Source organism: Ensifer sp. D2-11 (assembly GCF_054161295.1).
Window position 1 is genome coordinate 2,735,336 of record NZ_CP096433.1, and the last position, 115,343, is coordinate 2,850,678.

97 protein-coding genes and 1 tRNA gene (2 of these 98 running past the window's edge) are annotated in these 115,343 nt (G+C 64.0%); 40 read left to right on the forward strand and 58 right to left on the reverse strand.

Annotated elements, in window-relative coordinates; all coding sequences use genetic code 11:
* From M1D34_RS13175 to M1D34_RS13195, 5 genes are all read right to left on the reverse strand, one after another.
* Positions 1-803, reverse strand: partial view of a phosphatidate cytidylyltransferase gene (locus tag M1D34_RS13175; RefSeq protein WP_498779375.1) — the 5' portion only. Its footprint begins 139 nt before the window's first position; only the first 803 of its 942 coding nucleotides appear in the window; it begins with the start codon at positions 801-803; its stop codon lies beyond the left edge, outside the window.
* Positions 804-810: 7 nt separating this feature from the next.
* A complete protein-coding gene (locus M1D34_RS13180; RefSeq protein ID WP_027989639.1) occupies positions 811-1,422 on the reverse strand; it encodes a lysophospholipid acyltransferase family protein in 612 nt (203 codons plus the stop codon).
* Positions 1,419-2,084, reverse strand: coding sequence for a CDP-alcohol phosphatidyltransferase family protein (locus M1D34_RS13185; protein WP_498779377.1), 666 nt, complete (start codon positions 2,082-2,084; stop codon positions 1,419-1,421). Before M1D34_RS13185 ends, M1D34_RS13180 begins: the two co-directional genes overlap by 4 nt.
* Positions 2,085-2,178: 94 nt before the next feature.
* Positions 2,179-3,354 carry an AI-2E family transporter gene (locus M1D34_RS13190; protein ID WP_013843893.1) on the reverse strand — a complete coding sequence of 392 codons (1,176 nt, stop codon included), beginning with the start codon at positions 3,352-3,354 and terminating at the stop codon, positions 2,179-2,181.
* A 194-nt stretch (positions 3,355-3,548) separates the two neighbouring features.
* Complete coding sequence (locus M1D34_RS13195) at positions 3,549-4,784, reverse strand: MFS transporter (RefSeq protein ID WP_127539948.1); 1,236 nt, start codon at positions 4,782-4,784, stop codon at positions 3,549-3,551.
* Positions 4,785-5,121: 337 nt separating this feature from the next.
* On the opposite strand from M1D34_RS13195, the gene M1D34_RS13200 reads away from it, so the two are divergent.
* Complete coding sequence (locus M1D34_RS13200; RefSeq protein WP_498779380.1) at positions 5,122-6,822, forward strand: long-chain fatty acid--CoA ligase; 1,701 nt, start codon at positions 5,122-5,124, stop codon at positions 6,820-6,822.
* A 315-nt stretch (positions 6,823-7,137) separates the two neighbouring features.
* Entirely contained in the window at positions 7,138-8,763 is a 1,626-nt protein-coding gene (pgi, locus tag M1D34_RS13205; RefSeq protein WP_498779382.1) for a glucose-6-phosphate isomerase, read from the forward strand.
* Positions 8,764-8,895: 132 nt separating this feature from the next.
* On the opposite strand, the gene M1D34_RS13210 is transcribed toward pgi, so the two are convergent.
* The 7 genes from M1D34_RS13210 to M1D34_RS13240 all read right to left on the reverse strand — a co-directional run bounded on the left by M1D34_RS13210 (position 8,896) and on the right by M1D34_RS13240 (position 15,614).
* Positions 8,896-9,822: a carbohydrate kinase family protein gene (locus tag M1D34_RS13210; RefSeq protein ID WP_498779384.1), complete on the reverse strand. Its 927-nt coding sequence runs from the start codon at positions 9,820-9,822 to the stop codon at positions 8,896-8,898.
* A gap of 56 nt (positions 9,823-9,878) precedes the next feature.
* Complete coding sequence (locus tag M1D34_RS13215; protein ID WP_498779386.1) at positions 9,879-10,577, reverse strand: orotate phosphoribosyltransferase; 699 nt, start codon at positions 10,575-10,577, stop codon at positions 9,879-9,881.
* A gap of 17 nt (positions 10,578-10,594) precedes the next feature.
* Positions 10,595-11,638 (reverse strand): dihydroorotase, encoded by a 1,044-nt coding sequence (gene pyrC, locus M1D34_RS13220; protein ID WP_003531498.1) that lies wholly within the window; start codon positions 11,636-11,638, stop codon positions 10,595-10,597.
* A 189-nt stretch (positions 11,639-11,827) separates the two neighbouring features.
* Entirely contained in the window at positions 11,828-12,448 is a 621-nt protein-coding gene (locus M1D34_RS13225) for a nucleoside triphosphate hydrolase (RefSeq protein WP_003531507.1), read from the reverse strand.
* Complete coding sequence (locus tag M1D34_RS13230; RefSeq protein WP_003531508.1) at positions 12,445-13,227, reverse strand: ATP-binding cassette domain-containing protein; 783 nt, start codon at positions 13,225-13,227, stop codon at positions 12,445-12,447. Before M1D34_RS13230 ends, M1D34_RS13225 begins: the two co-directional genes overlap by 4 nt.
* Positions 13,227-14,309, reverse strand: coding sequence for an ABC transporter permease (locus M1D34_RS13235; protein WP_003531509.1), 1,083 nt, complete (start codon positions 14,307-14,309; stop codon positions 13,227-13,229). Before M1D34_RS13235 ends, M1D34_RS13230 begins: the two co-directional genes overlap by 1 nt.
* A gap of 279 nt (positions 14,310-14,588) precedes the next feature.
* Positions 14,589-15,614, reverse strand: coding sequence for a sugar ABC transporter substrate-binding protein (locus M1D34_RS13240; RefSeq protein WP_003531511.1), 1,026 nt, complete (start codon positions 15,612-15,614; stop codon positions 14,589-14,591).
* A 350-nt stretch (positions 15,615-15,964) separates the two neighbouring features.
* Here M1D34_RS13240 and M1D34_RS13245 point away from each other — a divergent pair, with 350 nt between their 5' ends.
* Positions 15,965-17,194, forward strand: a complete 1,230-nt coding sequence (locus tag M1D34_RS13245; protein WP_010968603.1) for an ROK family transcriptional regulator — start codon at positions 15,965-15,967, stop codon at positions 17,192-17,194.
* 4 nt (positions 17,195-17,198) lie between these two features.
* Positions 17,199-17,627 carry an RbsD/FucU family protein gene (locus M1D34_RS13250; RefSeq protein WP_010968602.1) on the forward strand — a complete coding sequence of 143 codons (429 nt, stop codon included), beginning with the start codon at positions 17,199-17,201 and terminating at the stop codon, positions 17,625-17,627.
* A 66-nt stretch (positions 17,628-17,693) separates the two neighbouring features.
* Here the strand turns inward: M1D34_RS13250 and M1D34_RS13255 are convergent, their stop codons facing one another.
* Positions 17,694-18,131 carry a DoxX family protein gene (locus M1D34_RS13255; RefSeq protein WP_003531515.1) on the reverse strand — a complete coding sequence of 146 codons (438 nt, stop codon included), beginning with the start codon at positions 18,129-18,131 and terminating at the stop codon, positions 17,694-17,696.
* Positions 18,132-18,366: 235 nt separating this feature from the next.
* Between M1D34_RS13255 and M1D34_RS13260 the strand changes: the two genes are divergently transcribed.
* Both M1D34_RS13260 and cyaD1 read left to right on the forward strand, forming a co-directional pair.
* Positions 18,367-19,071, forward strand: coding sequence for a Crp/Fnr family transcriptional regulator (locus M1D34_RS13260; protein ID WP_003531516.1), 705 nt, complete (start codon positions 18,367-18,369; stop codon positions 19,069-19,071).
* Between the two features lie 61 nt (positions 19,072-19,132).
* A complete protein-coding gene (gene cyaD1, locus M1D34_RS13265; RefSeq protein ID WP_498779392.1) occupies positions 19,133-21,004 on the forward strand; it encodes an adenylate cyclase CyaD1 in 1,872 nt (623 codons plus the stop codon).
* A 226-nt stretch (positions 21,005-21,230) separates the two neighbouring features.
* Here cyaD1 and M1D34_RS13270 read toward each other — a convergent pair whose 3' ends face one another.
* Complete coding sequence (locus tag M1D34_RS13270; RefSeq protein WP_013843886.1) at positions 21,231-21,845, reverse strand: FecR domain-containing protein; 615 nt, start codon at positions 21,843-21,845, stop codon at positions 21,231-21,233.
* Between the two features lie 198 nt (positions 21,846-22,043).
* On the opposite strand from M1D34_RS13270, the gene M1D34_RS13275 reads away from it, so the two are divergent.
* From M1D34_RS13275 to M1D34_RS13315, 9 genes are all read left to right on the forward strand, one after another.
* On the forward strand, positions 22,044-22,505 hold the full coding sequence (locus M1D34_RS13275; RefSeq protein WP_498779394.1) for a sel1 repeat family protein: 462 nt from the start codon (positions 22,044-22,046) through the stop codon (positions 22,503-22,505).
* A 111-nt stretch (positions 22,506-22,616) separates the two neighbouring features.
* On the forward strand, positions 22,617-23,423 hold the full coding sequence (gene spdA / locus M1D34_RS13280) for a 2', 3'cyclic nucleotide phosphodiesterase SpdA (RefSeq protein ID WP_498779396.1): 807 nt from the start codon (positions 22,617-22,619) through the stop codon (positions 23,421-23,423).
* A gap of 58 nt (positions 23,424-23,481) precedes the next feature.
* Positions 23,482-23,796, forward strand: coding sequence for a YkgJ family cysteine cluster protein (locus M1D34_RS13285; protein ID WP_003531524.1), 315 nt, complete (start codon positions 23,482-23,484; stop codon positions 23,794-23,796).
* 186 nt (positions 23,797-23,982) lie between these two features.
* The gene (gene putA / locus M1D34_RS13290; RefSeq protein WP_498779399.1) at positions 23,983-27,684 is read left to right on the forward strand and encodes a trifunctional transcriptional regulator/proline dehydrogenase/L-glutamate gamma-semialdehyde dehydrogenase; all 3,702 of its coding nucleotides are present in this window, start codon (positions 23,983-23,985) and stop codon (positions 27,682-27,684) included.
* Between the two features lie 251 nt (positions 27,685-27,935).
* The gene (locus tag M1D34_RS13295) at positions 27,936-28,520 is read left to right on the forward strand and encodes an IMPACT family protein (RefSeq protein ID WP_028009704.1); all 585 of its coding nucleotides are present in this window, start codon (positions 27,936-27,938) and stop codon (positions 28,518-28,520) included.
* Between the two features lie 89 nt (positions 28,521-28,609).
* Entirely contained in the window at positions 28,610-29,596 is a 987-nt protein-coding gene (locus M1D34_RS13300; RefSeq protein ID WP_027989484.1) for an aldo/keto reductase, read from the forward strand.
* A 22-nt stretch (positions 29,597-29,618) separates the two neighbouring features.
* Positions 29,619-30,050 (forward strand): DUF1810 domain-containing protein, encoded by a 432-nt coding sequence (locus M1D34_RS13305; protein WP_010968595.1) that lies wholly within the window; start codon positions 29,619-29,621, stop codon positions 30,048-30,050.
* Between the two features lie 508 nt (positions 30,051-30,558).
* The gene (locus M1D34_RS13310; RefSeq protein WP_498779402.1) at positions 30,559-31,236 is read left to right on the forward strand and encodes a methyltransferase family protein; all 678 of its coding nucleotides are present in this window, start codon (positions 30,559-30,561) and stop codon (positions 31,234-31,236) included.
* 184 nt (positions 31,237-31,420) lie between these two features.
* Entirely contained in the window at positions 31,421-31,891 is a 471-nt protein-coding gene (locus M1D34_RS13315) for an aminoacyl-tRNA deacylase (RefSeq protein ID WP_003531541.1), read from the forward strand.
* Between the two features lie 35 nt (positions 31,892-31,926).
* Here the strand turns inward: M1D34_RS13315 and M1D34_RS13320 are convergent, their stop codons facing one another.
* The 8 genes from M1D34_RS13320 to M1D34_RS13355 form a co-directional block, all read right to left on the reverse strand.
* Positions 31,927-32,598 carry a hypothetical protein gene (locus M1D34_RS13320; RefSeq protein WP_498779404.1) on the reverse strand — a complete coding sequence of 224 codons (672 nt, stop codon included), beginning with the start codon at positions 32,596-32,598 and terminating at the stop codon, positions 31,927-31,929.
* A gap of 13 nt (positions 32,599-32,611) precedes the next feature.
* Positions 32,612-33,181: an invasion associated locus B family protein gene (locus M1D34_RS13325; protein ID WP_010968592.1), complete on the reverse strand. Its 570-nt coding sequence runs from the start codon at positions 33,179-33,181 to the stop codon at positions 32,612-32,614.
* Between the two features lie 8 nt (positions 33,182-33,189).
* Positions 33,190-37,320 carry a YadA-like family protein gene (locus M1D34_RS13330; protein ID WP_498779407.1) on the reverse strand — a complete coding sequence of 1,377 codons (4,131 nt, stop codon included), beginning with the start codon at positions 37,318-37,320 and terminating at the stop codon, positions 33,190-33,192.
* A complete protein-coding gene (locus M1D34_RS13335; RefSeq protein WP_498779409.1) occupies positions 37,295-41,551 on the reverse strand; it encodes a DUF7933 domain-containing protein in 4,257 nt (1,418 codons plus the stop codon). The genes M1D34_RS13330 and M1D34_RS13335 overlap by 26 nt, the downstream gene beginning before the upstream one ends.
* 118 nt (positions 41,552-41,669) lie before the next feature.
* Positions 41,670-44,390 (reverse strand): beta strand repeat-containing protein, encoded by a 2,721-nt coding sequence (locus M1D34_RS13340; protein WP_498779411.1) that lies wholly within the window; start codon positions 44,388-44,390, stop codon positions 41,670-41,672.
* Between the two features lie 627 nt (positions 44,391-45,017).
* Positions 45,018-46,163 (reverse strand): alpha-hydroxy acid oxidase, encoded by a 1,146-nt coding sequence (locus M1D34_RS13345; protein WP_498779413.1) that lies wholly within the window; start codon positions 46,161-46,163, stop codon positions 45,018-45,020.
* Between the two features lie 87 nt (positions 46,164-46,250).
* Positions 46,251-46,868, reverse strand: coding sequence for a hypothetical protein (locus M1D34_RS13350; RefSeq protein ID WP_003531558.1), 618 nt, complete (start codon positions 46,866-46,868; stop codon positions 46,251-46,253).
* Between the two features lie 208 nt (positions 46,869-47,076).
* Positions 47,077-47,565: a RidA family protein gene (locus M1D34_RS13355; RefSeq protein WP_498779416.1), complete on the reverse strand. Its 489-nt coding sequence runs from the start codon at positions 47,563-47,565 to the stop codon at positions 47,077-47,079.
* Between the two features lie 192 nt (positions 47,566-47,757).
* On the opposite strand from M1D34_RS13355, the gene M1D34_RS13360 reads away from it, so the two are divergent.
* The 3 genes from M1D34_RS13360 (at position 47,758) to M1D34_RS13370 (ending at position 49,241) form a co-directional block, all read left to right on the forward strand.
* The gene (locus tag M1D34_RS13360; protein ID WP_027989490.1) at positions 47,758-48,453 is read left to right on the forward strand and encodes a TetR/AcrR family transcriptional regulator; all 696 of its coding nucleotides are present in this window, start codon (positions 47,758-47,760) and stop codon (positions 48,451-48,453) included.
* A 222-nt stretch (positions 48,454-48,675) separates the two neighbouring features.
* Positions 48,676-48,921, forward strand: coding sequence for a BrnT family toxin (locus tag M1D34_RS13365; protein ID WP_013843871.1), 246 nt, complete (start codon positions 48,676-48,678; stop codon positions 48,919-48,921).
* The gene (locus M1D34_RS13370) at positions 48,918-49,241 is read left to right on the forward strand and encodes a BrnA antitoxin family protein (protein ID WP_498779418.1); all 324 of its coding nucleotides are present in this window, start codon (positions 48,918-48,920) and stop codon (positions 49,239-49,241) included. The genes M1D34_RS13365 and M1D34_RS13370 overlap by 4 nt, the downstream gene beginning before the upstream one ends.
* Before the next feature lie 101 nt (positions 49,242-49,342).
* On the opposite strand, the gene M1D34_RS13375 is transcribed toward M1D34_RS13370, so the two are convergent.
* The 5 genes from M1D34_RS13375 to M1D34_RS13395 form a co-directional block, all read right to left on the reverse strand.
* A tRNA-Arg gene (locus tag M1D34_RS13375) sits at positions 49,343-49,419 on the reverse strand.
* A gap of 119 nt (positions 49,420-49,538) precedes the next feature.
* The gene (locus M1D34_RS13380; RefSeq protein ID WP_010968584.1) at positions 49,539-51,059 is read right to left on the reverse strand and encodes a sensor histidine kinase; all 1,521 of its coding nucleotides are present in this window, start codon (positions 51,057-51,059) and stop codon (positions 49,539-49,541) included.
* Positions 51,060-51,133: 74 nt separating this feature from the next.
* Positions 51,134-52,555 (reverse strand): dihydrolipoyl dehydrogenase family protein, encoded by a 1,422-nt coding sequence (locus tag M1D34_RS13385; RefSeq protein ID WP_498779420.1) that lies wholly within the window; start codon positions 52,553-52,555, stop codon positions 51,134-51,136.
* Between the two features lie 22 nt (positions 52,556-52,577).
* Positions 52,578-53,378, reverse strand: coding sequence for a TVP38/TMEM64 family protein (locus tag M1D34_RS13390; RefSeq protein ID WP_498779422.1), 801 nt, complete (start codon positions 53,376-53,378; stop codon positions 52,578-52,580).
* A gap of 244 nt (positions 53,379-53,622) precedes the next feature.
* Positions 53,623-55,620 (reverse strand): methyl-accepting chemotaxis protein, encoded by a 1,998-nt coding sequence (locus M1D34_RS13395; protein ID WP_003531574.1) that lies wholly within the window; start codon positions 55,618-55,620, stop codon positions 53,623-53,625.
* Positions 55,621-55,927: 307 nt separating this feature from the next.
* On the opposite strand from M1D34_RS13395, the gene rpmH reads away from it, so the two are divergent.
* The 5 genes from rpmH to M1D34_RS13420 all read left to right on the forward strand — a co-directional run bounded on the left by rpmH (position 55,928) and on the right by M1D34_RS13420 (position 59,938).
* On the forward strand, positions 55,928-56,062 hold the full coding sequence (rpmH, locus tag M1D34_RS13400) for a 50S ribosomal protein L34 (RefSeq protein ID WP_003531576.1): 135 nt from the start codon (positions 55,928-55,930) through the stop codon (positions 56,060-56,062).
* Between the two features lie 21 nt (positions 56,063-56,083).
* Positions 56,084-56,482 carry a ribonuclease P protein component gene (gene rnpA / locus M1D34_RS13405; protein ID WP_013843866.1) on the forward strand — a complete coding sequence of 133 codons (399 nt, stop codon included), beginning with the start codon at positions 56,084-56,086 and terminating at the stop codon, positions 56,480-56,482.
* Entirely contained in the window at positions 56,482-58,266 is a 1,785-nt protein-coding gene (gene yidC, locus M1D34_RS13410) for a membrane protein insertase YidC (RefSeq protein ID WP_013843865.1), read from the forward strand. Before rnpA ends, yidC begins: the two co-directional genes overlap by 1 nt.
* Positions 58,267-58,616: 350 nt before the next feature.
* On the forward strand, positions 58,617-59,270 hold the full coding sequence (gene yihA, locus M1D34_RS13415; RefSeq protein WP_003531582.1) for a ribosome biogenesis GTP-binding protein YihA/YsxC: 654 nt from the start codon (positions 58,617-58,619) through the stop codon (positions 59,268-59,270).
* 128 nt (positions 59,271-59,398) lie between these two features.
* Entirely contained in the window at positions 59,399-59,938 is a 540-nt protein-coding gene (locus tag M1D34_RS13420) for a DUF1269 domain-containing protein (protein WP_010968578.1), read from the forward strand.
* Between the two features lie 73 nt (positions 59,939-60,011).
* On the opposite strand, the gene msrB is transcribed toward M1D34_RS13420, so the two are convergent.
* The gene (msrB, locus tag M1D34_RS13425; protein WP_015007107.1) at positions 60,012-60,506 is read right to left on the reverse strand and encodes a peptide-methionine (R)-S-oxide reductase MsrB; all 495 of its coding nucleotides are present in this window, start codon (positions 60,504-60,506) and stop codon (positions 60,012-60,014) included.
* A 107-nt stretch (positions 60,507-60,613) separates the two neighbouring features.
* A complete protein-coding gene (locus M1D34_RS13430) occupies positions 60,614-61,327 on the reverse strand; it encodes an anti-sigma factor (RefSeq protein ID WP_498779428.1) in 714 nt (237 codons plus the stop codon).
* 289 nt (positions 61,328-61,616) lie between these two features.
* Between M1D34_RS13430 and argB the strand changes: the two genes are divergently transcribed.
* The gene (argB, locus tag M1D34_RS13435; RefSeq protein ID WP_010968575.1) at positions 61,617-62,504 is read left to right on the forward strand and encodes an acetylglutamate kinase; all 888 of its coding nucleotides are present in this window, start codon (positions 61,617-61,619) and stop codon (positions 62,502-62,504) included.
* Between the two features lie 194 nt (positions 62,505-62,698).
* Here argB and M1D34_RS13440 read toward each other — a convergent pair whose 3' ends face one another.
* Genes M1D34_RS13440 through M1D34_RS13450 form a run of 3 tightly spaced genes read right to left on the reverse strand, consistent with a single transcriptional unit; the run spans position 62,699 to position 65,607 of the window.
* Positions 62,699-63,469: an isocitrate lyase/PEP mutase family protein gene (locus tag M1D34_RS13440; protein WP_498779430.1), complete on the reverse strand. Its 771-nt coding sequence runs from the start codon at positions 63,467-63,469 to the stop codon at positions 62,699-62,701.
* A 37-nt stretch (positions 63,470-63,506) separates the two neighbouring features.
* On the reverse strand, positions 63,507-64,634 hold the full coding sequence (locus tag M1D34_RS13445; RefSeq protein ID WP_498779432.1) for a bifunctional transcriptional activator/DNA repair enzyme AdaA: 1,128 nt from the start codon (positions 64,632-64,634) through the stop codon (positions 63,507-63,509).
* Between the two features lie 58 nt (positions 64,635-64,692).
* Positions 64,693-65,607, reverse strand: a complete 915-nt coding sequence (locus tag M1D34_RS13450) for an EamA family transporter (RefSeq protein WP_027989498.1) — start codon at positions 65,605-65,607, stop codon at positions 64,693-64,695.
* A gap of 34 nt (positions 65,608-65,641) precedes the next feature.
* Between M1D34_RS13450 and M1D34_RS13455 the strand changes: the two genes are divergently transcribed.
* Positions 65,642-66,418, forward strand: a complete 777-nt coding sequence (locus M1D34_RS13455; RefSeq protein WP_017265880.1) for a pyrimidine 5'-nucleotidase — start codon at positions 65,642-65,644, stop codon at positions 66,416-66,418.
* Between the two features lie 70 nt (positions 66,419-66,488).
* Here the strand turns inward: M1D34_RS13455 and M1D34_RS13460 are convergent, their stop codons facing one another.
* Positions 66,489-67,388 carry an LOG family protein gene (locus tag M1D34_RS13460; protein WP_003527617.1) on the reverse strand — a complete coding sequence of 300 codons (900 nt, stop codon included), beginning with the start codon at positions 67,386-67,388 and terminating at the stop codon, positions 66,489-66,491.
* A 293-nt stretch (positions 67,389-67,681) separates the two neighbouring features.
* Between M1D34_RS13460 and dapD the strand changes: the two genes are divergently transcribed.
* From dapD to M1D34_RS13480, 4 genes are all read left to right on the forward strand, one after another.
* Entirely contained in the window at positions 67,682-68,539 is an 858-nt protein-coding gene (gene dapD, locus M1D34_RS13465; protein WP_003527620.1) for a 2,3,4,5-tetrahydropyridine-2,6-dicarboxylate N-succinyltransferase, read from the forward strand.
* 2 nt (positions 68,540-68,541) lie between these two features.
* Positions 68,542-68,928 carry a DUF805 domain-containing protein gene (locus tag M1D34_RS13470; RefSeq protein ID WP_003527621.1) on the forward strand — a complete coding sequence of 129 codons (387 nt, stop codon included), beginning with the start codon at positions 68,542-68,544 and terminating at the stop codon, positions 68,926-68,928.
* Positions 68,929-69,080: 152 nt separating this feature from the next.
* Positions 69,081-70,973 (forward strand): DEAD/DEAH box helicase, encoded by a 1,893-nt coding sequence (locus M1D34_RS13475; RefSeq protein ID WP_498779436.1) that lies wholly within the window; start codon positions 69,081-69,083, stop codon positions 70,971-70,973.
* A gap of 77 nt (positions 70,974-71,050) precedes the next feature.
* Complete coding sequence (locus M1D34_RS13480) at positions 71,051-71,194, forward strand: winged helix-turn-helix transcriptional regulator (protein WP_003527623.1); 144 nt, start codon at positions 71,051-71,053, stop codon at positions 71,192-71,194.
* An 11-nt stretch (positions 71,195-71,205) separates the two neighbouring features.
* Here the strand turns inward: M1D34_RS13480 and M1D34_RS13485 are convergent, their stop codons facing one another.
* Positions 71,206-72,114, reverse strand: a complete 909-nt coding sequence (locus M1D34_RS13485) for a LysR family transcriptional regulator (RefSeq protein WP_003527624.1) — start codon at positions 72,112-72,114, stop codon at positions 71,206-71,208.
* 139 nt (positions 72,115-72,253) lie between these two features.
* On the opposite strand from M1D34_RS13485, the gene M1D34_RS13490 reads away from it, so the two are divergent.
* The 5 genes from M1D34_RS13490 to M1D34_RS13510 all read left to right on the forward strand — a co-directional run bounded on the left by M1D34_RS13490 (position 72,254) and on the right by M1D34_RS13510 (position 79,607).
* On the forward strand, positions 72,254-73,069 hold the full coding sequence (locus M1D34_RS13490; RefSeq protein WP_003527633.1) for an alpha/beta hydrolase: 816 nt from the start codon (positions 72,254-72,256) through the stop codon (positions 73,067-73,069).
* A gap of 52 nt (positions 73,070-73,121) precedes the next feature.
* Positions 73,122-74,330: an efflux RND transporter periplasmic adaptor subunit gene (locus M1D34_RS13495; protein ID WP_003527635.1), complete on the forward strand. Its 1,209-nt coding sequence runs from the start codon at positions 73,122-73,124 to the stop codon at positions 74,328-74,330.
* A 128-nt stretch (positions 74,331-74,458) separates the two neighbouring features.
* Positions 74,459-77,644: an efflux RND transporter permease subunit gene (locus M1D34_RS13500; RefSeq protein ID WP_003527637.1), complete on the forward strand. Its 3,186-nt coding sequence runs from the start codon at positions 74,459-74,461 to the stop codon at positions 77,642-77,644.
* A 186-nt stretch (positions 77,645-77,830) separates the two neighbouring features.
* A complete protein-coding gene (gene dapE, locus M1D34_RS13505) occupies positions 77,831-79,024 on the forward strand; it encodes a succinyl-diaminopimelate desuccinylase (protein WP_498779441.1) in 1,194 nt (397 codons plus the stop codon).
* Positions 79,011-79,607 (forward strand): hypothetical protein, encoded by a 597-nt coding sequence (locus M1D34_RS13510; protein WP_003527641.1) that lies wholly within the window; start codon positions 79,011-79,013, stop codon positions 79,605-79,607. The genes dapE and M1D34_RS13510 overlap by 14 nt, the downstream gene beginning before the upstream one ends.
* A gap of 167 nt (positions 79,608-79,774) precedes the next feature.
* Here the strand turns inward: M1D34_RS13510 and truA are convergent, their stop codons facing one another.
* The 3 genes from truA to def all read right to left on the reverse strand — a co-directional run bounded on the left by truA (position 79,775) and on the right by def (position 82,047).
* Positions 79,775-80,518 carry a tRNA pseudouridine(38-40) synthase TruA gene (gene truA, locus M1D34_RS13515; RefSeq protein ID WP_498779443.1) on the reverse strand — a complete coding sequence of 248 codons (744 nt, stop codon included), beginning with the start codon at positions 80,516-80,518 and terminating at the stop codon, positions 79,775-79,777.
* Complete coding sequence (gene fmt, locus M1D34_RS13520; RefSeq protein WP_127598352.1) at positions 80,518-81,453, reverse strand: methionyl-tRNA formyltransferase; 936 nt, start codon at positions 81,451-81,453, stop codon at positions 80,518-80,520. The genes truA and fmt overlap by 1 nt, the downstream gene beginning before the upstream one ends.
* A gap of 69 nt (positions 81,454-81,522) precedes the next feature.
* Positions 81,523-82,047: a peptide deformylase gene (def, locus tag M1D34_RS13525; RefSeq protein WP_003527648.1), complete on the reverse strand. Its 525-nt coding sequence runs from the start codon at positions 82,045-82,047 to the stop codon at positions 81,523-81,525.
* A gap of 149 nt (positions 82,048-82,196) precedes the next feature.
* Between def and M1D34_RS13530 the strand changes: the two genes are divergently transcribed.
* From M1D34_RS13530 to M1D34_RS13540, 3 genes are all read left to right on the forward strand, one after another.
* On the forward strand, positions 82,197-83,402 hold the full coding sequence (locus tag M1D34_RS13530) for a DNA recombination protein RmuC (RefSeq protein ID WP_498779446.1): 1,206 nt from the start codon (positions 82,197-82,199) through the stop codon (positions 83,400-83,402).
* A 106-nt stretch (positions 83,403-83,508) separates the two neighbouring features.
* The gene (locus M1D34_RS13535; protein ID WP_107607814.1) at positions 83,509-84,408 is read left to right on the forward strand and encodes a ribokinase; all 900 of its coding nucleotides are present in this window, start codon (positions 83,509-83,511) and stop codon (positions 84,406-84,408) included.
* A gap of 354 nt (positions 84,409-84,762) precedes the next feature.
* Positions 84,763-87,129, forward strand: coding sequence for a methyl-accepting chemotaxis protein (locus M1D34_RS13540; protein WP_498779448.1), 2,367 nt, complete (start codon positions 84,763-84,765; stop codon positions 87,127-87,129).
* A 94-nt stretch (positions 87,130-87,223) separates the two neighbouring features.
* Here M1D34_RS13540 and M1D34_RS13545 read toward each other — a convergent pair whose 3' ends face one another.
* Positions 87,224-88,168 (reverse strand): nucleoside hydrolase, encoded by a 945-nt coding sequence (locus tag M1D34_RS13545; protein WP_003527657.1) that lies wholly within the window; start codon positions 88,166-88,168, stop codon positions 87,224-87,226.
* A 164-nt stretch (positions 88,169-88,332) separates the two neighbouring features.
* Here M1D34_RS13545 and M1D34_RS13550 point away from each other — a divergent pair, with 164 nt between their 5' ends.
* Both M1D34_RS13550 and M1D34_RS13555 read left to right on the forward strand, forming a co-directional pair.
* Positions 88,333-88,764 (forward strand): Hsp20 family protein, encoded by a 432-nt coding sequence (locus tag M1D34_RS13550; RefSeq protein ID WP_003527659.1) that lies wholly within the window; start codon positions 88,333-88,335, stop codon positions 88,762-88,764.
* Positions 88,765-88,812: 48 nt separating this feature from the next.
* Entirely contained in the window at positions 88,813-89,070 is a 258-nt protein-coding gene (locus M1D34_RS13555) for a BQ00720 family protein (protein WP_003527660.1), read from the forward strand.
* 134 nt (positions 89,071-89,204) lie between these two features.
* Here M1D34_RS13555 and trmB read toward each other — a convergent pair whose 3' ends face one another.
* The 18 genes from trmB to mutS form a co-directional block, all read right to left on the reverse strand.
* Entirely contained in the window at positions 89,205-89,903 is a 699-nt protein-coding gene (trmB, locus tag M1D34_RS13560) for a tRNA (guanine(46)-N(7))-methyltransferase TrmB (protein ID WP_498779451.1), read from the reverse strand.
* 222 nt (positions 89,904-90,125) lie between these two features.
* Complete coding sequence (gene metK, locus M1D34_RS13565) at positions 90,126-91,406, reverse strand: methionine adenosyltransferase (protein ID WP_003527663.1); 1,281 nt, start codon at positions 91,404-91,406, stop codon at positions 90,126-90,128.
* A 336-nt stretch (positions 91,407-91,742) separates the two neighbouring features.
* Entirely contained in the window at positions 91,743-92,162 is a 420-nt protein-coding gene (locus M1D34_RS13570; RefSeq protein WP_003527670.1) for a helix-turn-helix domain-containing protein, read from the reverse strand.
* Between the two features lie 138 nt (positions 92,163-92,300).
* A complete protein-coding gene (gene lnt / locus M1D34_RS13575; RefSeq protein ID WP_431077477.1) occupies positions 92,301-93,896 on the reverse strand; it encodes an apolipoprotein N-acyltransferase in 1,596 nt (531 codons plus the stop codon).
* Between the two features lie 153 nt (positions 93,897-94,049).
* Positions 94,050-95,210, reverse strand: a complete 1,161-nt coding sequence (locus M1D34_RS13580; protein WP_027989504.1) for a hemolysin family protein — start codon at positions 95,208-95,210, stop codon at positions 94,050-94,052.
* A 12-nt stretch (positions 95,211-95,222) separates the two neighbouring features.
* Positions 95,223-95,729, reverse strand: coding sequence for an rRNA maturation RNase YbeY (gene ybeY / locus M1D34_RS13585; protein ID WP_010968555.1), 507 nt, complete (start codon positions 95,727-95,729; stop codon positions 95,223-95,225).
* 16 nt (positions 95,730-95,745) lie between these two features.
* A complete protein-coding gene (locus M1D34_RS13590; protein WP_003527679.1) occupies positions 95,746-96,801 on the reverse strand; it encodes a PhoH family protein in 1,056 nt (351 codons plus the stop codon).
* A gap of 4 nt (positions 96,802-96,805) precedes the next feature.
* A complete protein-coding gene (gene miaB, locus M1D34_RS13595) occupies positions 96,806-98,224 on the reverse strand; it encodes a tRNA (N6-isopentenyl adenosine(37)-C2)-methylthiotransferase MiaB (protein ID WP_003527681.1) in 1,419 nt (472 codons plus the stop codon).
* A 49-nt stretch (positions 98,225-98,273) separates the two neighbouring features.
* Entirely contained in the window at positions 98,274-99,152 is an 879-nt protein-coding gene (olsA, locus tag M1D34_RS13600; protein ID WP_498779456.1) for a lyso-ornithine lipid O-acyltransferase, read from the reverse strand.
* Between the two features lie 119 nt (positions 99,153-99,271).
* A complete protein-coding gene (locus M1D34_RS13605; RefSeq protein ID WP_003527685.1) occupies positions 99,272-99,775 on the reverse strand; it encodes a GNAT family N-acetyltransferase in 504 nt (167 codons plus the stop codon).
* Positions 99,776-99,828: 53 nt separating this feature from the next.
* Positions 99,829-100,485, reverse strand: a complete 657-nt coding sequence (gene tsaB, locus M1D34_RS13610) for a tRNA (adenosine(37)-N6)-threonylcarbamoyltransferase complex dimerization subunit type 1 TsaB (RefSeq protein ID WP_498779458.1) — start codon at positions 100,483-100,485, stop codon at positions 99,829-99,831.
* A 235-nt stretch (positions 100,486-100,720) separates the two neighbouring features.
* Positions 100,721-101,287 (reverse strand): NifU family protein, encoded by a 567-nt coding sequence (locus M1D34_RS13615; protein ID WP_028011197.1) that lies wholly within the window; start codon positions 101,285-101,287, stop codon positions 100,721-100,723.
* 158 nt (positions 101,288-101,445) lie between these two features.
* Positions 101,446-101,937, reverse strand: coding sequence for a universal stress protein (locus tag M1D34_RS13620; protein WP_003527692.1), 492 nt, complete (start codon positions 101,935-101,937; stop codon positions 101,446-101,448).
* A 52-nt stretch (positions 101,938-101,989) separates the two neighbouring features.
* Positions 101,990-103,054 (reverse strand): tryptophan--tRNA ligase, encoded by a 1,065-nt coding sequence (gene trpS, locus M1D34_RS13625; RefSeq protein ID WP_498779461.1) that lies wholly within the window; start codon positions 103,052-103,054, stop codon positions 101,990-101,992.
* A 91-nt stretch (positions 103,055-103,145) separates the two neighbouring features.
* Positions 103,146-103,535 carry a VOC family protein gene (locus M1D34_RS13630; protein WP_498779463.1) on the reverse strand — a complete coding sequence of 130 codons (390 nt, stop codon included), beginning with the start codon at positions 103,533-103,535 and terminating at the stop codon, positions 103,146-103,148.
* Positions 103,532-105,139 carry a murein biosynthesis integral membrane protein MurJ gene (murJ, locus tag M1D34_RS13635; RefSeq protein ID WP_498779465.1) on the reverse strand — a complete coding sequence of 536 codons (1,608 nt, stop codon included), beginning with the start codon at positions 105,137-105,139 and terminating at the stop codon, positions 103,532-103,534. The genes M1D34_RS13630 and murJ overlap by 4 nt, the downstream gene beginning before the upstream one ends.
* The gene (locus M1D34_RS13640) at positions 105,136-107,985 is read right to left on the reverse strand and encodes a [protein-PII] uridylyltransferase (protein ID WP_003527696.1); all 2,850 of its coding nucleotides are present in this window, start codon (positions 107,983-107,985) and stop codon (positions 105,136-105,138) included. Before M1D34_RS13640 ends, murJ begins: the two co-directional genes overlap by 4 nt.
* 101 nt (positions 107,986-108,086) lie before the next feature.
* Positions 108,087-110,837 carry a DNA mismatch repair protein MutS gene (mutS, locus tag M1D34_RS13645; RefSeq protein ID WP_153314990.1) on the reverse strand — a complete coding sequence of 917 codons (2,751 nt, stop codon included), beginning with the start codon at positions 110,835-110,837 and terminating at the stop codon, positions 108,087-108,089.
* Positions 110,838-110,939: 102 nt separating this feature from the next.
* Between mutS and M1D34_RS13650 the strand changes: the two genes are divergently transcribed.
* Entirely contained in the window at positions 110,940-113,225 is a 2,286-nt protein-coding gene (locus M1D34_RS13650) for an NADP-dependent malic enzyme (RefSeq protein ID WP_498779468.1), read from the forward strand.
* Positions 113,226-113,553: 328 nt separating this feature from the next.
* On the opposite strand, the gene olsB is transcribed toward M1D34_RS13650, so the two are convergent.
* On the reverse strand, positions 113,554-114,444 hold the full coding sequence (gene olsB / locus M1D34_RS13655; RefSeq protein ID WP_010968546.1) for a l-ornithine N(alpha)-acyltransferase: 891 nt from the start codon (positions 114,442-114,444) through the stop codon (positions 113,554-113,556).
* A gap of 118 nt (positions 114,445-114,562) precedes the next feature.
* A protein-coding gene (locus tag M1D34_RS13660; protein WP_498779471.1) for an ATP-binding protein crosses the window boundary here: on the reverse strand, positions 114,563-115,343 show its final stretch. The gene runs 1,499 nt beyond the window's last position; 781 of the gene's 2,280 nt are visible here — the last part of the coding sequence; its start codon lies off the right edge, out of view; it ends in the stop codon at positions 114,563-114,565.

Consider the following 115,343-nt stretch of genomic DNA (forward strand, 5'->3'; position numbering starts at 1 on the left):
AGCGCCAGGCCGCCGAGGAAGCCCATGGCGACGATGGCGAAGGCCATCGCGGCCGCCTCCAGCGGCGTGAACGGCGTTATCCACCACAAGGCCGCGCCGGCAGCCACGGCCGAAAGCCCGCCTCCGGCAAGTCCCTCGACCGTTTTCGAGGGGCTGACGACCGGTGCGACCTTCGTCCGGCCGAAAAGCTTGCCGAAGACATACTGCATGACATCGCTGAACTGCGCGATGGTGATGAGGAAGAAGAGCAGCAGGAAGCCTTCGCCCGGCCGGCCGGGGATGTCGAGCGTCAGCAGGGCCGGTGCGTGGCTGATGCAATAGACGGTCAGCATCAGGCCCCACTGGATTCGCGAGACGCGCAGCAGGAACTGCTCCGTGTCGCCCTTGAGCGCGGAAAGGCTCGGCAGGAGGAGGAAGCCGTAGACCGGTATCAGAATGGTGAAAAGCGCATACCAACCGATCGAGATCAGCCAGTATTGCAGCGGCAGCAGAACGTAAAAGGAAGCAACGAGCGGCAGGTGATCGGCGGCACGCGTCGGCGTCAGCGAGACGAACTCGCGCAGCGTGTAGAAGGAGGTGAGAGCAAAGAGCACGAGCGTGACGCCGCGACCGAGAGTGAAACTCACCGCGAAGATGGCGATCATCACCCACCATGCCCTGATACGGGCATTGAGATTGTCGATCGTCGCCCGCCCCGTTTCGGATGTCGCGCGGCGCGCCAGCACGAAACCGATCAGCGATGCCGCTCCGAGAAGAGCGACTATGCCGGCAAAGAGGATAAAGAGTTTGTCGTTCAAGGACATGGCGGCCTCATCCGATGGGCTCCGGCGCAAGTGCGGCGACCGCTGCGCGGGCGCGTTCCAGAAAAGCCTCCTTCTCTTCGCCGGCGTGGTGCGCGACCGGCGGTCCGAAACGCACCGTGCAGCTGATCGGGACGGGCAGAAAGGTTCCCTTGGGAAAGGCGCGCGAGGGATTGTCGAGATAGGTCGGGATCAGTTCCACGTCGGGAAATTCCTGCGATAGCCAATAGAGCCCGCTCTTGAACGGCCCCGGCAATCGCTCGCTGCCGCGCGTGCCCTCCGGGAAAAGAATGAGCGACTCGCCCTCGCAGAGCACGTTGCGCAAGGGTGCCAGAGCCGCGCCGGGCGGCCCCTGCGTCGAGCGCTCGACGAGCACGCCATTCAGCACTTTGAGCCCGATATGACGCCTCACGGCCCCCCTGCCCCAATAGTCCGCCGCGGCGATCGGATGCGTCGATGCGCGCAACGCACGCGGCAGCGCCGACCAGATCAGCAGCGTGTCGAGATGGCTCGAGTGATTGGCGAAATAGATGCGCTGGCGCATTTCCGGCTGCGAGCCCATCCAGTGCGCCTGTCCGCCGACGATGAACCGTGTGAGGCCGATCAGTGCCAGGTCGATCACGGATTCGCGCCTTCCCGAATGCGCGAGACGATGGCCCTGGTGCGGGTCGCGCATGTGAGAAGCGCGCCGGCAAGGATGATCCACGCCGTGGCGTAAAGCACGAGGCGCTCTGTCATTAGAAATGCTTCCCCGAATGCCAGCACGCAGGCGAGACTCATCAACGCCATGCGATGCTGCTTCGCCATGGGACCGCGGAAGTCCTGAGCCTGGCGGAGCGATCCGCCGAAGACGCGCACATAGGCCGTCAAGGCGGCCGCAAGCGCTCCCGCCCAGCCGAGCCATCCCGCGCCGGCGGCATAGCCCAGTGCAACGATGAGCAGGGTGTCGGCGACCCGGTCGGGAAACTCGTTGTAGAGCGCTCCGACCGGCGAACCGCGCCCGCCCTCGACCGCCACCATGCCGTCGAGAAGATTGCACAGGAGGCGCAACTGGATGGCGGCGAGCGCCACGGGATAAAGGAACGGCCAGCGGGCTGCAGAAAGGAGGACCGCCGCCCCCAATGCGGCAAACACGACGCTTGCGAGCGAGATCTGGTTCGGCGTGACCGAAGTCTTCAGAAGCAACGCCGTCAGGCGCCGCGCGAAGCCGCTGTCACGCGTTGCGATGGGGCGCCGATCCGCGACCGGCCCGTCTGCGTCTTCGCCGTCAGGTGCGACACTCATGTTCGAGAGGTACGGCCTACAAATTAAGGATTGCAGTCTGTCTTAAAACAACTTCCATGCAAATGCCATACGGCCGCGTTGCCCCGGTTCCGTCTCACTTGGCGGAAATATCCACCCTGGATATCCCGTTGACGGGCGGCTCCGGCTGGCTCGTCACCTCGCGCAGCCATTCTCGCCAGATGGCGACGAGCAGCGCCATCAGTACCGGACCGACGAAGAGACCGAGAAATCCCATCGTCTTGACGCCGCCGATCAGGCCGAAAAACGTCGGCAGGAAGGGCAGCTTGATCGGGCCGCCGACGAGCCTCGGCCGCAATGTCTTGTCTACGATGAAGAGCTCCGTCGTACCCCAGGTGAAGAGCGCGATGCCATGGACGGGCGAGCCGCTTGCGACGAGATAGACCGAGACCAGGGTGAAACAGAGTGGGGCGCCGCCCGGAATGAGCGCCATGATGCCGGTGAGGATGCCGAGCGTGACCGGCGACGGCACGCCGGCGAGCCAATAGGCGACACCGAGCACGATGCCTTCGCCGATCGCGATGATGCCCATGCCGGTGACGGTCGAGCTGATCGTAAGGGGCACCACGCGCGACAGCCTCTCCCAGCGCATCGGGAAGATCCGTTCGCCGAGATGGTCGAGCTGCTTCGAAAAGGACTGGCCGTCGCGATAGACGAAGAAGAGCGTGATCAGCATGAAAAGGAGCGTCAGGAAGGACTGGAAGGCGGAGGCGCCGACCACGAGCACGCCGCGATAGATATTGCCGATATTGGAGCCGCTGACGAGCTGCACCAATTCCCCGAGAGCGCCCGGGTGACCGACATATTTGACCCATTGTTCGCCGAGCCAGGCGCCCACCGCCGGGATCGTCGCCAGCCAGGCAGGCGCCGGCGCGCCGTTCGCATTGGTCGCAACCGCCCATACGAGCCAATCGCGCACCTCTTCCACGGCATAGATCGCGGCGAGCGAGATCGGCACGACGATAAAGGCGACGACCGAAATGATGGCGATCGTCGCGGCAAGAGTGCGGTTTCCGTTCAGGCCCTGAAGCAGCCGCCAATAGATGGGCCAGCTCGCAAAGCCGATGACCACCGCCGCAAGCACCGGCACGAGGAAACCATGAAAGAAATAGACGCCGCAAAGCAGAATGAGAACGAGCAGCCACCGGGCCGCCGAAATCGGCACGACGAGGGCGGAGCGTGAATGGGCCGGCTGCCCGAAGAGCCGCGGCTCCACGGGAAGGTTCTCTCGATCGCGATTGCCCAATTGCACCAATTCTCCTCCGTCTCTTCGAACCTTACAACAAACCCGCAACCTTGCCAGCCCGTTCCGCTCCGCTGGACGCGGTTTCCGGCGCAATGATGGCGGCCGGCTCCGAATCGGCGCTTTACGCGAGAACACGCGCATTTTCACCTAGCAAGCGCACGTGACAGGAGATTGGAGCGGATGAGGAAAATCGCGAGCCGTCAGGCTACGCGCCCCGTCCGCCGGCGATCCACGAGCACCGAAGCGAGGAAGATGGCGAAACCGCCTATGCCGAGCACGGCGCCGACGAGCCCTGGCGAAGTCCAGCCGTAACCGGCGGCGATGGCAATGCCGCCGAGCCAGGCGCCGAGAGCATTGGCGAGATTGAAGGCGGAATGACTGAGGGCTGCCGCGAGCGTCTGCGCCTTTCCGGCGACGTCCATCAGGCGGGTCTGGACGCCCGGAACGACGGCGAAGCCGCCGCCGATGAAAAGCACGTTGACGATCGCCATCCAGGGGCTCGTCATGGTGAAATAGAAGAGGATGTAGGCGAAGACGTTGAAGACGAGCGCGATGCCGATGGCGCGCGTGAGCGACCAATCGGCGAGCCGCGAACCCACGATATTGCCGAGGATCATGCCGGCGCCGAAGACCGACAGCATGACGGGCACATTGGCGACGGAAACGCCCGCGACCTGGGTCAGCGCCGGTGCGATATAGGTGAAGACGGCGAACATTCCGCCGCAACCGATCGCACAGATACCGAGCAGCAACCAGACCTGGAGACTCCCCAGCGCGCTCAGTTCCCGCAGCGGCGTCGCCTGCGGATCGCCCCTGTCCCGCGGCACGTGGAGCCAGATCAGGACCATCGTCATGAGGCTGATGCCGCCGACGATCGCGAAGGCGCTGCGCCATCCGAGCGCCTGGCCGAACCAGGCGACGAGCGGCGTGCCGAAAAGAGTGGCGATCGTCAGGCCCATCATGACCCGGCCGACTGCGCGCGCCCGCTGGTTCGGTGCCGCAAGTCCTGCCGCGACCAGTGCCGCCACGCCGAAATAGGCGCCGTGCGGCAGGCCCGCGAAGAAGCGCGCGGCGACGAGCGGGTGGAAACTCGGCGCAACGGCGGACGCGAAATTGCCCAATGCAAAGACGGCCATCAATACCAGCAGCACATGAAAGCGGGCGAACCGCGCCGCAAGCACGGCGATCAACGGCGCGCCGACGACCACGCCGAGCGCGTAGGCGCTGATGACGGCGCCCGCCGCCGGCACCGAGACGGCGACGTCGTCTGCGACCTGAGGCAACAGGCCCATGATGGCGAATTCGCCGGTACCGATACCGAAACCACCGACTGCCAGCGCGATTTCCGCCGCGGAAACCCTGTTACGGGATTTTCCCACGTTCGCGGGGCCAATATTCGTGGGGCCGATATCGGCGGAAAGGACATCTTCGGACATGCGTGGCCTTGGCTCGCGGCCCGTCGGCCGCCGCTTGGGAGGAATTTGGTGAATATCTTTGGGGACCTCGGCGCAGCCGATGTCGTGGCAGGTTTATACTGCAGTGCAGTATAGGCGAGCCGGCTGCACCTGCAAGAACTGTGCTGCAGCGCACATCAAAATTTCACAAGCCGGTGCATAGTTGCCGATTCTTGACGTTTACGTCAAAGTTATATAATTCGGATTACGGCTTGAAGAGGCGAGCTAAAAGCAGCATCTTCGACGGAGAGAAAGATCGGGAGGGATTTTTCTTCGCCGTGATGACGGCCGTTCATTGGCGACCAGAGGGAGGAAGGTCATGGCGGAAGCAAGCACGCAACAGGCGGGCTCCAGCACGGCGAAGATTTGGCTTGGATCCTACCCGCCGGGCGTGCCGGCCGAAATCGGCCCGCTCAGCTATCGATCCATCGGCGAATTCTTCGATCACGCGGTTGCGCAATATTCCTGGCGCCCCGCATTCACCTGCATGGGCAAGGCACTGACCTTCTCCGATCTCAATACGCATTCGGCGAAAATCGGCGCCTGGCTGCAGTCGCTGGGGCTAGCGAAGGGCGATCGGGTTGCGGTGATGATGCCCAACATCCTTCAAAATCCGGTCATCGTCTATGGGATCCTGCGAGCCGGCTTCACCGTCGTCAACGTCAATCCGCTCTATACGCCGCGCGAACTGGAGCACCAGTTGGTGGATGCCGGCGCCAAGGCGATCTTCGTGCTTGAGAATTTCGCTCATACGGTCGAGCAGGTGCTGGCCCGCACGGAGGTCAAGCATGTCGTGGTCGCCAGCATGGGCGACATGCTTGGTGCGAAGGGGGCAATCGTCAATCTGGTGGTGCGCCGCGTCAAGAAGCTCGTCCCCGCCTGGTCGATTCCAGGTCACCTTTCGTTCAAGACGGTTCTTGCCAAGGGCGCGACGCTCGGCTTCAAGCGCCCGAACGTAGCGCCGGGAGATGTCGCCTTCCTGCAATATACCGGCGGCACCACCGGTGTTTCCAAGGGCGCAACGCTGACGCACGCCAATCTCCTGTCCAACATGGCCCAGATGGAGCTGTGGCTGAACACGGCCTTCCTGCGCAAGCCGCGCCCGGAGAGGCTCACCTTCATGTGCGCGCTGCCGCTCTACCATATCTTCGCGCTCACGGTGAATTCGCTGATGGGACTGGCAACCGGCGGCAACAACATCCTGATACCGAACCCGCGCGACATCCCCGCCTTCGTCAAGGAGCTCGGCAGGTACAGGACGAACATCTTTCCGGGGCTGAACACGCTCTTCAACGCGTTGATGAACAATCCCGAATTCCGCAAACTCGACTTCTCTTCCCTGATCCTGACCTTCGGCGGCGGCATGGCGGTGCAGCGGCCGGTCGCCGAGCGCTGGCTGGAGCTGACCGGCTGCCCGATCCATGAGGGCTACGGACTTTCCGAGACGTCGCCGGTCGCCACCGCCAACCGCCTCGACACCGACGATTTCACCGGCACGATCGGCATACCGCTGCCCTCGACGGAGGTCGAGATCCGCGACGAGGACGGGCGCACGCTTCCCGCCGGCGAAATCGGTGAGATCTGCATTCGCGGGCCGCAGGTGATGGCGGGTTACTGGCAGCGCCCCGAGGAAACGGCCAGGGCCATTTCGCCGGACGGCTTCTTCCGCACCGGGGATGTCGGCTTCATGAACGCCGAGGGACTGACGAAGATCGTCGATCGGAAGAAGGACATGATCCTCGTCTCGGGATTCAACGTGTTCCCCAACGAGATCGAGGAGGTGGCGGCGACCCATCCCGGCATCCTCGAGTGCGCCGCAATCGGCATTGCCGACCCGCATTCCGGCGAGGCGGTCAAGCTCTTCGTCGTGCGCAAGGACCCGGACCTCACCGAAGAAGAGGTCATGCGCCACTGTGCCGCCAGCCTCACCAACTACAAGCGGCCGCGATACGTGGAATTCCGCACCGAACTGCCCAAGTCGAACGTCGGCAAGATCCTGCGCAAGGATTTGCGCGGGTAGCGGCTTGGGCGCGGAAATGCCCCTCATCCGGCCTGCCGGCCACCTTCTCCCCGCAGGCGGGGAGAAGGGACTCGCGGCACCGGCTCGCTCCATTTTGCCGCAGAGTGCGCGTCCGAGTCCCCTCTCCCCGCCTGCGGGGAGAGGGCTAGGGTGAGCGGCAGTCTTCGCCGCCCTACCGATGGAGAAAAGCGCCCGCCTTTTTTCGCTGCAGCGCACACCTGCCCTTGATTTGCCGCGGTTAAACCGACTAGCTATCGCAGCCAAATTCCGATGCCCCCATTCCCATGCCCTAGTTGCGATGCAAGGAGCCCTGCGATGAAAGCGCTTGTCGAAAACCTGAAAGCCACTGCACGCGAGACCGATGCGACCGATATCCGCGCCGCCTTCGCGGCCGATCCGAACCGTTTCTCGCGCTTCAGCACGGCGTTCGACGACCTCCTCTTCGACTATTCCAAATGCGCGGTGAACGACAGGATCATCGACGGGCTCGAAGCGCTCGCCAAGGCGGCGAAGGTCGAGGAAAAGCGCGATGCCATGTTCCGCGGCGATATCATCAACATCACCGAGGAGCGCGCGGTTCTGCATACGGCGCTGCGGAACAGGTCGAACCGGCCGGTCCTCGTGGACGGGAAGGACGTCATGCCGGACGTCAATGCCGTGCTCGAGGCTATGGGCAAGTTCGCTGACGATATCCGCACCGGTGCCGTGAAAGGAGCCACGGGCAAGAAGATCACCGATGTCGTCAATATCGGCATCGGCGGTTCGGATCTCGGCCCGGTCATGGCGACGCTGGCGCTTGCCCCCTTCCACGACGGCCCGCGGCTGCACTTCGTTTCCAACGTCGACGGCGCCCACATCGCCGACACGCTGAAGCTGCTCGATCCCGAGACCTCTCTCTTCATCGTCGCCTCGAAGACCTTCACCACGATCGAGACGATGACCAATGCGGCGACCGCCCGCGCCTTCATCGCCGGCAAGCTCGGCGAGGCGGCGGTGGGTCATCACTTCGCGGCCGTCTCCACCGCCCTCGACAAGGTCGGCGCCTTCGGCATCGATGCCGCCCGCGTCTTCGGCTTCTGGGACTGGGTCGGCGGACGCTATTCCATCTGGTCGGCGATCGGACTGCCGTTGATGATCGCGATCGGCAAGGAGAATTTCGGCCGCTTCCTAGACGGCGGCCATGCGATCGACGAGCATTTCCGCAGCGCGCCGCTTCGTCAGAACATCCCCATGCTGCTTGGGCTCATCGGCTTCTACAATCGCAACGTTCTCGGCTATCCGTCGCGGGCGATCCTGCCCTACGACCAGCGGCTGACGCGCTTTCCGGCCTATCTGCAGCAGCTCGACATGGAATCGAACGGCAAGGGCGTGACGCTCGACAGCCAGCCGGTCGAATTCTCGACCGGTCCCGTCGTCTGGGGCGAGCCCGGCACCAACGGCCAGCATGCCTTCTATCAGCTCATCCACCAGGGAACCGATGTCATTCCCGCCGAGTTCATGATCGCGGCGAATGGCCATGAAAAAGACCTGCGCCACCAGCACCAGCTCCTGATGGCGAACTGCCTGGCGCAGTCGGAAGCGCTGATGAAGGGGCGTACGCTGGCGGAGGCCAAGGCGCAGCTGACCTCCAAGGGCATGGACGATGCTAAGGCCGACAAGATCGCACCGCACCGCGTCTTCACCGGAAACCGGCCGTCGCTGACCATCGTCTACGACCAGCTCGACCCCTTCGCGCTCGGCCGTCTGATCGCGCTATACGAACATCGCGTCTTTGTCGAAGGCGCGCTCTTCAACATCAATTCCTTCGACCAGTGGGGCGTCGAGCTCGGCAAGGAACTGGCGACCGGCCTGCTGCCCGTCATCGAAGGCAAGGAAAGCGCCGAGGGCCACGATTCCTCGACCGCCGGACTCGTTGCCGCGCTGCTGAAGGCGGCACGCTGATCGACAGCCGATCGGAGTGATCGGTCAGCCGCGCGGATTCTCCCCCCGTGTGGGGGAGATGGCGGCAGCCGGAGGGGCATCACGGCCGCGCGTGCTGCGTGGACCCGCCGACACGGCGTAGTCGCACCAACGTCAGAGCCCGAGTTCGTGCCGCCAGGGCGGATTGGCGCCCGCGCGCGAAACAGTGACGGCCGCAGCCTTCGCTCCGAGCGTCAGGGCCTGGCGGATCGCCTCGTCGGTCAGGCTTGCCACCCTCTCCTTGGTCAGGAGGTTGTTGAACTTCAGCGAGGCCAGCACCCCGGCGTCGAAAGTGTCGCCCGCGCCGACCGTATCGACGACCTCGACCCGTTCGCTCGCGACCTCGACCTTGTGGCCGTTCGTATAACCGACGGCGCCGTCCGCGCCGCGGGTGATCAGCACCAGTTTCGGGCCGCGCTTCAGCCATTCGGCTGCGAGCGCGTCGTGGCTGCCCTCCATGCCGAACCAGGCGAGGTCCTCGTCGGAGAACTTGACGATATCCGACATGGCCGCCATTCGGTTCATGCGTCCGACATGCGCCTCCTGGTCTTTGATGAAGCCGGGGCGGATATTCGGATCGAAGGAGATCACCCGTTTTTCGTGCTCCCGCGCCATCAGCGCCTCATAGGTGGAGCCGCAGGGCTCGGGAATGAGGCTGATCGCGCCGAAATGCAGCGCTTCGCAGAAATCTCCGAGGGCCGGAAGGTGCTCCGTGGTGATCATCCGCCCGGCCGTGTTCTCGTCGAAGAAAGCGTAGCTCGCATGCCCCTCGACGAGCTTCACAAAGGCGAGCGTCGTGTGCAGCGGCAGCGTGGCGCAGGGAGCGAAATCGACATTCGCGGCCTTGAGCGTCGCGCGCAGGATGTCTCCGAACATATCGTCCGAAAGGCCGGTGAAAAAGCCTGTGGGGACGCCGAGCCGGCCGAGCGCGACGGCCGTGTTGAAGATCGCGCCGCCCGCATAGGGCGCAAAGGCGCTCTCGCCCGCCGTCGTCTCCCGCGGCAGCATGTCGATCAGGGCCTCTCCGCAGCAAACGATCATGTCCATTCCTCCCCAAACATATTCAATCGATCCGCCAAATCGCACCAGGCCCTTCGTTACTGGATCGCGAGCGCGCTGACGCCCCCGTTTCGGCCCGACCAGTCGAGCGGAGCATTGAGGAAGGCTTCGACCTCGTTCAGTGTCTTCTCGTCGAACAGCGCCAGTTCGCGCGCGACGGCAAGCACGTTGCGCCAGGTGGCGATGTAGTGCAGGTCGACGCCCTTCGACTTCATGTTGCCGCGCGCCTCCGGGAAGATGTCATAGTAGAAGAGGGCGATGCCGTGCTCGACCACGCCGCCGGCCGCGCGGATCGCATCGATGAACTTGAACATCGAGCCGCCGGCGGTCGTCAGATCCTCGATGACAAGGACACGCGCACCCTCAGGCATATGGCCCTCTATCTGGGCGTTGCGGCCGTGCCCCTTCGGCGCCTTGCGTACATAGATCATCGGCAGGCCAAGACGCTCGGCAAGCATTGCCGCGAAGGGAATACCGGCGGTCTCGCCGCCGGCCACCACGTCGAACTGCTCGAAACCGGCTTCGCGGAGGATCGTGGCGACAGCGAAATCCATGACCGCCGAGCGGATGCGCGGATAGGAGACCAGCTTGCGGCAGTCGATATAGACCGGGCTCGCCATGCCGGAGGCGAGCCTGTAGGGCTCGTCGGCGCGAAAATGCACGGCCTTGATTTCCCAGAGCATCTTCGCGACCAGCTCGGCCATCACGGCCTTGTCGGTGAATGCGTTCGAAAACATGGACTCTCCTTCGGCTATCAGGCCTGTGTCACGGCCCAGTGGAGCGGGAACATCGGGTCGAAAACCGTGACCGGACCGGCTTCGGTCTCGATCCTGGCAGGGTAGCTGACCGGCTCCTCCTGCTTGCGCAGCGTGATCGTCTCCTCGTTTGCCGGCAGGCCGTACCAGGCGGGGCCGTTCAGCGAGGTGAAGGCTTCCAGCCGGTCGAGCGCACCCTCTTCCTCGAAGACGTGAGCGAGGCAGCTCAAGGTGTTGATCGATGTGTAGATGCCGGCACAGCCGCAGGCGCACTCCTTGAGCGGGTCGACATGCGGGGCAGAGTCCGTGCCCAGGAAGAAGCGGACGTCGCCCGAGATCGCCGCCTGGCGAAGCGCCAGCCGATGCGCCTCGCGCTTCGCCACCGGTAGACAGTAGTAATGCGGCTTGATGCCGCCGACGAGGATGGCGTTGCGGTTGATGATCAGGTGATGGGTGGTGATGGAGCCGGCAAGATTGGCCGCATGCTCGCGGATGTAGTCGACGCCGTCCTTCGTCGTCACATGCTCCATGGTGATCCTGAGATCGGGCAGGCGCCGGCGGAGCGGGTCGAGAACGGTTTCGATGAAGACCGCCTCGCGGTCGAAAATGTCGACCTCCGCCGTCGTCACCTCGCCATGGACGCAGAGCGGCAGCCCGATCTCGGCCATGCGCTCGAGCACCGGCATGGCCTTGTCGATATCGCGGACGCCGCTCGACGAATTCGTTGTGGCGCCGGCCGGATAGAGCTTGACGGCCTTGACGAGGCCGCTCCTGAACCCGGCTTCCACATCTCCCGGATCGGTGCCCTCGGTAAGATACAGCGTCATCAGCGGCTCGAACCGGTCCCCTGCGGGAATGGCGGCGAGGATGCGCTCGCGATAGGCGGCCGCATCGGCGGAGGTCACCACGGGCGGCACCAGATTGGGCATGATGATGGCGCGCGCGAAATGGCGGCTCGTATCGGCAATCACGCCGCGCAGCATGCCGCCGTCGCGCAGGTGAAGATGCCAATCATCAGGGCGGCGTATAACGAGGTCTTGCATATCAGCGTTCTCCCGATGCTCGCGCCCGATCCGCGCGGCCGGCATCAGGGCGTACCGGTGCGCTCGAAGGGCGGCAACTCATGTGGTGAAACCGCGCCTCGATAACACCATTGCGCCGCCGAAGACAATGGCCATTCGAAAGCTCACCGCAGTCCGCGGCCGGAAACTGCGGGACGAATGCCGAGCACTCTAAAAGTCCCTGATCACGACATCCGCCGGCCTGCGGCTGTCGACGACCCGGCGGGCATTGGGTATGTCGTTGCCATAGGCCTTGCTGCGCGCCGCGTCTTCGTCATAGCCGTGGTCGTACCAGCGCTGCAGGAGCCGCCGCTCGAGCACCTCCAGACCCGGATCGATGAAGATCGAATAATCGAAAGCGCCGTCGAGGCCGTTCCAGGGCGCTTCGTCGAGCAGCAGGTAGTTGCCCTCGGCAAGCACGATACGCGTCTCGGGCGCGATGATCCTCGCCGAGGCAATCGCCAGTTCCCGGGAGCGGTCGAAGACCGGGACGAGAACCTCGCCGTCATCGGCGCGGACGGCGGCAAGCGTTGCGAGAAAGGATCGGACGTCGAAGGTCTCGGGTGCCCCCTTGCGGGCAAGCAGCCCTTTTTCCTCGAGAACGGCATTGTCCATGTGAAACCCGTCCATGGGCAACACCGCCGCCTTTTCGCCCGCCTGCGTGATCGCCTCCGCAAGCGTTTCGGAAAGCGTAGACTTACCGGCGCCGGGCGGACCGGCGATGGCGACGATGAAGCGGCCGGAATTGACCGCCCGCTTCAGGATTTCATCCGCAAGGGATTTGACGCTCATGCCGCGATCGCCTCGCGCGGCGGCTCCTTCGCACCGGTCATGAAGGCCACCGCATCGGACATGGTGTAATCCTTGGGATTGATGACGCAGAGGCGGCGGCCGAGACGATGGATGTGGATCCGGTCCGCGACTTCGAAGACATGCGGCATGTTGTGCGAGATCAGCACGATCGGCAAGCCGCGGCGACGCACGTCGAGGATCAGCTCCAGCACGCGCCGGCTTTCCTTCACCCCGAGCGCCGCCGTCGGCTCGTCCATGATGACGACCTTGGAACCGAAGGCGGCGGCGCGCGCCACCGCAACGCCCTGGCGTTGTCCGCCGGAGAGCGTCTCGACCGCCTGGTTGATGTTCTGGATGGTCATCAGACCGAGCTCGGAGAGCTTCGCCCGCGCCTGCTTTTCCATGGCGGCGCGGTCGAGCGAGCGGAACCACTTGCCCATGATGCCCGGCTTGCGGATCTCCCGGCCGAGGAACATGTTGTCGGCGATCGAGAGTGCCGGCGACAGGGCGAGGTTCTGATAGACCGTTTCGATGCCGGCTTGCCTCGCCTCCATCGGCGAGCGGAACTGGATGGGCTTGCCTTCCAGCCGGATCTCGCCTTCGTCCGGCGTGACGGCGCCCGATATCGCCTTGATCATCGAGGACTTGCCGGCGCCGTTGTCGCCGATCACGGCCAGGATTTCGCCGGGATAGAGGTCGAAATCGGCGCGGTCGAGGGCGGTCACGCGGCCATAGCGCTTCACGAGGCCGCGAGCGGTGAGAATGGGTTCCTGTGCCATCAGGCTGCTACCTTTCTGATCCACTGGTCGATTGCAACGGCGATGATGATCAGCAAGCCGATCAGGAGATAGGTCCATTGCGGGTCGGTGCCCATGAGGCGCAGGCCGAGCGAGAAGACGCCGACGATCAGCGCGCCGAAGAGCATGCCCATGATGGAGCCGCGGCCGCCGAAGAGCGAGATGCCGCCGATCACCACGGCAGTGATCGATTCGATATTCGCAAACTGGCCCGCTGTCGGGGAGACGGAGCCGATGCGGCCGATGAGGGCCCAGCCGGCAAGGGCGCAGATGAGGCCGGAGAGCGTATAGATGGAGATGAGCATGCGCGTGACGTTGACGCCGGCGAGCTTGGCAGCCTCGGGGTCGTCGCCGACGGCATAGACATAGCGCCCCCAGGCGGTGCGGTTCAGGACATACCAAAGAAGGCAGACGAGGAGCACCATCACCACGACGCCGTAGGTGAAGACGGCATTGCCGATGCGGAAGTTCTGGCCGAAGAACTGCAGGATCGAGGCATTCGCGGAGATGTCCTGAGCCCGGATCGTCTCATTGGCGGAATAGAGGAAGTTGGAGGCGAGCACGATCTGCCACATGCCGAGCGTGACGATAAAGGGCGGCAGCTTCATGCGCGCGACGAGCGTTCCGTTGATGTAGCCGCAAAGCGCCCCCACCCCAAGGCCGCAGATGACGGAGAGCGCCGGCGGGAAGCCGTAGCGGAAGGTGAACTGCCCCATGATGACGGACGAGAGCACCATGATGGCGCCGACCGAAAGATCGATACCGGCGGTCAGGATCACGAGCGTCTGAGCGGCACCGACGATACCGACGATCGCCACCTGCTGCAGGATCAGCGTCATGGTGAAGGCGGAAAAGAACTTGCCGCCGAGAATGACCCCGAAGGCGATCAGCGACAGGACCAGCACGATCAGCGGCACCGCGGCCGGGCTCGAATGCAGGAAGTGCTGCAGCTTCTGAAGCAGCGTCTTATCATGCGCGTCGAAAGACGCTACGTCCGTCGAACTGTCGGCCAGGACCTTTTCGAATTCCTGGGATGGCTGTGCGGCTGTGTTTGTTTCGCCCATGGGGACTCCTCCCGTGAACCCCGCTCAAGAGGGGGTGCATTGCTGCAGGATGCGCGGCCCACCGGTCGAAGCGGCGAGCCTCAGAACGCTCCACGAAATCCGGCCTGCGCCGCGATCGGTTCTGAGAAGCCAGAGCGGAACGCGGGCAAGAAGCACCTCGCGCCTTCCTCGCCCCGCCCTGAAAATTGCGCAGGTTTTCGATGCCTTGTCAAAGACCTCGGCACTTGCGGGAAGGGCGGCCGGGGCCGCCCTTCCCTTCACGCCTGTGTGCGCGGCCGATCAGCCCCAGCACTTCTCCATGCCGGTCTTGGTATCGATCGACTCGACGCCGGATACCGGCTTGTCGGTGACGAGCGAAACGCCCGTGTCGACGAAGTCCTTGCCTTCGGTCGGCGTAGGCTTCTCGCCCGTATCGGCGAACTTCTTGATCGCCTCGATGCCGAGCGCCGCCATCATCAGCGGATACTGCTGCGACGTCGCGCCGATCACGCCCTCGGCGACATTCTTGACGCCCGGGCAGCCGCCGTCGACGGACACGATCAGCACGTCCTTCTCGCGGCCGACGGACTTCAGCGCCTCATAGGCGCCGGCGGCGGCCGGCTCGTTGATCGTGTGGACGACGTTGATGGTCGGGTCCTTCTGGAGGAGGTTCTCCATCGCGGTCCGACCGCCCTCTTCGTTGCCGTTGGTGATGTCATGGCCGACGATGCGAGGATCATCCTCGTCGCCGATCTTGTTCGGGTCCTTGGGGTCGATGCCGAAACCGATCATGAAGCCCTGGTCGCGCAGCACGTCGACGGAGGGCTGCGACGGCGTCAGGTCGAGGAAGGCCACCTTGGCTTCCTTGGCGGCATCGCCGAGCGTTGCGGCCGCCCACTGGCCGATGAGTTTGCCGGCAAGCAGGTTGTCCGTCGCAAAAGTGGCGTCGGCGGCATCGAGGGGTTCGAGCGGCGTGTCGAGCGCGATGACCAGAAGACCCGCATCCCGGGCCTTCTGGACCTGCGGCACGATACCCTGGGTATCGGAGGCGGCAATCAGGATACCCTTGGCGCCATCGGCGATGCAGGTCTCGATCGCAGCGACCTGGCTCTCGGAATCCCCGTCGATCTTGCCGGCATAGGACTTCAGGGTGACGCCCAGTTCCTTGGCCTTGGCGGCCGCGCCTTCCTTCATTTTCACGAAAAAGGGATTGGTGTCGGTTTTGGTGATGAGGCATGCCGACACCTCGGCTGCCTGCGAGGGCGATGCGAAAGCCACGCCCATGGCGAGCGCGCCGAATGCGGCAGAAAGAACTGTCTTCTTCATTAAATCCTCCCAAGGATGAAAAATGCCGGCGCGCCGGCTTCAGGACCCGCTGCAGCATTCTCCTCAGCTGCAGACGGCGCTTCCGATGGTCAATCAAGCATCAAAAATCCAGCGTGTCAATAAATAAATCAAATTGAATTATTATCTCGTTGTGGCATTCTGCACGTGGTATCGCCTCGGTCCGACCGGGAGGATTTGGGCATCGACGATCGTGGGCCGGATGCGGACAGCCCCACGCGAAGCGAGCGGGTGCCGTGATCGGAGTGCGATCGCGGTAAAGCTTTAAGGGACTGCATGGCCGTACCCGGATCGGGGAGGACCGTACGGTACCAATGGGAGGAAACGGTGGCATGTCACTGACAGATGGCCCCTATGCGGGGCCGCCCCAGCCGGATGTGGTCGACCCGAGCGGCGGGGCCAATCAAACGCGCGTGCGCGCCTATAACGAACGGCTGGTCATGTCGCTGGTGCGCCGTCACGGCAGCTTGTCCAAGGCCGAGATCGCGCGCCGATCCGGTCTATCGGCGCAAACCGCCTCCGTCATCATGCGGTCGCTCGAAGCCGACGGGCTGCTCGTCCGCGGCGCGCCGGTGCGCGGCCGGGTCGGACAGCCCTCCATCCCCATGCGGCTCAATCCGGATGCGGTCTATTCCTTCGGCGTGAAGATCGGCCGGCGCAGCGCCGATCTGGTGCTGATGGATTTTCTCGGCACCATCCGGCTGCACCTGCATCAGATCCATACCTATCCGCTGCCCGAGGAGATCGTCAGCTTCATCGTCGGGGGCATCGGCAAGCTCGAGGGACAGCTTGGCCCCGGCGAGCGCGGCCGCATTGCCGGCGTCGGCATCGCCACGCCGTTCGAGTTGTGGAACTGGTCGGAGGAAGTCGGCGCGCCGCGCGAAGAGATGGACAGGTGGCGCGATTTCGACCTGCAGGCGGCGGTCGCCTCGCGCATCCGGCATCCGGTTTTCCTTCAGAACGACGGAACCAGCGCCTGCGGTGCCGAACTCGCCTTTGGTGTGGGCGCCAGTTATCCCGATTTCGTCTATTTCTATATCGGCTCCTTTATCGGCGGCGGCGTCGTGATCAACTCCGCCCTCTTTTCCGGACGAACCGGCACCGCCGGCGCCGTCGGCCCGCTGCCTGTCGCCGGCAAGGACGGCAAGTCGACGCAGTTGCTGAAAATCGCGTCGGTCTTCGTCCTGGAAAAGCTCCTGCGCGAACGCGGCATCGACCCGGAGCCGCTCTGGTACTCCGCCGACGACTGGATCGATTTCGGCGAACCGCTCGAAATATGGATTCAGGATGCGGCGGCAGCGCTTGCGCAAGCCGTCGTCTCCGCGGTTTCCGTCGTCGATTTTTCGGCGGCCGTGATCGACGGCGGCTTTCCGCCCTGGGTGCGTGCGCGCCTTCTTGCCGCGACGCGAAAGGCCCTCCAGACGCTCGACCTGCAGGGCGTCACGGTTCCGGACCTCGTCGAAGGCACCGTCGGGAGCCACGCCCGCGCGATCGGCGGCGCAAGCCTGCCGCTCTTCTCCCGCTATCTGCTGGACACCAATGTCCTCTTCAAGGAGCTTTAAGCCGTTGCTGAAAGGAATAAGCCCCATTCTGAGCCCGGAGCTTCTCTCCACATTGAGAGCGATGGGGCACGGCGACGAGATTGCGCTCGTCGACGGAAACTATCCCGGGCTGGAGCACGCGCGCCGGCTCATCCGGTTGGACGGGCACCCGCTTGTCCCCGTGCTCGACGCTGTATTGAGCATCCTGCCGATCGACGATTTCGTGCCGGAGGCGATCTTCCGGGCAACCGTGAAACAGGACCGCGATGCCCTCGACCCCGTGCATCGGGACATCATTGCCTGCTGTCGGAAACATGAGCCGGCACAGCCGGTCGTTCCTTTGCTCGGAGCCGATTTCTATCAGCGGGTGAAGGCGGCCCATGCGGTGGTGCAGACCAGCGAACCGCGGCTATACGGCAACGTCATCCTGCGCAAGGGCGTCATCTACCCTTGAGATCGTGACGCAACAAAGAACCCGCCGGCGAGCCGGCGGGTTCTTTCTCGATCAGCAATGCTTGGGTCAGGCAGCAACGGCCCTTCCGGTGCGGGCATCGAGCGAAAGCGCGCCCGGGCCGAAGCCTGCCAGCACCAGGAAGGCGCCGGCGATCGTGACGTTCTTCATCATCATGATCTGGTTGAAGACCGTGAGCAGCCCGTTTGCAGCCGGCGGGAAGTCCGGGACGTTGATTGCGCCGCTATGGAAGACGAAAGCGGTGACCACGCAGAAGGCGGCGAGCAGATAGGATGCGATACGGGTCTGAAACCCGACGAGGATCGCAAGACCGGCAACGAGTTCGAAGAGACCGGCGAGATAGGCGAGCGCCGTTGCGGCAGGCCAACCGGCACCGGTGATCATACCGGCCGTCGCCGACGGGTCGGTGAGCTTGCCGAAGCCGGAGGTTATGAAGATGATCGAGAGAAGAATGCGCCCGATGAGCACGATGACATTCTGGGACATGCGCGAGGCTCCTGTTGGAAAACGTGTTGGCAGCAGAGATAACAAGCTTTTCGAAATCCTCTAGCCGCCCGCCCGGCGACAGATCGTTCACAATCTAGAGACGGAATCGATTCGTCGTCAACTGATGCCTTGCCGCTTTGGCCTCGGTCGGCCAAACAAGCGCTTTTCTGTTGCAAGATGAGGCGACAGAGTCAAAACTCCCCGACGCGTAAAGGGGAACGCAGGGGTAATCGCAATGGCTGAAGTCATCCGGAGTTCCGCCTTCTGGCGGTCCTTCCCTATATTCGAAGAGTTCGACAGCGAAACCTTGTGCGAGCTCTCGGGCATCGCCAGCTACCGGAAATGGTCCGCGGGCACGGTCATCTTCCAACGCGGCGACCAGGGCGACTACATGATCGTGGTGGTTTCCGGACGCATCAAGCTTTCGCTGTTCACGCCGCAAGGCCGCGAACTCATGTTGCGGCAGCACGAGGCAGGGGCGCTGTTCGGCGAGATGGCGCTGCTCGACGGACAACCGCGATCGGCGGATGCGACCGCCGTCACCGCCGCCGAGGGCTATGTGATCGGCAAGAAGGATTTCCTCGCCCTCATCACGCAGAGGCCGAAGACCGCCGAGGCGGTGATCCGCTTCCTCTGCGCGCAATTGCGCGACACGACGGACCGGTTGGAAACCATCGCGCTCTACGATCTCAACGCCCGCGTCGCCCGCTTCTTCCTGGCGACGCTCCGCCAGATCCACGGTAGCGAGATGCCGCAAAGCGCCAATCTCCGCCTGACGCTCAGCCAGACGGACATCGCCTCGATTCTCGGAGCGAGCCGGCCGAAGGTGAACCGCGCGATCCTGTCGCTTGAGGAGAGCGGTGCCATCAAGCGCGCGGACGGCATCATCTGCTGCAATGTCGGTCGCCTGCTGAGCATCGCCGATCCGGAGGAGGATTGATGCCGCTCGCCCAAAAGCGCGCGGTTTCAAAGACTTGGAGCGGTTGAGCGTAAGGCCGAGAATGCATCACCGCATAACCCCGCTTTCCGGAGGGATCATCGCCAGCCTCGCCGCGGCGCTGCTGCTCTATCTCTATGCCGGAACCATCCTCGACACCCAGCGTGAACTCTTTTTCGACAGTCTCACCCAATGGGTCCCCTCGCCGAGGTCGCCGGATATCATCGTCGTCGACGTCGATCGTAAGGCCTATGAGGCGCATGGCGGCAGCTGGGACAGGGCCGCAACCGCCGATCTGATCTCACGCCTGGCCGGCGCCGGGCCGAAGACGATCGCCGTCGATTTCGTTTTCAGTTCCGCCTGCGACCCGGCTTCGCCCGCAAACGCCGCGCTCGCTGCGGCGATCGGCAGAGCCCCGGTGGCCCTCGGCTTCTTGGCGGCCGACCGCGTTCTCGAACGGCCGCGCCCCGTGCCGCCTCTGGCCCTCAGGCGCCAGCTGGCCGTCCCCGCGCAGTGGTTTATCGAAGGTGCGGAGACCTCCTGCCCGGCATTCATGGACCGGGCGAAGGCCGCGACGGCCGCTTTTCTCGTCGGCGACGAGGATGCGCGGGTCCGGCGTGTTCAGGCTTACGCCATACTCGGCAACGATGCCTACCCGGCGCTCGGCATCGAAGCGGGGCGGCTTGCCGCCGACAGCAGCACGCCCGTTCTCGGCGGAGAACCCGCCTGGCTGAGGCTCGATCACGCGATCATCCCTCTCGACGAGAGCGGCAACCTGCGTTTCCCCGCAAGTTCCGAGGAGGCGATCGCCGCCCGCACGATCTCTGCCGCCGACATCCTCGCCGGTCGCCTGGAGAAAAGCCGTCTGGCGGGAAGGCTCGTCTTGATCGGCAGCAGCATGCCGAGCCTTGGCGGCCTTCGGCCCACCGCCTCCATGCCGCTCCAGCCATCGGTTCAGATCCACGCGGATATCGCCAATGCGATCATGACGGGGTTCGTGCCTTACCGTGGCAGCAATCTGCCATTGATCGAGGCGGTCTTCGCCTTCGCAGCGGGAGTTGCTGCAGCCTATGCGGCAACCAGGCTTCGCCCGATGGCGTCCCTTATGTTGGGCGCTGCGGCGGTGCTCGCAACAATCGCCTTTGCCGGTGCGATCTATGCCTCCACCGGTTGGCTCTTCGACGCGGTCGGCACATCCTTGGCACTGGCTGCGGTCCTCGTCGTCACCAGCGCATTGCAGCTCGCGCGCACGCGGCGCGCAGAGGCGATCGCGCGGCGGAAATTCTCGCAATATCTGCCGCAGTCCGTGGTGGCGCGCTACATAGACGAGCCCGATCGCGGGCGCATGGCCGGTGAGGAACGCCCGGTGACGGCGCTTTTCACCGATATCGAGGGTTTCTCGACAGTTTCGCAAAAGCTTGGTCCCCGCGAACTCGTGGCCCTGCTCGACGTCTATTTCGCCGAGGTGAACGCGCTCGTCTCCGGGCATGGCGGCATGGTCGACAAGGTCGTCGGCGATGCCGTCCATGCTCTCTTCAACGCGCCCGAGGACCTGCCCGGCCACGTAGACAAGGCGATCGGCTGCGCCGCGGCGATCCATGCTCTGACCGAGGAGATGCGCAGACGTCCGCAATTTGCCGAACACGGTTTCGGCAGGACCCGCATCGGCATCGAAACCGGGCCGGCGGTACTGGGAGAGGTGGGCGCCGGCGGGAAGCTCGACTACACCGCCCATGGCGATGCGGTAAACCTCGCCGCTCGCCTTCAGGAGGCGAACAAGTTCCTCGGCACCGCCATCTGCATCGGCCCGGCGGCGGCTGCGCAGTCGAAGGCGGCGCTCAGATCCCTTGGCCGGCATGACATCAGGGGCTTCGGATCGATGGAGCTATTTACGGTAGCGGGCGATGGGCTGAACAAGCACCTTGGAGCGGAATGAGGGAACGCCGCCCCTCATCCCGCTGCCGCGACCTTCTCCACGCAAGCGGGGCGAAGGAGACCCGCGGCACCCGCTCAAATCCCCTCTCCTCTTGTGGACCGCAGCGTGAGAGGGAGCGAGCGTGCGCTGCTTGCCCCTTCGCCCCGCCTGCGGGGAGAAGGGGCCGGCAGGCGGATGAGGGGCACACATCGACAGCAACCGCAGCGCGGGATGCCGGCCATCGCCCCTACCTCAACCCGACGCTCGCATAGGCCTGGCGAATCCGCGCCTGGCCCCAGCGCGTCGGTTCGCTGGGTGCAGCGCCCGGGCGGCTGATATCCACGCCCTGGCCGGCGGCGACTGTCCGTGTAACGCCGCCGCCCTGAACGGACACCACGCCATGTTCCACGAACACCGCGAAAGCCGCTCGGCTCGGGCCGCAGAAGAATTTCGTTCCCCGAACGCCGATCATGCCGAAGGCGGTGCGCACCGCGACGTCCGTCTTGGGCAAGCCTTCGGGCCGGTCGAAGACCATCCGGCCGAGGCCCAGCTCCAGGGTTCCGCCCTGGCCGGCGATGTAGCTGTCGATCAGGAGTTCCGTTTGCGGCCCCAGCAGGATACGCGTTTCGCTGAGCGCGAGATCGGCGAAGCTGTTGCTGCTCGTCAGGACATAGTCCTTGTCGAGAACCGCGCCGCCGATCGCCAGCCGTTCCTCGTCCCCGCCCTGCCGGCGGCGGACATTGCCGCGGATTTTCGCAGCCTTGCCCACGACCGGAGCTGCTGCCGTCGAACGGCCGCCCGATACGGTGGCAAGCAGCAGGCCGCCAAGAAAGATCCGTCTCCTCATCTCGAACTGCCGCATCGGCTTCTCCGCTGCGTTTCGCAGCGCTCCCTGTTCGGCCTCCGGCTCCTTACGAGGATAGACCGAGGCGTGCCCGATGCAAGACGCATCTTGGGGGCTGCTTCAACTCACCGTTTCATCGCCTTCACCGCTGTTTCCCGCGGAACAGATGCCGGGGCGGGGCGGCCCTAGGATGGTGTGGGTTAGAGGGAGAGCACCATGAAGAAACACGTTGGATCGAGCCTGTATCACCTGCTCGCGGCCGCCGTGGTCTTGCCTCTGGTCGCGACCGCGCCCTCCGCGGCGCGTGCAAGCGATCTCACCGCCGCCGAACAATGCGACCGCGAGGCGGGCAGTGAATTCGATCTCGAACGCAACAGGGCTTTCCCCGCCGTTGCGACGGAGGACATCCGCATCGGGGTGGCACTTTCCGCCTGTCGGGAAGCCTATAATCAGAACGGCGGCGCCCGGACGCAGTTCCAGCTCGCTCGCGTTCTCGACAGGGCTGGACAGAAGCTGCAGTCGGCACGAATTCTCGCCGAAGCCGCTGGGAATGGCCATGCTCTGGCAATGGCCAGCTATGCCGATCTCCTTGCCGAGCGCGGCATGGCCGGTACGTCCTCCGGCGATTTGCTGACGGCCCGGCGCTACGCGCAGGCGACCACGGACGGGTTGCAGTGATGAGGGCGGCGGACCGGTCTTCCGCATAGGTCCGACCCGCCCGAAAATGCCGCTTGACGCCTGCGAGCAGGCGCAGGAGCGTGACCCGCGAGACATCAACGCGGGACGCACATGACGAAGCTCATCATTTTCTCCGACCTCCACATGGTGCCCGAAGGCGAGACGATCATCGGGCTGGACCCGTACCGGCGGCTCGCCAACGGCATCGCCCACGTCAACCGCTACCATGCGGATGCCGACCGGGTGATCTTCGCCGGCGATCTGACGCATCGGGCGGACCGCGCTTCCTACGAGCGGCTGGAGGCGCTTCTCGGCGAACTCACCCCACCGGCGGCGCTCATGATCGGCAATCACGACCGGCGCGATGTGTTTCTCGACGTCTTCGCGGAAGCGGCGACCGACGCAAACGGCTTCGTCCAGCAGGTGCTCGATTTCGCCGATTGCCGCGCGATCCTGCTCGATACGCTGTTTGCACCGCCCTACGACTATCCGGTAAGTCACGCCGGCCACCTATGCGACAGGCGCCTCGCCTGGCTCGACCGGCAACTCGAAGAAGCCGACGGCCGGCCGGCGCTGATCTTCATGCACCACCCGCCGCATATCAGCGGCTTTGCCGGCATCGATATGATCCGCCTCGTCAACGAAGACGACTTCTACGCCCTGGTGAAGCGGCACGGAAATGTTCGTCATATCTTCGCCGGCCATGTCCACCGCACCATCAGCGGCTCCAGTCGCGGCATTCCCTTCTCGATCTTCAAAAGTCCGGTGCACCAGCAGCCGATGCCCTTCGAGACGGCGGACGCGTCCCTTTCGGTGGACGAGCCGGCGGCCTACGGCATAGCGCTGGTGACCGGCGACGGCGTGCTCGTGCATACGGAAGACTACGAGATAGCAAGGCGCGACGCGGTGGGAGCGTGACCTTCCGGCGCAAGAGGCAGGCATTCCGGCGCCACTCGCTTCGTGATAGGCTGGCGCCATGAGCCAATCCGTTCCCGCCCATCAGAATTTCGACTGCCAGAGCTGCGGCGCCTGCTGCGCCTATTCGGCCGACTGGCCGCGCTTTTCGCTGGAGACGGAGGAGGAGCTCGAGCGCATTCCGGCAGACTATGTGGCTGCGGATCTCGGCGGCATGCGCTGCGAGAGCGGCCGCTGCACGGCGCTTGAAGGCAAGCTCGGCCGTTCCGTTGCCTGCAAGGTCTACGACATACGCCCCATCGTCTGTCGCACCTGCATGCCGGGGGACGACGAGTGCCTGATGGCGCGGGAGCAACTTTTCGGGGCGGCATGCTGACCTATGATCATCCGGAACGTTCGCTTGCGCTCCGTATAGTTCTCCTTTTGTCCTGCCTGTCGTGGAGAAACATTCGGCCATCAGGCTAATTTGCCGGATGGATGTTCGGCGATGGCACGCGTATTTTCTGCCACGACATCAGGGCGTCGAAAGCGCCCGCTACCGTTCCGTGGAGGACAGCGTTCAATGAGCCCGAACCCGCTTCAGAAACCCGCGATCGACGCCGCACCTGCGCCCTTCGCCGACTTCGCACCGCCAGTCCGGCCGCAAAGCACGCTGCGCCGGGCGATCACGGCCGCTTACCGCCGCCCGGAAACGGAATGCCTGCCGCCTCTCGTCGAGGCGGCCACGCAATCGAAGGAAATACGGGACGCCGCCGCAAGCACCGCCCGCAAGCTGATCGAGGCGCTGCGCGGCAAGCATAGTGGCTCCGGCGTCGAGGGACTGGTGCAGGAATATTCGCTTTCGAGCCAGGAAGGCGTGGCACTCATGTGCCTTGCGGAAGCGCTGCTGCGCATTCCCGATACGGCGACGCGCGACGCGCTGATCCGCGACAAGATTGCCGACGGCAACTGGAAATCGCATCTCGGCGGCAGCCGTTCGCTCTTCGTCAATGCGGCGACCTGGGGACTTGTGGTCACCGGCAAGCTGACCTCGACGGTCAACGACCGCAGCCTCGCGGCGGCGCTCACGCGTCTCATCTCGCGTTGCGGCGAGCCGGTGATCCGGCGCGGCGTCGACATGGCCATGCGGATGATGGGCGAACAGTTCGTCACCGGCGAGACGATCCGCGAAGCGCTGAAACGTTCTAAGGAGCTCGAGGAGAAAGGCTTCAGCTACTCCTACGACATGCTCGGCGAAGCGGCGACCACGGCCGCCGACGCCGAACGCTATTACAAGGACTATGAGAGCGCCATTCACGCAATCGGCAAAGCCTCCGCCGGCCGCGGCATCTATGAGGGCCCGGGCATCTCCATCAAGCTCTCGGCGCTGCATCCCCGCTATAGCCGCGCGCAAGCCGCGCGCGTCATGGGCGAATTGCTGCCGAAGGTGAAGGCGCTCGCTCTCCTCGCCAAGAATTACGATATCGGCCTCAACATCGACGCCGAGGAAGCCGACCGGCTGGAACTGTCGCTCGATCTTCTCGAGGAGCTCTGCCTCGACCGCGATCTCTCCGGCTGGAACGGCATGGGCTTCGTCGTGCAGGCCTATGGCAAACGCTGCCCCTTCGTTCTCGACTTCATCATCGATCTTGCCCGGCGCTCCGGCCGGCGCATCATGGTGCGGCTGGTGAAGGGTGCCTATTGGGATGCCGAGATCAAGCGGGCGCAGCTCGACGGGCTCGCGGATTTCCCGGTCTTCACGCGCAAGATCCACACCGACGTCTCCTATATCGCCTGCGCAGCCAAGCTGCTTGCCGCGACCGATGTGGTGTTCCCGCAATTCGCGACACACAATGCCCAGACGCTCGCCGCCATCTACCACATGGCCGGCAAGGACTTTCACGTGGGCAAATACGAATTCCAGTGCCTGCACGGCATGGGCGAGCCGCTTTATGAAGAGGTCGTCGGCCGCGGCAAGCTCGATCGCCCCTGCCGCATCTATGCGCCTGTCGGCACCCATGAGACGCTGCTTGCCTATCTGGTCCGGCGCCTCCTCGAAAACGGCGCCAACTCCTCCTTCGTGCATCGCATCAACGACCCGAAGGTTTCGATCGACGAACTGATCGCCGACCCCGTCGAAGTCGTCCGCGCCATGCCGGTCGTCGGCGCCAAGCACGACAGGATCGCCTTGCCGGCCGAACTCTTCGGCGATGCGCGGACCAATTCCGCCGGGCTCGATCTTTCCAACGAGGAAACGCTTGCGTCGCTTACGGAAGCGCTGAGGGAAAGCGCGGCAATGAAGTGGACCGCCCTGCCGCAGCTCGCAACCGGCCCCGCTGCCGGCGAGACGCGGACGGTTCTGAACCCCGGCGACCATCGTGACGTCGTCGGCTCGGTGACCGAGACCTCGGAAGAGGACGCACGGCGCGCCGTGCGCCTTGCCGCCGACGCGGCGCCGGATTGGGCGGCCGTGCCGCCCTCCGAGCGGGCCGCCTGCCTCGACCGCGCCGCCGAGCTGATGCAGGCCCGCATGCCCACGCTTCTCGGGCTGATCATCCGCGAGGCAGGCAAATCGGCGCTGAACGCCATTGCCGAGGTGCGCGAGGCGATCGATTTCCTGCGCTACTATGCCGAACAGACGCGCCGCACGCTCGGCCCCGGCCACGGGCCGCTCGGCCCGATCGTCTGCATCAGCCCATGGAATTTCCCGCTGGCAATCTTCACCGGGCAGATCGCCGCCGCGCTCGTCGCCGGCAATCCCGTGCTCGCCAAACCCGCGGAAGAGACGCCGCTGATCGCCGCCGAGGGCGTGCGCATCCTGCATGAGGCCGGCATTCCGGCAAGCGCGCTGCAGCTTCTTCCGGGCGACGGACGCGTCGGTGCGGCGCTGGTCGCCGCAGCCGAGACCGCGGGCGTGATGTTCACCGGATCGACGGAAGTCGCGCGGCTGATCCAGGCACAGCTTGCCGACCGCCTTTCGCCCGCCGGCCGGCCGATCCCGCTGATCGCCGAAACCGGAGGCCAGAATGCGATGATCGTCGACTCCTCGGCTCTTGCCGAGCAGGTGGTCGGCGACGTGATCACCTCCGCCTTCGACAGTGCCGGCCAGCGCTGCTCGGCACTGCGTGTGCTGTGCCTGCAGGAGGATGTGGCCGACCGCATCCTGACGATGCTGAAGGGCGCGCTGCACGAGTTGCATATCGGCCGCACCGATCGTCTTTCCGTGGATGTCGGCCCGGTCATCACGTCAGAGGCGAAGGACAACATCGAGAAGCACATAGAGCGGATGCGCGGGCTCGGCCGCAAGGTCGAGCAGATCGGGCTCGCCTCGGAGACCGGAGCGGGCACCTTCGTGCCGCCGACGATCATCGAACTCGAGAAGCTTTCCGATCTTCAACGCGAGGTCTTCGGGCCGGTGCTGCACGTCATCCGCTACCGGCGCGACGATCTCGACCGGCTGGTGGACGACGTCAACGCCACCGGCTACGGCCTGACCTTCGGGCTCCACACGCGCCTCGACGAGACGATCGCGCATGTGACGAGCCGTATCAAGGCGGGCAACCTCTACATCAACCGCAACATCATCGGCGCGGTGGTGGGCGTCCAGCCCTTCGGCGGCCGCGGTCTTTCCGGTACCGGTCCCAAGGCCGGCGGTCCGCTTTATCTCGGCCGCCTGGTTACGACCGCACCGGTGCCGCCGCAGCACAGCTCGGTGCACACGGACCCGGTCCTTCTCGACTTCGCCAAATGGCTCGACGGCAAAGGCGCGCGCGCGGAGGCCGAAGCGGCCCGCAACGCCGGCAGCAGCTCGGCCCTTGGCCTGGACCTGGAACTCCCCGGCCCGGTCGGCGAACGCAATCTCTATACGCTCCATGCGCGCGGCCGCATCCTCCTCGTGCCGGCGACGGAGAGCGGTCTATACCACCAGCTCGCCGCTGCGCTCGCGACCGGCAACAGCGTCGCGATCGATGCCGCCTCCGGTCTGCAGGCTTCGCTGAAGAACCTGCCGCAGACCGTCGGCCTGCGTGTCTCCTGGTCCAAGGACTGGGCCGCCGACGGCCCGTTCGCCGGTGCGCTGGTCGAAGGTGACGCCGAGCGCATCCGCGCGGTCAACAAGGCTATCGCCGCCCTGCCCGGCCCGCTGCTGCTCGTGCAGGCCGCATCGAGCGGAGAGATCGCCCGCAACCCGGACGCCTATTGCCTGAACTGGCTCGTGGAAGAGGTTTCCGCCTCGATCAACACGGCTGCAGCCGGCGGCAATGCCAGCCTGATGGCGATCGGCTGAGCGCGCCGATTGAACAAAGGGCTGCCCCTCTCCTCGGGTTTAACCCGAGGACTAACCCTCTCCCCGCAGGCAGGGAGAGGGAACGAGTAGGCCGCGCGCGTTCGATAAAATGGTGCGCTGGAGGGCGCCGCGTGTCCCTTCTCCCCGCCTGCGGGGAGAAGGTCGCGGCAGCGGGTTGATGGGCAGACGCCGGCTGCCCCCTTGGCCTAACGATCGGGAATCCGCTATCAAGCTCGAAACGGACAAAGCGGATGTTCACGCTCCAACGCATCGAGACCTCGACTCAGGAAATCAAGAAGAGCCGCTTCCTGGCGATTGCCGGGCCGATCGAGGACGAACTGTCGGCCAAAACCTTCATTGCCGCCCGCTCGGATCCTGCGGCCAACCACAATTGCTGGGCCTGGCGGGCCGGCCAGAGCTATCGCTTCAGCGACGACGGCGAGCCAAGCGGGACGGCGGGCAAGCCGATCCTTGCAGCGATCGACGGTCAGTCGCTGGATCGCGTCGCCGTGGTCGTGACACGCTGGTTCGGCGGCGTCCTGCTCGGCAGCGGCGGACTGGTCCGTGCCTATGGCGGCACTGCGGCGCTTTGCCTGCGGGCGGCGGAAAAGATCGAGCTCATCGAACGACAGCGTGCCGAGATCGCCTGCGACTTCGCCGATCTCGCGCTCATCAAGGCGCGGCTGACGGCGCGCGGCGTTTCGATCGCCTCCGAGACCTTCACCGGCACCGGCGCAGTGCTGTCGGCCGAGATACGGCAAGACGCGGTGGACGACGTGCTCACCCTCGTGAGCGATCTCACTCGCGGCAAGGCGCTGGTGACACTCTGCGACTGAGGGGAGCTTTCATCTGCGCCACTATCGTCATAGTTATGCGGACGACACGGAGCTGAGGTTCCGGCATCAAGATGGAGAGGATACATTCGATGAAAACAAGGATCTTGGGACGAACGGGCGCCACGATTTCGGAGATCGGTTTCGGCGCCTGGCAGATCGGCGGCTCCTGGGGCGACGTCAGCGAGGAGGATGGCAAGCGCGCGCTCAATGCCGCCCTCGACAGCGGCATCACCTTCATCGACACGGCGGACGTCTATGGCGACGGGCGTTCCGAAAAAATCATCGCCGCGGTGCTGCAGGAACGGGGCGGAGAGAAACCATTCGTCGCCACGAAGGCGGGCCGCCGGCTCAATCCGCACCTGGCGGAGGGCTATACGGGCGCCAATATCGAGGCCTTCATCGACCGCAGCCTCGCAAATCTCGGCGTCGAAACGCTTGATCTCGTCCAACTCCACTGCCCACCGACGGAGGTCTACTACCGGCCCGAGGTCTTCGGCGCGCTCGACCGGCTGGTGACCATGGGCAAGATCCGCCATTACGGCGTCTCGGTCGAGAAAGTCGAAGAGGCCCTGAAGGCTATCGAATATCCAGGCGTCGCCACGGTCCAGATCATCTACAACATCTTCCGCCAGCGGCCGCAGGACCTATTCTTCGCCGAGGCGAAAAAGAAGGATGTCGGCGTCATCGTGCGCGTACCGCTCGCCTCCGGCCTTCTTTCGGGCAAGATCGGCAAGGACACCGTCTTTGCCGCCGACGACCATCGCAACTTCAACCGTCACGGCGAAGCCTTCGACGTCGGGGAGACCTTTGCCGGCGTGCCGTTCGACGTGGCGCTGCAGGCGGTCGACGAGCTTCGCACGCTGGCGCCCGCCAATGTGCCGATGGCGCAATTCGCCTTGCGCTGGATCCTCGCGCAGGACGCGGTTTCCGTCGTCATTCCCGGCGCCCGCAATGCAGCGCAGGCGCAATCGAACGCCGCCGCCAGCGCCCTTGCGCCGATCGACGGCGCGACGCTCGCGGCAATCGCAGCGCTTTACGAGCGGCTCATCAAGGTTCATGTTCATCAGCGCTGGTGACAGATGAACCGGTGAGAGGCTGATGACGAGGGAGGCATTCGATCTCGAACGCTTCGTCGCGGCGCAGGAAGGCATCTATCCGGCCGCGCTCGCGGAGCTGCGCGCCGGCGCCAAGCGGACGCATTGGATGTGGTTCATCTTTCCGCAGATCGCGGGCCTCGGCCATTCGCCGACGGCGCAATATTATGCGCTGTCGGGCCTTGGCGAGGCGCAGGCCTATCTCGCACACCGGGTCCTCGGCCGGCGCATTCTCGAATGCACGGAAGCGGTCAATGCGGTCGGGGGGCGCAGCGCTCTTGATATCTTCGGCCGGCCGGACGATTTGAAGTTCTGCTCATCGATGACGCTCTTCGAAGCGGCAGCGCCTGATGTCGACGCTTTCACCCGGGCGATCGACCTCTACTTCGGCGGCGTTCGGGACTCGAGGACGATCGAGATTCTCGGCAAGAGCTGAACTGCGCTCAAAAGGACGCGGCCGCTCCCTGCGACAGGACGAGCAGGAACAGCACCGCACAGACCGTCAGGCCGGCGATGATGAGCATCAGTTCCTTCATCATATAGCGATACATCGCGTCCCTCCTTTGCGGACGGCGAGTGCTGCTCCAGCACCGCACGTCCTATCCGACGTGCAAAGGTCGCTGTCGCGCTTCGCATTGCTGCATTCTTTGATCCTTGAACCGGTCAGGGGCCAAGCGAAGATGCAGCGGGTCTAATATGGGAATCCGGTTATGCGGCTTTAAGTTCCGCGCGAAGCACAAGAGTGTGAACGCTTCAGGCAAGCGCCGATGAAGCCTCGCAGGCACGCGCCGTTTACCTCACCCGCCTGAAATGAGAGTTGCGAGCGCTGACCGAAACACTATCTCAGGAGTTCGTCGCGCCGGGACGCGGGCGGAAAGCCGCATAGAGTTTTCCGTCCCGCGCTAAAGCGCCCTTCATCGCACAAACCATGCAGGAGCTTGCTCATGCTTGTCAGGCTGACCGTACAGACGATCGTCTGGTTCGGGTTCATCGGAGCCGTCCTCTTCCTCTCGGCCGGAACGCTCGCCTGGCCGGCGGCGTGGACCTATCTGTTCCTCTTGCTTGCGCTTTCGTTCCTCGTCGGGCTCCTCCTTGCCCGGCACGATCCCGCGCTGCTCAAGGAAAGACTGGCTGCCCCCATCCAGGAGGGCCAGCCCCTGGCCGACAAGGTGCTCCTTTCGGTTATCCTCCTGTTCCTCGTCGCCGGCTTCGCCTTCATGGCGCTCGATGCCGCGAGATTCAAATGGTCTTCCATGCCGGTCTGGGTGCAGGCTCTGGGCGCGCTGCTCGTCGTCCTCTCCATCGGCTTCAGCTATCGGACATTGCGCGAAAACAGCTTCGCATCGCCGGTCGTGAAGGTGCAGACGGAGCGTGCGCAAAGCGTGATCACCACGGGACCCTATCGTTATGTCCGTCATCCCTTCTATACGGGCAGCCTTCTCTTCGTCGCCGCGACCTCTTTGTTCCTGGGCTCCTGGTGGGGACTGCTTGTGGCACTCGGACTGGCGGCATTGCTCGCGATCCGGATCGGCATAGAGGAGAAGGCGCTGCGCACCGGGCTCGCCGGCTACGATGCCTATGCGGAACGCGTGCGCTACCGGCTCGTGCCCTACGTGTGGTAGCCGGCCCGGCCGTTCGCCGTTGACTCCTCCGATGATGAGAGGAGAATGTCATCTTCCGCGTCACTACAGTGCCCCGCGTCCTGCCGGACGCCCAAAAGCCGCTGTAGCACTTTGAAGCGCCGCATTTTTTTCGTGAGTCGCAACGGCTTGGGGAGACTGCAGCAGGATAGAAGAGGCGCCTACGATGACGATCGCCAGGAGACTTCAGGACTATATCGACAGCGAAGGGATCACCTACGACACCCTCGCGCATCACCGTACCGCAACCACCAGTCAGACTGCCGAAGCCGCCCATGTGCCGGGCAACAGGCTCGCCAAATCCGTGGTCGTTCACCACGAGATGGGCTATGCGCTCGCCGTCGTTCCGGCCACGCATCGGGTCGAGCTCTCCACCCTGCAGGACGTCATGAACCGCCGTCTCGGCCTCGCCTCGGAGGAGGAGGTCAGCGAGCTCTTCAACGATTGCGAGACCGGAGCCGTCCCGCCCATCGGCGAGGCCTATGGCGTGCCGGTCATCCTCGACGAAAGCCTCGACAGGGCAAACGATATCTATTTCGAGGGCGGCGACCACAGGACGCTCGTGCATATGAGCGGCACCAATTTCCGCAACCTCACGAAGGATGCGCGGGTCGCCCGGTTCAGCCATCCGTCGTAAGCCGGGCCGCTATCGGCGGCGGGCCCGATCGGGGCTCACTGGGCGATCGCCGTCGTGGATATGGCGATGCAGGACGCGCTTCCCGCGGGAATGAGCATCCCCTGCCCCTGGCCCTTGCCGAGGCTGTAGGTCTGGACGCCCGAGAGCGTATCGGCCGCGGTGCTGCCGGGGGGCAGGAGCGGAAGGACATCCTTGCATGCCCTGGGGAAGGGCGCCACGCGCAGCATTGCGCCTTCGCATCCGCCATTCGGCAAGGGAGCCGCGAAGACGAAACCGCCCGCCGGACCTTCGTAGCCGGGGGTCTTGTAGCTGAGGCCGACGATCGCCTGGATCATATGCTCGTCCGCCTTTTCGGCGTTCCAATGGGAGCGGACGGCATATTGCGACCCGGTCACCAGCATTTCGCCCAGCAGCGGAAATGCCGTCGTGCATCTTTTCATGCCGGCCTGCTTTATGTGATCGGCGAAAACGTTGCTCGGCACCTTGGCCGGCGTCTCCGCGGCCCGGACCGAGCCATCGGCGGATTGAGCCAGACCGATCACGCCCTGAAAATACAAGAGAGCGACGGCGGCGAAGCCGAGAACGAGGGTGCCCAGGACACCGAAGAACATTCTGCGCCAGAGGTGCTCCCCGGCAGGAGTCTGTGGGGATGAAGCTCCGCCGGTCTGCGGCCGGCGGAGCCGGTCGTTTGCATCTGTCTCGGTCATGAGGTCTGCACTTCTACTCTATGGCCTCCAGTGCCGGGTTCAGGCCCTTCAGAGGCAGGTTGATGCTGATGGTTCCGTCGCCCGTGCCGTAGGAGACCCCGACCGTCGCCTCCCGGGCGATGTTGTCACGCAGGATGGGGCCTACCGGCACCGTCGCCAGGCAGACGCCGCGGTCGCAGCTTTCCACCTCCACCTCGACCGGCTTCTTGCGGTCGGGGAACGAAAGGCTCACTCTCGACCCCTTGCCGGCGGCCGGAGGCACCCTCAGGATCATCATCGGCCTGCCTTCCGCGGTTGCGGCGAGCGACCAGCTGAAAATGCTTTTTCCGGACTCGTCGGCGACGTTTTGCGTGATGTTGCAGATCTTCTGCTTCGTCTTGAAATTCTCGTCGCAAATGAGCGTCCAGTTTCCGAAAGGATGGATGACGCGGCGATACATTCCGATCGGCACATCGGGCGGAACGGCCACCTCGGAGGGCTTTATCCGGTAGCGAGGGGCCGTCTCCCCCTCCTGTCCGACGGAGGCGCCGGCAGACAGGATGAAACCGGTGACGGCCGCCAGGCCGCCGGTGAGGCGCCCCATCGTCCGGCTCAGTTGAGCGTGATGCTGAGGCCGGCACCGACACCGACGTTCCCCCCGGCCGCAGCACCGGTCAGGTTCGCCCGGACGCGTCCGTCTTCGCTGGTGTAGCCGGCACCGAAGGCGAGCGCCCCTTCGCTTCTCCAGAAGCCGCCGCCGAGCGCCACGCTCAGCTTGCCCGGCTCATTGTCGAAGCGCAGCGAGGCCGCCGCAAGTCCGATGGCGGCGGCTTGCCGCGCTTCGCCCCGAACCTGCCCGATCTCGCCCGAGAGCTGCGCGAACCGTTGTTGCGCATAATTGTTCACCGCGCTCACCTTGGTCTCGATAACCTGGTCGGTGTAGATGGCCGCCTGATCGATCGCCCACTCGGTCTTTTCGTCCGTGTAGCTCTTGCTTTCCGCGACGCTTTCGTCGAGCTGGCCGACATTGACGGCGTCGGTCGCCTTCACGCCCTTGGCCACATTGGCGATGAGCACCGGCTTGTTGGGATCTCCTCCCTCGAGCGTCAGCGTGTTGAGCCTCTTGCCGGCAGCGTCGGTATCATAGACGGCAGCGTTCTCCAGATCGCCCTGGAAGCTCTCGATATAGGTTACGCGGCTGTCGATCTCTTTCACTTCTGTATCGAGCCGATCGACCTTCACGTTCGTGGCGTAAAGCTGGCTGCCGTTGACCGCGTCGGTCGAGTTCGCGTTCAGGTCGCCGGCGGCGACATTGGTGATCTTGGTGCCGTCAGCCCCCTCCAGCGTCAGGGTGCCCTTGCTTTTGTCGTCATAGCCGACGCCATTGGCAGTGGCTTTCGCAACGACGTCGAAGAGCTGGTCGCCGTTGACGGCATCCTTTGAATCCTTCGCCACCGTACCGTTTGCCACATTCGTGACCTTCATGCCGCCGGCATCGATGCCATCGGTCGTGACGCTCGGCCCCCCGGTGATGACCAGGCCGTTGCTGCCGAGCATGGTGCCGCCGATCACGATCGAGCCGCCGGTGATAACGGTGGTCGGCGCATTCGGATCGGCGGGATCGGCACCCACCGTGATGCTTTCGGCGACGTCCAGATCGTCGGCCAGGTCGAAACTCACTGTGTCGCCGGTCTCCGCCTTGCTGACGACGATATTGCCGTCGCCGTTGCGAAGATCCACCGTCTCGCCCGGCGCGACATTGGACGCGTTCGCACCCTGCGCCGAGAGGCTCCAGCCGGCACCGGCCGTGCCGCCCATCGCCGCCAGCGCGTCGCCGACATTGCTGTAGTCTGTGCCGCCGATCGTGTATTTCGGGGCGATCCACTCATCCTTGACAGGGTCATAGGCGGCTCCCCCGCCCAGGGCGACGGCCACGTTGGATACGCGGCTGCGAAGCCCGAAGAGCTGGCTGCCGTTGACGGCATCGGTCGATGCCGCGCTTAACACGCCGGGCGCAAGATTGGAGATCCTGGTGCCGCCCGTGCCCCCGGCAAGGGTCACGCTATCGAGGTTGAGCTCGCCCTCATCGATGACGCCGTTCGAATTGGCATCGTTCCAGTCGTATTTGACCGCCCGCTGGTCGGTATTGCCCGATGCGGTTTCGACTTGCCTGAGCTGGGAAAAGTTCACCGCGTCGGTGTCGGCCTCGCCCGCAGCGACATTGGTGATTTTGCCGGCCGCTTGGATGCCCGCCGCCGTCACGCGCGGGCCGAGCGCCGTGTCCTCCCCGTTCGCGTCCTGCGTCGTGAAGCTCAGGCCGTTCTCGTCCAGCACAGTGGATGCACCCGTGTCGGGATCTCTCGCCGTCACCCTGTTCACCTCGATCTCATCGGCCAGATCGATGCTCACGTCGTTGCTCAATATCTGATTGCTGATCACGATATTGCCGTCGCCGCCTTTGAGGACCAACTCGTCGCCCGGCCCGATGCCGTCGATGCTGCCGCTGTCCGTCGTGAGCTTCCAGCCTGTCTTGGCGATCGTCTCGACCGATTTGAGCTGGGCCACGTTGGCGGCATCGGAGTCGGCCGTGCCGGCGGCGACACCTGTGATCTGGCGGTAGACGCCGGTTTCGGCGTCCGGATTGCCGACGGCGACCGCGCCGCGCGTGCTCTGCGTCGCCTCGATGGCGTTTTGGTCGGCCGTCGAGGCCCCGCCCGGCACATAGCCCGCCACGTCGGCACCCGTATCCGAAACCGAGCCGGAACCCAGCGCCACGCCGCCGACTTCGGTGACGTCGGCACCATTGCCGAGCACGAAGGCATCGGACACATCGATATTGTTGCCGTTGCCGATGACGCGGCTGCCATCGGCGGCATCCGCCAATGTGTTGTCGTTGCCGAAGGTGCCGGCGTTGTCGGCGGCGATGGTGTTGTCGTTGCCCAGCGAGTAGGAGCCGGTACCGGTGATATCGGTCGGATCGCCGATGGCGCCGCTCGAAGCGCCGCTGACGGTATTTCCGACGCCGATGCTGATGGACTTCAAACCGGAAGCCACGGCGCCGGTGCCGATTGCGATGGCTTCATCGGCGCTCGCCAGCGCCTCATTGCCGATGCTCACCGCGTCACTGACCACGAGGTCGGCGCGCACGGCGGTCTCATGTTCGCTCTCGGAAAACTGGATTCCCGCATTGGTGCCTATGGCGACGTTGTTATCGCCTTTCCGGGAACCGCCCGCCGAATCGCCGATCGCTATGTTTGACGACCCCTTCACCTTCTGACTGGCCGCAACGCCGAGGGCGACATTGTTCTGACCGGAGGTGGAACCAGTCCCTGAACCTGTGCCGATCATGATATCGCCCGCCGATCCCGACGTGGCTCGGGTACCGATGCTGATGGAATCGTTCAGGGAGGTACTGCTATTCCAGCCTATGCTGATGGACCGGTCGTCGTTGGCCAGCGCATCCGTGCCTATAGCGACGGCGTCGCGCGCACCGCCGTCCGCCTGCGCCGGATCGGCGGCCTTCGTTTTCGCACGCGAGCCGATTGCAATCGACCGATCCGCATTGGCTTCGTTTCTGGCACCGATAGCAATGGCCTCGATGCCCGGCGACTGATTGAAGGCTCCCAGGCTCACAGAGGTTTGCCCGCCTTTGATTCGGTCATTCCCTTCAAACCCGGCGTTGTTGACGAGGCCGATGCTGACCGATTCGTCGCCATCGGCCCAGCTTTCGGTACCGATACTGACGGATTTGTCACCCACAGCCTTGGCTGCATCGCCAATACTGACGGCTCCGCTGCTGGCTTGACTGCCCGTTCCGATGCTGACGGACCGGTCGCCGTTGGCCTTGGTATCGGTACCGATAGCGATGGCGTCGATCGCGGCCACGTCATCCGGAATATCTAGATTGGCTTCTTTCGTACTCGCGCGCACGCCGAAAGCGATCGACCGGAGACCGCCGGCTGTGGTTTCGGTACCGATGCTGATGGAGCCCTGCCCCAGGGCATTGTTGCCGGCGCCGAGGCTTAGGGATTGCTCGCCGCTGGCCACGTTGCTGCTGCCGATGCCGATCGAGAGTTTGCCTGTTGCCGTGTTGCCCGCGCCGATGCCGATGGATTGCTCATTGCCGGCCTGATTCTGTCTGCCGATGGCGAGAGACCGGTCGCCATTGGCCTGTGCATCCGTACCGATTGCAATGGCGTCAGACGCGCCGCCCGGGTCCGCTTCGTTGGCCACCGTATCCGGGTCGTCGACTACCAGCGATTTCGTACGCGCACGCACGCCCATGGCGATCGACTGGGAGCCCCCGGCCTTGGTCTGCTCGGGCGCTGTACCATCCGCCGCCCATCCCGAGCCTACCGTTCCACCGATCGCGATTGCCCGCACATTGGCTGCGAATGCTGTGGCTCCAATAGCAACCGCTCCATTTGAATTGGCGTAGCTAACATAACCAAACGCGATCGAACTTACGCCGGCTGAGGCGGATTGGCGTCCCATCGCCAAAGAACCACTTCCAAGCGCTTGTGCGAAGTGACCCAAAGCGACGGCACTATTTGCGGCAGTCGAGACGGACCCAACAGCTACCCCGGCATAGTCATCCACAACAGCGCGGGACCCTACAGCAGTGCCGGCAGAGGCAGCACTAGATCGGTCACCAACAGCGGTGCTGCATGTTCCTACTAAGGTTCCTCCTACGGTCCCAGGATTGTTTTGATTCTGACTAGGTGCCGAGATCGGCCGAAACATAGCCGCCGCGAACGGTGCGCCGGTCGTCGAAGGTGCTGCCGGCTTCGGAACGCATTTCGCGATAGCCGACGGCGATCCGGTCGTTCACCCGGTAGCGCACCTCGCCGGCATAGACCCAATAGGCATCTCCATCCCCCTCGACCTCGTAGGTGACGCGGATGGAATTGGGATTGCCGTCATCGTCGAAGGCCGGTACCGGCGCATTGAAGATGATCGAATTGCCGAAATAATCGAGCCGATAATCATCGAAGCGCTTCAGCAGCACGGTGTCGATCACGCGCGAAGGCTGGCGCCGGTCGCGGGTGACGACCTCGACCCGCTCCGACCCTTCCGCATAGCCCGACAGATCCAGGTTGTAGGGACCGGACAGCCCTTCGGCGCGAAACTCGCGTATGACCTGGTTCTGGTCGGTGCGGCCGGCAAAGAGATCGATGGTGACCGGACCGGTCTCCACATGCGCCTGAGCGCCGGTCAGCAGGCGGTTCTGGGACCCGAGCTGGAACTCGCTCGCCTGCGGCGCGATGTCTATATCGCCGTAAAGGACGTAGTTGAGGCCTTTCTCGACCTTGACGTAGAGCCGCGAGCGGGACTGCGCGTCATAGCCGCGCTCCGACGCGTCGCCATAAACCGGATAGTAGCGTTCCGGATCGATGTCGCGGAACAGCCGCTCCTCGGTGTCGAGGTCACTGTCGTAACGCAGCGTCAGAAGAACGTCGCCCTTGATCTTGCCCTGGAGATAGAGCTCGCCGCCGACGCCGGTCGTAACGCCGTCGAAACCTTCCAGCCCCGTTGCCGGCTCGACGCTGCCGGGCAGGCGCACCACCCCCTCGACGACGCCGGCAACGATCCGCTTGCTGTCGTCGGCAAGAAGCTTCACCTCGGCCTCGTAGCGGCCGAGGCCGTTGCGCACCGCGATCTTGTGGGTGCCGGAGAGCGCCGGCGGATAATAGTCGACGAGGGCCTCGCCCTTGTCGACGAAGACCTGGACACCGGGTTCGGTCGCCCGTATGTCCTCGGCCCCCCACCGGCCCCGGCCGGAGGTCTCGAGCGTCACGTCCATCGAGGCATGGGTGGGAACGCCGTCGGCGTCGACGAACCGGATCAGCACCGGGATGGCCGAGGCCGGATCGGCGAAGGCCGCGGGCGGAACCACGAGTTCGATCCGCGCCGGACGCCCGGGCGCCAGAACGGTGATTTCATTGCGCTCGCGGACATTGCCGAACGGGTCGGAAAAAGTGGCCTCGAGCCTGTTGCGGCCGCCTTCGAGGCGGATCGCGACATATTCGGCCGCCTGAACGCCCCCTGCAGCGTAGACGACCCGCTGGCCGACCTGCCCATCGGAGACAGGTTCGCCGTTGAGATTGAGCCCCAGCTTCCCTTCCGCCGGTCCCTTGATGCGGACCGAGACGATGTCGCTGTTGACCAGGCTGTCGGCCTCGAGGTCCAGAAAGCCGAGTGCCGGCGAGAGCCCGCGGATCTCCGCTTCCAGATCGCGCGTGCGGTCGAGGGCGAGTGCCTGCGACGCGTCGGCATTCCCGGATTCTGCCGCCTCTTCCTCCGACTGTTCCCGCGCGACGATCTGCGTTTCGGTGGTCTTGGCCGCTTCGCGGCGGGAAGACGACAGACGCCGGAAGTAATCCACCCATTCCTCGCCTCCCGGATTCAGCCGCTCGGGAACGCTTACAGTCTTGCTGGCGGCGATGTTTTCGGCATAGGCCTGCCGGCGCGACTCGAGTTCGGCAAGCACCTCCTTGCGGCTCACGCCCTCCCTCGGCGAGACGGCGAAATATTCGCTCACCACCTGCCCCGGCAGCAAACGCAGATAGCGGCTCTGCGGGCTCAGCGCGTCGCGCGCCGAGGTCGACCAAAGCTTTACCGTTGCCGGCAGCGTGGGCGTCGAAACGGCGATGACATGCGAACCGGGCGGCAGTCCGGGCAGCGAATATTTACCGTCGATATCGGTGACGACGCTCGCTCCGTTCGAGAACTGGAGCTTGACGCCCGGAACCCCCGGCTCCACGCGCTCCAACGCACCGTCCGCCGCCTTGTGGCCGGCCGCCAGATAGCGATCCTGCTGCCCGTTACCGTTGAGGTCGGCATAGACCTTTCCGAGGACGACGCCCTCGTCGCTGAAGACGCCGCCGTCGCGCTGGATGCGTACCAGAGCGCGAGCCTCGTTGGAAACCACTTCCCCCCTGCCGGCCAGGTTGCCCGAAGCAAGGGCGACGTTGGCAAGCCGGCCCTGGGCGGTGGGGTCGACGGCAGCCATATAGGTCAAGGCCACCGTGTCGTCGGGACCGACGAAGCCGAGGTCGAAGGCGAGATTCCGGCCGGGGAAGCCGGAGACCTCGACCGGCCTGCCGTCGAGCCGGGCCGTGCCTTCGAGATAGGATATACCTTTCGGCAAGCCGTCACGGATTGCGGCGCTGACGAGCCCAATGCCGGTCGTATTGGTCAGGGTGAGCGAATAGACCAGAATATCGCCGGGCGCGGGATTGGCCTCATCGACCGATTTTTCGAGGCGCAGGACCGATGAAGCGTCCGGATCGAGCGGAATGTCGATGCCGCTGAAAGCGCCCGTTGTCGTAAACGCAGCTCCGTAGGAGGCTTCGGCATCCACGTTGCGGCCCAAAGCGGGGAACACCTTGCGTTCGGAAGGGAATGAAAAGCCTTCGGGCGGCAGCACTTCGATCCGGTACGCGCCCGCGTTCTGCGCCGCGCTCACGACATAGAAGCCGTCGGCATCGGACACGATGCGCTCGATCTCCGCTCCGGATGCATCGTAAAGGATGACCGTTGCACCCGGTATCGCGACATTGCTGGCGGAATGGAAGACGAACCCGCCCGGATTGACGGTGAGAATGGCGGACACGGTCTGACCGCCGCATGTGGCGCTCGCGGAGACTTTCGTGTTCCGGTCCCCGGACACGACGTTGTCGCCCTGCACGACCGGCAGAACCCGCTGAATGGGAATGAGCGCGGTCGTGAAGAGGCCGGTATTGGGTCCGGTTTCCGTCGCGACGGCCGTCTCCAGATCCGCCTCCGGATCGGTCGCGATCCGGATCCGGACGCTGTCCGCACCCGGGGTCGTGTTGCACGCGGCCGCGCTCAGATGGAGGCGAACGTTGCTGTTGAGGGCTGCGGTCGAGATCGGCCGGCCGTCCGGCGCCGCATAGGTCAGCGCCGCCTCGCCGCCCTCTACGGGCGTGCGAACGAGATTGGACCGGACCTCCACCAGATCCTCCCCCGACTGCTGCCATGTCGAGGCCTCGTTGAGGATGAAGCCTTCCTGGGCATTGCCGGCGACGGCGACCTCGAAAGCGAGATTGGCCGAGAAGCCGCCCGGATAATCGCCTGCCCTGAAGAAGGCGACGGCATCGACCGCCGACGTATCCTTCGGAAGGGTCGTCACATATGTGTGCGTGGGCTGTCCGGCGACATGATACAGGCCTACGAAGCCGGCGGCGGATTCCGCGTTGACGACGCGCGTATTGAGCGGCCGCGCGTCGCGCACGAGGATGCCGGATGCCGCAGCCCCGTCGATGAGAATGGAGCTTCCGTCGAGCTGCGCGTAGGCTGCCACGGCATTCGCGCCGTTGTTGCGCAGCCGCAGTCCATAACGCAGCCTGCCGCCTGCCTGGACTTCATTCTCCCTGGCGGATTTTTCGAGAACGAGGCCCGTGGAGGACATGATGACCGTGCCGGTGGCTGCGTCCGCAACACTTCCGTCCTTCGCACTCAGCCGGAGAGCCGCGAGCTGGCCATCATGCGAGGACGCCGGCGTTGCGAATTGCACGATGACGGGAAGCTCGCCACCCACCGGCAGCTCGATCGCCATGTCCGGCGTCAGTTCCCACTCGCCGGGATCGGCGGTTCCGTTGCGATTCTGATCTATGACGGCGCGGATATCGACGAGATTGGCATGGTGGCCGGCGACCTGCTCGAGGGTGGCCGACGGACTGAGGGGAGCGTTGCCCGTGTTGCGGATGAAGAATGCGAACTGGCCGACCGAAGCCGGCGCCATGAAAACGGTCTGGTCGGAAACCACCTCGATGGCTTTCACCGAATTGACGCGGGTGACCACGACATTGGTCGATACGGACTCGTAGATGCCGAGTTCGGTATTGAAATACGAGACGACGGCCTGGCTTTCGATGAGCGCGCCGGCAGGAGCGGGAACGGCAAGGGCGACGGCCGGGCACAGGGCGGCGAACGCCGCCAGACACGCCATGACCCTGCCAACTATCCCGCGTATTCCCCGCATTATTTTCCCGATTGTGCTCGCCTGGAAGTGCCCGACATGCGGTGCGGGCAGGAGACGCCCCTGCCCGCCCGCCGACCGAGGAGGGCTACTGGTCGATCCTCACCCGGAAGGTGAGCCGCGCGACCTGCCCCGGGGCCAGGGTGCCGTGCGTAGAGCGAATGGCACCCGTCGCGCCATCGGCCGGCTGAAGCGTCAGCTCCGCCTCAGAAGCGCCGGTTGTCGCCGTGCCGGACGATCCGACATAGGTGGTGTAGGCCGGCGTTGCGTCGTCGATTCTGAGCTCCGTCGCATCTGCCGTGCCCATATTGGTCGCCGTGATGCGATAGACGACGCATGCGCCCGGATCGGCCGCCTGCCCCGCCTGGGTGAACGAGAACGCGGTGCCGCTGTCGGCCGTGCCGTTGCAATCGGCGTCGACCGCCTGTTCCTTGATCACCACGACGTTGCCGGACACGATGGTGACGGTTTCGGTGACCGTGTTGTTGCTCGGATTTTCATCCTCCACCGTTGCCCCGCCTGCCGCGGTGAGGCTGCTGCTCACGATGATTCTCGCGCTCTCGGAAAGTCCTCCCACCGCGCTGGCGGGTGCCTGGACCCGTGAAAACAGCAGCACCCTGTCCCCGGGGGCGAGTTCCGTCTTGTCGAGCGCGGTCAAGATATTGGCAATGCTCGTCACCGTAGCGTCGGTGGAGTCCAGCACGCCGTTGCCGTTCGCGTCCACGCGAAGCGTTTCCGCGAAGCTCGGAAAATCCGGGTTATAGCCGATGGGACCGTTGGTGATCGCGACGTTCCCGAGGTTCTCCAGCGTGTGGGTCATCACCACGACGCCGCCGGGCGCCGCCTGAGCGGTCTGGTCGGTGCGAATGGAGAGGTCGACGACCTGGCCGACTGTGACGCGGTCCAGTTTGGTATCGACGACCGCCGCACTGCTCGCCGAAGCGGCGCGGAAGTAAACATCCGTGTTGCCGGGCGCAGCCGTGGCCGGCGGGGTTACGACGGCGGTGAACGTCGCGGACCCGCCCGGTGCGATCACGCCCGTATTGGTGACCGTGCCGTCGGCATTCCTGAACACCACCTGCCAGCCGGCCGGCATGGAGCCGGGCGCGAAATTCGAGCCGCTGAAGGACAGATTGAAGCTGTCGGAAACCGAACGATTGTTTTTGACCACCAAGGTGAATTCGGCGGCCTGACCAGGATTCGTCGTCACGGTCGTCCAGGGGGCGCCATCATTGTCGACATTGAGACCTGCCGCCAGTTCGCCCGCGTTCTGCAGGTCGACGGTGCCGCCGCCGACTCCGCTCGAGATCCGCAATCTCGTGCGGTTCGACACGGCGGGATTGCTGACGGCGGTCGCCGTCACCGTCGCTTCCCAGGCCGGCTCTGCGCCGGCAGAGCGTGCCGCCCCGTCCGGCAAATTGGCGCGCACGAAGAACTTCGCTACCGAATTCGCGCCCACCTGGACGTCCGGCCGGCCGTTCGAATTCGTGTCGAGGACGGGCGCTCCGTCCGTGGTCGCGAAGTTGAACGTCGTTCCGGCAGGAAAATTGCCCGTCGCAACTGAAAGATCGAATCTCTGAGCCGCATTCGAGTGATTGGTGATGATCACTTCGAAAGGCACGGGGATGCTCGAGGGAAGATAGGTCGTTACATAGGCAATGGCATCGTTTGCTTCACCTTCGTTCGATTCACCATCCTCGTCGGTGGTGGAGTCCGATGCGGAGCCGTTGAAGTAACTGTCGTCCGGCAAATCGGTCGCTGGGCGACCGTCGTAGCTCGTGTTTGCAGCGGCCGTATCGGCCAGCGTGACACCGATGGCATCGTCGTTGTCGATGACGAGGCGAGCCTCGTTCGAGGTTTGCAGGTCGGTCTGATCCGAGTCGATCGTACCGGTGTTGGAAATCGTGCCGGCTGCGCCGGTGGCGACCGCACCGACGAACTCGATATAGCCGGTTCTGCCGACAGGCACGGCGGACAGCGTCGCTTTCACCGTGAGGTCACCAAACGAATAGGATATCGTGTGACCCTGGCCGTTGGTGAACTCCTCGTCTCCTCCGGTATCCGTCATGGTCCCGCCGTCGGACCACCGACCCGTTCCGGCCACGTATGTCAATTCGCCTGGCAGCAGGTCCGTGATGATCACCTTCGTCGCATCCGCTCCGCCGGTATTGCTGTAGTTGAAGCGGACGCGCACGGTGTCGCCGGGGGTGACCGAACTCGACCCGTCCCGGTCGTCGAGCAGGCTCATGGTCTTGGTGAACTCGAAAACGGCACCGGTCGTGACGCTCACGGTATCCGTGTTGAAGTCGTTAGGTTCGTTCGGAGTGCCGGCCTCGAAATTGCCGGCCGTGGTCAGCGTGCTCGCCGCGGTGATCTTGAAGGTGGGACTGCCGGTCGTTCCGGCCGCGACATTGACCTCCACGACCACGCAGGCGCTTTCGCCCGCGTTGAGCGAGCCGGTCTGGTCGATCGATGTCAGCGTATCGGGCACGCCGTCGCAATCGCCATCGGCATAGATGCCGACGAAGGAAAGGCCGGTACCGAAGTCGGAAGTCGTAAGGTCGTACCTGTCCGCCGCGTTACCGACATTGGTGATGGTGTGCGGAAAGAGCACCTTGCCGCCGGCGACGGCGGATTTTGTCGTATCGGTCTCGATCTGAACGCCGGCGATGGTGTTGATCGTCGTCTGGACCAGGTTGGAGGTGACCGAGAAGGTCTGCCCGCCAGACTCGAAGGTCGCAACCGCCTGATTGCCGATGACGGTACCGGCCGCAGGCGGCGCCGCAAGCGCCGACGACGCGAACCCCATTATACTCGCAGACGCAACCAAAAGATGCGTCGATAATTTCCTGCGCCACCGATTTGTCTGCCGGTAGCCTGCTTCCAAGACGCTAGAATTCGCTCGCATAACTCGCCTTCCCGTGACCGATTTCGAACGGGAGTTGCAGGATATGACCGCTTATATGCAAATAACCAAAACAATTTTAGGGGAAATTTCGACTCGACGCTGCCGTCGCCAACATGCGGGGCCCTGCCGAATCCGGGCCCGACTGCCGGCAAATAGCTGTTTTGTTTACAACCACAGGAAGAAAACACGTGCGATGAAGATCGCATATCATCGCCGGCGCGGTGTTCTCGCGAGCAACGGAAAAAGCTGCTTTGCCCTTGAAGGCGGGGGGTGATTCGGAAAATGCCTGCGAGGCGCGCTTCAGTCGGGGACGCCATCGTTCGGGATAGGTGAAGGTCAAGCCGCTTGTCGTCTCCCCCCCTTGTGGGGGAGAATATTTGCGGCGGGCTCTCGTTTCCACTTCTGCGTTCTGCCCGTGGCATCGTTTGGGCATGCGAACGTCAAACCGTTTACCATCTGCCCCCAAGGCAATGGTCCCGCGAGAGGATCAGAAGTGCATATGCCCTGGCGGCAACGCGAAGTGCTTCCTCACCGGAAACGCAGGTTTTCTTTTGTAAGCTCGTCGACCGATGAGCAGCCCATCAGCTTCATGCCGCGTTCGATCTCGACACGCATCAGTTCGAGCGCCCGTTCGACGCCAGCCTGTCCTGCCGCAGCGAGCGGGAAGAGATAGTAACGGCCAAGCCCGACCGCCTTCGCTCCCAGCGAGAGCGCCTTGAGCACATGGGTGCCGCGCTGCACGCCGCCGTCCATCATCACATCTATCCTGTCCCCGACGGCCTGGACGATCTCGTCAAGCTGGTCGAATGCGGTGCGTGAACCGTCAAGCTGGTGCCCGCCGTGATTGGAGAGCACGATTCCGGTGCAGCCGATCTCGACCGCGCGCTTGGCATCCTCGACCGAAATCACGCCTTTCAGGCAAAACTGGCCGCCCCAGTGCTGCACCATCTCGGCGACGTCGTCCCAGGACATGGACGGATCGAGCATCTCGGTGAAATAGCGGCTTATCGACATCGCGCCGCGGCCCATATCGACATGGTTTTCCAGCTGGGGCAGCCTGAAAGGCTCATGGCGAACATAGTTGACCGCCCAGGAGGGCTTGATCGCAAATTGCGTGATACCGGCGAGATTGAGCTTGAAAGGAATGGCAAACCCCGTTCGCTTGTCGCGCTCGCGATTGCCCCCGGTGATGCTGTCGACCGTCAGCATCATCACCTCGATGCCGGCCTGCTTGGCGCGCGCCATCATCTCGCGGTTCAATCCACGATCCTTGTGGAAGTAGAACTGGTAGACCTGCGGACCGTCGCAAATCCGCCGGGCCTCTTCCAGACTGACGGTGCCGAGCGAGGAGACACCGAACATGGTGCCGAACTTCGCAGCCGCTGCCGCCACCGCACGTTCGCCCTGATGGTGGAACAGACGCTGAAGCGCCGTCGGCGAGCAATAGACGGGCATCGCCAGCCTTTGCCCCATGACGGTCACCGACATGTCGACGTCGCCGACGCCGCGCAGGACATTCGGAACCAGATCGCAGCCCTCGAACGCAGCCGTGTTGCGCCGGTAGGTGACCTCGTCATCGGCCGCGCCATCGATATAGTTGAAGATCGGCGACGGCAGGCGCCGTTTTGCCATCAGACGGAAATCGTGGAAATTGTAACAATCTTTCAGACGCATCTGCCCCTCAAACCCGAACGGCCGAATCAATAGCACTTTTTCGATAAGGCGGGATGAGGAAATCAAGCCGCGGCGGGAATCCAGCGCTCAGTCCGTCGTCGAGCCCGCAATGATGGTGAGGCGCCGCATGGATGGTATGTGGACACTGAACAGGAAGACGCCCCACCATTCGGCGCCGTCTTCGAAATAGTCGGAAACCTCCGGCAGCCGCGCGTCGGACCAGTCGAGAATTTCGCTTCGGTGGAGCGGCGGCAAGATAAAATCCCTGATCTCCTCGAACACCGCCTGCACTTCGCCAGGCCGGGCGTTCAGTGGATAGGGTGGATGCGAAAAGGCGTAGGCGAACTGCCCTCCAGGCTCAGGGCAAGAGCTCGCACCCGACATGATCCTCACATCGTCGAGCGAACTCAAGACCGGATCCGTCAACTGCGATCCGTCGGCGGTTTTATAGGAGCCGAGCCTCAGCAGGCTGCCGCTGTCCGGGTCGTACCAGTCGCCGAAGAATGCCTTTTCGCAGATGCGCCGGCTTCCCAGAGCGCGCAGCTTCCCGGCGTCGAATCTATGGAAGTGACGCAACGCCTGCGGCACTGCCGAAAGGATCTCCTCCTCCGTACCGCCTGCATTCTCGAAGATCGCGAAATCGAGCACGCCCAGCATTTCATCGAAGCGCTCGAAGGCAGGCGGTAGCTTCTCGATCCGGTTCATTCGCCTGTTTTAGGGCGCTGCCATGATAACTGCAATCGGCGGCGGAGGAGACGAGGATAGCTTTGGTATCGAGCATCCACAGGCTCATTCCTTCCAGCCCTCGAAGGGATCGCGATCCTGCGACGGCTGGTTGCGGTCGGCCGGCCCCAGGGCAGCCCCTCGGTACTCGCCCTCTCCGTTGGCATTCGCGCCTGATATGCCGCCGCCACTATTCCAGCATTACGACGGCATCGACTTCGAAGAGCATCGGGTCGATTGCAAGCTTGGGAACGGGAATCAAAGTCTGCGCCGGCAGCGCCGCGCCGAACATTTCCTTCACGTTCCTGGTCAGCACCTCAAGCTTGGACATGTCGTGATCGACGACGAAGACCGTGAGCTTGGCGACCTGATCCGGCCTGGCACCGAGCGCATCGAGGGCAGTGCGCAGGTTTGCATAGGCCTGCTGGACCTGGACAGCGAAGTCGGGCGACAAGGCTCCGCTGCGGTCCTGGCCGCCCTGTCCCGAGATATAGGCCACCCGGCCCTCGCGGGGCACGATCACTGCCGTGCTGTAGCCGTTCGGCGTCGGGTCGTAGAGGTTTTTCGGATTGACGATGGTCAGCTTGAGATCATTCTCATTCGCTGTCGTCGCAGCGGGAACGCCCATGGTCATGATGATCAGCCCTCCGATAAGCAGACGCGTGATTGCGCGTGGCATGTTTTTCTCTTGGCTCCGGGGACTGCGGGCAATAGAGCCTCGCCGCCTCCGGGATTGAACTTTTACTGCCGTATGATCCGACTCGTACGATGTACTATCCGTGCCATCGTACATTGTACGAGTCAACCGTTCAGGATCGACATTCGCAGGTTCGTCGGGTTAGATCGGCATTCTGATCAGCAAGGAAGACGGATGACGGCCAAACGCAGCGGCGCCCCGAGCAAACGGCCTCAACGGACAGGTGTATCGCCCCGGGTGCCGGAGGCGCGCAGTGAGCCGTCTCTCTCCCGGGAGCGCATCGTGGCGACCGCGGTAGAACTGCTGGACGCCCAGGGAATAGACGGATTGACGATGCGTCGCCTGGCCGATCGCCTCGGCTCGGGCGTGATGAGCCTGTATTGGCACGTCGACAACAAGGAGGATGTCTTTGATCTGGCGCTCGACTCGGTGCTCGTATACCGCGGGCCGCCGCAAATGGTCGAGTCTCGAGATTGGCGCGGAAAAGTCGTTCATATGCTCGAGGACTGGCGCGCCGGCATGCTGCGCCATCCCTGGTCGGCATCGCTGCTGCCGCGCCGGGCACTCGGCCCGAACATCCTCAGCCGCCTGGAACTGCTGAGCAGGACCTTGTCCGGAGCCGGTGTAGCCGACGCAGATCTGAACGCCGCGATATGGTCGCTCTGGAACTATGTGATGGGCGCCACCATCACCCGGGCGAGCTTCGGCCTCTCGGACGAAGACAGGGCCGCGGCACAGCAGCGCCTCACACGTCTCAGCGAACACTACCCGACGATCGAACGCTCCCGCCTGCTGCTGGACAACGATTGGGACGGCGCCTTCCGGAAAGGCCTCGACTTCCTGCTCGATGGCCTCGCGCCGAGACAATGAGCGCTCGTCATCTTCCTGACGAGACGGTGCCGGACCTCCGGCGCTTCTCCAACATCACGGCAGGCGAGCGAGGTAGACCAGAGCAAGCGTTTAGGCCACGTCTTGAAGCTGGGCCTCACCATTGTGCAGGAAGCAGGCTTTGTTCGTCGGGCATCCAAATTCCTCACCTTTTCTGTATCACTTTTATTCTTGCAATTGGGATTAAATGTGATACAAAAATGCATGAAGATCACCTATGACGAAACAAAGCGCCAGATCAACATAGGAAAACACGGCTATGATATCGCCGAACTCGACATGGAGTTCTTCGCTTCGTCTGTGGTCGTCCCAGCCAAGGAAGGCCGCTTCATGGCTATCGGCGTTTTGCGCAATGGCGTTATCGCCGTAGTCTTCGCCCGGCTTGGCTCGGAAGGCATTTCGATTATCTCCATGCGTGACGCCAGCAGGAAGGAAAGGAGCTTATTATGACCAGCCTATCCCGCCGCATCCGCCATATCTCCGACAAGGAGGAGGCAGCTATCCAACGCAAGATAGCTAGTGACCCAGACGCTCCTGAGGCCACCGACGAACAACTAGCCAAAGCTAAGCCATTCGCCGAAGCCTTCCCAGACCTGGCCGAGAGCATCAAGGGCGCCAGGGGCCGTCCAGCCGTTGAGAACCCTAGGCAGCAGATATCCATTCGCCTCGATCCGGATGTCATCGAGCACTACAAGGCAACCGGCAAAGGCTGGCAGAGCCGGATGAATGACGACCTTAGAAAGGCTGCCGGATTGAAGAAGGCAGGTTGAAGCTGTTTCCTCAAGGGATAGCCCCAAAGCGTGGATGAGGAAAAGTGTGCGCGGTTTCCGCATCCCGTAATGGGGCAATAACGAAACCATTTGAAAGGAAATGGCGCACCCGAAGAGATTCGAACTCCTGACCCCCAGATTCGTAGTCTGGTGCTCTATCCAGCTGAGCTACGGGTGCGTGCCTGGAAGCGGTGACCACCGCTTGCGTGGCGATCCTCTAAAGCGTCCTTTCGGCGATTGCAAGCGCCTTCGGGAAAAAATTTCATTTTTACGACGATGCCGGGAAGGGACGGAATCTCAGGAACGTCCCTTGGCGCGGAAGGCATCGAGCCGCACCGGGCGGTCCGGCAGTTCTATGCGAAACAGCGTGCCGGGAGTGGGCTTTTCGACAAGGGCGATCGTTCCGCCATGGGCGAGCACCAGTTCGCGGGCGATCGCCAGGCCCAGGCCCGTTCCGCCGGAGCGCGCCGAGCCGCGGAAGGCGGCGAAGAGATTTTCGCGTGCCTTGGCCGGCATGCCGGGGCCGGTGTCGTCGATCGAAATGGTCACCACGCTGCCGGTACGCACCGCGGAAACCGAGATCCGCCGCTCGGAGCCATCCTCCGGCTTGTAATTGGCCAGCGCCTCGACCGCGTTGCGGCAGATATTGTGGACGACGCGGAACAGCTGCTCGCTGTCCGCATCGACCTCGATGTCATCGCGGACCTGTATCTCGAAATCGATACCGTCCTGGCGATCGACGGCGAGCAGTTCGGCCACATCCTCGACCAGCGGCCGCAGCGCCAGGAAACGGCGGTGCGGCTCGGCCTCCGTCGTGCGGCCGTAGGAGAGGACTTCGCGCGTATAGCCGACGGCGCGGTCGATGGTCCGGAGCAATGTCGGCGCGAAGCGTTTGACGACGGGATCGTCGACGTCGGCCAGGCGATCGGAAATGAGCTGTGCGGAGGACAGGATGTTGCGCATGTCGTGGTTGATCTTGGAAACGGCAAGGCCAAGCTCCGCAAGGCTCTTCTGCTGCTTCAGGGTTCTCTGCAATTCGCGCTGCATGCTCGCCAGATGCTGACCGGCGACCGCCAGTTCGTCCTTGCCTTCCGGCGGCACCAGCACGCGCTCGGGGCTCGACGGCTCGCCCGAAAATTCCTGCATGCTCTTGGTCAGCCGCCTGATCGGGAGGATCAGCATGCGATTGATGGCGAGGAAGATCAGCGCCGCGGTGATCAGCGAGATGGCGATCGACAGGAGGAAGACGTTGCGCGAATAGACGAGCATGGCCGTGCGCAGCTTGGCGTCCTTCATCACCAGCTCGATCGTCGCATCGCCTTCGCCCAGCGGGCCATAGACGCGCACCACCCGGTTGCCGCCGAAGATGAGCGTGTCGAAGGCGTCCCGGATCGCGCCGAGAGCCGTGAAGTTGGCTATGTCGTATTCGCCGTCGATCGCGGGGGGCATGTCGACGCTGGCGATCATCCGGGAGGCATCCTTGCGGCGGATGACGATGGCCTTCGTCCCGGTCGCCATCAGCGTCTCGCGCTGCACGGCGCGGGGCAGCTCGACATTTTGAAGTCCGTCGACCACGACGGCCGCCGCCGCCACGGTGTTCAGGCGGTCCTGCAGCCAGCGAATGCGCATATTGGCGACGGAAGGCACGAAGATCAGCACTTCGGCCAACATCACGAAGGCGACCGTCAGCAGCAGCAATTTGCCGGAAAGCCCGCCAAGAAAGCCGACCGCCGCTCGGGGTGCCGCACTCGCATTGGCCGGACGCGCGTCTTCTACCATAAAGATTCCCTGGATCACGATGACTAGACCTAAGGTCATCGTGATCGATTCCTTTGTTTTGCCGCAACTCCGGACGGAAAACCGCTGCGCACTTTTCCTGGAATTGCTCTGGATCAGCCGAAGTTCCGCAGGAACCGGATCGCGGTCCGCAGAAGGCGATTTCGCGCCATGGGGGAATAATAGGAGATCGCCGCCTGTTTTCCAATCTCCGAGAGCGTCGGATAGGGTGCGACATAAGTCTGGAAATGCCTGAGCGTCAGGCGGTTGGCGACGGCGAAGGCCCAGAGACCGATCATCTCCCCCGCTCCAGGGCCGGCAATTCCGGCGCCGAGAACCCGACCGCGCCTGCCGACGACGATCTTGATCAGCCCTCGATCCAACCCGTCGGTGCGGGCGCGATCACTCGCGGAAAAGTCCAGCCGAACGGTTCTTGCCCCCCGGGCGGTCTCCCGCGCGCGCTCCTCCGTCAGCCCCACTTGCGCCAGTTCGGGCGCGGTGAAGATCACCTGCGGAACGATGGTCGTCCTTTCGCGCCCCGGCAGGCGGAAAAGGATCTGCTGCAGCACCAGCCGGGCGTGATAGCTCGCCTGATGCGTGAATAGGCCGCCCGCCGCGTCTCCGACCGCATAGACGCGACGGTTGCTCGTCCTCAGGTCAGCCCCGACCTCTACGTGTTTCGGGCAATGGCGGATGCCGGCCGCATCGAGGTCGAGCGATCCGTGATTGGGAGCACGACCGGCAGCCACCAGCAGGTCGCTCCCTTCGATCTCGAAAGGGCCGCTCTCGTTCTCGCAGAGGAGCCGGATTCCCGTCTCCGTTTGCTCCGCCGAGCGGATCGCCGTACGCTCGTGCAGGAGCATGCCTTCCGCACGCAGCCCGTCGAGCACGATCGCCGCCAGCTCCGGGTCCTGACCGGAGAGAGCCGCGGCACCGTCCACGACCGTCACATCGGCGCCCAACCGCCGGTGAGCCCCGGCCATCTCGAGGCCGACCGCGCCTGCGCCGATGACGAGGAGATGTCGCGGCAAGCGTTTCAGGCCGAAGAGCGTTTCGTTGGTGAGGAACGGCGTCTCCGCAAGTCCGGGGATCGGGGGAACGGCGGGGGAGGAGCCGGTGGCGATCACGAAGCGGCGGGCGCGGATCAGGCGGTCGCCGGCAGCGACCGTGCGGTCGTCCACGAAGCGGGCCGTTTCCTTGATCACCTCGACGCCGAGGCTCGTGAAGCGCTCCGCGGAATCGTGCGGTGCAATGGCTTCGATCACGGATTGGATGCGTGCCGCCAGATGCTCATGGTCGACGATCGGTTCCGCCGAGGCAATGCCGAATTCCGCAGCCTTGCGGACCGCGTCCGCATGTTTGGCCGCTGCGATCAGAGCCTTTGACGGCACGCAGCCGTAATTCAGGCAATCGCCGCCCATCCGGCCGTGCTCGACCAGAACGACGGGCACGCCGAAAGCGGCCGCCCCGGCGGCCACGGAGAGCCCGGCGGCACCGCCGCCGATCACGCAGATGTCGGGTGTCAGTATTTTCGCCACGCGGCTAGGCCCTCCGCCTCCGTCATGCACCTTTGCGGCGCGACTGTATTACCCTGAATGCCAGAGGCAATGCAGCAATCGATGCAAGGGCGACGAGCGCCAGCGAGATATCCCTGGTGGCGAAATCGGCAACGGTGAATTCACGGCCGCTTGCGGCAGCAAGAGCGATCACGTCGCCGAGGCCGCGGCCGAGCCAGGTATAGGCGAGAGTGCCCGGAATAATGCCGACCAGCGTCGCGAGCGCATAGGTGCGCAGCTTCACCTCGAAGAAGGCGGGCGCGATGTTGATCAGGAAGAAAGGAAAGATCGGCGCGAGCCGCAGGATCAGGAGATAGAGGAAGGCGTTGTCCCGAAATCCATCGGCAAGGCGCTCCAGGACGCCGCCGGCACGGCGCCTCAGGATGTCGCTGAAGGCACCGCGCGCGGCGATGAACAGCAGGCAAGCCCCGAGTGTGGCGGCAAGAACCGTGATAGCCGCGCCTGCAAGGCAGCCGAAAAGGAAACCGGCGGAGATCGTCAGCACCGATGCCGCCGGTATGGAGAAGACCACCACCGCGACATAAATCGCGAAGAAGACGAGAGCCGAACTGACCGGATGGGCGGCGACATGGGCGGCGAGCGTCTCGCGCTGGTCGGCGAGCACAGACAGCGAGACATAGTCCTGCAGGCCGTAGGCATAGCCAAGGACGCCGCCCGCAAGCAGAAGCGAAATCGGCAGGAAGCGCCAGGGAGAGCGTTGCGGAACAAGCCGAAGGTCTCGCCGGCTCGACGAGGGTTCGAGAGCCGGACCTTCTTCTGCCCCGTTGCTGATACCATGGCTCATGCGATCTGCCTTCGGTGAGATTCTGCCCCTGAATTAGAAGGAATTCACCCCCCGAACCAATAACGAATCGTCGCGTCGACAAACGACGGCGTGACCGGGCCGCGGCGGCAAGTCACGCCGGCGTGAAAGTGCCGGCGGCGTCTCCCCGAGGGAAGCTCATCTCGGAAATGCCGCTCGCGGCGACCGGCAGTTCACCGCGAGCGAAGCTGGAAATCGGGCGACTGCAGCGCTGCAGCGGGCCCCCTCAGAACTCCTCCCAATCGTCGCGGGCGACCGCAGCGGAGCCGTTGCCGAATGCGCGCGCGACCGTGCCCATCATGCGGCGGGCGGGCGAGGCCACCGGCCGGCTCGCATCCCTTGCCGGCGCGACCGTCCGCACCGCCTCGCGCTCGACCTTGAAGTAGGCGATGAGGTTGGCGAGATTGTCGGCCTCGGCAGACAGCTTGTGCGTGGCGGCATTCGCCTCCTCCACCATGGCGGCGTTGCGCTGGGTGACCTGATCCATCTGGTTTACGGCGGTGCTGACCTCCCCGAGGCCCGTGGACTGCTCGCGTGCGGCCGTCGCGATCGAATGGATGTGATCGTTGATCTTGAGGACCCGCGTCTCGATCTGGCCGAGCGCCGCTCCCGTCGCCTGGACGAGCTTGACGCCGGTGGCCACCTCGCCGCCCGATTTTGAAATCAGCGACTTGATATCCTTGGCGGCGCTGGCTGCACGCTGGGCGAGCTCGCGGACCTCCTGCGCAACGACGGCAAAACCCTTGCCGGCATCACCGGCGCGCGCCGCCTCGACGCCGGCATTGAGGGCCAGCAGGTTCGTCTGGAAGGCGATCTCGTCGATGACGTTGGTGATCTGGCCGATCTCGCTCGATGCCTGTTCGATCCGGCCCATGGCATCGATGGCGTTGCGGACGACCGATGCCGACTCCGCTGCGCTGTCCTTCGCCTCCGTGACCATGACGGTCGCTTCCTGGGCCCGCTCCGTCGAATTGCGAACCGCGGCGGTTATCTCGTCGAGCGCCGCCGAGGTTTCCTCCAGAGCTGCGGCCTGCTGCTCCGTCCGCTTGGACAGGTCGTCGGCGGCACTGCGCAACTCCGTAGAGTTCCCGTTGATCGAGTCCGTCGTCATGCGGACCTCGCGCAAGGTCTTCTGCAGGGTCTGCAAAGTATCGTTGACGTTCGTCTGCAACTCGGCGAAGGCGCCCTGGAACTGGCCCTTCATGCTTTGCGTGAGGTCGCCCGTCGCCAGGCTCGCAATGACCCTCCGGGTCTCGGCGATGCCCGTGTCGACACTGTTGACCAGTTCGTTGACGCTCGCCGCAAAGCGGTTGAGATCGTCGTTGTCGTAGTCCTTGCTGATGCGCCTGGTGAAATCCCCTGCCGCAGCCGCCGCGACGACCGTGGCGATGCTCGACTGCAGGTCCGCGCTCTTTTCGCGCAGGATCTCTTCCTGCGCGTTGAGCTCGCGCACGGCGAGGCTGTTCTGCTTGAAGACTTCGACCGCCGCCGCCATGTCGCCGATCTCGTCCTTGCGCCCGGCGAAGGGCACGTCGACCGAGAGATCGCCGCCGGCAAGCAGCTTCATCTTGCCCGTCAGATCGAGAATCGGGCGGCTGAGGTGATTGGTCGCAATATAGAAGGCGGCACCGATCCCGGCCAGCATGCCCAGGGCAGCGGTTGCAAGGACGATCAGCACGATCGAGCGCTTGTAGTCGGCCAGATCCGCGGTGATCGTCTGAAGCGAGGCAAGGTTCTCGTCGACGACCACGTCGATTTCAGCCTGGAACGCCTTGCGGTTGGCCCGGTTCGCTTCGTTGTTGCCCTGCTCGTTGGCAGCTTTCGGCGCAACCTGCGTGCCGAGGCGGGCCGTCTCGCTTCGGAACGTCTTGAATTCCTCCGCGCGTTCGACGAGGGTATCGAAGGCGGGCAGGACGTCGGCCGGCACCAGCGGCCGCCACTCGGTGAGCAGCGCGTCGATCTTGTCGAGGTTCTTGAGAATTCCCTCGGCAAAAGGCTTTGCCTTCTCGACCGTTGGCGCCGCATAGATGCCGCGCGCCTCCATCACCACCGCCGTTACCAGGCGATTGAGCCGCTCGCCCTTGAAAGCCCGGTCGGAGGCGTTCTGGTATTCACCGAGCCGTTGGTTGTACTCGCTCACGATCAGCAACGACATACCGGTGATCGCTATCGCCAGCAGACTCATGATGCCGACGATGAGGTTTATCTTTCCGCGAATTTTCATGTCCTGTCCCTGTCCCCAGCCGCATACTCGCCTAAAACGGGAAAGTAACTCACGGCTTACACGCTACTGAGCAAATGCTAAAATGCGCGTGGTTAACAAAGCACCCATCGGACCCACTCGATTTAGGGTGTCATGCGGCGATTCATGAGCACGCCGCCGGCGCCCGGGAATTGACTTTATCGGGTTTTTGTCCCTATAAGCCGCGCACGTCCGGTGGAGCCGCCCGTAGGCGGAGCCATGCCCGGCGCGTAAACGCTCTTGCATCATGCAAACCCAAGAAGGACCGCACACCGCGGTATTTAAATAAATGAAGCGTACCTACCAACCGTCCAAGCTTGTTCGCAAGCGCCGTCACGGCTTCCGTGCACGTATGTCCACCAAGGGTGGGCGCAAGGTCCTCACAGCCCGCCGGGCTCGTGGCCGCAAGCGTCTTTCGGCGTAAGCCGGATCTGCCCGAAACCTTATGTCCGGGCAAATGACGACAGATAAAGACAAGATGGCTGTCGGGCGGCTGAAAAGCCGTCCGCAGTTTTTGGCGGTCCGGGCTGGTGAAAGCCGCAGAGGCCCGCTATTTCTCCTCGAAGTTCTCGACCGGAACGATCCGGAGGGAGAAGCCCGCGTCGGCTTCACCGTTACCAAGAAACACGGCAATGCCGTCGAGCGAAACCGAATGCGCCGACGACTAAAGGAAGCCGTGCGGCTTTCGGCCGGGTTTGCAATGAAACCCGGACACGACTATGTGATTGTCGCCCGGCGCGATCTCCTGAATGCCCCTTTCGACGCATTGACTCGGGCGCTTCGGGATCGCATCGAAAACAAGCCGAAACAGAAGCGGCCACCGGCCGGTTCCAGGAAATCATGATGGAAAACAACCGCAATTATTTCGTGGCGATCGCCCTTTCCGTGCTGATCCTCATCGCCTGGCAGTTCTTCTATGTCAGCCCGAAGATGGAGAAGGACCGCATTGCCGCGGAACAGGCGCAGCAGGCGCAACAGACCCAGCAACAGCCAGGCGCCCAGCCGGCTGCACCTGGACAGGCGCTGCCCGGCGGTGCGATCCCGAGCGCAGGCGAAAGCCGCGATCAGGCAATCGGCAAATCCGCCCGCGTCGCGATCGACACGCCGGCGCTTTCCGGCTCCATCAACCTGACCGGCGCACGCTTCGACGACCTGAAGCTCAAGGGCTACCGCGAAACCGTCGACCCGAAGAGCCCGGTCATCACGCTCTTCAGCCCGGCGGAGACCGCCGACGGCTATTTCACGGAAATCGGCTATATCGGATCGGATGCGACCGGCTCGGTTCCGGGACCGCAGACCACATGGACGCTTTCGGGCGGCGACAAGCTCACCCCCTCGACGCCGGTGACGCTGAGCTACACGAACGATAAGGGCATCACCTTTGCCCGGACCATCTCGGTTGACGACCGCTACATGTTCCAGGTGGTCGACAGCATCAAGAACGAGACCGCGGCGCCGGTTTCCCTGTCTTCCTACGGCCGCGTCACGCGCTTCAACAAGCCGACGACTCCGAGCATCTACGTGCTCCACGAGGGCTTCGTCGGCGTCGCGGGAGAGCATGGCCTGCAGGAAGTCGGCTATTCCAAGGTCGAAGACGACGAGCCCGTCGAACCGGGTAAGTCGACCGGCGGGTGGCTGGGCATCACCGATAAATACTGGGCCGCGACGATCGTGCCGCCGCAGGCGACGCCCTTCGACATCCGCTTCTCGCATTTCGCCGACGGGCGCCCCCGTTACCAGAGCGACTACAAGAGCGATGCGGTTACGGTTGCCCCGGGCCAATCCGTGGAGCTGAAGAACCTCGTCTTCGCCGGTGCCAAGGAAGTCCCGGTCGTCGACAATTACGAAGTGGCCTATTCGATCCCCAACTTCGACAAGCTGATCGACTGGGGCTGGTTCTACTTCATCACCAAGCCGATGTTCAAAATGATGGATTTCTTCTTCCGTCTCTTCGGCAATTTCGGCATCGCGATCCTGATCACCACGATCGTCGTCAAGCTCATCTTCTTCCCGCTCGCCAACAAGCAATACGCATCGATGGCGAACATGAAGAAGGTTCAGCCGAAGATGGAGGAACTGAAGAAGAAATTCGGCGACGACAGAATGGGGCTGCAGCAGGCGATGATGCAGCTCTACAAGGAAGAGAAGATCAACCCGCTGGCGGGCTGCTGGCCGATCCTCATCCAGATCCCGGTGTTCTTCGCGCTCTACAAGGTGATCTACGTCACCATCGAGATGCGGCATGCGCCCTTCTTCGGCTGGATTCAGGATCTCTCCGCCCCGGATCCGACGACGATCATCAACCTCTTCGGTCTCCTGCCGTTCGAGGGGCCTGCCTTCCTGCATCTTGGCATCTGGCCGATCATCATGGGCGTCACCATGTTCCTGCAGATGCGCATGAACCCGACACCGCCGGACCCGACCCAGGCGATGCTTTTCACCTGGATGCCGGTGGTCTTCACCTTCATGCTGGCGTCGTTCCCGGCCGGTCTCGTGATCTACTGGGCCTGGAACAACACGCTGTCGATCCTGCAGCAGGGCATCATCATGAAGCGTCAGGGCGTCAAGGTCGAACTCTTCGACAATCTGAAGTCGCTCTTCTCGAAGAAACCGAAACCGGCGGAATAGAGCACTTCCGGGACAAGCGTGTAACGGTTTTCGTCCGGAAGGGCGCAGTGAATGCGTTGGAGCGTTTCATTGAATCAGTGAAACGCTCCGATCGGCAGGTCCTCTCGCATGGAAGCCTCGGAGCGACGCGTTCCGGGGCTTTTCTTTTAGGTCCTACTGCATGTTTCCTTTAATCCTATCCGATTAAAGGACAAAGCATGCAGCAGATCAAAGCGCTACAGCGACCTTTGCGCGTCTGATAAGACGCGCGGCGCTGTAGGGATCCGCCGCCGGTACCGGCAGGCGCTCTAAAGCTTGACAAGCCACCCCAAAAGCCTGATGCCGGCGAGGCAAAGAGGAAACGCCAGAACATGTCCGCGACGAACAAGCAGAATGCCGCAAGCGTCTTCGGCCGGCCGTGGATATTCATCCGCGGCGTGCCGTCGATGAAGTTCCTGCCACCTGAGGGACCGACGGAGATCGCCTTTGCCGGCCGCTCCAATGTCGGCAAGTCGTCGCTGATCAACGCACTCGTGGGCCATAAAGGCCTGGCGCGCACCTCGAACACGCCCGGCCGCACGCAGGAACTCAACTATTTCGTGCCGGACGGCTATTCCGGCGAGGCCGGCGACCTGCCGCCGATGGCGCTCGTCGACATGCCGGGCTACGGCTACGCACAGGCTCCCAAGGAACAGGTCGACGCCTGGACGAAGCTGGTCTTCGACTATCTGCGCGGCCGCTCGACGCTGAAGCGCGTCTATGTGCTGATCGACGCGCGCCACGGCATCAAGAAGAACGACGAAGACGTGCTGGCACTCCTCGACAAGGCTGCGGTTTCCTACCAGATCGTGCTGACCAAGACGGACAAGATCAAGGCGGCCGGCGTACCGCGCCTCGTCGCGGAAACGCTCGAAAAGATCAAGAAGCGGCCGGCGGCCTTTCCGGAAGTGCTATCGACATCGTCGGAAAAGGGCGAAGGCATCGAGGACCTCCGCGCGGCGATCGAGCTCGCCGTGACGCGCTGAGGCGCGAAACGGCGCCGCTGAAGGGCGAGCCCCCTCGTCTTCGGCCTCCGTCACTACCCTGACATGAAAAGCGCTCTATCTCTGCTTCGCGGCGGCAGATTGTCTGCCCGAAGGATCAGGAGAGAGACATGTCCGATTTGATTGTCGTGGGATTCGATTCGACGGATGAGGCCGACAAGGTCCTCTTGAAGCTCAACAGCCTGAGGAAGGAATATCTGATCGATCTGGAAGATGCGGTCGTCGTCGTGCGCGACGCCGACGGCAAGGTGCATCTGAAGCAGAGCATGAATCTGACCACCGTCGGCGCCACGTCCGGCCTTCTTTCCGGCTCCCTCTGGGGCGGGCTCGTCGGGCTGCTCTTCCTTAATCCGCTCGCGGGTTTCGCCCTCGGCGGCGCTATCGGCGCCGGTGCGGGGGCGCTTTCCGGATCGCTCGTCGATTACGGCATCGACGACGACTTCATCAAGTCGCTCGGCAACACCATCCCGAACAATTCCTCGGCGCTCTTCGTCCTGGTGCGCAAGGTGCAGCCGGAAAAGGTGCTGGCCGAATTCTCCGGCCTGCGCGGCCGCGTGCTGAAGACGTCGCTCTCGCCGGAGCAGGAACAGAAGCTTCAGGCAGCCATTTCCGAGGCGCAGACGCCGTCGCCGCAGGCGGGGACATTCTGATCGGTTGCTGTAGGCGATCGGCCCTCATCGCACAACGATCTTCTCGCCGGAGCCGGCGAGAAGACAGCGACGCTCAGGCCGTCTCCGGTACGAATGACAGGGCGAGCCCGTTGATGCAGTGCCGCTTGCCGGTCGGCGGCGGGCCGTCGTCGAAGATGTGGCCGAGATGACCGCCACAGCGGCGGCAGTGGCATTCGGTCCTCGTCACGAACAGGGTGTCGTCCTCGCGCGTGCCGATCGCGTCGGGAAGCGCCTGCCAGAAGCTCGGCCAGCCGGTACCGCTGTCGTATTTCGCGTCAGAGGAATAGACGGGCAACTCGCATCCCGCGCAGTGAAAGACGCCGTTTCGCTTTTCGTTGTCGAGCGCGCTGCTGAACGGCGGCTCCGTGCCCTCCTCGCGCAAAACGCGATAGCGATCCTCGCCGAGCAGCGCCCGCCACTCCGCGTCGGTCCTGGTGATTTCGAAGGCTTCGCCGGCGACGGCGCGTACGGGCCATACCAGACCGCGCAGGGCGACCACCGCGGCCAGGGCCGCGCCCGCCATCAGCAAGTCGCGCCGGCTGATCATCGGAACCTCCATCGGGGCCTGATATCGTAACTTATGCGGCCGCGGCACTCCTGCCAAAACAAGGCCGATCAAACCGCCGTGACTGAGTGGCCGCCGTGGAACCAGACTTAGAAGGCGCGCGCCGTGCCTTGCGCGATGACCGCACCGGTGGGCGAGCCGGTCGCCGAGCCACCCTTGGGCTCGACACTGACGGAGAGCCTGGAGCCCGTGGCAATCTGGCTTCGCACTCCCGGCTCAAGCACGATTTCCCCCTCGCCGGACGGCGGCAGCACGCCGAGCGAGACCGGCGGATCGTCACCATTGATCAGCCAGAGTTCGAGCGATTTCTCCTCCATCTGTCCGGCGGCGGCCGGCGACAGTCTCAGGCGCCCTGTGGCCGGTTCGAAGTGCGTGACGAGGTTGATGGCGCTGCCATGGGCTTCGAGGCTCGCAACGAGTGGCGTACCGCCTCGGCGATCGCTGAAAAGTCCTGCCAGCGCGCCTGCCATCACGACGACCGCCGAAAGCGATACGAGGGCTGCGCTGCGCCAGAGGGGAAGCGAGCCCCAGACACCGCGGGGGTCGTCTGCGCCCCGGCCCGCTTCGAAGACCGCGCGCTCGGAGGAGCGAAACCTGCTGCGCGGCGCGGCCGACTCATATTCGTCGCCGAAGGCCGCAAGATTGTTCTGCCAGCGGATGACCATGGCGGCGAAGTTGCGGTCCGTTGCCATGCGCGCCTCGGCCTTCCGGCGGTCATCGGCAGACAGCGCGCCGAGCACGTACTCTCCCGCGATCACCTCGTCGCGGCGGGAATCTCCGCTTTCGGGCTTCTGCGTCGTCATGGCTCCCTGCACTCTCTCAGCTTCAGAGGGCCGGCACGATTCCCTTCGATCTCTTCCAGGCAAGCTTCGATGCGCCTGCCCTCGGGACTGCGGCGGTCCTTTCCGGATCAATGCAGGATCAGTCAAATCGCCAGCGCCGTCAATCGGCTTGTCGGCCATGCCGCGCACGCCGCAAGCACTTCGGCACAGCCGAGCGACCGCCGTCACAATGGCTTTATGTTGCGTCCGGATCATTCCATCCGCCAGAGAGTTGCGCTAAACAGCAGCCGGTATTTTTCGAGGATCCGCCATGTCCGCATCAGAAAGTGAAATTCAGGCCCGCCTGCTCGCCCAGGCCCTGCCCTACATGCAGCGCTACGAGCATAAGACGATCGTCGTCAAATACGGCGGTCACGCCATGGGCAATGCCGAACTCGGGCGCGCCTTTGCCAGCGACATCGCGCTTCTGAAGCAGTCCGGCGTCAACCCGATCGTCGTTCACGGCGGCGGCCCTCAGATCGGCGCAATGCTCAACCGGATGGGCATCGAGTCAAAATTCGAGGGCGGGCTCCGCGTCACCGACGAAAAGACCGTCGAGATCGTCGAAATGGTGCTTGCCGGGTCGATCAACAAGGAGATCGTCGCGCTCATAAATCAGACGGGCGAATGGGCGATCGGCCTTTGCGGCAAGGACGGCAACATGGTCTTTGCGGAAAAGGCGAAGAAGACCATCCGCGACCCGGATTCCAACATCGAGCGCGTGCTCGACCTCGGCTTCGTCGGCGATGTGGTCGAAGTCGACCGCACCCTTCTCGATCTGCTCGCCCGCTCCGAGATGATACCGGTGATCGCGCCTGTGGCGCCGGGACGGGACGGCCACACCTACAACATCAACGCGGACACCTTCGCCGGCGCCATCGCCGGCGCGCTCAATGCGACGCGCCTGCTCTTCCTCACCGACGTTCCGGGCGTCCTCAACAAGAAGGGCGAACTCATCAAGCAGCTCTCCGTCGCCGAGGCGCGGGCGCTGATCGCCGACGGCACCATTTCGGGCGGCATGATCCCGAAGGTGGAGACCTGCATCGAGGCGATCAAGGCGGGCGTCCAGGGCGTCGTCATCCTCAACGGCAAAACGGCACATTCGGTGCTGCTCGAAATCTTCACCGAGCACGGCGCAGGCACGCTGATCGTGCCGTGAGGCGCTCCTTGTTTGCCGTGATTTGCCCCTCTCCTCGGGTTTAACCCGAGGACTAACCCTCTCCCCGTTCTGACGGGGAGAGGGGACGTGCCCTGCAAGACGCCTCTCGATAGTGCGGCTAGGCGGCGCCACGAGTCCCTTCTCCCCGTCATGACGGGGAGAAGGTCGCGGCAGCGGGATGAGGGGCGAATCTCTTAACTCGCCCTATAAACCTTCTCCGCCTCGCCGCGCAGCCGGGCGATCATCTCCCGGTATGGGGACGGCCCGTAGCTCACCCGCCCGACGCCGGCGGCCGCAAGCGTGGCGATGTCCGGCGCCCCCGGCTTCATCATTACGTTGACCGGCAAGGGAGATGCCGCGCAGAGCCTGGCGATCAGGTCTCGATCGGCGAGGCCCGGTGCGAAGAAGCCGCTCGCGCCCGCATCCGCATAGGCCTCGGCGCGGGCGATCGCATCCTCCATCAGGGCCGCGTGGCGCGCCGCGTCGCTCTCCTGCAGGAAGAGGTCGGTGCGGGCGTTGATGAACAGTGCAATGCCCTGTCGCTCCGCCATCTCTCGGATCGCGCGGATGCGGGCCGCCTGCTTGTCGATCGGATGGACGCCGCCTCTGCCAACCATCTGGTCCTCGAAATTGATGCCGATCCCGCCGGCATCGATCACTTGCGCGACATTGGCCGCGGCCTGGGCCGGGTCCTCCGAATAGGCGCCTTCGAAGTCCACCGAGAGCGGCAGGTCCGTAGCCGCGACGATCTCGCGCACGGTCTCGAGCAGCAGAGGCAGCGGCAGTTTCTGCCCGTCCCCATATCCATGTGCCGCCGCGACCGACCAGCTCCCGGTGGCGAGCGCCTTGGCGCCGGCCTCGGCCACGCACTGGGCGCTGCCTGCATCCCAGATGTTGTACAGAACCACCGGATCGCCTTTCCGGTGCAGTGCCCCGAAGGCAAGCGCTCTTTCTTCCTGGCTCATCGTATCTTCTCCCAGTCCGTCAGGTTGATCGATCCCGTTACATCGTTGGAGTGGCGGCCTGCACAGGCTTCTCCCCGTCCCACCCTCTGAAAAGCCCGACAGGACGCATTCTGCCCTCGTGGCGAAGCAGCCATTGCTTGCGCCGGAGCCCGCCCCCATAGCCCGTCAACGATCCGTCAGCGCCGATGCAGCGGTGGCATGGCACGATGATTGCGAGGCAGTTGGAGCCGTTGGCCCTGGCCACGGCACGCACCGCCTGCGGGGTTGCGACCTTCCGCGCGATGTCGCTGTAGGAGCGTGTCTCGCCCACGGGTATCGCAACGAGTTCTGCCCATACCTGGCGCTCGAAGGCACTGCCGTCGAGGGCGAGCGGTGTCCGAAAATCGGCCGAGCGCCCGGCGAAATAGTCGTTGAGCTCGCGCTCCACCTGATCGATGGGCGGCGTTCTGCCGGGGACCACCGCAGAGTGCGTCTTTCGCTTGAGATTTTCCACTTCGGCCGGGAGGGCCTTGCGGTCGTGGAACTCGATGAGATGAAGATGCGTCTGGTCGGCCACCGCCACCATGGGGCCTAGCGGCGTCTCTATCCAGTCGGCAAAGAGCAGCACGCGCCTCTGCGATTTCGCTGGAGCCTGTCCGATCAGCCGCCCGAAGGCGGCGCGAAAACCGCTCGGAGATTCATAGCCCGCGTCGATCTGCGCCTCGATGACACTGGCGCCGCCGGAGAGCTGCCGCGCGGCTTCGCCCATTCGCCGCTGGCGGGCGAGATCGAGAAACGTGACGCCGAGGGATCGCTTGAAGGCGCGCCGCACGGTCGACGGATCGAAGCCGCGCCGCACGAGATCGCCCTCCGTCCAACGATGTTCCGGCCGGCGGTCGAGCAGCTCGATAAGCTCCTTGACGAGCGGATCTTTCCCGGATGCACCTTCCAGCGGGCGGCAACGTTGGCACGGCCGGAAGCCGGAATTGACGCAGGCGGAAATACTGTCGAAGAACAAAGTGTTCTCCCGCTTCGGCTTGCGGGCGGGACATGAGAGCCGGCAGAAGATGCCGGTGCTCTTGACGCAGACGAAGGCCTGGCCCTCATAATCGGAACTGCGGGCCAGCAGCGCATCGTAAAGGATATCGTCATCAGGCAGATCGAAAAGCATATTGCTTTGTAGCATCAGCCACACGCGCCGTCCGCCGAATTTCGGGCATCTATTCGTGCTGTTCGCCGATCCCTCACATGACGAGCAGCATGACCACGCCGAGCACGATAAGCAGGCAGCCGACCAGTTCGAGCCGGTTGATCCACTCCCGGAAGATGAAGAAGGAGGAGGCGAAGGTGAACAGCATCTCCACCTGAGCGACCACCTTGACGATCGCCGCCTGCTGCAGCGTCATCGCCGCGAACCAGCCGAAGGAGGCCGAGGCGCCGACGAAGCCCACGACGAAAGCGGGCTTCCAGGCAGCACCTATGCGTTTCAGTTCGTCGCGTTCACGCGCGACGATCCAGAGAAGCATGACGATCGTCTGAAGCAGGATGACGAAGCCGAGCGTGAAGCTCGCCTGGATCACATAGTCCGGCTGAGGCAGACTCGGCTCCAGCGCCAGCGAGGCCGAGCGGTAGGACACCGCCGAGAGACCGAAGAAGGTACCGGAGAGCAGCCCGATTCCCGCCGTGCGGCTGAAGATCGATGTCAGCAGCGACCGCGCGCTGAGCGTCGTTCGGGCGACGGAGATCAGCATGACGCCGACCACCGAAATGGCGATCGCAACCAGCGCTCCCTGGCTTGCCTTTTCGCCGAGGAAGATCAGTCCGAAGAGCGCCGCCTGGGCGGGCTCGGTGCGGGAATAGGCGGTGCCCACCGCGAAGTTGCGGAAGGAGAAGAGATGGACGAGCAGGAAGGTCGCAGCGATCTGCGCCAATCCGCCGACCACCGCCCAGAGATAGAAAGTGCCGTTCGGCACCGGCAGCTGATGCCCGCCGACGCGCCAGAGCAGGACGAGGTAGAGGAGCGCGAAAGGCAGCCCGAAGCCGAAGCGGACGAAAGTCGCGCCGGTGGTGCCCATGACGCCCTTCAGGTGCTTCTGCATGGCGGAGCGGACATTCTGAAGGAAGGCCGCGGCGACGGTGATGAGAACCCAGGTTTCCATATTTGCCCGCTAACACGCAGGCCGAAAACAATCCATGGCCAATCGGGTCGCAGGTGAACAAACCGTTTTGCTTCGCAAGGCCGGCCGTGTCATAAACCCGCCCATGAAGAAGCTCGACCGCATGCCGACCCACGCCGAATTCGCCCATGTCACCGACTGGGTCTTCGACCTCGACAACACGCTCTATCCGCATCACGTCAATCTGTTCTCACAGATCGACCGCAACATGACGGCCTATGTTGCCGAACTCCTGTCGCTGGAGCCTGCGGAGGCGAAGAAGCTGCAGAAGGAATACTACCGCGACCACGGCACCACGCTTCAGGGCCTGATGCTTCATCACGGCATCGATCCCAATGATTTCCTCGAAAGAGCCCACGCCATCGACTATAGCGTGGTGCCGGCCGATCCGGCGCTCGGCGAGGCGATCAAGGCGCTGCCCGGACGCAAGTTCATCTTCACCAACGGCAGCGTCGCCCATGCGGAGATGACCGCGCGGGCGCTCGGCATTCTCGAGCATTTCAACGACATCTTCGACATCGTCGCCGCCGGCTTCATACCGAAGCCCGCCGGCGACACCTACGACAAGTTCATGGGCCTTCACCGCATCGACACGGCGAATGCGGTGATGTTCGAGGATCTGCCGCGCAACCTGGTCGTCCCTAAGGCGCTCGGCATGAAGACGGTGCTGCTCGTGCCGCGCAATCTCGAATACGAGTTCGCCGAGGCCTGGGAAACGTCGAGCGACGCGGACGATCAGATCGACTACGTCACGGAAGACCTGGCGGGTTTCCTGCGCAGTGTGATTGTTTAGCCCAAAAGTCAAAGGCCCCTCCCCACAGGCCCTACAGGGGGAGGGGTTCGGGAGGGGCTTTTTTTGTGAACTACCGCCGTCCGGACGCCATCGGGACCGACCGGGGGTCGACCTTCTCGTAAAACCCGGCGATGATTTCCCATGCCTCTTCGGCCGTCTCCACGAAATGCAACAGGTCGACGTCGTCCGGCGCGATGGTTCCGAACTCGGCCAGTGCCTCGAAATTGATGATGCTGCGCCAGAATTTCTCGCCGAAGAGGATGAGCGGCACCAGAGCAAGCCGGCCGGTCTGCATCAGCGTCATGGTTTCGAACAGTTCGTCGAGCGTGCCGAAGCCGCCCGGGAAGACAGTGACCGCCTTGGCACGCAGCAGGAAGTGCATCTTGCGGATGGCGAAATAGTGGAAATTGAAAGACAGGTCCGGCGTCACGAACTGGTTCGGCGCCTGCTCGTGCGGAAGCACGATGTTCAGGCCGATCGAAGGTGCGCCGACGTCGGCTGCGCCGCGATTGCCCGCCTCCATGACGCCGGGGCCGCCGCCCGTGACGACCACATATTCCTTGTAACCGAGCTTTGCCGACTGCTCCGAGCACAATCGCGCGAACTTGCGCGCCTCGTCATAATAGATCGAGGCAGCCTCGAGATTCTTGCGCTGGATGTCGTTCTTGGCGGCCCAGGCCTCGCCGCCCGGCTCCGGAATGCGGGCTCCGCCGAACATCACCACGGTGGAGTTGATGCCGCGCTCCTCGAGCATCATCTCGGTCTTCAGGAGCTCGAGCTGCAGGCGGACGGGCCTCAGTTCCTCACGGCACAGGAAATCGTCGTCGATATAGGCGAGACGATAGGTGGGCGAAGCCGATTGCGGCGTCAAAGGCACGCTCGATGCGCGTTGCCTGCTCTGGGAGCTGTCTGCCAGCGGATCCCAAACCCCATCCTTGCGGCGCAGAGTCCGCTTCTTCATGCGTGCCATGTTTCGTTTCCCGTCGCGTTTCGAACACCGGAGACCTCGTCCGGACGCGTCCCTTCGGATCTTTCTCGGCCATAGAGGCGTCCCTACTGCCGGATTAGTTGAGACTTGCCAAGTCCCGTTGAGGAGCGCGAGCCGAAAAGGCCTTCAACTTTTGAGGATCATGCTCCATGGGCGCCAGGTTTCGGTGAAGCCGCGCGACATCTTGAATCGCTGCATAATCCGTGAAGCCGGTTCCGATTCGGGGAATTATGCAGTAGAGCTTGCAGCACAACGCCGAACTCGAAGGATTTCCGATGACGAACCACGACCTCGCCTCCCTGTCGCAGACGATCGAGACCGCTTTCGAAGGGCGCGACGCCGTCAACACCGGCACCCGCGGCGCGGTTCGCGACGCCGTGGAAACGGCGCTGAACCTGCTCGACAGCGGCAAGGTACGCGTCGCTGAACGCAGTGAGGACGGCACCTGGACGGTCAACCAGTGGCTCAAGAAGGCGGTGCTCCTCTCCTTCCGCCTCAATCCGATGGAACTCGTCAGAGGCGGACCGGGCGAAGCCGTCTGGTGGGACAAGGTTGCCTCCAAATTCGACGGCTGGAGCGTCAACGAGTTCGAGAAAGCCGGGTTCCGCGCCGTTCCGAACTGCGTGGTCCGCCGCTCCGCCTATATCGCACCGAATGCGGTGCTGATGCCCTCCTTCGTCAATCTCGGCGCCTATGTCGGCGAGGGGACGATGGTCGACACCTGGGCGACCGTCGGCTCCTGCGCGCAGATCGGCAAGAACGTGCATCTTTCCGGCGGCGTCGGCATTGGCGGCGTGTTGGAGCCGATGCAGGCCGGCCCGACCATCATCGAGGACAATTGCTTCATCGGCGCCCGCTCGGAGGTGGTCGAAGGCTGCATCGTCCGCGAGGGTTCGGTGCTCGGCATGGGTGTCTTCATCGGCAAGTCGACGAAGATCGTCGACCGCGCGACGGGCGAGGTGATGTATGGCGAAGTGCCGCCCTACTCCGTCGTCGTCGCCGGCTCCATGGCTTCCGGCTCCACCATGGCCAATGGCCAGCCGGCGCCGAACCTCTATTGCGCCGTGATCGTCAAGCGGGTCGACGAGAAGACCCGCTCCAAGACCGGCATCAACGAACTGCTCCGGGACTGACGATGGCCAAGGAGGGGCGGCAGCCGAGCATGATGTGGCTGTTCTTCAGCCCCTCCGGCCGTATCGGCCGCCTGCCCTTTCTCCTCGCCTGGCTCTTCTGGTTCGCCGTCGGCTCCATTTTTCTGGTGCAGATGATGAAGAACGAGGTGGATGACGCGGCGCTCGCGCTCTGGACGCTGGCTCTGATCGTCTCCGGCGTGCTTTCGACGCTCTCCATCGCCATGCTGGCGATCAAGCGCCTGCATGATATCGGCTATCCCGGCCCGCTGGCGCTCTGCCTCTTCATCCCGGTTCTGAGCCCGATCGTTTTCATCGGTCTCTGCCTCTGGCCGGGCGCAAACAGGGCAAACGAATATGGCAGCCGCCGCGATGCGCCGGCCGGAGATTGATTCCGCCCTGTACATTTCAACGCTCACCAAGTATGTAGCGCGGCAACTGAATAGGGCCGCGACCACGTTGGCCGCGGCAATCGACGCCTGATGACGACCTGCACCGAGGTCCGCTCTTCCGCCGACGACAACCGAAATCCGAAAGAAGAGACATGACAGAATTCGCAGGGATCGCGCCGGCGATCGCCGAGGCGTTGGCAAAACGCGGTTACGAGACGCTGACGCCGGTTCAGCAGGCCATGCTGGATCCGTCGCTCGGCACCGCCGACGCGCTGGTCTCCGCCCAGACCGGCTCGGGCAAGACCGTGGCCTTCGGCCTGGCACTGGCGCCGACGCTCATCGGTTCGGCAAGGAAATTCGCGCAGGCCGGCGCACCGCTTGCACTCGTCATCGCGCCGACGCGCGAATTGGCGCTGCAGGTCATGCGTGAGCTCGACTGGCTCTACGAGATGGCGGGGGCCACCATCGCCTCCTGCGTCGGCGGCATGGACATGCGCAGCGAACGGCGCACGCTGGAACGCGGCGCCCATATCGTCGTCGGGACGCCGGGACGGCTTTGCGACCATATCCGCCGTGGATCGCTCGATATATCGGGACTGAAGGCCGTCGTGCTCGACGAGGCCGACGAGATGCTGGACCTCGGCTTCCGCGAGGATCTGGAGTTCATTCTCGAGGCGTCGCCGGCGGATCGCCGCACGCTGATGTTCTCCGCCACCGTACCGCGCTCGATCGCGACGCTCGCCAAGAGTTACCAGCGCGACGCAGTCCGCATCGGCGTCACCTCCGAGCAGAAGCAGCACGGCGACATCGAGTACCGCTCGCTGCTCGTGGCGCCGAGCGACCGTGAGAATGCCATCATCAACGTGCTGCGCTTTTACGAAGCGAGGAACGCGATCGTCTTCTGCTCGACGCGCGCCGCGGTCAATCATCTGACCGCCCGCTTCAACAATCGCGGCTTCTCCGTCGTGGCGCTCTCAGGCGAGCTCAGCCAGAACGAACGCACCCACGCACTGCAGGCCATGCGCGACGGCCGCGCCCGCGTGTGCATCGCGACCGACGTAGCGGCGCGCGGGATCGACCTTCCGGGCCTCGAGCTCGTGATCCATGCCGACCTGCCGACCAACTCCGACACGCTGCTGCATCGCAGCGGCCGGACGGGCCGCGCCGGCCAGAAAGGCGTGAGCGCACTGATCGTGCCCGTGAACGCCCGCCGCAAGGCCGAGCGGCTGCTTGAAAACGCACGGATTACCGCCGCCTGGGCAAAGCCCCCGTCGGCCGACGAGGTGGCACGTCGCGACGACGAGCGCATCGCGGCCGATCCGGCCCTTGCCGAAGCTCCGCGCGAGGATGAACAGGCGATCGTCGAGACGCTGATCAGCCGCTACGGGGCGGAAAAGATCGCCGCGGCCTTCGTCCGGCAATTCCGCTCGAACCGTTCCGCTCCGGAGGAACTCGTGGATGTCGCCGTCTACGACGATCGCAGGAAACCCCGTCGCGACGGCCCGGCTTTCACGGGCGACAGCGAGCCGGCTCCGCGCGCGGACTTCGCCGACGGCCAGTGGTTTTCCCTCTCCGTCGGGCGCAAGCAGAACGCCGAGCCCCGCTGGCTGATCCCGATGCTTTGCCGTTACGGCAAGCTGAGCAAGCGCGATATCGGCGCGATCCGCATGCAGCCCGAGGAAACCTATGTCGAGATGACGGCCGACGGCGCAGAACGCCTCCTTGCCGCGATCGGCCCGAACCGGATGCTGGAAAAGGGTATTCGCGTCAAAACCCTTCCGGGTGCCCCGGACAGCTCCAGGCCGCGGCAGGACAAGCCGGACTTCGAGAAGAAGCGGCCGCCGGCGACCGCAGCGGAGCGCGAGCACAAGGACTTCAAGCCGAAGCGCAAGTTCGACAAGCAGCCTCCCATCGCGCAGGATGCGCATTCGGACAGCCGGGGCGACAAGCCCTGGAGCAAGAAGAAGGGCAAGCCCGAAGCGCAGAAAACCGGCGACTTCAAGGCCGGTGCCAAGCGCAACAACGCCAAGAAGCGCCAGCCTTGAGATGGCATTCCCGCCGGCGATCGGCATCGCGGCGGGAAAACTTGAGGTGAATCCCCGCAGATCAAGTCTCCAGGACCGTGCCGCCGCATGTCGAATATCGCCTGAGCGAGGTGGGCCGCTCGCTGAGTGAAGCGCTGGTCGTGCTCGACCGCTGGGCGGAGACCCATTTCGGCACGCTCGACGCCGCGCGCGAACGCTATGACGCGCAGACGAACAGGTGAGAACGGGGTCGTCACTCGCCGTTCTGCGACTGCGCCATGACCTTCACGACCCAATCGGCGAAAACGCGCAAACGGCTGCTCAAGTGACGGTTCGGCGGATAGACGAGATAGATCGGCATCGGCTCGACCTGCCAGTCGGGCAGAACCGGAACCATCGTCCCGTTGCGAAGGTCCTCGCGCACCATGAAGAGCGGCGCCTGGATGACGCCCAGTCCCGCCCGGGCGGCGGCAAGATAGGTGGTCGATTCGTTCGCAGCCACCGTATAGCGTCCACTCACCTCGATCTCCTCGTTGCCGCGCCGGAAATGGAACGGCATCTGCTGACCGGTCTTCGGCAGGAAATAGCCGACCACATAGCAATTCTTCTCCAGATCGGAAGGGTGCTGCGGCACCGGGTGTCGCTCGAGAAAATCCCGCGAAGCGCAGGCGACGAACTTCATCTCGGTGATGCGCCGGGCGATCAGCGACTGATCCGTCAGGGTACCGGCGCGGATGGCGCAATCGACGTTCTCCGCGAGATAGTCGATCGTTCGGTCGGAAACCCCGAGATCGATCTGGATATCGGGGTACTTCTTGTGGAACTCGGGCAGCGCCGGAATGATTACCAGATTGGCGAAGGCACTTGCCGTCTCGACTCTCAGTCGGCCCTTCGGCAGGCTCTGGGCCGTCGAGAGGCTGCCGTCCAGTTCGTCGAGGTCGGAAAGCAGCCGTGCGGCGCGCTCGTAATAAAGCGCACCGTCCGGCGTCACCAGGACGCGCCGCGTGGTACGATTGAGCAGCTTCGTGCGCAAATGCGCCTCCAGCCCCTGGATAAGATTGGTGACGGTCGCCTTCGGCATGTTGAGGGAGGCGGAGGCACGAGTAAAATTGCCGGTCTCCACAACCCGAAGAAAGGCGCGCATGGCCGTGAGTTGGTCCATTTTCAATAACCGAATTGTTCGAAATACCGAATAGTGTAATCACAACCCGCGGACTATTCCAGACGAAAGACAATGATATGCTGCAAACATCGCGAGTTGTCCCTCATCTAGGGATTCACCCGTGGCGGAGACAAGAGAGATGAACGCGCAATTTACGGAAGAGACGATGCAGACGAGCAAAGGCTCGTGCCGCGCGCGTGTCTACCGCGGCGCATCGCTGCTCGCGCCGCCGCCGATCGTGCTGCATCTCCATGGTGGCGGCTTCGTCGGCGATTCGGTCGCGGCGGGCGAAAAAGTGGCCAATGCCTTGGCGGCCGCGGGCGCGGTCGTCATCTCGCCGGAATATCCTTCCGCGTGCATGAACCCGTTTCCGGCGGCACTCGACTGCGCCTATGCGATGCTTTCATCCATGCGCAGCCGCTGTCCGCAGTTCGCGCACAAGAAGTCGATGCTGTTCGTCGCCGGCGAAGAGGCGGGCGGCAATCTTGCGGCCGGCCTGGCGCTGATGGCGCGCGATCAGTTCCTGACCGACCTCAAAGGCCAGATCCTGCTGTCGCCCCTGCTCGACCCGTGCCTGGCAACGGCTTCGTTTCGCAAGTTCTGTCCGCAGAGTTCGGTGCAATCCATCGCCGAAGGCTGGCAACAATATCTCGGCGAGCGCAGCGGGCTCACGCATCCCTATGCGGCGCCGGGCCATTGCAGCCGTCTCGGCGGTCTCGTTCCGGCCCTCGTCGTCACCAGCGAGGAGTGCCCGATGCGCGACGAGGCGGAAGCCTATGCCGAGCGTCTCCGCAAGGCCGGCGTTCCGGTGGAAACCCATGTGCTGCCCGGGCGCGCCTCATGGCTGCCTGTCGGCGGCGCGGCGCAGGAGACCTGGCCATCGCATGAAGAAATCATATCCGGCATCTTCTCCCGCTTCTTCAAGCAGGCGGGAGCGAAGCCGGCCAAAGAGTAAACAAATAAAACAGTAAGCACAGAGCCGGGCTCCCAACCGGCGAGGAGAAAACATGACATCGACAGTAACCCGCCGGGTCCTGTGGGGCGCCGGCTTGAGCATTCTTTTGTCCGTCGGCGGCGGCGCAGCCGTCTTCTTCGGACTGCCTCAGCGCTTCCAGGCGGATGCCGCGACCGAAGCGCCCGCCGCAGCGGCGCCGCCGGCCGTGCCGGTCTCCGTCGCCAAGGCCGAATCGCGTCGGATCACCACGTGGGAGAGCTTCTCCGGCCGTCTCGAAGCGATCGAGCGCGTCGAGATCCGTCCTCGCGTCGGCGGCGCGATCCTGAGCGCCCACTTCCGCGAAGGGGCGCTGGTCGAAAAGGGCGACCTGCTCGTCACCATCGATCCCGAGCCCTTCGCCGCGGCAGTCGAGCGCGCCGAAGCGCAGGTTGCCGCAGCCGAAGCGCGCGTCGCGCTCGCCAGAACCGAGCTCGAACGCGGCCGCAAGCTGGTGACCACCAGCGCTATCCCGCAGAGCGGAGTCGATCAAAGGCTCAGCGTCTACGACGAGGCGCGGGCGAACCTCCGCTCGGCGAAGGCCGCGCTGCACACCGCCAAACTCGACTTGGAATACACCGAAGTGCGCGCGCCGATCAGCGGTCGCGTCGGCAGGCTCAACGTGACGGCGGGCAATCTCGTTACCGCCGGCACCGCCTCGCCGGTCCTGACGACGCTCGTGTCCGTGGACCCGATCTATGCGAGCTTCAACGTCAGCGAGGAGGTCGTCGCCGCCGCGCTCGCAAAGCTCTCGGCCTCGGCCGGCAGCATCGATGCGATCGAACGCATCCCCGTCGAAATCGGCACCTCCGCCGACGAGGGGACGCCGATCACCGGCCATATCCAGCTCATCAACAACGAGGTGGACGCGGCAACCGGCACCATTCGCGTGCGGGCGGAACTCACCAATGCCGATGGGCGCCTGATCCCGGGTCAGTTCGTGCGCATTCGGATCGGCGATCCGCAGCCTGAGGAAAAGCTGGTGATCAGCGACCGTGCGGTCAGTTCGGATCAGGACAAGAAATTCGTCCTGGTCGTCGGGGCGGACAACAAGGTGGAGTACCGCCAGGTCACTCTCGGGCCCGTCGCCGATGGTCTCCGGATCGTGGAAAACGGGCTGAAGCCCGGCGAGAGCATCATCGTCAACGGTCTGCAGCGCGTACGCCCCGGCGTCGTCGTCGCCCCGCAGGCCGAGCAGGCGACCGCTTCGATCGCCAAGCCATAGCCAAGCTGCGCCCTGACGGACCATAGCAGGGCGCCGAAAAGACATTCAACGGCATGCATCGGTGCTCGCGGCGATAAGTCTTCGCCGCAGACGCGCTCCGCTTGCCTGAAGTTCCCAAGGGGGATGCCATGAATTTCTCACGCTTCTTCGTCGACCGCCCGGTCTTCGCGGGCGTTCTTTCCGTGATCATCTTCGTCGCGGGCCTGATCGGCATGACCGGCCTGCCGATTTCCGAGTATCCGGAAGTCGTGCCGCCGCAGATCGTCGTCAGGGCGCAATATCCGGGCGCCAACCCGGCCGTCATCGCCGAAACCGTCGCCACACCGCTCGAAGAGCAGATCAACGGCGTCGAGGGCATGCTCTACATGCAGAGCCAGGCGACCGCCGATGGCCTGATGACGCTGACCGTCACCTTCGAGCTCGGAACCGATCCGGATCAGGCCCAGCAGCTGGTGCAGAACCGCGTCTCGCAGGCCGAGCCGCGGCTGCCGGAAGAGGTGCGCCGGCTCGGCGTCACCACCGTCAAGAGCTCGCCCGACCTGACGCTCGTCGTGCACCTGATTTCACCCAACGGGCAATACGACATCAACTATCTGCGCAACTACGGCGTCCTGAACGTCAAGGACCGGCTGGCGCGCGTAGATGGTGTCGGCCAGGTGCAGATCTTCGGCGGCGGCGACTATTCCATGCGCGTCTGGATCGACCCCGAAAAGGCCGCAGAGCGCGGGCTTGCCGCGAGCGACATCGCCAATGCCGTCCGCGGGCAGAACGTCCAGGCAGCCGCCGGCGTCATCGGCGCTTCGCCGTCGGTTCCCGGCCTGGACCTGCAACTCTCCGTCAACGCTCAGGGCCGCCTCAAGACACCCGAGGATTTTGCCGACATCGTCGTCAAATCGGGCGAGAGCGGGGAGATCACGCGCCTGGGCGACGTCGCCCGCGTCGAAATGGGAGCCGCTGACTACTCGCTGCGCTCGCTTCTCGACAACAAGGCCGCCGTCGGCATGGGCGTGTTCCAGGCGCCCGGCTCGAACGCCATCCAGATCTCCGAAAACGTCCACAAGGTCATGGCCGAGCTGAAGCAGACCATGCCTGATGGCGTCGATTACGAGATCGTCTACGACACGACGCAGTTCGTCCGGGCGTCGATCGAATCGGTCATCCACACGCTGCTCGAAGCCATCGCGCTCGTGGTCGTCGTCGTCATCGTCTTCCTGCAGACCTGGCGCGCCTCGATCATCCCGCTCGTTGCCGTGCCCGTCTCGATCGTCGGCACCTTCGCCGTGATGTATGTCTTCGGCTTCTCGATCAACGCGCTCAGCCTCTTCGGCCTGGTGCTGGCGATCGGCATCGTCGTCGACGACGCCATCGTCGTCGTGGAGAACGTCGAACGCAATATCTCCCAGGGTCTCTCACCGGTGCAGGCGACCTATCGCGCCATGCAGGAGGTCTCTGGGCCGATCATCGCGATCGCGCTGGTCCTCGTCGCGGTCTTCGTGCCTCTCGCCTTCATCACCGGACTCACCGGCCAGTTCTACCGCCAGTTCGCGCTGACCATCGCGATCTCGACCGTGATTTCGGCCCTCAACTCGCTGACGCTCTCGCCGGCGCTCGCCGCCCTTCTCCTGAAGGACCACCACGCCCCGAAGGACCGGCTGACGCGGGTCATGGATGGGTTGTTCGGCTGGTTCTTCCGCGGCTTCAACCGCTTCTTCGGGGCGAGTTCGGAGGCCTATGGCCGGGGCGTCGGCGGCATCCTCACCCGCAAGTCGCTGGTCATGGGCGTCTATGTCGTCCTCCTCGGCGTCACCTTCGTGCTCTTCCGCGCGGTGCCCGGCGGCTTCGTGCCGGCGCAGGACAAGCAATACCTCATCGGCTTTGCGCAGCTGCCGGACGCGGCGACGCTCGATCGCTCGGAAGATGTCATCCGGCGCATGAGCGAGATCGCCCTCAAGCACCCGGGCGTCGAACACGCCATCGCCTTCCCGGGCCTATCGATCAACGGCTTCACCAATTCGTCCAACTCCGGCATCGTCTTCGTGTCGCTGAAGCCGTTCGAGGAACGTACGACGCCCGAACTTTCGGGCGGCGCCATCGCCATGCAGTTGAACCAGGAGTTCGGGGCGATCCAGGATGCCTTCATCGCCATGTTCCCGCCACCGCCCGTCCAGGGCCTCGGCACGACCGGCGGCTTCAAGCTGCAGATCGAGGACAGGAACGGCCTCGGCTACCGGACGCTGGACGATGCGACCAAGGCCGTCCTCGCCAAGGCGATGGCGGCACCGGAACTCGCCGGGCTCTATTCGAGCTTCCAGATCAACGTGCCGCAGCTCTATGCCGACCTCGACCGCACCAAGGCCCGGCAGCTCGGCGTCGCGGTCACGGACGTGTTCGAGACGCTGCAGATCTATCTGGGCTCGCTCTACGTCAACGACTTCAATGCTTTCGGCCGCACCTACAGCGTGCGCATCCAGGCCGATGCGAGCTATCGCAGCCACGCCGACGACATCGGCAAGCTGAAGGTGCGTTCGCAGACGGGCGAGATGATCCCGCTGTCGGCCCTGCTCAACGTCGAGCAGACGGTCGGCGCCGAGCGGGCCATCCGCTACAACGGCTTCCTCGCCGCCGATATCAATGGCGGACCGGCACCCGGCTTCTCCTCCGGTCAGGCGCAGGCGGCCATCGAGCGGATTGCGGCCGAGACTCTGCCGCCCGGCATTTCATACGAGTGGACGGACCTGACCTATCAGCAGATCCTCGCCGGCAACTCGGGCATCCTCGTCTTCCCGCTGGCGCTGCTGCTCGTCTATCTCGTGCTTGCGGCCCAGTATGAGAGCCTGCTGCTGCCGATCGCGATCATCCTGATCGTGCCGATGGGCATCATGGCGGCGCTGACGGGCGTCTGGCTGACCGGAGGCGACAACAACGTCTTCACCCAGATCGGCCTAATCGTTCTGGTGGGTCTGTCGGCAAAGAACGCGATCCTGATCGTCGAATTCGCCCGCGAACTGGAACTGTCCGGCAGCAATGCCGTCAGTGCGGCGATCGAGGCGAGCCGGCTCCGGCTCAGGCCGATCCTGATGACCTCGATGGCCTTCATCATGGGTGTCGTGCCGCTCGTCACCTCCACCGGCGCCGGCGCGGAAATGCGCTCCGCCATGGGCGTGGCGGTCTTTGCCGGCATGATCGGCGTCACGGCCTTCGGCATCTTCATGACGCCCGTCTTCTATGTGCTCATCCGCAAGCTTTCCGGCGAAAAGCCGCTGAAGCACACCGGAGCGCATATAGAAGCCCCGCATCTCGCCCCCGGCGAGTAGCCTTCCCTGCCCCCGAACGGGGTCGATGGCGGGCCGGACATCTGTCCGGCCCGTTCTCTTTCCAGCCGCCCTGCGAAATCCGCCCGGTTCATCGGACGTGACAGCGGGTGGCTGATCGGATAAACCGGCAATCTCTGTTACCGGACTACCGTTTCTTGGCCCACCGGCTTCGCAGGCATACCTTCCATGTTCCCGACCGATCCCGTCTCCAATCTCGCTGCCCTCATTCGCTGCCCCTCCGTCACACCCGCCGAGGGAGGCGCGCTCGCGGCTCTTGAAGCCATGCTTGCTCCGGTCGGCTTCAAGGTCGACCGGGTCGTGGCGAAGGAACCCGGAACGCCCGACATCGAGAACCTTTACGCCCGGACCGGGGGCGAAGGACCGCATCTGATGTTCGCAGGCCACACCGATGTGGTGCCGGTCGGCGACGAGGCGGCCTGGAGCCGACCGCCCTTCTCCGCCGCGATCGCCGAAGGCGAAATGTACGGACGCGGCGCCGTCGACATGAAGGGCGGCATCGCCTGTTTCGTGGCGGCAGTCGCCCGTCACATCGAGAAGCATGGCGCGCCCAAGGGCTCGATCTCCTTCCTCATCACCGGCGACGAGGAAGGCCCGGCGATCAACGGCACGGTGAAGCTCCTCGAATGGGCGGCGGCAAGGGGCGAGCGCTGGGACGCCTGTCTCGTCGGCGAGCCGACCAATCCGGACTGCATCGGCGACATGATCAAGATCGGCCGGCGCGGGTCGCTCTCCGGCCGGATCACCGTTCATGGCATCCAGGGCCACGCCGCCTATCCGCATCTTGCGGACAATCCGGTGCGCAGCATCCTGCAGCTCGCACAGGCCCTGATGGACCCGCCCTTCGACGACGGCACCGAAAATTTCCAGCCTTCGAACCTCGAAGTCACGACCATCGATGTCGGCAATACCGCAGTAAACGTCATTCCCGCCAAGGCGAGCGCCGCCTTCAACATCCGTTTCAACGACCGCTGGACGGCCGAAAGCCTGATGGCGGAGATCGTGGCGCGTCTCGACCGCGCAGCAGCCGATAGCGCGCTGAGGCCCGGCCGGGCTCCGGCCAGATACGAGATCGTCTGGAACGAGCGTCCGAGCCACGTCTTCCTGACGCGCAACAACGCGCTCATCGAATCGCTTTCGGGTGCCGTGGAGGCCGTCACCGGGCGGCAGCCGCAGCTGTCGACCACCGGCGGTACATCGGACGCGCGCTTCATCAAGGACTATTGCCCGGTCGTCGAATTCGGCCTCGTCGGCAAGACCATGCACATGGTCGACGAACGCGTCGCCCTTGCCGATCTCGAAATCCTGACCGGGATATACGAAACCTTCATCGCCCGCTGGTTCGGTCATGCCGCTGCTTGAGGAAGTCCTTGTCTATATCAAGGGGCTGTGGCTGCTGATCCAGGGCAACCTTGAAGGCTATCGCTGGCTGGATATCAGCGAGAGCGGGTTGTGGCGCTCCTTCACGGCGATCCTCTGGACGCTGCCGGCGCTGGCCGTGGGCTGGGCCTCGTGGCGGCTCTATTATCTCTCGGTGATGCCGACCGGTACGACAGTCGGCATCGGCTTCTTCGGGAAGCTTCTCGCCGTCGATCTCGTAAGCTGGCTGCTGCCGATCGTGCTGATCGCCGTCCTCTCGCGCCCGCTCGGCTTTTCCGTCCTGGTGGTGCCGGTGATCGTCACGACCAATTGGCTCCAGGTCCCGCTGACCTATGCCATGGCAGTGCCGGCCGCGTTGCTGCTGGTCATACCCGGCAGCGCCGGGATGGCAGCCCTGCTGTGGCTTCTGCTGCTCGTCGCCAGCTCCGCGCTGCTCTTCCGCCTTTTGCGGACCGTTACCGCCAAGCAGAACCTGCTCGCCGCCGCCCTTGCCGCGATCTTTCTGCTGTCACCGCTGATGATCATGCAGTTCCTGCAGCGCCTGCTCGGCCTGATGCCGGGCTGAATGGCGGCGGATCTGCGGCAGCCCCTCATCCGCCTGCCGGCACCTTCTCCCCGCAAGCGGGGAGAAGGGACAAGCGGCACGAATCGAGCGAGCGCCGCGAGTCTCCTTCGCCCCGCGTGCGGGGAGAAGGTGGCCGGCAGGCCGGATGAGGGGCTGCTGTTTCCAGCTCAGTAATCCACCCGTATGAAATAAAGCCCGTCCGGCGGGGCGACAGGGCCGCACGCCTTGCGGTCCCGCGCCTTCAGTGCCGCCTGCAGGTCGTCCGGCGTCCATTTGCCCTCGCCAACGAGCTTCAGGGAGCCTGCGAAGGAACGGATCTGGTTGTGAAGAAAGCTTTGCGCCGTGGCGCGGATTTCGATGAGCTCGCCCGCACGGGTCACGTCCAGCCGGTCGAGCGTGCGCAAGGGGCTCGTCGCCTGACAGTGGGCCGAGCGGAAGGTGGTGAAATCGTGATGGCCGACGAGGCGCTGCGCCGCCTCGTGCATGGCGTCGTGATCGAGCGGCTTCGGCACCCACCAGGCGCGCCGCGCCTCCAGCGCCAGCGGCGAACGGCGGGAAATGATCCGATAGAGATAATGCCTGCGGATTGCCGAGAAACGGGCGTCGAAATCGCCGGGGGCTTCCGCGACATCGAGGATCGAGACCCGCTCGCCGGCAAGCGCCAGATGCGCGTTGAGGGCGTTTTGCAGCGTGTACGACTTCCACTCGCGCGTGAGATCGAGATGCGCCACCTGCCCTCTGGCATGAACGCCGGAATCGGTGCGCCCGGCGCCGCGGATCGAGACCGTCTCGCGGGTCAGCGACAGGACCGCCTTCTCGATTGCGCCCTGGACTGAGGGACCGTTGTCCTGCCTCTGCCAGCCGACGTAATCGGAACCGTCATATTCGACGGTCAGGCGATAGCGGGGCATCAGGCGATCCTCGCGCCGGCAGCGATGGGCGTGCCGCGCAGGAAATCGGCCGCGTCGAGCGCTTTGCCGCCCGCGCGCTGCAATCTCGTCAGCCGCACCGCGCCCTCTCCGCAAGCGATCCTGAGAGTGTGATCAAGCACTTCTCCGGGAGCACCTTCCCCTTCCGACATCTCGGAGGCCAGCACCTTGACGCGTTCGCGACGGCCGGCAATATCGAGTTCGAACCAGGCGCCGGGAAAGGGCGAGAGGCCGCGGATATGGTTGTGCACCTCGGCCGCCGGCCGGGAGAAATCGATCCGGGTCTCTTCCTTCGATATCTTGGCGGCATAGGCGACGCCCTCTTGCGCCTGCGGCGCGAGCGGAAGCTCACCGGCCTCGAGCCTGGCCATCGCCTCCGTCATCAGCACAGCTCCGACCTGCATCAGCCGGTCGTGCAATTCGCCGGCCGTCACCATCTCATCGATCGGAACCGACTGCGCGAGAGCGACGGGACCGGTATCGAGCCCCTTGTCCATTTTCATCACCATCATGCCGGTCTCGCGGTCGCCGGCCATGATCGCCCGCTGGATCGGCGCCGCCCCCCGCCAGCGCGGCAGGAGCGAGGCATGGCCGTTATAGCAGCCGTAGCGGGTGCCGGAGAGTATTTCCTCCGGCAGCAGCAGCCCGTAGGCGACGACGACCGCCACGTCCGCACCGAAATCCCGAAAGGTCTGGCGGTCCGCGGCATCCTTGAAATTGGCGGGCGTCAACACCGGTATGCCCAGCCGCTCGGCAGCCTGATGCACGGGGGACTTCTGCAGGTCGAGGCCGCGCCGGCCGCCCGGCCGCGGCGGCTGCGTGTAAACGGCGGCGATCTCGTGACCCGCCCCGGCGAGCGCCAGGAGCGTCGGCACGGAAAATTCCGGTGTGCCCATGAAGATCATGCGAAGCGGCAAGTGGCGGCCTCCGTCTCTTTCGATTGCCCGTAAGCGGGCGGCGGCTCCAGCTTGAATGCGGCCGCGACGCTAGATCGCCTTTGCGCCGCGCGTCTTGGCCGCCTTGGTGAACCTGCGAATCACCATATCGCGCTTGAGCTTCGAGATGTAATCGATGAACAGGACGCCGTTCAGATGGTCGATCTCGTGCTGCAGGCAGGTGGCGAGCAGGCCCTCGGCCTCGACCGCCTGTTCCTTGCCCTCGCGATCGACATACTCGACCGTGATCGCGGCGGGTCGCTCGACCTCGGCGTAGTAGTCGGGGATCGAAAGGCAGCCTTCCTCATAGACCGAACGCTCCTCGGACGAGCGGACTACCTTCGGATTGATGAAGACGAGCGGCTGCTTCTCCTCGCCCTCCTTCGTCACGTCGAGAACCAGGAGGCGCTTCGGCACGCCGATCTGTATCGCGGCGAGACCGATGCCCGGCGCGTCGTACATGGTTTCCAGCATATCGTCGGCGAGCCGGCGAATATCGGCGTCAATGGTCTCCACCGGTGTCGACACCTGGCGCAGAACCGGATCGGGAAGAATGATGAGCGGCTTGATCGTCATGTCGATCCCCATAGCCGATCTTTCCGTCGACGCGCAAGAAAATTGCCATCGAGAAACCCGTTGTGCTCCAAACGGGGGCGACCGGGGAGCGGAAATGCATGTTCTCGTTTTGATCTGGTTTTCGCACGCGAATCTGTTAGTCTGCGGCCATGGAGCCCATCCCCTTTTCCTTCGATCAGCCGCTGTTCCTCATCGGCACCCTGGCCGTCACGGCCGGCCACCTCGTCACAACCGCCGCCATTCTCGTGGTGCTGTTCTCGGCCATCATGGTGCGGCGCGCCCGTTCGGCTCGCGCGACCGGCCGCGAAGAGCAAATGTCGGCGCTCATTGCAGCGCAGACGGAGATGCAGGGACGCATCGCCGCCATGACCGAGGTCTTGGGCGCCCGGCAGGCGGAACTGAACCAGTCGCTCAGCCAGCGCATCGACGGAATGACGCACCGCATTGGCGCCTCGATCAGCGAGCAGACGAAGGCGACGCACGAAAATCTGCGGCGGCTCCAGGAGCGGCTCGCGGTGATCGACAACGCGCAGAACAACATCCAGTCGCTCGCCAAGGACATGGCCGGGCTGCAGAGCATCCTCGCCAACAAGCAGACGCGCGGCGCCTTCGGACAGTCGCGCATGGAGGCGATCGTCGCGGACGGCCTGCCTATGGGTGCCTTCGCCTTCCAGGCGACGCTTTCCAACGGCGCCCGGCCGGACTGCACCATCCGCATGCCGAACGGCCAGCCGCCGCTGGTCATCGATGCGAAATTTCCGCTCGAGGCCTGGAACTCCATGAGGGACGCGGCGAGCGCCGAACGGCGGCAACAGGCCGCGCAGGCATTCCGCCGCGACATGGAGGTGCATATCCGCGATATCGCCGGCAAATATCTTCTACCGGGCGAGACGCAGGATACGGCCTTCCTCTTCGTTCCCTCCGAATCGATCTTCGCCGAAATCCACGAGCATTTCGAAGCGGTCGTCCAGAAGGCGCACCGGCAGCGGATCGTCATCGTCTCTCCGTCGCTTCTGCTTCTCTCGATCCAGGTCATCCAGGCGATCCTGAAAGATGCCCGCATGCGCGAGCAGGCCCACCTGATACAGGGCGAAGTCGCACGGCTGATGGAAGACCTCTCGCGTCTCGACGAGCGCGTACGCAAGCTCCAGGGCCATTTCGCCATGACCCAGAAGGATGTCGAGGACATCCTGATCTCCTCGGACAAGCTGACCCGTCGGGGCGCCAAGATCGAGGCGCTCGAGCTGCAGGCCGAGGCCGATCCGAGACAGGGCGAAAAGCCGGGCGACGGCAGCGGGCGCCCGATGGACGGGCGCATGGGGCAATTGAAGCTGAGAGTGGTTGACGAGGACTGACGGCGTCGGGCACTCTCCGGCAAATGCGTGTCGCCCGAAACCGTGCAGCGGTTTTGGGATGACGACAGGCGAAAATCTAAAGAGCAAGCCGACGGGACGCCTCCACATGATCACTGTTTTTGGGTCCATCAACATGGACCTGATTGCCACCACCGCACGCCTTCCGAAGCCCGGCGAAACGGTTGCCGGAACGGACTTTTCCACTGCGGCGGGCGGCAAGGGCGCAAACCAGGCGCTCGCGGCGCGCCGCGCCGGCGCCTCGGTGCGCATGGCAGGTGCCGTCGGCTCCGACGCCTTTGCCGAGGGCGCGCTGGCGCTGCTCAAGGAGGCCGGCACCGATCTCGATCTGACGAAGACCGTCGGCGAGCCGACCGGAACGGCGCACATCATCGTCGGCGGCGATGGCGAAAACGTCATCGTCGTGGTCGCCAGCGCCAATGCACGCGTAAGCGGGGACGACGCCGCGAACGTGGTTGCGCAGATGTCGGCCGGCGACACGCTGATGCTGCAGCTCGAAATTCCCTCCGCCTCGGTGGAAAAGGCACTCTCCGAAGCAAAACGGCGGGGCATCCGATCGATCATCAACATCGCGCCGCTGACGCCGGATGCGGCGCGCCTCGGCCGCATGGCCGATATCGTCATTGCCAACGAGACCGAGTTCGAGCTGCTCGCCGGCAAAGCGGGCATCGCCGGCGCCGAGCGGGAAGAGGCTATGAACGGGCTTCACGCGGAGACCCGCCAGACCGTGATCGTAACCCTTGGTGCTGAGGGCGTGGTGGCGATTCACGAAGGCGAACTCCACCGCGCGAAAGGGCTCACGATCGAGCCCGTCGATACGGTTGGTGCCGGAGATACGTTCTGCGGCTATTTCGCCGCCGGCCTCGACGCCGGTCTCGCATTCTCCGAGGCGCTCCGCCGCGCCGCGATTGCGGGATCGCTCGCCTGCCTCAAGCCCGGCGCGCAGCCCTCGATACCGCTTGCCGCCGAGGTCGCCGCCCGGCTCTAGGGCACTTCCAGGAAAAGTGTGTAGCGGTTTTCCGTCCGGAAGTGCCTAGTTTCGTAGTCTTGGAGTATTTCAGTGTTTCCATGAAATATTGAAACGCTCCAGACGACGGAGAGATAAGCGTCCGCCAGCAACGCCGACGCGCAAATCCTGCCGCCTGAACCGGAATCAGCTTCGGCGTTGGCCGTATTTTAATCTTTGATCGTCTAATCAGGTCAGCGAGAAGGCGAACTCCGGTTCGGCCGCTCCTCCATGCCGGTCGGCATCTGGCGCTCCATGAGGGAGCTTCACCCACAGTTCCGAATATGTCGCGCCGCGGGTTCAACACCTGCGGACCTCTCAGTGCGTGAGGATTTCATGTTCAAGTTCCAAGCCAAATCGCTGGCGACAAAGTTGATCGCGGTGACGGGAGGCACGATCGCCCTCGTGCTGCTCGCGTCGAATTACGTGCTTATCTCCCAGACGCAGGACCGTGTGGAAACGCTGGTCTTCGACGGCGCGAAGACGGAAGCGCGGGCGATCGCGTCCGACATCGCGGGAAGCGTCGGCGAACTTGCCGCCGCCGCGCGGACCATGTCGGGCGTTCTGGGGCGCGGCCATGCCGGGCAGTCCACCGACCGCGCAGGCGCCATCAATCTCCTGAAGGCCAATCTGGAGCAGCATGGCTTTGCCTTCGGCAGCTGGTTCGCCGAAGAGCCCAAGGCCTATGACGGGAAGGACGTCATCGACAACACGGAACTTGGCGGCAATGCCGACGGTGCGTTCACGCCCTATTGGTCCAAGGACCGCAACGGAAATATCCAGCTCTCGACCTTCAAGGCCGATTATGCGGCCGAGTGGTACGGCCTCGCCGCGAAGAGCGGCAAGGGCGCCATCACCCAGCCATATCTCGCCGAGGGCACCGACGTCCCGACCACGATGACGTCGATCGCCTACCCCGTCATGTCGAACGGCAGGATGATCGGAGTCTCGGGTGTCGATATCTCGCTCGCCGCACTCGCCGACCGTCTCTCGGCGGTCAAGCCTTTCGGCTCCGGCCGGGTCTACCTTCTTTCGCAGAGCGGCAAGTGGCTCGCCGCACCTATCCCCGAGCTGCTGATGAAGGAATATGACGGCGAGGGCGCCGAATTGGTGAAGGATGCCCTTTCCACCGGCACGCCCCGCATGATCGAGAACCTGACTTACGACGGCAACGAACCTTTCGACCGGGTCGTCTATCCTTTCAGCCTGCCCGACGTGAACGCGCAGTGGCTGGTGCTGGTCGATGTTCCGCGCTCAGCCATCAATGCGCCGGTCCGCGATCAGACCTATATGATGATCGTCGGCGGCCTGGTGGTCCTCGGCGCGGTGCTCGCCGGCCTCTATTTCGCCGTTCGCCGCTTCGTCCAGAAGCCGCTTGCCGGCCTCGTGGGCGACGTCGAGACGCTCAGCAACGGAGAATATACCCGGCCGATTTCCGGTCAGGAACGCTCCGACGAGACAGGCGCCGTCGCCAGGTCGCTCGAGGGCTTCCGTCACCAGCTTGCCGACAACAGGCGGCTCGAAAGCGAGGCCCGCCACGAGAGAGAACAGGCCGAACTGGAACGCGGACGTTCGGAAAACGAACGCACCGAGGCCAGCGCGCTGCAGCGCGACATCGTCGCACGCCTTGGCAAGGCCCTGTCGCATCTCTCCGCCGGCGACCTCGCCTTCCGCCTTACCGGCGACTTCCCCGGCGAATACGCGCAGCTGAAGCGCGATTTCAACGCGACGATGGAGAGCCTCGAAGAGACGATCCGCACCGTCAACCACTCCGTCGTCAATATCGGCAGTGGCACCAGCGAGATCTCGGGCGCCGCCAACGACCTGTCGCATCGGACCGAACAGCAGGCAGCAAGCCTCGAGGAGACCGCGGCCGCCCTTGACGAACTGACCTCGCAGGTGAACGCCAGCGCCGAAAACGCCAAGGTCGCCGCGAAGTCCGTCGAGGTCGCAAGCAGCGACGCGGAACAGTCCGGCGAGGTGGTGCAGAAGGCGATCGCCGCCATGCAGGGTATCGAGCAGTCGTCGCATGAAGTCAGCCGGATCATCGGCGTCATCGATGAAATCGCCTTTCAGACCAACCTTCTGGCACTCAATGCCGGAGTCGAGGCCGCCCGCGCCGGCGACGCCGGCAAGGGCTTCGCGGTCGTCGCACAGGAAGTCCGCGAACTCGCGCAGCGCTCCGCCAATGCCGCAAAGGAAATCAAGACGCTGATCAATACATCGGCGGGCCAGGTTCGCGAGGGCGTCGACCTCGTCGGCAAGGCCGGCGGCGCGCTCGAGAAGATCGCCGAGCAGGTGGTGCAGATCAACGGGCTCATCCGCCAGATCTCCAGCTCCGCCTCGGAACAGGCGGTCGGCCTCAAGGAGATCAATTCCGCCGTCAATCAGATGGACCAGGTGACACAGCAGAACGCCGCCATGGTGGAAGAGACGACTGCCGCCAGCATGGCGCTGAACGACGAGGCCCGCGCCCTCAGCGCGCTGGTCGCCCGTTTCCAGATCGCCCCGCAGGCTGCCCAGGCCCAAGCCTCGGCCGAAATGCTGCACGGTACGGCCGAGCGGATGCGTGCGGCTGCTCCCGCGGAAAATCGTCCGGCACAGGCGCCGCGCAGTGCCGCCTACTCCAATTCGACTCAAAGAGTGCTTGCCAAGACATCCGGCGCCAATGCGCTCGCGCAGGACAATTGGGAAGAATTTTGACCTGAAACGTTCTGCTCCAGACATTGCCCCTCCCCAAACCTCTCCTCACAAGGGGGAGGGTGGGGAGGGGTGTCAGTGAGATGCGGGGGGTCTCTCAGATCCGCGCAAGGCGCTCGGCCAAAAGCTCGAAGAAGCCCTCGTCGTCGATGTGCCGCATGACCTTGGCGTTGTGCGCACGGCCGGTGACCTGCCACCAGTCGACCACGGTCATACCCGTGGTGAGCGGAGACGCCGTTTCGATCTCGACGTTGCAGTCCCGCCCTGTGAAGAGCTCCGGCCGCAAGATATAGGCGATGACGGTCGGATCGTGCAGCGGCCCGCCGTCTGTGCCGTATTTCTCGATGTCGAAACGCTCGAAGAATTCCAGCATCTCAGCAAGGGCCACTGCCGCCGGACTGCCGATCGCACGGATTTTCTCCACGCGAGTCTTCCGTGTCAGAACGCGATGGGTGACGTCGAGGGGCATCATGACGATCGGGATGCCGGAGCGGAAGACGATCTCGGCTGCCTCCGGATCGACATAGATGTTGAATTCCGCCGCAGGCGTTATGTTGCCGCCCTCGAAGAAGCCGCCGCCCATCATCACGAGCTCGCGTACCGATGGTGCGATTTCCGGAGCCTTTGTCAGGGCCAGCGCGATATTCGTCAGCGGTCCGAGCGTACAAAGCGTCACGGCACCCGGCGCCTCCGCGCGCAGCGTTTCGACGATGAAGTCGACGGCGTGCTGCTCTTGAAGCGGCATCGTCGGCTCGTCGAGCGCAGGGCCATCGAGCCCCGTCTTCCCGTGCACGTGCTCGGCCGTGACGAGTGGGCGTGCGACCGGCCGCTCGGCACCTGCGAAGATCTTGACGTCGGTCCTGTTGCAGAGCTCGCAAACGATGCGCGCGTTGCGGGCCGTCAGTGTCAGCGGGACATTGCCGGCAACCGCGGTGATGCCGAGGACCTCGATTTCCTCCGGGCTTCCGAGGGCCAGCATGATTGCCGCCGCGTCGTCCTGGCCCGGATCCGTGTCGATGATGATTTTTCTTGCGCTTGACACTTTTCATCTCCCTGCAGGACCGTCGCTCTCAGGTCAGAGACTATGATTTGCGCGGCCTGCCGAGGCAAGCCGCTTGCACTCATTGCACACAGCCACCATATTGCAGGCAGGATGCTGCTTGGCAGGTCCGACACATGGTCGCTTGAGCTGCAAGGGCTTGGATAATGAGCAGAATAACGCCTTTTACGAGCCCGCTTCTGGTGGGTTTCGACAGCATGGAAAAGACCCTTGAGCGCATCGCGAAGGGCAATGACGGCTATCCTCCCTACAATATAGAGCGAATTCGCGGCGATTCTGCCGCCGGCGCGCCGGAACGCCTGCGGATAACGCTCGCTGTCGCGGGCTTCTCGGAGGAAGACCTCGACGTGACGACCGAGGAAAACCAGCTCGTCATCCGTGGCCGTCAGATCGAAACCGGCGAAAGGGAATATCTGCATCGGGGGATCGCCGCCCGGCAGTTCCAGCGGACCTTCGTGCTGGCCGATGGAATGCAGGTTCTCGGCGCGGAATTGCGCAACGGCCTCCTTGCGGTGGACCTGGTGCGCCCCGAGCCCGCCCGTATGGTAAAGAAAATTAATATTTCGGTCCCAGAATAGGATAACCGGCGAGATTTTTTCCTGCGTCGGCGACCACGGAGCATGACCATGGGACTGAAAGCCATCAACACATCGCTGTCGAAGAACGACCTTGCGCATCTTGGCGCAGGCGAGGTCGGCTATATCCGCAAGATGCGTTCTGAGGAGGTCTCCCGTTGCTTTCCGGAAGCGCCCGAGATGGGACCTGGGATCGATCTATGGGCCCTGTTCGGCGCCGATGGAACGCCTATCCTGCTGACCGACAACCGCTCCAGCACCTTCTTCAAGGCGGCCGAAGACGACCTTCGCACGGTCAGTTTGCATTGAGCGGTTGACGCAAGCCATCGGAACTGAATTGGCCCCTCATCCGGCCTGCCGGCCACCTTCTCCCCGTGAACCGGGCGAAGGAGACTCGCGGCGGACCGTTCAAGTCCCCTCTCCACCTGCGAGAGGGGGGATTTTTAAGCCCGTCGAAACGTCAGATAAGCCGAACTGCGCCCCTCCCGGCGGGCCTTGGCTTCGTAGCGCGTGCTCGGCCATCCGGCAAAAGGCGTCAGCCAGTCGGCCGCTCTTTCCGCCGTCCATTCGAAAGCCGCGTGGTCGCGGCAGTGGATGAGCGTCCAGTTGATGTAGCTGTCGATATCAGAGGCAAAGCAGAAGAGGCCGCCCGGCTTCAGGATGCGGGCGAAGCGGTCGAGGTTGATCTGGGAGACGAAACGCCGCTTCCAGTGCTTTCGCTTCGGCCATGGATCGGGATAAAGCAGGTCGATCTGGTCGACGGATGCCGCCGGCAGCCAATCCAGCACCTGCGTCGCGTCGTCGTCGTAGAGGCGGATGTTCCTGATCGCCTTCGCCTCGATCTGCCCGAGCAGCTTCGCCATCGAATTGACGAAGGGTTCCACCCCGATGAAGCCGGTCGCCGGGTCTTCCGCGGCACGCTGGATCAGGTGCTCTCCGCCGCCGAAGCCGATCTCCAGGCGGATTCTTTCGACGGGCTCGGGGAAAAGCGCCGTCAGATCGGCCGGAGCCGGCTCTTCGAGATCGAGCTTCAAAAGAGGCAGCAGGTGTTCGAGATGCGCCGCCTGGCGCTCCCGCAAGGGCTTGCCCTTGCGGCGGCCGAAGAAAGCTTCCGTTGCCCTGGCACCGCGCGTTTCGGTCATGTCGTTTTCCCATAGATGAAGCAGGCTGCGGGTGGAGGCGCACACCGTTTTCCGCATCCGGTTCCGCATCCATGATTTCGGATCGAGCCGAGCCCGAAATCACAATGAACGAGGCGGACGCTCCTCTCCGGAGCGCCCGCCTGATTGTTGCCACGGCTGATAACAGGCCGCTGCGATATCTTCAATATGCGGCTTCTTTTGAAGCTGCCCCGCCGGGACGGCTTAGGCCGCGCGGCTCGCCGCTCTTCCGTTGACGGACGACGAGTCGCTGTCGATCGCTTCTTTCAGAGGCTTGACCAGGTCGAGCTTTTCCCAGGAGAAGGAACCGTCGCGGCCCGCCTTGCGGCCGAAATGGCCGTAGGCAGAGGTCTTGGCATAGATCGGCCGGTTGAGGTCCAGATGGCGGCGGATGCCGGTCGGCGACAGGTCCATCGTCTTGCGGATGGCGCTCTCCACCTGATCTTCCGAGACTTTTCCCGTGCCGTGCAGATCGACATAGATCGACAGCGGCTGGGCTACGCCGATCGCGTAGGAAAGCTGGATGGTGCAACGCTCGGCAAGGCCCGCCGCTACGACGTTCTTGGCAAGGTAGCGGGCCGCATAGGCGGCCGAGCGGTCGACCTTGGTCGTGTCCTTGCCGGAGAAGGCACCGCCGCCATGCGGAGCTGCGCCGCCATAGGTGTCGACGATGATCTTGCGGCCGGTAAGGCCCGCATCGCCGTCCGGTCCGCCGATGACGAACTTGCCGGTAGGATTGATGTACCAGGTGCAGTCGTCGGCGATCTTCAGGTCCCCGAGCGCCTCACGGATATAGGGTTCGACCACGGAGCGAACCTTGGTGGAATCCCAGCTCTCGTCGAGGTGCTGGGTGGAAAGAACGATCGAGGTGGCCTCGGCCGGCTTGCCGTCGACGTACCGCACGGTCACCTGGCTCTTGGCGTCCGGACCGAGCTTGGCGACTTCGCCTTCGCCCTTCTTGCGGGCCGCAGCGAGCAGATTGAGGATGCGGTGCGAATAGTAGATCGGCGCCGGCATGAGCTCGGCGGTCTCCCGGCAGGCATAGCCGAACATGATGCCCTGGTCGCCCGCGCCTTCTTCGCCCTGCTTGTCGGCGGCATTGTCCACGCCCTGCGCGATGTGCGCGGACTGGAAGTGCAGAAGAACGTCGATCTTCGCAGTCTTCCAATGGAAGCCGTCCTGCTCATAGCCTATGTCGCGGATCGCCTTGCGGGCCGCCGACTTGAACTTCGAGGGGTTGATGACGTCGTTGCCGTTCTTGTCTTTCTTGAGAAGGCTCGGCGGCAGCCGGACCTCTCCGGCGATGACCACACGATTGGTCGTCGCCAGCGTTTCACAGGCGATGCGCACAGTCCACGGATCGACGCCGGTCTTTGCGGCTTCGCGGTAGACCAGATCCACGATTTCGTCGGAGATACGGTCACACACTTTGTCCGGATGACCTTCGGCTACGGATTCACTTGTGAACAGGTAGTTTGCGCGCATGCGGGAAGTCCCCTCAATGAAAGAAGCGGTCCAAACGTTTAGTGGTTTTGCCGGTGAAAAACAAGCACACAACGACATAAATATATCTTTATATCGGCATCGCAGCGACGTTCCGCTTTCCGGAAAATGCGCGCTTTGTGGAAAATCTTCGCGCTCGGGCGGGAGCCGTGACGCGCTCAGCCCGGAATCCCATCCGGAGCGACCCGCCTCTTGTCGCATGCAGCGTCGAAGCGCTGCCGTCTTCGTCGTTTATCGGTAGGGTTGGAGCTCGCGCAGTACCCAATAGACGAAAAAAGCGGCTTGATGCCGCTTCTTTCGTGCCGGACGACTTGCCGCCTATTCGCTCTCCGCCTCGGCGGCCAGTGCTTTCACGAGGTCTACCAGCTTGCGCCGAACCTTCGGGTCGGAAATCTTCACGAAGGCACGGTTGAGCTGCAGCCCTTCCGAGGAAGACAGGAAATCGACGACGTAGTTGGAGCTCGACGCCTCGGCCATCCCCGGCCCGGTGCCGCCGCCATCGCCCGGAGCATCCTCGAAGAAGAACGACACCGGCACGTTGAGTATCTGCGAAATGTTCTGCAGCCGGCTCGCGCCGACGCGGTTCGTGCCTTTTTCGTACTTCTGGATCTGCTGGAAGGTAATCCCCAGACTCTCGCCGAGCTTCTCCTGGCTCATGCCAAGCATCGTCCGACGAAGGCGAATCCTGCTACCGACATGAATGTCGATCGGGTTCGGTTTCTTCTTGTTCTCGATCATATTCGCCTTCCTAAACACCCTGTTTTCGTTACCAGCAACCCCGCATTGCAAAAACCTGCGCTGCGGCAACCCTGTCACGCTTCGGCGGCAGGCAAAGGTTGATGGCGAAATCCACTATGCAATTTTAGGGGTTTTACGTCAATTCTTCCTAATATTAAAACCTAAGCGCGATATTGCTGCAACCATAAATAGAATCCCCGTCGTCAGCCAAAAAATCTGGCTGCGCGTTGCGATATTTGTGAGCGTAGGCAGTTTTCCCGGCAGAATTGTGTCTATAACCCCCCTGTAATTGTAGCCCAATACTACCACTAAAACACCACGTGCATCAACAACTGCTGAAATACCAGTATTCGCCGCACGGATCATCGGAGTTCCGGCCTCGACCGCGCGAAGCTGCGCCTGATGGAAATGCTGGCGTGGCCCGGGGGTGTCGCCGAACCAGGCGTCATTGGTGATGTTGAGGAGCGCGTCTGCGAGACGGGCATTGCCGTCCACCTCGTCGGCGAAGATCGCCTCGTAACAGATCATCGGATAGATCCTTCGGCCGCCCGGCAAGGTCAGCACCGGGCGGGTGCTGGCCGCCGAGAAGCCGCCCGGCATCGAAGCCGCGACGGAACTCAGGCCCCACGAGGTCAGCAGATCCTCGAACGGGAGGTATTCACCGAAAGGCACCAGATGCACCTTGTCCGCCGCACCGACGATCTGCCCTCGATCGTCGATGACATAAACCGAATTGTAATAGCGCGGCGGCAGTCCGGCACCGGCATCCTCGACCCTGACGGCACCGGCGACGAGAACTTGCCCGTCCTGGAGAACATCGGCGATCCGCGCCAGGGCGTCGGGATTGTCGGTGAGGATGAAAGGGATCGACGTTTCCGGCCAGACGACGATGTCCGGCCGTTTGGCGCCATCCTGGACCGGGGCGGCCGTCAGCGAGAGATGGTCCTCGAAGATCGACGCACGCTCGCGGTCGTCGAGCTTCTTGGCCTGGTCGATCACCGGTTGGACAACGCGGACGGTCATCTCCGGCTGGAGCGGCGCCGGTGCCGGCTGGGCGAGCCGGTAAAAGCCGAAAGCGACATGCGCCGTGAAGAGCGCTGCGGCGATGGCGAGACCGGCGCGCGCGCCCTTGCCCGTCCAGATCAGAGCCGGCGCGGCGAAGACGAATACGGCCAGCATGTTGATCGTCGAAAGATTGACGACGCTGGCCGACTGCATCATCAACGGCATCGGCATGGCCGCATAGCCGATGGCATTCCAAGGGAAGCCGGTAAAGAGAAAACCGCGCAGCCATTCGGCGATGCCGAAGCCGAGCGCAAGGGCGGCGATCCGGCCCCAGCCATCCGACCAGAGGCTGCGGGCAATGACGACCGCCAGCGCGTAAAAGAGCCCGAGAACGGCCGGGAGGCCGACGACGGTGAGCGGCAGCGCCCAGGCGAACGCGTCCGCCTCGACCAGAAGCGCATTACCCAGCCACCAGAGACCACCCAGGAAATAACCGAAACCGAAGGACCAGCCGATCGCAGCGGGCGGCATCAGCCGCCGCAGCAGGCCGTCGCCGGGATCGGGCGCCACCCCGTCGATCAGCCAGACGAGGACGGGAAAGGAGACGAAAGCCGCCGCGAAAATGCCGAAAGGCGGCTGGGCAAGCACCGCCAGGAGGCCGGCGAGAAAGCCGACGAATGTCCGGGAAACCCCCGAGAGAAGTATGATTCTGCCTGCCAGTCTTTCCATTGAACCTCCAGTCGGCGCCGGACGTGGGGGAGACCTTGCGCGGGACCCTGTCCTCGAGGATTCAAGGACACACGCAGCACGACCGAATCAATCGGCGGCAGTCTTCCAAAAAAGTGGCTGCTTGTCCCGTCTCCTGGCTACGCCGAGCCGGCCCTATTCGAACGAGGACGGGGGCTGGGCACCCGCCCCTGTGGCGCCGGGCGTGGTAAACGCATCGGGCAACGGCTCCTTCTCGACCTTCGGCAGGCGGCGGCGTGACGGCGGACGCTTGCGCATGATCCTGACGCGTTTGACGCGACGCGGATCGGCATCGAGAATCTGGAATTCGAAACCGGGAATCGCCTGCACCACTTCGCCGCGGACAGGAATCCGGCCGAGCGATGCGAAGACGAGTCCGCCCAGCGTGTCGACATCCTCGAGTTGCTCGCGTACGTCGAAGTCCGGCCCGACCGCCTCGGCGATCTCCTCGAGCTCCACCCGGGCGTCGGCGATGAAGACGTCGTCCGAGCTGCGCGCGAACATCACTTCCTCGTCGTCATGCTCGTCCTCGATGTCGCCGACCACCATCTCGACGATGTCTTCGAGCGATACGAGACCGTCCGTTCCGCCGTATTCATCGATGACGAGTGCCATCTGGATGCGCGCGGCCTGCATGCGCTGCATGAGATCCGAGGCGAGCATCGACGGCGGCACGAACAGGAGCTGCCGGACGATCCCCGCCTCCTCCACCGTCTTGTCGAGATCGACGCGGGAAAGATCGAAGCCTGCCTTCTGCTGCCGGGGCGCCCTTTCGGGCTTGTCGCCATTGGTCGTAGTCGCCTGGGCTTTGCCGTTGCGGCGGCGGTTGCGCGCCTGCTTGGTCACATAGGCAAGAAGGTCACGGATGTGCACCATGCCGCGAGGGTCGTCGAGCCCCTCGCTGTAGACCGGCATGCGCGAGCGTCCCGACTCCTCGAAGAGCACCATGAGCTCGCCGATGGTGATATTCTGGTCTACCGCTTCGATGTCGGCTCGCGGAACCATCACGTCCTCGACCCGAACCTCGCGGAAGCGGAGGATGTTGTTGAGCATCGCCCGCTCTTCGGGCGAGAAAGCCGCATTGCCGTCAGCGTCCGTCATGAGCGCGTCGGCAAGATCCTCGCGCAGGCTCGACGGGCTCACACCGCGTAACAGACGCGCGGCACGGCTCCAAAATGATGATGTGGATTTGCTGCCCTCGAATCGGGCGGCGGTACTACTACCGGCCTCGGTGTCGCCGGAGGCTTCCGCCTCCTCGGTCGCGACAGCGGCCGGCTGTGTCTTGAAGTCGCTCATCGTTCCAAACTGTTAATGCGGGGGTTGGTCCCCGTAGGGATCAGATAGGCCAAGACGCGCCAAAATGCGAGTCTCCAACCCCTCCATTCTCTCCGCTTCGTCGTCTTCGATATGATCATACCCGAAAAGATGCAGGAATCCATGCACGAGAAGATGCGTCAAATGCGCGTCGAAGGGCTTTTCGAGCTCCGCCGCCTCCCGCCTGAGCGTCTCATGGGCGACCACGATGTCGCCGAGCATAGGCCCGGGCATCCTGCCCGGCGTCACCGGAAAGGCGGGAAAGGACAGAACATTCGTCGCCTTGTCCTGGCCTCGCCACTCCGCGTTGATCGCCCTGATCGACTGGTCGTCGGTGAAGACCAGCGACAGTTCCGCCGCCTGTGCCGGCAGCGGCTGGTTCTCCTCACGCGCGAGAAAATCGGCCGCAGCCTCGAGAACACGCTCGCAAAAGGACTGAAGCTCGTCTTCGGGCGGCCAGTCTCCCGCCTCGACGCTGATCTGAATGTCCAATGCCGTCATGATAAACGCGGCCGCCTCAGCGATCGCTCTGCTCGCTCTCGTCGTGAACCGCCGTCTGGCTGTCATAGGCCCTGACGATCCGCGCCACCAGAGGATGACGGACGACGTCGGCGTCCTTGAAGCGGATCACCGAGACGCCCTCCACGCCCTTGAGTATCTGCAGCGCCTCCACCAGCCCGGACTTCACGCCGCGCGGCAGGTCGACCTGACTCGGATCGCCCGTGACGATCATCCGGCCGTTCTCGCCGAGACGGGTCAGGAACATCTTCATCTGCATCGACGTCGTGTTCTGCGCCTCGTCGAGGATCACGGCGGCGTTGGCAAGCGTTCGCCCGCGCATGAAGGCGAGCGGCGCGATCTCGATGACGCCGGCGGTGATTGCCCGCTCGACCTTGTCGCCCGGCATCATGTCGTACAGCGCGTCATAGAGCGGACGCAGATAGGGATCGACCTTCTCCTTCATGTCGCCCGGCAGGAAGCCGAGACGCTCGCCCGCTTCGACAGCCGGACGCGAGAGGATGATCCGGTCGACAGCGCCACGCTCCAGGAGCTGGGCGGCATGGGCGACGGCGAGATAGGTCTTGCCCGTGCCGGCAGGACCGACGCCGAAGACGAGTTCGGCCCGCTCCATGGCGCGGATATAGGAATCCTGCATCGGCGTGCGCGCAGCGATTGTCTTCTTGCGCGTCGAAATCTGCGCCATTGTCAATTTGGCTTTGCGCTCCATCGTCGGCAACTGTAGCTGATCGTCGGCGGCGACCGCCATGCGGATCGCACCTTCGACATCGGATGTATCGATCGAAGCGCCACTCTGCAGCCTTCCGTAGAGATAGTCGAGGGCACGGCGCGCCTGATTGGTTGCGACGACGTCACCGGAGATGGCGACCGAGTTGCCCCGAGGCCGGGCCTCGATGCGCAATCGCTCTTCCAGCAATTTCAGATTCTGGTCGAACTGACCGAAGAGCTCGCTCGCGAAGCGGTTGTTCTCGAAGGTGAGCACGAAGTGATTGGCGTCCGTCGCGGATGTCTTCGACTGGCGAGATGAGGAAGAAATCAGTTCGTGTCCGTTCAAGCGGTCAGCTCCTCGCGTCCGATTCCCCGATCATCTCGGCAAACAGGCTGTTCGGCCCGGCCTTGGTGATTCGCACTCTGATAATGTCACCGATTTGCGATGCTTTTGCATCAACATTCACGGGCTGCAGCCACGGCGACCGGCCGACGAGCTGCCCCGGCATGCGGCCCGGCTTCTCCAGGAGCAGGTCGATCTCCCGACCCACACAGGCCTCGGCGAAACCGCGCTGCTGCTTTACGAGCAAAGCCTGCAATATTTCCAAGCGCTTGGCCTTCACGTCCTCGGGAACCTGTTCCTTGAGCTCGGCGCCCGGCGTGCCGGGACGCGTCGAATACTTAAACGAGAAAGCCTGTGCATAGTTCACTTCTTCCACAAGGCGAAGGGTATCCTCGAAGTCCTGATCGGTCTCGCCGGGGAAGCCGACGATGAAATCGCCCGAAAGCGCAAGGTCGGGCTGCGCCGCACGAATGCGCTCGACGAGCGCCAGATATTCGGCTGCCGTGTGGCGCCGGTTCATCGCCTTCAGGATACGGTCGGAGCCCGACTGGACCGGCAGGTGCAGATAGGGCATCAGCTTCGCCATCGACCGGTGCGCCTCTATGAGGCTGTCGTCCATGTCGCGCGGATGGCTGGTGGTATAGCGCAGGCGCGCAAGGCCGTCGATTTCGCCGAGGCGTCGCAGGAGGTCGCCAAGGCTCCATTCGCGCCCATGCGGACCCTCGCCGTGCCAGGCGTTGACATTCTGTCCGAGCAGGGTGATTTCGCGCACGCCGCCTTCGACGAGCTTCTCCGCCTCCGCCACGATCTGTGCCACCGGGCGCGAGACTTCCGAGCCGCGCGTGTAGGGTACCACGCAGAAAGTGCAGAACTTGTCGCAGCCTTCCTGGACGGTCAGGAAAGCCGTGACGCCCCGCGCACGTGTCTTGGCTTTATCGGGCGCCGGCAGATGGACGAACTTGTCCTCGATGGCATATTCCGTTTCCACGATACGCTGGCCGGCGCGAGCCCGCTTCAGCGCGTCGGGAAGGCGATGATAGGTCTGAGGACCTATGACGAGATCGACCGCCGGGACGCGGCGGAGAATCTCGTCGCCCTCCGCCTGGGCCACGCAGCCGGCGACGCCGATCAGCATCTCGCGGCCCTCGCGCGCCTTGGCCTTTTTCAGTTCGCGCAGGCGACCGAGCTCGGAATAGACCTTCTCTGCAGCCTTTTCGCGGATATGACAGGTGTTGAGCAGGACAAAATCGGCGTCTTCCAGGACATCGGTCGCAACATAGCCGTCGCGCGAGAGCGCATCCGACATGCGGTCGGAGTCATAGACGTTCATCTGACAGCCATAGGTCTTGACGAAGACCTTGCGCGCCGGAACGTTCAGGTCGCCCGCCTCGGGCGACGTCGACAGAAGAGCGGTTTCCTGGGTCATGCGGGTTCTTTAGTGCATAGCGCCCCAAAGTTGAAGCATTTTCGGGCCGTCACGGCGCGAGCCGCGACCCTTGCGCGTCTGACGGGATGTCCGGCGCTGCAGAGCACGCGGGGGCCGGCTCGCCCTTCGCGGCGGATCGGGAGCGCCCTCGCAGCCGATCCGACAGCATTTTGCGGATCCGCTGTCCGATGAGGCGGCTTACTTCCTTGCGGTTCGCGTGCCGGTCATAGTCCACCGCCTCGCCGAAATCGACATCGACCTCCAGGGCTCCCTCTCTGAGCACCCCGAGAAGGTGCGGCACCAGGCCGATGTCCCCCGGCCATGCGGCGATCGGCCGATGATAGCGCCCCATCGGCATGCCGTGGATGCCGGTGTAGGAAATCGCCAGCGGCTGGACGTGGACCACGCCGGTCGGCGACTGCGGGACCGCCGAAGCGGCCGCGCCGAACAGCGAGGTCTTGATGTCGAGCAGCCGGTTGCCGTCGGAGGTCGTTCCTTCCGGGAAGAGCACGACGATTTCCCCATCGGCGAGCCGCCGCCCGATGTCATTGACCTGGTGACCGGTGGTGCGCTTCTGCTCGCGTTCCACGAAAACCGATGCCTGAAGGCGGGCGAGAAGCCCGAATATCGGCCAGCTCTTGACGTCCGACTTGGCAACGAAAACGACGTCCGCCACCGAGGAAAGCACCAGGATATCCTTCCAGGAGACGTGATTGGCGCTCAGGAGCAAGGGACGCCGGCGGTCGAGCTCGCCATGGACGCGGACGCGCAGGCCGAGCAGCAGACAGGCGACGCGATGCCAGTGACGCGGCAGCCAGCGCCGCGGTTTCAGATCGAGCCAGAGGCAAAGGATCTGGACCGGCATCAGCACCAGCGAGACCATGACGAGCAGCATGCCGCAAAGAGCGACCCGCACCCAATTGATCATCCGCAGGCACCTTCCAAACTGCGCTTCACCGTTTGCGTGAAACAGTGAACGTGATCTATTCCAATAGGTTGAGACGCGGGATGCGGGCGGAAAACCGCCCACACTTTCCTCATCCCGCTCTAGCGAAGATCGAGCCGCATGACAAGCGCCGCGCTGCGCTCGCCGGGCCGCGCCTGATAATAGGCCTTGCGCTCGCCGACCTTGCGGAAGCCGAGCTTTCCGTAGAGGCCGATTGCGGCCTGGTTCGTCTCGTCGACTTCCAGGAACAGTGCCTCGGCCCCTTTGACGGCGGCCTCCCGCATGGCCGCCTGCATGAGGCGCCAGCCGAGACCGGAGCGCGCGTAGCGGGCGTCGACCCCGATCGTCAGTATCTCGGCTTCGCCCGCGACCGCCCGCGACAGGACGAAGCCGCCGAAGGCCGGCCGGAACATGCCGTTGGCATTGGTCTGGCGCGCGACGAATCCGAATACCGTCTCCTGACTCAGGAGCCCATGGATTTCGCCGTCGCTCCAGGCGGCGGCAAAGCGCTGGCGATGCAGCGCGGCCGCGGCGCCGAGATCGGCCTCTTCAAGCGCGAAAATGTCGAATTCGGTGCGGCGGGTGAAGTAGTCGGTAAGGCTCATCGGGGCGTTTCTTGGACGTTCTGGAGAATATACGGGCGAATGGCGTCTTCCGGTCAGGCGCGGGTCACGGCGAATCCGGCCTGGGGCTTGGCGTCCGGTCCGCGCAGATAAAGCGGCTTAGGACGCGCTGAAACCGGATCGGCCGCAGCCCCCAGCCGGGCGAGGGCCGCCATATCGATCTCGTCCGGCTTGCCGCCCGCCGCGCCGGTGACGGCAAGGGCACCGGAGCCGCAGGCGATGCCGGCGAAAACGGAAAAGCGCCGGCGCGCTTCCTCGGCGGGCAGGATTTCCGCCTCCCCCTGCGGCCGTCCCGAAGCATCGAAGGCCTGGAGGTAAACCTCGTCCCGTTTGGCGTCGAGGACGACGAGCACCGGCTGGCCAGCCTGGTTCAGCCTCGCGCTTTCGGCGACGACCTGAAGCGTGGTGATCCCGACCGCGGGCTTTCCGAGCGCCAGCGCGAGGCCGCGCGCAGCGGCAACGCCGACACGGATCCCGGTGAACGATCCTGGACCTATCGTCACGGCAATCCGATCGATTTCGCCGAGTTCCCGGTCCGAGGCGCTCAAGGCCTCATCCACGAATTCCATGAGGCGCTCCGCGTGGCCACGTCCGATATCCGCGCCCGCGCATGCCAGAAGTTCTCCGGCGCCGCCGTCGTAGACGGCAGCGAAACAACCGGACCCGGATGTATCAATGGCAAGAACTAGCATTTCAGCCGCGGTCTCCTCCCCTGCGCCTGCGAGCGGTGCGGCTGCGAGGGTGCGCAGCCGCAGTTACCGCATGTCCAAGTCGCTGCGGCCCTTCGGAATCACACTTGCGATTCTATCCCAAAAACCACACCGGGATAAGGAATATGGAAAGACGATGTAAGGAAAATGAAGCCAAACAGTAAGCAAAGGATGCGCGGGCCTGCATGCAGGTTCCCGCGCCCCGATCCACTTCGGATCAGACGGATTCGACCGCTTCGACTTCCGGAACGAAGTGGCGCAGCAGGTTCTGCACGCCGTGCCTCAAGGTCGCCGTCGAGGAGGGGCAGCCGGAGCATGCGCCTTTCATGTTCAGGAACACCGTTCCGTCCTTGAAGCCGCGGAAGGTGATGTCGCCGCCGTCCTGGGCAACGGCGGGCCGAACCCGCGTCTCGAGCAGTTCCTTGATCGTGGCGACGATCGCCTCGTCGCCCTCGTCGAAGAACTCGTCCTCCTCATCCGTCTGCTCGGCACGGCCGGCGCCCGACATGATCGGCTGCCCCGACATGAAATGCTCCATGATCGAGCCGAGAATCGCGGGCTTCAGGTGCTGCCACTCCTGCGATTCCTTGCTCACGGTGATGAAGTCATAGCCGAAATAGACACCGGTGACGCCGGGGATCGAAAAGAGCCGAGCCGCAAGGGGCGATCCTGCAAGGGCCTCTTCTTCGCTCCGGAATTCGGCAGTGCCGTTCTCCATCACCACCTTGCCCGGCAGGAACTTCAAAGTGGCGGGATTCGGTGTGGCTTCGGTCTGGATGAACATGTCTCACTCCATTCTGCCGGGAGCGCTCCTCGACCGGCCTTTTTAGAATTGTTCCAAAATATAGGAGCCTCAAGCGGAGCCCGCAAGGCGTAATAGCGTGATTCAAAGTGCTACAACGACCTTTGCGCGTCCGATATGACGCGCGGGCTCTGTGGAGGTCAGGTCAACGCGTCGATTTCCTCATCCGTCAGCAGGTCGGGAATGACCGTGACAGGTATCGGAAAGGCCGCGGCTTTCCCGGCAATGGACGAAACGAGCGGGCCCGGGCCTTCCTTCGCCGATCCGGCCGCCAGCACCAGGATCGCGATGTCACGGTCCTCCTCGATGGCGGCGTGAATCTGTTCCGTGGCGATGCCCTCGCGAATGACGATTTCCGGCTCGATGCCGATCCGTTCGCGTACCGTCTGCGCGATCTTGGCCAGCGTCGCCTCGGCCTCATCCCGCGCTTCGGCACGCATGATCTCCTCGACGCCCAGCCATTGCTGGAAGTCGCCGTCGGCGATCACGTAGAGCAGCACGAGACCGCCATTGGAGTTCTTCGCGCGCATGCCGGCATAATGCACCGCGCGGCCGCATTCGGGCGTATCATCGATCACCGCCATGAATTTGCGGCGATGGCCTTCCATTCGTGAGAGTCGGGTTGAAACCATGCGCTGAACATTACAACGCCGCGCGGCGCCCGCAAGGTCTCATTTTCGTGAACTACTGCAAAAAGCCGATGATTTCGCGGACCTCGCGCATGGTCGTCTCGGCGCGTTCCCGGGCGCGCTCCCCGCCCTTGCGCAGGATAGCGTCGATATGCGCGGTATCGCCCATCAACCGGCGCATCTCGCCCGTGATCGGCGAAAGTACGCTGACGGCAAGGTCGGCCAGTGCGGGCTTGAAGGTCGAGAATTGCTGGCCGCCGAATTCGGCAAGCACCTCTTCTTTCGACCTGTCGGCGAGCGCCGCGTAAATGCCGACGAGATTTTCGGCCTCCGGCCGATCCTTAAGACCGTCCGCTTCGCTCGGAAGCGCGTCCGGATCGGTCTTGGCCTTGCGGATCTTCTTCAGGATCGTGTCGGCATCGTCCATCAGATTGATGCGCGACAGGTCGGATGGATCCGATTTCGACATCTTCTTGGTGCCGTCGCGCAGCGACATGACGCGCGGTGCGGGGCCGCCGATCAGGGGTTCGACCGGCGGGAAATAGGCATGGATCGGCTCTTCGCCGACCACCATGTCGACGCCGTAACCACCGCGGCGGATATGCTCCATGAAGTCGATGTTGAATTTCTGGGCGATGTCGCGGGTGAGCTCCAGATGCTGTTTCTGGTCGTCGCCGACCGGCACGTGGGTGGCGCGATAAACGAGGATGTCGGCCGCCATCAGGCTCGGATAGGCGAGCAGGCCGAGCGAAGCGTTTTCACGGTCCTTGCCGGCCTTGTCCTTGAACTGGGTCATCCGGTTCATCCAGCCGATGCGGGCGACGCAATTGAATATCCAGGCGAGCTCGGCATGCTGCGGCACGGCCGACTGGTTGAAGACGATGTGCTTTTCGGGGTCGATGCCCGAGGCGATGAAAGCGGCCGCGATCGAACGGATCTGGCCCGGCAGGTCGTCATGCACGAGCTGCGCCGTGATCGAGTGCAGGTCGACGACGCAATAGATGCAATCGTTGTTTTCCTGAAGGGCGACAAATTTGCGGATCGCGCCGAGATAATTGCCGAGATGCAGGTTGCCGGTCGGCTGAACACCGGAAAATACGAGCGGCTTGAATTCGTTCATGTCGTCCCCAATCGGGCTTGTGGAGGGCCCGGCTCCAGTTGATATCCGCCGCGCTTATGCACGGCGGGCCCGGCGCAATCAAGAGGCATGGTCACGCGGGCTGGAGGAGATCCCACCTATTGCCGAAGGGATCGACGAAGACGGCAACGGTTCCGTAGACCTCATGGCGGGGCGCCTCGAGGAACGTGACGCCTGCGGAAAGCATGGCGGCGTGATCGCGGCTGAAGTCGTCGGTAAAGAGAAAGAAGCCGACCCGCCCGCCGGCCTGATTGCCGATTGCGGCGCGCTGCCTTTCGCCCTCGGCCCGGGCGAGCAGGAGAGCGGTCTCCGCCGCACCTTTCGGCCGCACGACGACCCAGCGCTTGCCGCCGCCGAGGTCGCTATCATCGAGGAGGTCGAAGCCGAGCTTGCCGCAGTAAAAGGCGATGCCCTCGTCGTAGCCGGGCACGACGATGGCGACACGGGCAATCGACTGTCTCATTGCCGATCCGCCCCTTCGCTCGCCCGCTCGACGGACGAGGCCGATGCCCCCCGTTTGACGCTGCGGCGGACCATCGAGAGGCTCGCGCCGCCGATCCCGAACGCGACCGCGAAATAGATCGCCATCGCGACGGCGATCAGGCCGCAGAGGGTAAGGGCGCGGGTCGCAAGCGGTGCGGCGGAAGATAGCGGGAAGGTGAGCCAATCCACGGCAACGTATAAGGCGGCCGCCATGACCGAAGCGGCGATCACCAGCCGGGGAATCCTCGTCAGCAGGGGAATATCGCGCCCCCAGTGCCCGCGCCAGACGAGCGTCGCGAAAAGAAGCAAGGCGTTCACCCAGCCGGCGACGATTTCGGCCGTCGCGATGCCGCTTGCGGCAAGCGACGGAAAAAGCGTCAGCGCCAGGGAGACATTCACTGCCACGGAAATCCCGGCGAAGATCATCGGCGTGCGGGTGTCCTCGCGGGCGAAGAAACCGGGAATGAAAGCCTTGATCAGCACGAAAGCCGGCAGGCCGAGGCCGTAGATCGCCAGGATATGCCCGACGACGACGGTGGATTCCGGCGAGAACTGGCCGCGCTCGAAGAGGAGCCGGACGATCGGCTCCGACATGACGAGCAGCGCCGCGGCGGCGGGGAGCGTGAGGAACAGCGTGAATTCGACGGAACGGTTCTGCAGGTTCGCAGCCTCGTTGAGGTTGCCGCCGCGCAGAGCGCGTGCAAGCTCGGGCAGGAGCACGGTCGCAACGGCAATGCCGACGACGCCGAGCGGCAGCTGATAGATGCGGTCGGCATAGACGAGCGACGAGACGGCGCCTTCCTTTGCAGAAGCGATATTGGTGTTGATCAGGAGGTTGATCTGGGTGATGCCGCCGGTGATCGCCGCGGGAAGTGCCAGCACCAGCAGGCGCTTGACGTTCGGCGTCAGCCGGGGCCGGCGAAAGCCGATCCGGATCCCGGCATTGCGCACCGCGACCCAGACGATCGCCAGTTGCACGAGGCCCGCGGCCAGCACCCCCCAGGAGAGGTCGTAGCCCACCGCGACCGCATCCTGGCCGCTGTACCAGGCGTAGGCCAGCACGGCGATCAGGATGAAGTTCAGGAAGACCGGCGCGATGGCTGCGGCGAAATAGCGGTGCAGCGAATTGAGCATGCCCGCCATCATCGCCGCCAGCGACATGCAGGCGAGATAGGGAAACATGATCGTCGCGAAGGTGACGGTGCTTGTGAATTTCGCGGGGTCGTCGGCAAATCCGGGAGCGATCAATTGCCCGACGATGAAAGGCATCGACAGTTCCATGGCGATCGTCAGCAGAAGAAGAACGGTGAAGAGGACGCCGAAGACCTCCTCGGAAAAGCGCCGGGCGCCGTCCATGCCGTGCGCCTCGATCTCCTTGGCGAAAAGCGGCACGAAGGCCGAATTGAACGCCCCTTCGGCAAAAAGCCTGCGGAAGGTGTTCGGCAGCCGGAAGGCGGTGTTGAAGGCATCGGCGACCGGGCCGGTGCCGAGTGCGGCCGCCATGAAGGTTTCCCGGATGAAGCCGAAGAGCCGGCTTCCGAGCGTTGCGCCGCCGACGGTAGCGAATTTCTTGACCAGACTCATGTTTCGGCTTTTGTCGTTTTGGAACCGTGGGGTACACGGGACACAGGGGTCGGCGCAATGATGCCGGAGGGCATGCGCTCGCGCGCTTCGTCCACCTCGCCCGCCAGCACCGCCTTGAGGCGCGCTGCGATGTTCATCTGCCGGTTCTCGCTGGTGATCTTCGAGCCGACCAGGTCGGTGACGTAGAAGGTGTCGATCACCTTTTCGCCGAAGGTTGTGATGTGGGCCGACGCGATGTCGAGCGACAGGTCTGACAGCACGGCGGTCACTTCGGAAAGCAGACCGGTCCTGTCGAGGCCCTCAACCTCGATGACGGTGAACTTGTTCGACAGCGTATTGCTGATCGTCACCTCCGGCGTCACGGTGAAGGCCCTGCTGCGCTTCTTCACACGCGTCCGGCTGGCGATCACCTCGGGCAGCCTCTTGCGGCCGGAGAGCACGTCCTCGATCAGCTTGCCGATACTCGCTGCCCGGCGTGTTTCGTCCTCGGCGACCGAGAATTCGCGGTTGACGAGAATGGTATCGAGCGCCCGGCCGTCCGACGTCGTGTGGATCTGCGCGCCGACGATGTTGGCACCCGCTGCGGCGCAAGCGCCGGCGATGACGGTCAGCAGGCGCGGATGGTCCGGCGACAGCACCGTGATTTCGGTGATGGCGTGGAAATCATGGGTGCGAACCATGGTCGCGAGCGTCCTGCCCGCGCGGTCCGCTTCGCGGATGAAGCCTGCATGGCGCACCTGCTCCTCGAGCGCCACGGTCAGGAGATAGGGCTGGTAATGCAGCCGCACATAGGCCTGGCGCTCCTTCTTGGGCCAGTCGGCGAGCGCCTCCTCCAGCATGTGGGCGGCGTGCTTCGCCCGCTCCTTGCGCGACAGTTCCGAAAAACCTCCCGAGAGCAGAAGCTCGGTCTCGTAGTAGAGCGTGCGCAGGAGCTGGCCCTTCCAGCCGTTCCAGACGCCGGGCCCGACGGCGCGGATGTCGCAGACGGTGAGGATGAGCAGCATCTTCAGCCGTTCGAGGGATTGGACCCGTTCGGCGAAATCGACGATGGTCTTGCGGTCGTTAAGGTCGCGGGTCTGCGCGACCATCGACATGGTCAGATGTTCCTCGACCAGCCAGACGACCATTTCGGTCTGTTTCGGGGTCAGCCTGAAGCGCGGGCAAAGCTTTCGCGCGACCTTGGCGCCGGCCACCGAATGATCTTCGGGGCGCCCCTTGGCGATGTCGTGCAGCAGAACGGCGACGTAGAGGGCTTCGCGGTCCTCGATGCCAGGCATCAGCATCGCCGTCAGGGGATGCGCCTCCTCCTCCAGGCCCCGCTCGATGCGGGAGAGGACGTCGACCGAGCGAAGGAGATGCTCGTCCACCGTATAGTGGTGGTACATGTTGAACTGCATCATCGAGACGATCTTCCCGAATTCCGGGATGAAGCGGCCGAGCACCCCCGCTTCGTTCATCCGGCGAAGGATCAGTTCCGGATTGCGCCGCGAGGTGAGTATAGACAGGAAAAGCCGGTTGGCCTCTTCGTTTTCACGCAAGTGCGGCGTGATCAGGCCCAGGGAACGGGTCACCTGCTTCAGCGCCGCCGGGTGGAATTCGAGCCCGTTGATGTCGGCGATGTGGAACAGGCGCATGAGGTTTACCGGGTCGCGCTTGAACACATCGGTGCCCGCAAGTGCGATGCGCCCGCCGTCATCGACGAAATCGAGCGTGCCCGCGATCTTGCGGACGCGATTGCGGAAGCGGCTTATGACGCCCGTGATCCCGGGCGTGTCCTTGGCCTGCTGGTCCTCCAGCGCCGAGCAGAAGATGCGGGTCAGGTCGCCGACGTCCTTGGCCACCAGGAAGTAGTGCTTCATGAAGCGTTCCACCGCCGAGAGCCCGGGGTGATCGTGATAGCCGAGCGCCTCGGCGATCTCGCGCTGGATGTCGAATGAGAGGCGCTCCTCCGCCTTGCCGGTCAGGAAATGCATGTGGCAGCGCACCGCCCAGAGAAAATCCTCGGCCTTCTGGAAGAGCTTGTATTCCTGCTTCGAAAGCACGCCGAGCTTGACCAGATCCGCAGAGTCCTTGACCCGGTAGAAATACTTCGAAATCCAGAAGAGCGTGTGCAGGTCGCGCAAGCCGCCCTTGCCTTCCTTGACGTTCGGCTCGACGAGGTAGCGCGTGTCGCCCGCCTTGCGATGGCGCTCGTCCCGCTCGGCGAGCTTGGCGGCAATGAATTCCGGACCGGTATTGCGGACGATCTCATGGTCGAAGCGCGTTTCGAGTTCGTTCGCCAGAGCCGCGGACCCGCAGACATAGCGGCATTCGAGGATCGCGGTGCGGATGGTCATGTCCGCACGCGACAGGCGGATGCATTCCTCGATCGTTCGCGTTGCGTGACCGACCTTGAAGCCGAGGTCCCAGAGGATATAGAGCATGAATTCGATCGCCGGCTCCGCCCAGACCGCTTTCTTGGCGGGCAGGAGGAAGAGGAGGTCGATATCCGAGCCGGGCGCGAGCGTTCCGCGGCCGTAGCCGCCGACGGCGGTGACCGCGATGCGCGAAGCCTCGGGGGCCTTCGCGGCGTCGAAAACCTGGTTCAGCACGAAGTCGTGCAAAAGGGTAATCAGCTGGTCCTGAAGCCAGGAGATGCGCTCTGCGCATTTTATTCCTGCGCCGTCTGCGGCGAGCAACTCGCGCGCCTTGGCGCGGCCCGCGACATTTGCCTCCTTGAAGGCCGCAAGCAAGGCCCGGCGCATCGGTTCGCGCTGTTCGGCATGAGCGGAGGCGATGAAGTCGCACCTGGCCCGAAGCGCCGCCACGTCCAGGATTTCGGGAAAGGAGGTTTCGTGTCTGGCCATGAAGTGCCGAGGGGCGTCCTGTCCGACTTAGATCATTCGTTGCAAGCGCCGCTGTATAGCCCTTTTGCCGGCCGAATGACAGGGGAAATAGCCGGGCGAAATCAGCGGTTGGAAAGCTCCTTCTTGAGCGCGTAAAGCGCGTCGAGCGCCTCTCGCGGCGTCATGTCGTCCGGGTTGAGCGCCTTCAGGGCCTCCTCGACCTTCGAAGGACCCGACGATGCCCTCGCCGCCTCCTCTCGCCGGACGGCAACCTGGAACAGCGGCAGGTCGTCGATCAGCTGGCTCGCCGGATTCTTGCGGTCGGCATCCTCGAGCTTGGCAAGCACATCCCTCGCGCGGGCGACGACCGACGCCGGCAAGCCCGCAAGGCGGGCGACCTGGATGCCGTAGGAACGGTCGGCGGCGCCCGGGCCTACCTCGTGCAGGAAGATGACGTCGCCGTCCCACTCCTTGACGCGCATGGTCGCGTTCGACAGCCGCACGAGCTTTTCGGAGAGAACCGTCAGCTCGTGGAAATGGGTCGCGAAGAGCCCGCGGCAGCGATTGACCTCGTGCAGATGCTCGACCGCCGCCCAGGCGATCGACAGGCCGTCGAAGGTCGCGGTGCCGCGGCCGATCTCGTCGAGGATCACCAGCGAGCGGTCCGTCGCCTGATTGAGGATCGCCGCCGTCTCGACCATCTCGACCATGAAGGTCGACCGCCCGCGGGCAAGATCGTCCGAAGCGCCGACGCGCGAGAAGAGCCGGTCGACCACGCCGATATGCGCGGCGGCCGCGGGCACGAAGGATCCCGTCTGGGCCATGATCGCGATCAGCGCGTTCTGGCGCAGGAAAGTCGACTTGCCGCCCATGTTGGGCCCGGTGAGGAGCCAGATCGCGCCGCCCTGCTCGCCGTTCGGCGGAGAAAGATCGCAGCCGTTGGCGACGAAGGGATTGGCAGCCTGGCGCCGCAGGGCCTGCTCCACGACGGGGTGGCGTCCTCCGTCGATCGCGAACATTCGCGAGCGGTCGACCGTAGGGCGCGTATAATTCTGCTCCTCCGCAAGCACTGCGAGCCCGGCCGAGACGTCGATCGTCGCGAGCGCCAGCGCTGCCGCCTTGATCGCCTCGGCCTCGGCGACCACCTCGCGCGTCATGGCCTCGAAGGTCTCGAGCTCGATCGCCAGCGCCCGGTCCGCGGCATTGGCGATCTTCGTTTCGAGCTCGGCAAGCTCGGTCGTGGTGAAGCGCATGGCATTCGCCATGGTCTGGCGATGAATGAAGCGGGCGCGGCCGGCGTCGGTGTCGGTCATCGATCCGGCATTGCCGGCGGTCACCTCGATGAAGTAGCCGAGCACGTTGTTGTGCTTGATCTTCAGCGACTTGATGCCCGTCTCTTCGCAATATTGCAGCTGCAGCCCCGCGATCACGCGGCGCGACTGATCGCGCAGCGCCCGCATCTCGTCGAGCTCGGCGCTCGCGCCCTCGCGGACGAAGCCGCCGTCGCGCTTCAGAAGCGGCAGTTCCTCGGCAAGGGTCGCGTCGAGGCGCGCGAGCAATTCCCCCGGCAAGGCCGCGATCGCATCGCGCGCTTCGGTCAGTTCCGCCGAGAGCTCGGCGCCCGAGAGGAGCGCCGATATCGCCGCCGCGGCCCGCATGCCCGCCTGGATGGCACCGAGATCGCGAGGGCCGCCGCGGCCGAGCGCGAGCCGCGACAGGGCCCGCGGCATGTCCGGCGCCCTGCGAAGCGCGTCGCGAACATCCGTCGTAAAGCGCGGCTGATCGGCCAGCACCTCGATCGAATCGAGCCGCTGGTTGATCCGCTCCGGGTCGGTCAGGGGCGACATCAGCCTTTCGGCGAGCAGCCTGGCGCCCCCGCTCGTCATCGTACGATCGAGCGACTTGAGCAGGCTGCCGTCGCGGGAGCCGGAAAGCGTCTTGGCGAGTTCCAGATTGGCGCGGGTCGCCGGATCGATGAAGAGTGTCGAGGCGGCGCTTTCCCTTTCCGGAATGCCGAGCGCCGGGCGCTCCTGGAGCTGGGTCTTCTCGACATAGGAGACCGCCGCCGAAGCGGCCGCGAGCTCCGCGCGCGAGAAGCTGCCGAACCCATCGAGCGTGCCCACGCCGTAGTAGCGTGAAATGCGGCCCTCCGCCGTCGCGCTGTCGAAGAGGACGGCCGGCTGCGGCACCGCGACGCGCCCGAGCACGTCGAAGACGGCCCTGAGATCCGGATCGTGAAAGACGGTGTCGGGCAGGATCAGCTCGCGCGGTTCGATCCGCAATATGTCGGCAAGCAGGCGGCTCTCCGCCGTCTCGGCGAGGCGGAAGATGCCCGTCGAAATGTCGATCCAGGCAAGAGCATAGGCCGGCTCCGAGCCGCTCCTGATGCGCGCCAGCGCCATCAGATAGTTCGATTCCGAAGGCGAGAGCAGCTTGTCCTCGGTGATCGTCCCCGGCGTCACCAGGCGCACGACATCGCGGCGCACGACCGATTTGCTGCCGCGCTTCTTCGCTTCGGCCGGGTCCTCCACCTGTTCGCAGACGGCGACACGATAGCCGGATGCGATCAGCTTCTGCAGGTAATCGTCGGCCGCATGCACCGGCACGCCGCACATCGGAATCTCCTGTCCCATGTGCTGGCCGCGTTTCGTCAGCGTGATACCGAGCGCACGCGAGGCCTCGACCGCATCCTGGAAGAACAGCTCGTAGAAATCGCCCATGCGGTAGAACAGGAGCGAATCCGGATTGTTCGCCTTGATCTCGATGAACTGCTCCATCATCGGCGTGGCAGTGGAGCGGCTCTCCTCGCTTGCGAGATCGGACACGGAAAGGACGTCGCCCGAACGGTTCGATGCATCCATCAGGAAATTCATGATTGTTCCAAAAAAAGAGATGTCACACTATCCGCAAGCATTTATAGACGACAACAACAAAGAGGCTGACCAGGAGGGTCGCCCACAGGAGGTTGAGGAAACATGCCGGGTATCGACAAGACCGACCGCGCAATGACCAGCGTCACGGCGCAGGAAGCGCTCGATTTTCATTCTCAAGGTCGCCCCGGAAAACTGGAAATCTCGCCGACCAAGCCGATGGCGACGCAGCGCGACCTTTCGCTCGCCTATTCGCCCGGCGTCGCCGTTCCGGTGAAGGCGATCGCCGACGATCCGGCAACGGCGTACGACTACACGGCGCGCGGCAACATGGTTGCGGTGATTTCCAACGGTACGGCAATCCTCGGCCTCGGCAATCTAGGCGCACTCGCCTCGAAGCCCGTCATGGAGGGCAAGGCCGTCCTCTTCAAGCGCTTCGCCGACGTCGATTCGATCGACCTCGAGGTGGATACCGAAAACGTCGACGAATTCGTCAACTGCGTCCGCTTTCTCGGCCCTTCCTTCGGCGGAATCAATCTCGAGGACATCAAGGCCCCGGACTGCTTCATCATCGAGCAGCGGCTGCGCGAAGTCATGGACATTCCCGTCTTCCATGACGACCAGCACGGCACCGCGATCATCGCCGCGGCAGGCCTCGTCAACGCGCTGACCCTGACCGGCCGCGACTTCAAGACGGCCAAGCTCGTCTGCAACGGCGCGGGCGCGGCGGCGATCGCCTGCATCGAGCTCATCAAGGCGATGGGCTTCAACCCGGAAAACATCATCCTCTGCGATACCAAGGGGGTCATCTACAAGGGCCGTACCGACGGCATGAACCAGTGGAAGTCGGCGCATGCGGTCGAGACCGACCGCAGGACGCTCGCCGAGGCACTTGACGGCGCCGACGTGTTCTTCGGCCTTTCGGCCAAGGGCGCGCTTTCCGCGGACATGGTCCGCTCCATGGGCGCACGGCCGATCATCTTCGCCATGGCCAATCCCGATCCGGAAATCACGCCCGAAGAAGTGGCCCTGATCCGCGACGACGCGATCGTCGCGACCGGCCGCTCGGACTATCCGAACCAGGTCAACAACGTTCTCGGCTTTCCCTATATCTTCCGCGGCGCGCTCGACGTGCGCGCTTCGACCATCAACGACGCGATGAAGATCGCCGCGGCGGAAGCGCTCGCCAATCTCGCCAAGGAAGACGTTCCGGACGACGTCGCCGCTGCCTATCAGGGAAACCGGCCGCGCTTCGGGCCGCAATATATCATTCCCGTCCCCTTCGATCCGCGCCTCATCTCGGCGATCCCGATGGCCGTCGCAAAGGCAGCTATGGAGACCGGCGTCGCCCGCAAGCCGATCGAGGACCTCAAGGCCTATGGGCAGCAGCTTTCGGCGCGGCGCGACCCGATCGCCTCGACGCTGCAGCGCATCGTCGAGCGCGTTCGCCGCAAGCCGAAGCGGATCGTCTTCGCGGAAGGCGAGGAAGTGCAGATGATGCGCTCGGCGATCGCCTATGCCAACCAGCAGCTCGGCACGGCGCTCCTGCTCGGGCGCGAGGAAGTGATGCGCGAAACCGCCGAGCGCGAAGGCATCGACCTCGACCGCGCCGGCATCCAGATCGTCAATGCGCGCCTGTCGAAGCGCGTCGGCGCCTATACCGATTTCCTCTATTCGCGCCTGCAGCGAAAGGGCTATCTCTTCCGCGACGTGCAGCGTCTGATCAATACCGACCGCAACCATTTCGCCGCCTCGATGGTGGCGCTCGGCGATGCCGACGGCATGGTGACGGGCCTTACGCGCAACTATTCGACCGCGCTCGAAGACGTGCGCCGCTGCATCGATCCAAAGCCCGGCCACCGGGTGATCGGCGTGTCCATTGCGCTCTGCCGCGGCCGTACGGTGCTCGTCGCCGATACCGCTGTGCACGACATGCCGACCTCCGAGGAGCTGGCGGATATCGCCGAGGAAGCGGCCGGCCTCGCCAAGCGGCTGGGCTACGTGCCGCGGGTGGCGATGCTCGCCTATTCGACCTTCGGCCACCCTTCCGGCGAACGCTCGGAGCGGGTACGCGAGGCGGTAAAGATCCTCGACCGGCGCCGTGTGGATTTCGAGTATGACGGCGAAATGGCCGCCGACGTGGCACTCAATGCCCGGGTGATGGAGCAATATCCGTTCTGCAGGCTTTCCGGCACCGCGAACGTGCTCGTCATGCCCGCGTTCCACTCGGCCTCGATCTCGACGAAGATGCTCCAGGAACTGGGCGGCTCGACCGTGATCGGCCCGCTGCTGGTCGGTCTCGACAAGTCGGTCCAGATCGCCTCGATGTCGGCAAAGGACTCGGACCTCGTCAACCTGGCCGCGATCGCGGCCTATAACGCGGGGACGTGACGCGGGTCGGCGGAAAGCCGGAAAACTGCCGGCACTTCGTCTGTTGCCGCGTCGCCAGGCTATCGTCTCACCGTCATTCCTGTGCTTGTCACAGGAATGACGGTGAGACGGTTGGAGCAAGCCTCAAGATCGCGCGAGCGCTCATAAAACAAGAGCCCGCTTCCCGGGAACGGAGGCGGGCTCAATCTATCATGGCTGACCAATTTCGTTCGTGATGAAAATTCGAGATTTGCTCGCGGAGCCTACCCTCGCAGGCAGAGCGGCGAATGTTCTCCTTTATGGTTCAATATGCTTCCGTCATGAAAATTCGAGGTGCAGCGATAGACAATCAGGATACCGGCGAGGAAAAGCGCCCCGCATCGGCGCCGTAATAATTCAGATAACGGCCGGAAATTTTGCCGATCGGCAGGACGATCAGCACGTCGGTGGTGCGGAACGCTTGATCGACCACAGCCCCGTCGCCGACCATTGCACCGAGCCGCATATAGCCCTTGATCAGCGGCGGCAGCGCCGCGAGCGCCTTCTTCGGGTTGATCGCCTCCGGAGGCATCAGGTCCATCGTCCGGTAAAGCTCCGGCCGGGCGGAAACCGCCCACTCGTCCCGGACCCGGACGTTATGATGCAGGAAGGAGAGCGCGAGCGCGTGCTCTTCGGGAACCACGCCCGGAAACGAACCGCAGCCGAACATCGCATCGATCCCGTGCTTCAGCGCATAGGCCCAATTGCCCTGCCACAGCAGCTCCACCGTGCGCTTGGTGCGATATTCCGGCAGCACGCAGGAACGTCCGAGTTCCATGAAGCGCTTGCCGGGATGACGCGAGAGAAGTTCGCCTATTGCAAACTCCGAAGCCGAGTAGAAGCCGCCGGTCCGCTCGGCAACGTCCTGGCGCAACAGGCGGTAGGTTCCGACGATCTGCTCCTCGGCATCGCCCTCGATCGAGGTATCGAGCACCAGCAGGTGGTCGCAGATCGCATCCCAGCTGTCGATGTCGCGCTTGCGTCGGCCGGCTTCGGGGGCCACCTGCGCCTTCATCTCCTCGACGAACACCCGGTAGCGCACCGCCTGCGCCGCATCGATTTCGGCTGCCGATCGGGCAAGGCGGGTCTCGAGATTGGCGATCCGTCCGAGAACATCGCTCGCCGGAGCCGCAACTGCCTTGCGGATGTAAGCATTGGAGGTGTCAACCACGCCCATCGAATCCAGAAGTTCGATCGTCATATCGTGTCATCCCGAACCGTCATTGCTGCCGGGCTTAGACCACGTTTCTGCAACAACATAGTGACACCAGGGCAGTATACAACCCCGACCCCGGCCCGGTGCCCCGAAGCGTGGGATTCTATTTTGCAACGGGGTCCATGAGGCGGGTGACTTCGGCAAGGAGCCGCTGCGGGTCGGCGGGCTTCGCCAGCACGGCGTCCGCTCCCGCGGCTCTAAGGCGCTCATCGAGATCGCCGCGCGCATCCGCGGTCAGGACGAGCACCGGCACCCGCCGCCTGCCTCCGGCCGCCTCCGCTTCACGTAGACGCCGGAGCACGTCGAGACCATCGCCGCCCGGCATGTTGAGGTCGGTGACGATCAGCGGCGGCGGGGCGGAACCGGCCGAGCGGAGTGCGGCTTCGAGCGCCTTGAAGTCACCGACATGATCGACGGCACGCCCGGCACGGCTGAGAACCGACCGCAGGACGAGTGCATTCACAGGGTCGTCCTCGGCAAGCAGGATGCCGCGAACATCCGCCGTCATCACCGTCGCTGTCGGCTCTTCCCGCAGCACCGGTCTGTTGTCGTTGATCGCGTCGCGTTTCTCCATTCCTCTGAGCCGCCCGAGCAGCACCTCGACCAGCGATCTCTCGCGAAGAGGGCGGATCAGCCAGGCCTCATAGCCGCCGAGCCGGCTCACCGGATGGCTTGTGCGCTCCTCGGGGCTGATGAGATAGGTTCTGCGCAAACGCAGGCCGGCGATCGCCGGCTCGAGAGCAAGAAGCTCGCGAAACTGCCCCGCATGGCGGTGATCGACGATGACATCCGTCAGCGGCAGCCGATTGCCGAGCGCGCCGGCGACGACCCGTCCCGCGACGGCAAGTGTCGAAGCCCGATGGCACGTACCGCCCAGCGTCTCG

Coding starts and splice junctions, on each gene's coding strand:
- yihA (WP_003531582.1), top strand. CDS start 58,617: ATGTCCGCGACGAACAAGCAGAATGCCGCAAGCGTCTTCGGCCGGCCG.
- murJ (WP_498779465.1), bottom strand. CDS start 105,139: ATGAGTCTGGTCAAGAAATTCGCTACCGTCGGCGGCGCAACGCTCGGA.
- M1D34_RS13470 (WP_003527621.1), top strand. CDS start 68,542: ATGGCCAAGGAGGGGCGGCAGCCGAGCATGATGTGGCTGTTCTTCAGC.
- M1D34_RS13540 (WP_498779448.1), top strand. CDS start 84,763: ATGTTCAAGTTCCAAGCCAAATCGCTGGCGACAAAGTTGATCGCGGTG.
- M1D34_RS13200 (WP_498779380.1), top strand. CDS start 5,122: ATGGCGGAAGCAAGCACGCAACAGGCGGGCTCCAGCACGGCGAAGATT.
- trpS (WP_498779461.1), bottom strand. CDS start 103,054: ATGAACGAATTCAAGCCGCTCGTATTTTCCGGTGTTCAGCCGACCGGC.
- M1D34_RS13270 (WP_013843886.1), bottom strand. CDS start 21,845: ATGCGGCAGTTCGAGATGAGGAGACGGATCTTTCTTGGCGGCCTGCTG.
- M1D34_RS13260 (WP_003531516.1), top strand. CDS start 18,367: ATGGCTGAAGTCATCCGGAGTTCCGCCTTCTGGCGGTCCTTCCCTATA.
- yidC (WP_013843865.1), top strand. CDS start 56,482: ATGGAAAACAACCGCAATTATTTCGTGGCGATCGCCCTTTCCGTGCTG.
- M1D34_RS13310 (WP_498779402.1), top strand. CDS start 30,559: ATGCTTGTCAGGCTGACCGTACAGACGATCGTCTGGTTCGGGTTCATC.
- M1D34_RS13620 (WP_003527692.1), bottom strand. CDS start 101,937: ATGGTTTCAACCCGACTCTCACGAATGGAAGGCCATCGCCGCAAATTC.
- M1D34_RS13295 (WP_028009704.1), top strand. CDS start 27,936: ATGTTCACGCTCCAACGCATCGAGACCTCGACTCAGGAAATCAAGAAG.
- M1D34_RS13445 (WP_498779432.1), bottom strand. CDS start 64,634: ATGCTACAAAGCAATATGCTTTTCGATCTGCCTGATGACGATATCCTT.
- putA (WP_498779399.1), top strand. CDS start 23,983: ATGAGCCCGAACCCGCTTCAGAAACCCGCGATCGACGCCGCACCTGCG.
- M1D34_RS13315 (WP_003531541.1), top strand. CDS start 31,421: ATGACGATCGCCAGGAGACTTCAGGACTATATCGACAGCGAAGGGATC.
- M1D34_RS13330 (WP_498779407.1), bottom strand. CDS start 37,320: ATGTTTCGGCCGATCTCGGCACCTAGTCAGAATCAAAACAATCCTGGG.
- M1D34_RS13215 (WP_498779386.1), bottom strand. CDS start 10,577: ATGTTTTCGAACGCATTCACCGACAAGGCCGTGATGGCCGAGCTGGTC.
- trmB (WP_498779451.1), bottom strand. CDS start 89,903: ATGACCGAAACGCGCGGTGCCAGGGCAACGGAAGCTTTCTTCGGCCGC.
- M1D34_RS13380 (WP_010968584.1), bottom strand. CDS start 51,059: ATGACCTTAGGTCTAGTCATCGTGATCCAGGGAATCTTTATGGTAGAA.
- miaB (WP_003527681.1), bottom strand. CDS start 98,224: ATGACCCAGGAAACCGCTCTTCTGTCGACGTCGCCCGAGGCGGGCGAC.
- M1D34_RS13450 (WP_027989498.1), bottom strand. CDS start 65,607: ATGGAAACCTGGGTTCTCATCACCGTCGCCGCGGCCTTCCTTCAGAAT.
- tsaB (WP_498779458.1), bottom strand. CDS start 100,485: ATGCTAGTTCTTGCCATTGATACATCCGGGTCCGGTTGTTTCGCTGCC.
- M1D34_RS13485 (WP_003527624.1), bottom strand. CDS start 72,114: ATGGACCAACTCACGGCCATGCGCGCCTTTCTTCGGGTTGTGGAGACC.
- M1D34_RS13370 (WP_498779418.1), top strand. CDS start 48,918: ATGACCAGCCTATCCCGCCGCATCCGCCATATCTCCGACAAGGAGGAG.
- M1D34_RS13360 (WP_027989490.1), top strand. CDS start 47,758: ATGACGGCCAAACGCAGCGGCGCCCCGAGCAAACGGCCTCAACGGACA.
- dapE (WP_498779441.1), top strand. CDS start 77,831: ATGTTCCCGACCGATCCCGTCTCCAATCTCGCTGCCCTCATTCGCTGC.
- M1D34_RS13345 (WP_498779413.1), bottom strand. CDS start 46,163: ATGCGTCTGAAAGATTGTTACAATTTCCACGATTTCCGTCTGATGGCA.
- M1D34_RS13510 (WP_003527641.1), top strand. CDS start 79,011: ATGCCGCTGCTTGAGGAAGTCCTTGTCTATATCAAGGGGCTGTGGCTG.
- M1D34_RS13605 (WP_003527685.1), bottom strand. CDS start 99,775: ATGAGCCTTACCGACTACTTCACCCGCCGCACCGAATTCGACATTTTC.
- M1D34_RS13440 (WP_498779430.1), bottom strand. CDS start 63,469: ATGAGCCAGGAAGAAAGAGCGCTTGCCTTCGGGGCACTGCACCGGAAA.
- M1D34_RS13195 (WP_127539948.1), bottom strand. CDS start 4,784: ATGTCCGAAGATGTCCTTTCCGCCGATATCGGCCCCACGAATATTGGC.
- pyrC (WP_003531498.1), bottom strand. CDS start 11,638: ATGCAAGACCTCGTTATACGCCGCCCTGATGATTGGCATCTTCACCTG.
- cyaD1 (WP_498779392.1), top strand. CDS start 19,133: ATGCATCACCGCATAACCCCGCTTTCCGGAGGGATCATCGCCAGCCTC.
- argB (WP_010968575.1), top strand. CDS start 61,617: ATGTCCGCATCAGAAAGTGAAATTCAGGCCCGCCTGCTCGCCCAGGCC.
- M1D34_RS13500 (WP_003527637.1), top strand. CDS start 74,459: ATGAATTTCTCACGCTTCTTCGTCGACCGCCCGGTCTTCGCGGGCGTT.
- M1D34_RS13570 (WP_003527670.1), bottom strand. CDS start 92,162: ATGATCGAGAACAAGAAGAAACCGAACCCGATCGACATTCATGTCGGT.
- rnpA (WP_013843866.1), top strand. CDS start 56,084: ATGTCCGGGCAAATGACGACAGATAAAGACAAGATGGCTGTCGGGCGG.
- olsA (WP_498779456.1), bottom strand. CDS start 99,152: ATGATCAATTGGGTGCGGGTCGCTCTTTGCGGCATGCTGCTCGTCATG.
- truA (WP_498779443.1), bottom strand. CDS start 80,518: ATGCCCCGCTATCGCCTGACCGTCGAATATGACGGTTCCGATTACGTC.
- M1D34_RS13230 (WP_003531508.1), bottom strand. CDS start 13,227: ATGGCACAGGAACCCATTCTCACCGCTCGCGGCCTCGTGAAGCGCTAT.
- M1D34_RS13640 (WP_003527696.1), bottom strand. CDS start 107,985: ATGGCCAGACACGAAACCTCCTTTCCCGAAATCCTGGACGTGGCGGCG.
- dapD (WP_003527620.1), top strand. CDS start 67,682: ATGACGAACCACGACCTCGCCTCCCTGTCGCAGACGATCGAGACCGCT.
- M1D34_RS13460 (WP_003527617.1), bottom strand. CDS start 67,388: ATGGCACGCATGAAGAAGCGGACTCTGCGCCGCAAGGATGGGGTTTGG.
- M1D34_RS13430 (WP_498779428.1), bottom strand. CDS start 61,327: ATGACGACGCAGAAGCCCGAAAGCGGAGATTCCCGCCGCGACGAGGTG.
- msrB (WP_015007107.1), bottom strand. CDS start 60,506: ATGATCAGCCGGCGCGACTTGCTGATGGCGGGCGCGGCCCTGGCCGCG.
- pgi (WP_498779382.1), top strand. CDS start 7,138: ATGAAAGCGCTTGTCGAAAACCTGAAAGCCACTGCACGCGAGACCGAT.
- M1D34_RS13240 (WP_003531511.1), bottom strand. CDS start 15,614: ATGAAGAAGACAGTTCTTTCTGCCGCATTCGGCGCGCTCGCCATGGGC.
- M1D34_RS13650 (WP_498779468.1), top strand. CDS start 110,940: ATGCCGGGTATCGACAAGACCGACCGCGCAATGACCAGCGTCACGGCG.
- M1D34_RS13355 (WP_498779416.1), bottom strand. CDS start 47,565: ATGCCACGCGCAATCACGCGTCTGCTTATCGGAGGGCTGATCATCATG.
- M1D34_RS13490 (WP_003527633.1), top strand. CDS start 72,254: ATGAACGCGCAATTTACGGAAGAGACGATGCAGACGAGCAAAGGCTCG.
- M1D34_RS13535 (WP_107607814.1), top strand. CDS start 83,509: ATGATCACTGTTTTTGGGTCCATCAACATGGACCTGATTGCCACCACC.
- M1D34_RS13235 (WP_003531509.1), bottom strand. CDS start 14,309: ATGGGCGAAACAAACACAGCCGCACAGCCATCCCAGGAATTCGAAAAG.
- M1D34_RS13300 (WP_027989484.1), top strand. CDS start 28,610: ATGAAAACAAGGATCTTGGGACGAACGGGCGCCACGATTTCGGAGATC.
- M1D34_RS13475 (WP_498779436.1), top strand. CDS start 69,081: ATGACAGAATTCGCAGGGATCGCGCCGGCGATCGCCGAGGCGTTGGCA.
- metK (WP_003527663.1), bottom strand. CDS start 91,406: ATGCGCGCAAACTACCTGTTCACAAGTGAATCCGTAGCCGAAGGTCAT.
- rpmH (WP_003531576.1), top strand. CDS start 55,928: ATGAAGCGTACCTACCAACCGTCCAAGCTTGTTCGCAAGCGCCGTCAC.
- M1D34_RS13245 (WP_010968603.1), top strand. CDS start 15,965: ATGTCACTGACAGATGGCCCCTATGCGGGGCCGCCCCAGCCGGATGTG.
- M1D34_RS13185 (WP_498779377.1), bottom strand. CDS start 2,084: ATGAGTGTCGCACCTGACGGCGAAGACGCAGACGGGCCGGTCGCGGAT.
- M1D34_RS13255 (WP_003531515.1), bottom strand. CDS start 18,131: ATGTCCCAGAATGTCATCGTGCTCATCGGGCGCATTCTTCTCTCGATC.
- M1D34_RS13210 (WP_498779384.1), bottom strand. CDS start 9,822: ATGATCGTTTGCTGCGGAGAGGCCCTGATCGACATGCTGCCGCGGGAG.
- M1D34_RS13335 (WP_498779409.1), bottom strand. CDS start 41,551: ATGGCGTGTCTGGCGGCGTTCGCCGCCCTGTGCCCGGCCGTCGCCCTT.
- M1D34_RS13340 (WP_498779411.1), bottom strand. CDS start 44,390: ATGGGGTTCGCGTCGTCGGCGCTTGCGGCGCCGCCTGCGGCCGGTACC.
- M1D34_RS13285 (WP_003531524.1), top strand. CDS start 23,482: ATGAGCCAATCCGTTCCCGCCCATCAGAATTTCGACTGCCAGAGCTGC.
- M1D34_RS13455 (WP_017265880.1), top strand. CDS start 65,642: ATGGCCAATCGGGTCGCAGGTGAACAAACCGTTTTGCTTCGCAAGGCC.
- spdA (WP_498779396.1), top strand. CDS start 22,617: ATGACGAAGCTCATCATTTTCTCCGACCTCCACATGGTGCCCGAAGGC.
- M1D34_RS13395 (WP_003531574.1), bottom strand. CDS start 55,620: ATGAAAATTCGCGGAAAGATAAACCTCATCGTCGGCATCATGAGTCTG.
- mutS (WP_153314990.1), bottom strand. CDS start 110,837: ATGAATTTCCTGATGGATGCATCGAACCGTTCGGGCGACGTCCTTTCC.
- ybeY (WP_010968555.1), bottom strand. CDS start 95,729: ATGACGGCATTGGACATTCAGATCAGCGTCGAGGCGGGAGACTGGCCG.
- def (WP_003527648.1), bottom strand. CDS start 82,047: ATGACGATCAAGCCGCTCATCATTCTTCCCGATCCGGTTCTGCGCCAG.
- M1D34_RS13420 (WP_010968578.1), top strand. CDS start 59,399: ATGTCCGATTTGATTGTCGTGGGATTCGATTCGACGGATGAGGCCGAC.
- lnt (WP_431077477.1), bottom strand. CDS start 93,896: ATGGAAAGACTGGCAGGCAGAATCATACTTCTCTCGGGGGTTTCCCGG.
- M1D34_RS13615 (WP_028011197.1), bottom strand. CDS start 101,287: ATGTTCATCCAGACCGAAGCCACACCGAATCCCGCCACTTTGAAGTTC.
- olsB (WP_010968546.1), bottom strand. CDS start 114,444: ATGACGATCGAACTTCTGGATTCGATGGGCGTGGTTGACACCTCCAAT.
- M1D34_RS13365 (WP_013843871.1), top strand. CDS start 48,676: ATGAAGATCACCTATGACGAAACAAAGCGCCAGATCAACATAGGAAAA.
- M1D34_RS13390 (WP_498779422.1), bottom strand. CDS start 53,378: ATGAGCCATGGTATCAGCAACGGGGCAGAAGAAGGTCCGGCTCTCGAA.
- M1D34_RS13325 (WP_010968592.1), bottom strand. CDS start 33,181: ATGGGGCGCCTCACCGGCGGCCTGGCGGCCGTCACCGGTTTCATCCTG.
- M1D34_RS13225 (WP_003531507.1), bottom strand. CDS start 12,448: ATGAGCGTCAAATCCCTTGCGGATGAAATCCTGAAGCGGGCGGTCAAT.
- M1D34_RS13580 (WP_027989504.1), bottom strand. CDS start 95,210: ATGAGCGACTTCAAGACACAGCCGGCCGCTGTCGCGACCGAGGAGGCG.
- M1D34_RS13305 (WP_010968595.1), top strand. CDS start 29,619: ATGACGAGGGAGGCATTCGATCTCGAACGCTTCGTCGCGGCGCAGGAA.
- M1D34_RS13555 (WP_003527660.1), top strand. CDS start 88,813: ATGGGACTGAAAGCCATCAACACATCGCTGTCGAAGAACGACCTTGCG.
- M1D34_RS13275 (WP_498779394.1), top strand. CDS start 22,044: ATGAAGAAACACGTTGGATCGAGCCTGTATCACCTGCTCGCGGCCGCC.
- M1D34_RS13320 (WP_498779404.1), bottom strand. CDS start 32,598: ATGACCGAGACAGATGCAAACGACCGGCTCCGCCGGCCGCAGACCGGC.
- M1D34_RS13495 (WP_003527635.1), top strand. CDS start 73,122: ATGACATCGACAGTAACCCGCCGGGTCCTGTGGGGCGCCGGCTTGAGC.
- M1D34_RS13530 (WP_498779446.1), top strand. CDS start 82,197: ATGGAGCCCATCCCCTTTTCCTTCGATCAGCCGCTGTTCCTCATCGGC.
- M1D34_RS13350 (WP_003531558.1), bottom strand. CDS start 46,868: ATGAACCGGATCGAGAAGCTACCGCCTGCCTTCGAGCGCTTCGATGAA.
- M1D34_RS13630 (WP_498779463.1), bottom strand. CDS start 103,535: ATGAGACAGTCGATTGCCCGTGTCGCCATCGTCGTGCCCGGCTACGAC.
- M1D34_RS13550 (WP_003527659.1), top strand. CDS start 88,333: ATGAGCAGAATAACGCCTTTTACGAGCCCGCTTCTGGTGGGTTTCGAC.